Origin of the sequence: Mesorhizobium sp. B2-7-3, assembly GCF_006440715.1 — a bacterium.
Lineage (GTDB): Bacteria > Pseudomonadota > Alphaproteobacteria > Rhizobiales > Rhizobiaceae > Mesorhizobium > Mesorhizobium australicum.
The window spans coordinates 55,821-169,073 of record NZ_VFTY01000006.1 but is presented as its reverse complement, the minus strand read 5'-3'; the positions used below and the strand labels follow the sequence as shown (position 1 = coordinate 169,073).

Sequence of the window (113,253 nt, the reverse complement as noted above, 5' to 3'; positions counted from 1 at the left end):
ACATGATGTCGGCGATGGTGTAGACGGTGCGGCCCCAGGCGACGCCGATGCGGTCGCCTTTCCCGACGAGTTCCAGGAAAACGCTTGCCGCCAGCACCGCGATATCGGTCGAGGGGTCGGCGAGATAGGCGTTCTCAGGCGCGATCCAGACGGCGTCGAGCTTCAGGGCGTCTTCCAGCCTACGCGCCATGACGTCGTCGGTGAAGAGCTGCGTCGAGGTCGAGATGTTGACGATGCCTGTCTCGCGCGCCTTGCGCAGATACATGGCGACGGAGGCGCGCGAAATGTTGAGTTGATTGGCCACTTCGTCCTGGCGAAGCCCATGGGCATAGTAAAGCCAGGCCGCCTTGTGGATGAGCTGTTCTGCCGGTCGGATCGCCATGCCGCCTCCTTGGCTGACATTAGTCACGGCTCTCGACAAAAGTCAAATTTGGAATAGACGGGAAGAGATCTCCTGCCGGCGCGGCACAATCGAAATCCCCATTCTAGCAAGTCGGTGCAGGATAGCATTCTCAGCCCTTCAGGGGGATAGCGTGACGACGAGCGTAAGGTTAGAAAGCTCGAAAAGACTTTGGGGAGAATGGGATGGCCAATCCCTACGAACAGGATCTCGACAGGAACGCGGCCAATCACCAGCCGCTGACGCCGCTCACCTATCTGGAGCGCGCTGCAAGAACCTATCCCGACCATGTCGCCGTCATCCATGGCAGCCAGCGCATCAGCTACCGCGATTTCTGGCGCCGTTCGTTGAAGCTCGCCTCGGCCCTGCACAAGCATGGCATCGGCAAGGGCGACACGGTGACGGTCATGCTGTCGAACACGCCGCCGATGCTGGAAGCGCATTTCGGCGTGCCGATGACCAAGGCGGTGCTGCACTCGCTCAACACGCGTCTCGACGCCGCCGTCATTGCCTTCCAACTCGACCATGCCGAGACCAAGGTGCTGATCGTCGATCGCGAGTTTTCCGGCGTGGTGCGGGAAGCGCTCGGTCTGGCCGTGGTCAAACCGCTGGTCATCGACTACGACGATCCCGAATACGCCACCGACGCGCCCTATCCGAAAGGCGAGAGGGTCGGCACGGTGAACTATGAGGCCTTTGTCGCCAATGGCGACGAGGCGTTCGCCTGGTCGATGCCGGACGACGAATGGGACGCCATCTCGCTCAATTATACTTCGGGCACGACAGGCAATCCCAAGGGCGTCGTCTACCATCACCGAGGTGCTGCGCTGATGGCCTACACCAACACCATCCATGCCGGCATGGCCAAGCACGCGGTCTATCTCTGGACCTTGCCGATGTTCCACTGCAATGGCTGGTGTTTTCCCTGGACGCTCGCCGTCCAGGCCGGCACGCATGTCTGCCTGCGCTGGGTGCGGCCGAAGCCCATTTATGACGCTATCGCCGATCATGGCGTCACCCATCTGTGCGGGGCGCCGGTGGTCATGTCGGTGCTGATCAACGCCAAGGACGAGGACAAGCGCGCGTTTGCGCAAACTGTCACCTTCAACACGGCGGCCGCCCCGCCGCCCGAAGCCGTGCTGTCGGGCATGGCCGATGCCGGCTTTGCCGTCACCCATCTCTACGGCCTGACAGAGACCTATGGTCCCGCTGTCGTCAACGAATGGCATAATGGCTGGGACGCACTCGACAAAGGGGCGAGGGCGGGCAAGAAGGCACGGCAGGGCGTGCGCTATGCCGCGCTCGAAGGCCTTACGGTAATGGATCCCGAGACCATGGCCGAGACGCCCGCCGACGGCGAGACCATCGGCGAGGTGATGTTTCGTGGCAACATCGTCATGAAGGGTTACCTGAAGAACCGCAGGGCGACTGACGAGGCTTTCGCCGGCGGCTGGTTCCACTCGGGCGATCTCGGCGTCATGCACCCGGATGGCTATATCCAGCTCAAGGACCGCTCCAAGGACATCATCATCTCCGGTGGCGAGAACATTTCCTCGATCGAGGTCGAGGAAGCGCTCTACAAGCATCCCGCCGTCGCCTCCTGCGGCGTCGTGGCGCGCCATGACGACAAATGGGGCGAGGTGCCTGTCGCCTATGTGGAACTGAAGCCGGGCAAGGAGGCGAGCGAGGCCGAGATCATCGAGCACTGCCGGACGCTGCTCGCCCGCTTCAAAGTGCCGAAAGCGGTGATCTTTGCCGAGATACCGAAGACCTCGACCGGCAAGATCCAGAAGTTCCGGCTGCGGGAGATGGCCAAGGTCGCCTGAAGCCCCCGGGGATTTTCGAGAGAATATTTTCAATGGTCCGCATCCTGAGGGCGCCTTGTGACGTCTACTGGATGTCACCAATTGTCACCTATCGTACGCGTACACCGAATCCGCGTTGACACCTCGCTCATTTAGATTTACGAGTGATGAAAATCGAAATTCGTCACTCGTTATTTGACAGAGAGCTATGTCCGAAGCCGCCAACATCGTCGCCGACATCGCCCGACAGGAAAATGTAACGCGCATACTCGATTGCGCCGAGCGCCTGTTCCGGCACTATGGCTACGGCAAGACCAATGTCGCCGACATCGCCCGCGAACTCGGCATGTCACCGGCGAACATCTATCGTTTCTTTGCGTCCAAGGTCGAAATCCACCAAGCCGTATGTGGCCGGATGCTCGGCGCCAGCTACAAGATGGCTTACGAGATCATGCACCTGCCGATCAGCGCCGAGGAGCGGCTGCGTCGTTATGTGCATGCACAATACAAGCTGACGATGGAGGTCATGCTCGACGACCAGAAGGTCCACGAGATGGTCATCGTCGCGCTCGAGCGAGACTGGGGCGTGATCGACAAGCATGTCGACAGCATTCACGATCTCTTCGCCGAGGTGATCGGCGAGGGCATCGAGGCTGGCGAGTTCAGGAAGCAGGACCCGGTGACCGCATCGCGTTGCTTCGGTGCCGCCACCGTCATCCTGTGCCATCCGCAGATGGTGGCGCAGTGCCTCGCCAAGACTAATCGGGCAATGCCCGACGACCTCATCGATTACGCCATCAGAGCCTTGAAATAGCCGTCGCCAGCCGGTGCCGGTGTCGACAGTCCGTCTCCAGTCGGGAGTACCGAAATGTTTTTGCCCAGTTCCATCCTTCGCAAGCTGCCAGCTGCCGGCCTGATCGTCGCGTCGCTGGGGCTTGCCGGCTGCTCGCAGGAAAAAGCCGAGGTGAAGGACATCATCCGTCCGGTGAAGGTCGTCGAGATCGCCCAGGCGCATGACACCCGTACGCTGTCCTATTCCGGATCGGTGCGCGCCCGCACCGAGAGCACGCTGGGTTTCCGGGTCAATGGCAAGATCACCGAGCGTCTCGTCGACATCGGCCAGCACGTGGCGCCTGGCGACGTGCTCGCTCGCATCGATCCCTCCGACTATGACCTGTCGGTCAAGAGCGCGCAGGCGGCACTCGATGCCTCTGAACGGCAGGTCGAGACGGTCGAACTCGCCCGTAAGCGCGCCGAACAGCTTTTCGCCAAGAACTTCGCGCCGAAATCGCAGCTCGAACAGGCGACACTGACCTATGACCAGGCAATCGCCACGCGCGACTCCGCCCGCTCTACGCTTGCCCAGGCCAGGAACCAGGTCGGCTATACTGACCTCAAGGCCGACAGGGATGGCATCGTCACGGCGGTAAACGCCGATGTCGGCCAGGTGGTCGGCTCGGGCACGCCCGTGGTCACCGTCGCGGTCGACGGTGAAAAGGAAGTGCTGATCGCGGTTCCGGAAATGGAGATCGCCGAGTTCAAGCCGGGCAAGGACGTCAAGGCGGGCTTCTGGTCGGACGATGGGCTGAAGCTTGACGGCAAGGTCCGTGAGGTCGCCGGCAGCGCCGATCCGCAGTCGCGCACCTTTGCCGTCCGCGTCAGCCTGCCCAACGACCCGCGCGTGCTGCTCGGCATGACCGCCAATATCGAGGCGTCGGCGGTCAACGAAAAGCAGCTCGTGTCCATCCCGCTCAGTGCACTCGCCGAGAAAGACAGCCAGTCGATCGTCTGGACGGTCGATCGTGGCGCCGACACCGTGCATGCCCGTTCGGTCAAGGTCGCCGAGTTCGCCCCAAACGGCGTGCGTGTCGCGGAGGGATTGAAACCGGGCGACGTCGTGGTCGCCGCCGGTACGCAGTTCATGACCGAGAACCTGAAGGTGAAACTCCCCGGCGGCACCGCACAGCAGTCCGCCTCGGCCGAGGGCGACGAAGCCAGCCAGTTGCGCTGACGACAGACAGGTCGGCCGCGCGTTCCCGCGGCCGCAGGTTTCCGGGCGGCGTGCCCGAAGGTCGAGACGTCAAGGCCGATGTACCCCCGCATCGATCCTCGCGTCCCACCGCGATGAGTGTCTCTCCGCTTGAAGAGCAACGCCGCCCGGAAGCCAGTATCGAACGCAGATGATTTCGTTCCGCGCGCGCTTCCTCGAAGCCCCTTTTTCGAAGCACCAAGCGCCGGCAACCAAGCAAAGTGGACCACTTCCGATGACGACCCCCACTGAAGAAAAGCGTCCCTTCAACCTGTCGCGTTGGGCCATCGGCCATCCCTCCATTGCGCGCTTCCTGTTCGGGCTGATCATCATAGCCGGCGCGCTCGGCTTGATGCGCATGGGCCAGAAGGAGGATCCCGACTTCACCTTCCGCGTCATGGTCGTGCAGGCGATCTGGCCGGGCTCCTCGATCCAGGAGATGGAGGACCAGGTCGTCAACAAGATCGAGCGCAAATTGCAGGAGACGCCGCATCTCGATTTCGTGCGTTCCTTCACCCGCGCCGGCAGCGCCATCATCACCGTCCAGATCAAGGGTGACACCAACGCCGCCGAAGTGACGGATGCTTTCTATCAGGTGCGCAAGAAAGTCGGCGATATCCAGGGCGACCTGCCGCAAGGCCTGCTCGGCCCGTATTTCAACGACGAGTTCGGCGACACGTTTATCACCCTGCATTCGATCAGCGGCGACGGCTTCTCCTTTCCCGAATTGAAGAAGTTCGCCATCCAGGCGCGCGATATGCTTTTGACGACGCCCGGCGTCGAAAAGGCCGTCATCATCGGCGACCAGCCGGAAAAGCTCTATATCGATGTCTCGTCCAAGGCGCTGGCCGAACGCGGCCTGACGCTGACCGACCTGCAGAACGCGATCAAGGGCCAGAACAACGTCGACCCCGCGGGTTCCGTCGATACCGGCGTCAATTCGGTTCGCATCTCGGTCGAAGGCGACGTCGCCAAGGCGGCCGACATCCGCGAACTGCGCCTGCGCGCCGGCGGCCAGGTCACCCGGCTGGGCGACATCGCCACCGTCACTTCGGGCCTGGAGGACCCCTTCCAGCGCAAATACCGCTTCAATGGCCACGACAGCGTGCAGCTTGGCGTGGTCATGGCCAAGGGTTTTAAAGTCACCGATGTCGGCAAGGATGTCGAGGCGACCTACAAGCGCTTCGAGGAGGCGCTGCCCTATGGCGTTTCGGTCGACCAGATTTCCGACCAGCCGGGCGTCGTCACGGATGCCGTCAGCGAATTCATGCATGCGCTCGGCGAAGCGTTGCTGATCGTGCTCGTCGTCTCGTTCCTGTCGATCGGCTGGCGCTCGGGGCTGGTGATCGCCATCGCCATACCGCTGGTGCTCGCCGCCACCTTCGCCATCATGTACGAGATCGGCATCGACCTGCAGCGTATTTCGCTGGGCGCGCTGATCATCGCGCTCGGCCTGCTTGTCGACGATGCCATGATCGTCGTCGAGATGATGGAGCGCAAGCTCGAGGAGGGGCTGGTCAAGATCGAGGCGGCGAGCTTCGCCTATTCCTCGACCGCCTTCCCGATGTTGACCGGCACACTGATCACCACCGCCGGCTTCATACCGGTTGGGTTCGCAGCTTCGACGGCTGGCGAATATGTGCGCACCCTGTTCTATGTCGTCGGCATCGCGCTGATCGTGTCGTGGTTCGTGGCGGTCTATTTCACGCCCTGGCTCGGCTATATGATCCTTAAGCAGCGCAAGCATGCCGGCAGCCATCACGACGCCTTCGACACAGGCTTCTATCGTCGGCTGCGTGCCACGGTGGGCTGGGCCGTGCGCCATCGCATCATCGTTTTGGTGATGACGCTGGCGACTTTCGGCACCAGCCTTTGGGCGTTCCAGTTCATCCCGCAGAATTTCTTCCCGCAATCGTCGCGGCCCGAAATTCTCGTCGACCTCTGGCTGCCGGAAGGCACCAGCATCAAGGAGGTCGAGGCGCAGGCCAAGGCCCTGGAAGCCAAGATGATGGACGACAAGGACAAGCGTTTCATCGCCACTTATATCGGCGAGGGCGCCCCGCGCTTCTTCCTGCCGCTCGACCAGCAACTGCGCAACCCGAACTTCGCCCAGATGCTGGTCATGGCCAATGACGAGCCGGCGCGCGAGCGGCTGATCGTCAAGCTGCGTACGGTTCTGGCCGAAGACTTCCCGTCGATCCGTGCCAAGGTCGACCGCCTGTTCCTCGGACCGCCGACCGGGTGGCCCGTGCAGATGCGCGTCATGGGTCCGGACCGCCAGGAGGTGCGCCGCATCGCCGACCAGGTGAAGGCGAAGTTCCGGCAGGATCCCCTGCTCGGCGCCGTCCATGACGACTGGCTGGAGCCCGTTCCGGCGATGAAGCTGGTCATCGATCAGGATCGTGCCCGTGCGCTCGGCGTCACCTCGCAGCGCATCCGCCAGATGCTGCAGGCGACGATGTCGGGCGCGCCGCTTGACGATTTCCGCGACGGCGAGGAGACGGTGTCGATCGTCGCCCGCGAGCCGGATGCCAGCCGCAGCCTGCTGTCGTCGGTGGACTCGGTCTATATCCCGACCGATTTCGGCGGCTTCGTGCCGCTGTCGCAGGTGGCCAAGGTGGTGCCTGTGCTGGAGCAAGGCATCGAATGGCGGCGCGACCGCCTGCCGACGATCAGCGTGCGCGCCACATTGCCAGACGGCGTGCAGTCCAACGACGTCGTCACCAAGATGTACAAGGACATGCAGGGCCTGCGTGACGGCCTGGCGCCCGGTTACAAGATCGAGATCCAGGGCGGTGCGGAGGATTCAGCCGAAAGCCAGGCTTCGATCGCCGCCAAGGCGCCGATCATGCTGGCCATCATCGTCGTGCTCCTGATGATCCAGCTGCAGAACTTCGGCAAGGCGATGCTGGTGCTGGCCACCGGTCCGCTCGGCATCATCGGCGCGGCCGCGGCTCTGCTGATCAGCGGTGCACCGTTCGGCTTCGTCGCCATCCTCGGTGTCATCGCCCTGCTCGGCATCATCATGCGCAACTCGATCATCCTGGTCGACCAGATCGACCAGGACATTGCCAAGGGCATGGACCGTTCCGAAGCGATCGTCGGCTCGGCCGTGCGCCGCTTCAGGCCGATCGTGCTGACGGCGATGACGGCGGTGCTGGCACTGATCCCGATCTCGCGCGGCGTGTTCTGGGGACCGCTCGCCTATGCCATGATGGGCGGCATTCTGGTCGCCACCGTGCTCACCATCCTGGTGCTGCCGGCGGGCTATGCGCTCTTCTTCGGCCGCGAGCCGAAGAAGGCGAAGACCGACCAGCAGGCGCCGGAGCCAGGGGAGATCGAAGGCATCGAACGGCCGCAACTGCCGTTGGCGGCGGAATAAAAAACCGGCCGGTCGATTTGCGACCGGCCGGTTTTCCTTGATGCAATGATTTAGGCCGCAGTCAGACCATCAGATGACGAACACCCAATTGGCGATGAGCATGACCGCCACGCCGGCGACCAGCGTCAGATAGGGCAGCATGCCCGCCTTCTTGACCGAAAGGTCGGCTCCCGCCATGCCGAGATCGGCCAGCATGTGGTCGGGGAATTTGCCCTTGTCCTGGATGTAGTGGCGGAAGCAGAACACCGGGATGATCAGCGCCGCCGTGATCAGTCCGGCCCACAGCGCCATCGGGTTCCACACCTTGGCGCCTGCGCCCATGAAGATCGCGTTGACGTAGGCGAAGATCGCCCCGATCCCCAAGAGCCAGCTCGGTGCTTTCCACGGCCGTGCGATATGGCCGTTGTCGATGCGGTGGATCCAGCCGGCATTGAGGTTGAGGAAATTGAAGATGATGTAGCCGCAGTTCGACACGGCGAGGATGAAGAAGAAGCTCGTCGCGTCGGCCGAGGCGATCGCCAGCACGACCAGATTGAAGCAGAGATCGGTCCACATGGCCCGCGTCGGCGCGCCGTGCTCGTTGACGTGGCTGAGATAACGGGGCAGCCAGCCGTCGACCGAGCCCTGGTAGAGCGTGCGCGACGAGCCGGCCATCGCCGTCATGATGCACAGCACCAGCGCCAGGATCATCAGCATCACCAGCAGACTGTGGATAAGCCTGCCTCCGCCGACCATGCCGGCCAGCGCATCGGCCACGCCGGAGCCGTCGACGATCGGTGTTGCCAGCATGCCGTTCAAGCCCAGCACGCCCTGGAAGGTGAAGGGCACCAGGATGAACAAAAGCATGCAGAGCAGGCCGGAATAGAAGATGGCCTTGAACGTATCGGTACCCGGGTTCTTGAACTCCGACGTGTAGCAGACGGCGGTTTCGAACCCGTAGGTCGACCATGCGGCGATGAACATGCCGCCGAGCGCCAATGTCCAGCCGGCGATGTTCCAGGAGCCGGGCTCAGGTGCATAGGCGGCGGCGAGCGGCACCAGCGGCGAAAAGTTCGACCAGTCGATCTGGCCGGTGAAGATCGGCACCACGCCGACGATCAGCATCGGGATAATGACCAGCAGTCCGATATATTTCTGCACGCTGGCAGTGCCCAGAATGCCGCGATGCTGGATCGAGAAGATGATCAGCATCAGCACCGCGCCGATGAAGAAGGTGGCATTGAGCGTGAAGGACACCGGGCCTAGCGTGTGGCTCCACAGCGTCCAGTTGCGGATCGCCGGCGTCGCGGCGGCGGTCACCGCGGTGATGGCGTCGGCAGGCGCCGTTCCGGCGTGCGCGGCGATGTAGGCGACGACATCGGGCGAGGCCTCGGTGAACAGCGGCACCGGCGCCAGTGCATTGAGGATATAGGCGGCGGCGATCGAGCAGCCGAGCGACAGCACCGGCGACCAGGCGAACCAGTTGCACCACACCGACAGCGGCGCGATGAACTTGGAGTAGCGCAGCCAGGCCGTGGCGCCGTAGATCGAGGCACCGCCGGACTTGTTCGGGAACAGGCCGGCGATCTCGGCATAGGTGAAGGATTGCAGGAAGCCCATGATCATGGAGACCGTCCAGATCAGGAACGCCAGCTTTCCCGTCGTGCCGGCAATGCCGCCGATCGAGAACAGGACCAGCGCCGGAACGCCACTCGCCACCCAGAAGGCGCCGCGCCAGTCGATATGCCTGAGCAGCTTGCTTTCGGCAGGCTGGTCCAGGACCGTACTTATTGTGCTCATGTGGATGAGTTCCCCTTTTTCGATGTTCCCCGCCAGTGATGCCTCGGCTACGCGAAACTTACTCCCCGGCAAATGATCGTTCCGGCCGCAGTGTTTCCACTCAGTCGTATTTTTTTCTTAGGAGTGAAGATTGATCCGGCGCGCCGTCACGTCAAGCGATTTGTGAAACCATGCACATCACGCTTGCGCGCGCGAACATCAAAGCGTCCGGCGGTGCGGCCGGCGGGCGCTTTGCGAGTCCCAAAAGGGCAGGTCAGGAACGTGGTTTGGTCTTTTGCGGATCGTAATGGGCAAAGGCCACGACCCGAGCCGGCAGCCGCTTGGCGTGGCCGTCGAGCTTGCCGATCTCGACCTCCGTGCCGACAGCGGCATGAGCGACGTCGAGCCGCGCCAGCGCGATGTTCTTGCTCAGCACCGGCGAGCGCATGCCCGACGTGACGATGCCGATCTGGGCGCGGCCGACATGGACGCAGTCGCCATGGCCGACGGCGACATTGCTGTCGATGTCGAGGCCGACCAGCTTTGTCTGCGGATGATCCTTGCGCCGGATCAACGCCTCGCGGCCGATGAAATCGTCGGTCTTGCTCTTCAGCGGCACGGTGAAGCCGATACCGGCCTCGAACGGATCGGTCTGGTCGGAAAATTCGTAACCGGCGAAGATCAGTCCGGCCTCGATGCGCACCATGTCGAGCGCCTGCAGGCCCATAGGCTTCAGCCCATGCGGCTGGCCGGCCTCCCAGATCGCGTCGAAGACCTGTTGCGCGTCGCGCGGATGGCACCAAATCTCGTAGCCGAGTTCGCCGGTATAGCCGGTGCGCGAGACGACGACGGGGATGCCGTTGCCGCCGCCGATCCTGGCGACGGCGAAGCGGAACCATTCGAGTTCCTCGATCGATGGCTGCACGGGCGAGGTCCAGATCACCTCCTTCAGGATGGCGCGGCTCTTTGGTCCCTGCACGGCGATGTTGTGCATCTGGTCGGTGGACGAGCGCACCAGCACGTTGAGGCCGAGTTTTGTCGCCGTCTCGCGCAGCCATTCGCCGGACAGATCGTCGCCGCCAACCCAGCGGAAATTGTCCTTGCCGAGCCGCAGAAGCGTGCCGTCGTCGATCATGCCGCCATGTTCGTAACACATGGCGGAGTAGACGACCTGGCCGACGCCGAGCTTCTTGACGTCACGCGTCAGCGTATATTGCAGCAGCGCTTCGGCATCCGGGCCGGTCACTTCGAACTTGCGCAGCGGCGACAGGTCCATGATCACGGCATCCTGCCGGCAGGCCCAATATTCGGCGATGGCGCCTTCCCTGGCGAACGAATTGGCCAGCCAATAGCCCCTGTACTCGACGAAGTCGCGTGTGTGTTTGGCAAAGCTCGAATGGAAAGCTGTCTCGCGGGTCATTTTCGGTTCCGAATCAGGCGTCATGCGTCTGGCGATCGCTCGCGAGAATTTGTGCTGGCCGGAATAGGTCCGCACGTGGATGTCGGTCAGGTCCCAGCCATTGGCCGGCGTCGTGTCGTCGGGGCAGGCCGAGGAGACGCAGACGATGTCGGTCAGCGCTCTGAGCAGAACATAGTCGCCGGCCCGCGACCATGGCTCGTCCGACACCATGACGCCATGGGCGTCGACCGCCGTGTTGAAGAAGAAGTTGATCGCCATCCAGCCGGCGCGGGGATTGACGCCCTTGCCGTCCAGCGCGCGATTAAAGTTCTCCGAGCAGTTGGTGTGGCCGGGATAGCCGATGTCGTCATAATATTTCGCCGCGCAGGCGAGCGCGAAGGCATCATGCCGGCCGCATGTGTCCTGCACCACCTCAACCAGCGGTTCCATGTCCTGGTCGTAATATTTCGAATGCAGGCCGGGCATCGGATAGCTCGCGCCCATCAGCGTGCGCGTCGTCGTGACGTCGAGCGGACGGTCGAGCCCCTTGTCCAGCTTGCGGGCCGAGAAACACTGGAAGTCGGTGCACTGGCGCCCGTCGACATCGATGATCTGCAGATAGTCGCCCGCCTTGACGAAATACGATTCCGCCGTCGCCGAATGAACGCGCAAATCGAGCACCGGATCGGCCAATGGATCGGCAAGCCGGGATTTCGTTTTCAGGCGGATCGTGTTGCGCCGCACGACGACCCTGAGCGGCGTCGCTGTGTCGTGCCCGTCGACCAGCATCGGACCGCCGGGTGCGGCGATCAGCATCGCGCCGTCGCGCGCGACTGTGAATGCCTGCTCGGTACCGGCTGGTGTCATGCCGCCAAACACGCGCACCGCCTCGGCCTGCCCAAGCTGAACCTGGCGGCGTTCGAGGCCGCGGCGCACCGCCGAAAGACTGTCGTCGCCCTCGGTGAGCAGCGCCTTGATGCCGGCGGCATTGCTGTTGGATTTTTCACCGAGAATGCCGGGATCGCTGGCGCCTGACCTGTCCCAAGCCAGCAGCTCGCAGGCCTGGCCTCCCTCGACGTTGCGAACCGTGATCGTATCGCCGGCCTCGACCTCGATCAGCACCGCGCCATTCCCCTGTACGGTATAGCGCTCCATGCCGGCCGGCAGCGCGATCTGGCCAGGCCGCAGGATCAGGCTTGGCCTGGGCGGTCCGGCTGTCACGGTGGGGTAGGGCGACTGGCTCATCTCAGCCTTGCGGTTCGAGAAACAAGTTTGCCTGTGCGTGAAATTATTTTAGCAGCAAGAATAGCAGCGGAGCGGAGTTTGGCAAGGCGGGGAAGAAGCGCAGTGCTACGCCAAGTCCTCCGAATGCCCGATCTCGACACCATACTCGGCAGCCGAGTCCAGCATCGTGTGCCACAGGCTTTCGGCGAAGGTCGAAAACACCAGAATGGTGAAAACAGCCTGTCCGTCCGGCGCATCATTGCCGCGCCACAGCGTGACGCTGGTGTGATCCATCGAGGTGGTTGCCGCGGCTCCGACCGGGAACGCCGCCGGATACAGATCGATCGACGACAGTTTGGCGAGCAGGGCGCGCGCCTTGGTGCCGGAAATGCTGATCAACACCCGCGCATGTGACTGGTCCGAGAGCGAAGCCGAGGTCGCGAAAACCGGGGCCAGCGACTCCACCGTGTGTCTGCCTTTCGACAGCACGAAGAACTGATCCGGTCCCGACCAGATGAGCGTGGCTTCGGCTGCTGCGGCCGTCTTCGGTGTTTCCGGCGCCGTCACGCCGAAATGCGCGTTCGCGGCGCTCGCCATCTCGGCCGTCTTGCCGCGCCGCGCCATCACCTGGACAAGGTCGAAATTGCGGATCTCGCTCAGGGTCACGCCGGCGTCGCCTCGCGCGCCGTGTGGACCGGCGACGAGTGCGCGGTGGAGAGGGCTGCGGGTTTCCCAGAAAAACTCAGCCACGCTGGCGCCCTCCATCCGGGTCATAGAAGACAGGGTTGCACAGTTCCAAATCGTAATCCTCGCCGCGTAGCGGATCGTGCGCATGCACGATCTCGCCGAACCGCTCGCGGCCGCGCTCGACAAGTGCAAGCCCGATCCATTGGTCTGATGTCGGCGAAAAGCAAACCGAGGTGACGTAGCCCTGGTCGTTGTCGGGCCCGGGTGTCTGCCCCTTCGGAATGATGTGCGCGCCGGAACGCAGGCGCCGGGCCTTGTCGGTCGGCTTGATGCCGACGACGACCTGCCGATCCGCTGCGATCAGCGCCTCGCGTCCGGCCATGACGCGGCCGATGAAATCCTTCTTGGTCGACATCATCTTGCCGAGGCCGAGATCGGCCGCGGTGGTCGTGCCGCTGAGTTCCGGACCCGCGACGTGACCCTTTTCGATGCGCATGACGCCGAGTGCCTCGGTGCCGTAAGGCGTCACGCCGAACGGCTTGCCCGCAATCATCAGAGTGCGCGCCATCGCCTCGCCGTAGCGCGCCGGCACCGAAATCTCGAACGCCATTTCGCCCGAGAACGAGATGCGAAACAGCCGCGCCTTGACGCCACCGCGCAACGCGACTTGGCGCGCGCCCATGAAGGGGAACCCTTCGTTGGAAAGGTCTTCCGAGGGATCGACGATCTCTTTCAACAGGTCGCGGGTTTTGGGTCCGGCAATGGAAAATTGCGCCCACTGGTCGGAGACCGAGGTTAACTGCACATCGAGTTCCGGAAACAGCACCTGCCGGCAGAATTCGAGATGCTGCATCACCAGCCCGGCCTTGGCCGTGGTGGTGGTGAGGAAATAGTGGTCCTCGGCCAGCCGCGACGTGGTGCCGTCATCATAGACGATGCCGTCCTCGCGCAGCATCAGCCCGTAGCGCGCTTTTCCCACCGCAAGAGTGGAGAAGGTGTTGATGTAGACGCGGTCGAGGAAGGCGCCGGCGTCCGCGCCATGCACGTCGATCTTGCCCAGCGTCGAGACATCGCAGAAGCCGACGCCTGAGCGCACCGCCTTGACCTCGCGGGTCACCGATTCCAGCCAGTCCTTCTCGCCAGCGCGGGGATACCATTGCGCGCGCTTCCACAGGCCGGTGTCGACGAAGATCGCACCCTGTTCGGCGGCCCAGTGATGCGACGGCGTCAGCCGCGTGGCGTGAAAATTCTCGTCGCGATGATGGCCGGCGAAGGCGCCGATGGCGACCGGCACATAGGGAGGCCGGTAGATTGTCGTGCCGGTCTCGGGAATGGATTTGCCCGTGACCGCCGCCATGATGGCGAGGCCGGCGACGTTCGAGGTCTTGCCCTGGTCGGTCGCCATGCCGAGCGTGGTGTAGCGCTTCAGGTGCTCGACCGATTCGAACCCTTCGCGCTGCGCCAGCTCGATATCCGATGCGGTGACATCATGCTGCTGGTCGACGAAAGCCTTGCCTTTGCCGGCAACGTGCCAAAGCGGCGCCAGTGAAAAGGCTTCGTCGTCGGCCACCGGCGTGGAGCCTGAGCCATTGCCGTGTCCGGCATCACGTGCCGCAGCCGCGCCCGCCGCAAATCCTTCGCGCAAGCAGGCGCCAAGCCCGAAGGCGCCGTTGGCGGCACCAGCCGCGACCATTCCCGGAGGCGCGCCGTCGGGCACGAAGGCGGCGATATCGTCGCGCCATTTCGGCCGGCCGCGATGATAGGAGGTGAGCCCGACCGCCGGGTTCCAGCCGCCGGAAACGGCAAGCCCGTCGGCTTCCACTTCGGCACGCGCGCCGCCGGTGAGTGAGACGGAAATCTTGCGCACGCCATTCTTGCCGCCATCGATGCCGCTGACGGAGCCATGCAGAACCGCAAAGCCGCCCTTGCTGGCAAGCGAGCGGTGCTCGGAAGAGATTTCGGCGCGCGCGTCGACCACGGCGGCGACCTGCAGTCCCGCCCCGAGCGCTGCCTCGACGGTGCGCCAGCCGTCCTCGTTGTTGGTGAACAGCGCGATGCGTCTGGCCGGTGCCGCGGCATAACGTGCGATATAGCTGCGCATGGCGGACGCCATCATCACGCCCGGCATGTCGTTGCCGGCAAAGACGATTGGCCGTTCGAGCGCGCCTGCCGCGACGACGCAGCGCTTGGCCACGATCCGCCATAGCCGCTGGCGCACCTGGTGCTCCGGCGGCGAGGGCAGATGGTCGCTGACACGCTCGATCGCGCCATAGGTGCCGCCATCATAGACGCCGAACAGCGTCGTGCGCGTCATGATGCGGACATCAGGCATGGCGGCAAGCTCACTGAGCGTGCGCGCGATCCATTCGTCGGCAGGCATGCCGTCGATCATGCCGCCATCGGCAAGCAGGCGCCCGCCGGGAACAAAGTCCTCTTCGCACAGGATGACGCGGGCGCCGCTGCGGCCTGCTGCGAGGGCGGCTGCGAGGCCCGTCGGGCCGGACCCGGCGATCAGCACGTCGCAATGCGCCCAGGCCTTGTCGTAATGATCCGCGTCGGCAATGCCGGCTGCACGGCCGAGACCCGCGGCGCGGCGGATCGCCGGCTCATAGATCGCTTCCCAGAACTTCGCCGGCCACATGAAGGTCTTGTAGTAGAAGCCGGCGACGAAGATCGGCGCGAACAGCTGGTTGACCGACATCACGTCGAAGGCGAGCGACGGCCAGCGGTTCTGGCTGGCGGCGTCGAGCCCTTCATAGAGCTCCGCTGTCGTCGCCTTGGTGTTCGGCTCGCGCCGTGCACCGCTGCGCAGCTCCACCAGCGCGTTAGGTTCTTCCGATCCCGCGGTCAGGATGCCGCGCGGGCGATGGTACTTGAACGAGCGGCCAACCAGCTTGACGCCGTTGGCAACCAGTGCCGAGGCAAGCGTGTCGCCTTTGAAACCGGAGAAGCTCTTGCCGTCGAACCTGAAATTCAGCGGCGCCGAACGGTCGACGAGACCGCCGGATGTGAGACGATGGGGTTGAGAGGTCACGATGTCCAGCCTCTCGTCGATTCGATGTCATGGCGGAGGGCAGCACTGCCCCTCATCGCCCTGCCGGGCACTTCTCCCCGTATAGTGACGGGGAGAAGGGGGCTGGCCGCTAAGTTGGCTTCCTTCTTGCAGCGCTGGCGATCGGCGAAAGCGGGGACGGCAGCACCCCTCTCCCCGTCATTATACGGGGAGAGGATGCCGGCAGGCAGGTGAGGGGCGGCGCCGAGTTGGCAGGAAATATTCATTTCGCAACCTGCCTCGCCCCGGCACCCGCTGCCGGTTCAACCGCCGAAATCTCGTGCGTCACCGTGTTGCGGGTGACCTTCAGCCAGGCCCGGCAGCCGCCGCCATGATACCAGTTCTCATCCATCACGCCGGCGATGTTGTCGCGCAGATAGACGTAATCGTAGACCTCATCTTCCGACGCTCCAGGCGCCGGCCGCACCGGCTTGGCGTCGCCGAGATAGGTGAACTCGCCGAGCTCGCGTTCACCACAGAAGGGACAGACAATACGCATGTTTTTCGACTGTCCTCAGTGCAGGTTCGGTTGGGCGCCCTGGCCCTTTTCGTCGATGACAGCACCAGACCGGAACCGGTCGAGCCGGAAGCGGGCGGCCTCGGCGTGCGATTCATCGCGAGCAAGCAGATGGGCGAAGACGAAGCCTGAGCCGGGTGTCGCCTTGAAGCCGCCATAACACCAGCCGGCATTGAGGTAGAGCCCGTCGACCGGTGTCTTGTCGATGATCGGCGAGCCATCCATCGACATATCCATGATGCCGCCCCATTGGCGCAGCAGCCGGACGCGGCCTATCATCGGCATCAGCGCCATGCCGCCCTCGCAGACATCTTCCATGACAGGCATGTTGCCGCGCTGGGCATAGGAATTGTAGCCGTCGATGTCGCCGCCGAAGACCAGCCCGCCCTTGTCGGACTGGCTGACATAGAAATGGCCGGCGCCAAACGTCATGACGCCGGGAATGAGCGGCTTGATCGCCTCCGAGACGAAGGCCTGCAGCACATGGCTTTCGATCGGCAGCCGCAGGCCAGCCATCGCCGCGACGCGCGATGAGGACCCGGCCACCGCCATGCCGACCTTGCCGGCGCCGATCCTGCCGCGCGAGGTCTCGACGCCAGTCACCTTGCCGTTGCCGTCCCTGACAAAGCCCGTGACTTCGCAATTCTGGATGATGTCGACGCCGAGTTCGCTGGCAGCGTGGGCGTAGCCCCAGACCACCGCGTCGTGCCGCGCCGTGCCGCCGCGTCGCTGCAGCAGCCCGCCCTGCACGGGAAAGCGCGCATTGTCGAAGTTCAGGAACGGGATCATCTTCTTGACCGCCGCCAGGTCGAGCAGTTCGGCGTCGATACCGTTGATGCGCATGGTGTTGCCGCGCCGTGCATAGGCGTCGCGCTGCGCATCGGAATGGTAGAGGTTGATGACGCCGCGCTGGCTGACCATCGCGTTGTAGTTGAGGTCCTGCTCCATCCGTTCCCAAAGCTTCATCGACAATTCGTAGAAGCCGGTATTGCCGGGCAGGCCGTAGTTGGAGCGGATGATGGTGGTGTTGCGGCCGGCATTGCCGGAACCGATCCAGCCCTTTTCCAGCACCGCGACATTTTTGATGCCGAATTCGCTGGCCAGGAACCAGGCGGTGGCCAGCCCATGGCCGCCGCCGCCGATGATCACCACGTCGTAGCGGTCCTTCGGCGCGGCGTCGCGCCAGGTGCGTTGCCAGTTTTTGTGGCCGGAAAGAGCGGCGCGGGCGAGCGAGAAGATCGAGTATTTCATACGTTCATTCCGAGGTCGCTCGCCCCAAACAGGAACTTTCTTGACGCATCGCCTTTGCCGAAAACCGTGTCACACTTTTCGGTCCGATGCTCTAGATGTCCAGCGTGTGGTCGCGCTCCCATTGCGTGAAATGCGAAGCATAGGAATTCCATTCCTGGTGCTTCAGCTTTAGATATGCCGACGAGAATTCCTCACCCAGCGCCGCCTTGAGCGATTTGTCCTTGTCGAACTCGCGCAACGCATCGAGCAGGTTGAGCGGCAGCTTAGGCGCGCCCTTCACCGTGTGGCCATGCTGGTACATGTCGATATCGTAGCGCTTGCCCGGATCGGCCTTCGAGCGGATGCCGTCGAGGCCGGCGGCGATGATGACCGCCTGCAGCAGATAAGGGTTGGCAGCGCCATCCGGGAGGCGCAATTCGAAGCGGCCGGGGCCGGGCACGCGCACCATGTGGGTGCGGTTGTTGCCGGTCCAGGTCACCGTGTTCGGCGCCCAGGTCGCGCCCGAAATGGTGCGCGGCGCGTTGATGCGCTTATAGGAATTGACCGTCGGGTTGGTGATCGCGGCGAGCGCCGAAGCGTGCTTCATGATGCCGCCAAGGAAGTTCTTGCCCTTGGCGGAAAGACCGAGCTCCATCGAATTGTCGGCGAAGACATTGGTCTTGCCCGATTTGTCCCAGACGGAGATGTGGGCATGGCAGCCGTTGCCGGTCAGGCCCTGGAACGGTTTGGGCATGAAAGTGGCGCGCAGCCCATGCTTTTCCGCGATCGACTTGACCATGAACTTGAAGAAGGAATGCTTGTCCGCGGTCGGCAGCGCATCGTCGAACGCCCAGTTCATCTCGAATTGGCCGTTAGCGTCCTCGTGGTCGTTCTGGTAAGCGCCCCAGCCGAGCGCCAGCATGTGGTCGCAGATCTCGGCGATGACATCGTAACGGCGCATCACCGCTTGCTGGTCATAGCAAGGCTTCGATGCCGTGTCGTACTCATCGGAGATGGTCTTGCCGTCCGGCGAGATCAGGAAGAACTCGGCCTCGACGCCGGTCTTGACGTGCATGCCGTCGGCGGCTGCCTCGGCTATCAGCCGCTTCAGTGTGTTGCGCGGCGCCTGGTCGACGTCCTTGTCGTCCATGATGCAGTTGGCGGCGACCCAGGCGACTTCCGGTTTCCATGGCAACTGGATGACCGAGTCCGGATCCGGCACCGCCAGCATGTCGGGATGCGCCGGCGTGAGGTCGAGCCAGGTGGCGAACCCGGCAAAGCCGGCACCGTCCTTCTGCATGTCGGCGATGGCTTGCGCCGGTACCAGCTTGGCACGCTGGCCACTGAACAGGTCAGTGTAGGAAATCATGAAATATTTGACGTTTTTCGCCCTTGCGAACTCTGCAAGATCAACTGTCACTGAAGTTCCCCATTTCTTATCGATTGTTGGCCCTTAAGCATATGGCCTTCGGCCCTTTGTTGATCAGAAGCCGTTCTTCCCCGGTATCCAGTTGGTGCCGGCCAGCGGCACGCCGGCCATGGCGGCAGCCTCGATCGTCAATGCGACGAGGTCCTCGGGTTCGAGATTGTGCAGGCTGTTTTTGCCGCAGGCGCGGGCGATGGTCTGCGCCTCCAGCGTCATCACCTTCAAATAGTTCGCCAACCGGCGCCCGGCGGCCACGGGGTCGACCCGCTTCATCAGTTCGGGGTCCTGCGTGGTGATGCCGGCAGGGTCCTTGCCCTCATGCCAGTCGTCATAGGCGCCCGATGTGGTGCCGAGTTCGTTGTACTCCGCCTCCCAGCGGGGATCGTTGTCACCGAGCGCCACCAGTGCCGCGGTGCCGATCGACACGGCGTCGACGCCGAGCGCCAGCGCCTTGGCCACATCGGCGCCGTTGCGGATGCCGCCTGAGACGATGAGCTGCACCTTGCGGTGCATGCCGAGATCCTGCAGCGCCTGCACCGCCGGCCTGATGCAGGCGAGCGTCGGCTGGCCGACATTCTCGATAAACACTTCCTGCGTTGCAGCCGTTCCGCCCTGCATGCCGTCGACCACGACGACATCGGCGCCGGCCTTCACCGCAAGCGCTGTATCGTAGTAGGGCCGGGCGCCGCCGACCTTGACGTAGATCGGTTTTTCCCAATCGGTGATTTCGCGCAGCTCGAGGATCTTGATCTCGAGATCGTCCGGTCCGGTCCAGTCGGGGTGGCGCGAGGCCGAGCGCTGGTCGATGCCTTTGGGCAGCGTGCGCATCTCGGCGACACGGTCGGAAATCTTCTGGCCGAGCAGCATCCCGCCACCGCCGGGCTTGGCGCCCTGGCCGACGACCACTTCGATCGCATCGGCGCGACGCAGGTCGCGCAGGTTCATGCCATAGCGCGAGGGCAGGTACTGATAGACCAGTTGCTTGGAATGGCCGCGCTCTTCCTCTGTCATGCCGCCATCGCCGGTCGTGGTCGAGGTGCCCGACAGCGTCGCGCCGCGCCCGAGCGCTTCCTTGGCGGGACCGGACAGCGAGCCGAAGCTCATGCCGGCAATGGTGATCGGTATCTTCAGTTCGATAGGCTTCTTGGCGTGGCGCGAACCGAGCACCACGGATGTGTCGCAGCGCTCGCGGTAGCCTTCCAGCGGGTAGCGCGAGATCGAGGCGCCGAGGAACAGAAGGTCATCGAAATGCGGCAGCTTGCGCTTGGCGCCGGCACCTCTGATATCATAGATGCCGGTCGCCGCGGCGCGGCGGATTTCGGAGAGCGTGTAGTCGTCGAAGGTCGCGGATTTGCGCGGCGTCGTCGGCGGGTTGCGATAGGTCATGCTGCCTCAATACGCGTCGGCGTTGTCGATATTGAAATTGTAGAGCGTGCGCGCCGAGCCGTAGCGCTTGAACTCCGACGGGTTGACGCCGGTCACGCCGGCGCGGTCGAGCAGGCCTTGCAGCAGTTCCAGATGCTCGGGCCGCATCTCCTTGGCGATACAATCCGCACCGAGACTGTCGACCTTGCCGCGCACGAAGAGCCGCGCCTCGTAGATGGAATCGCCCAGTGCATCGCCGGCATCGCCCAGGACAACGAGGTTGCCGGATTGCGCCATGAAGGCCGACATATGGCCGATATTGCCGTGCACGACGATGTCGATGCCCTTCATCGAGATGCCGCAGCGCGACGAGGCATTGCCTTCGATGACCAGCAGCCCGCCCTTGCCGGTGGCGCCGGCATACTGGCTGGCATCGCCTTTGACGGTGATCGAGCCCGACATCATGTTCTCGCCAACGCCGGGGCCGGCCGAGCCGTGCACGGTGATGGCGCTGCCGGAGTTCATGCCGCCGCAGTAATAGCCGACGCTGCCGCGCACATCGATGCTGACAGGATGGTCGACACCGACGGCGACCGAATGGCTCCCTTTCGGGTTGAGCACTTCCCACGCCGTCTCGTTCGAACCCGGAGCCAGATTGTGGAGCGCTTGATTGAGTTCGCGCAGCGACAGGACGTCGAGGTCGAAGACGCGCGCATGGCTGTCGCGCGTTGCCTTGGAGGTTGCCGGCATGAACTCAATGCTCCCAGAAATAAACGGTTGCGGGCTCCGGTTCCCAGACCCTCGCATTGTCTATGCCCGGCAGCTTGGTCAGCGCGCGATATTCCGAGCCGAAGGCGACATACTGGTCGGTCTCGGCCATCACGGCGGGCTTGCAGGCGATCGGATCGCGCACCACGCCAAAACCATTCTTGGTGCCGACGACGAAGGTGAAGAAGCCATCGAGGTCGGACAGCGTGCCTTCAAGTGCCTCGCCGAGATTCTTGCCATGCGCCATTTGCGAGGAAAGGTAAGCGGCCGCCACTTCGGTATCGTTCTCGGTCTCGAATTTCATGCCTTCGCGGATCAATTCGCGGCGGACATTGTTGTGGTTCGACAATGAACCATTGTGCACAAGGCATTGGTCGGCACCGGTCGAGAAAGGATGCGCACCCATCGTCGTCACTGCCGATTCCGTCGCCATGCGGGTATGACCGATGCCATGCGTGCCGGTCATCTTGCGCACGTCGAAGCGATCGACGACGGCTTCGGGCAGGCCGACTTCCTTGTAGATTTCCACCGCTTCGCCGGCGCCCATGATGCGGATGTCGGGCCTGAGCGACTGGAGGGCTTCACGCGCCGCGTCGACCTTGTCCGGCGTGGTCCTGACCACCGCGTGCGTCGATTTCACCGCAATGCTCACCGGCGCTCCGACGGCCTTCGCGAGTTCGGCGTCCAGGCCGCGGAAATCGCGTTCCGGCTTCGGCGACTGGATGGTGATCTTGGCCTCGTTGCCGGATGTCGCGCCATAGATGGCGATGCCGGCACTGTCAGGGCCGCGATCGCTGAGCGATACCAGCATCTCCGACAGCATCGCGCCGAGCTTCGGCTCCAGCGCCTTGTCCTTCAGGAAAAGTCCAACGATTCCGCACATGTCAGCCTCCCGACGTTTGTGACTAAGATGATGTACCGAATGAAATCCTCTAATTCAATGGCATGAAAGAAATTTTCCTCTGGTTACGTATGCGGCCCAATGCCGCTCTGCGTACCGTTTCCTTCCGGCCGGGCATTATGAGCCCATTTGGCGGTACGAATGCGGGCGATCTTGTAGGCGTCGAGGATCGACAGCGCATAGATCAGGAAGCCGCCGGCGTGACGGCCGACGAAGCTGGCGTCCGGCGGTGAAATCCTGGCGGTCACCCAGGCCAGGATGACCATGAAGAAAAGAAACTGCAGTCCGCGCACCGGGATGCCCAGAATGACATGACCGCTTGCCGGCAGCACGATTGCGGCGCCCAGGACGAGATAAGGGCTCACTGGCGCCGGCGAAGTGTCTGAAGTGCTCATGCGGCCTGCCGTTCGCTTCGGTTGATGGCGTCGCGCAGATCCGAGAGTGATACGAGCAACCGCTCGATCAGCGCAGAATCGATCCGTGTGTCACCGAACGCGGCTTGCCGGAAGACACCGTAGCGTGCCCGCTCGGCCTCGGCCAGCAGCCACACGATGCGCACTCCGTTCGGCGTGATCAGCAGCTCCTTGGCGCGGCCTTCTGAAAAGGGTTCCATATGGCCGGCGATGATGCTCTGCGGGAACCGTGTGCCCCTGCGGTCTGTCCGCAGCACCGCCTCGGCCGGAAAACCGGGCGCCTTCGGCAGCGTATGCTGGAGATGGTCGAAATTGGAGAACGTCGTCGGCGAGCCCGGCCGCATCATCATATCGAAAATGGCAGTTACCGAGACCTTCTCGGTGATCGAAACGCTGAGCCAGCGGGCCGGCAGTTTCCGTGTCGCCAGCGTGTCGACGATAGTGCGCACCTGCACGCGTTGGCCGTTCCATGATCCTTCCCAGGTGATGACGCCGGCGGTGCCGTCCGAGACATTGTCTGCATCCGCGACGACAGCGCGAATGCCCGGCTCGTCGGCGGCGAGCGCTGCCGAGGCCCTGTCGCGGCTGCGGCGCGCCTGCCACGCAAAGTGAAGGACGAGAGCCAGGACAATTGCCCCGGCAAGCAGTGCTGATATCACGTCGGACATTTTATCGTGCAAGGCCCGTCCAGATGCTGGGCGGGCCTACTCCCATCAATAGCCCTGTGGTTTCGGCCACGGCATGGTGAACTGGTCCCCACGCCGCACGAATTTGTAGCGATAGAAATGGAACCACAGCGAAATCAGGAAATAGAAGGCGACCATGGCGATCAACTGCGAGCCGAAGCCGAGGAAGATGGCGAAGAAGGTCACTACGCACAGGCTGAACAGGACGATTGCCGGCAGCGGATGGAAGGGGTGCGTGTAGCCGCGGCGGATCGAGCCCAGCGGCCACTTTTTCCTGAACATCATGATGTTGATGCTCATGAAAGTGTATTGCAGCACGCCCGACAGGATCGAGAAGGTGATCGCCTGGTTAAGGTCGGCGATGAAGGCGAAGGCCAGCGCGATCGGCAGCAGGAACAGGATCGAGCGATAGGGCGTGCGGTATTTCGGATGCACCGCCGAAAACCAGCTCGGCAGATAGCGGTCGCGTCCGAGCGAGAACCAGGCGCGCGCCGCGTCGTTGATGCAACCATTGGCGGAGGCAAGCGCGGCGAGCAGCGTCGCTATGAACAGGAGGTTCTCGAGCAGGGGGCTGCCGGTCAGTTTGCCGGCGTCCCACAGCGGATAATAGGTGATGCCGAGATATTCCCAAGGCATCAGCGAGGCGCAGACATACCAGGTCATGGCGGCGGCGATGAGCAGCGTGATCATGCCGGCCATGGTGCCGTAGGGCAGGGAGCGTGCCGGCGAGCGCACCTCCTCGGCGGCCTGGGTGGTCCCTTCGATGCCGAGATAATACCAGATGCCGAACTGGAAGGCGGCGATGACGCCGATCCAGCCATAGGGCAGCGCGTTGCCTGGAGTGACCAGTTCGTTGAGCTTCAGCACCGCGCCTTGCGTCCAGGGGCTGACCGAGAAGAACAGGACGACGATCGAGACATAGGCGATGGCCGTGATGACGAAGTTGACGTTGAGCGTCATCAGTACGCCGCGATAGTTGAGCCAGGCCAGCACCACGATGGTGGCGGCGATGAAGGAATTGTGGGTCAGCCCTTCCACACCCGCCTTGGCGACGATGGTGTCGCCGAGCAGGATGGCGTCGGACACTTCCAGCATCGTATAGGCAAAGACCAGGAACAGCGCGACGTTGAACGCCATCAACGGCCCGACAATGTGCTTGGCCTGCGCATACTGGCCGCCGGCGGCGGCCACTGTCGACGTCACCTCGGAATCGATCATGGCCACCGAGGTGTAGAGCAGCCCGACGACCCAGCACACGATCAGGGCAGCCAGCGCGCCGCCCTTGTCGGCCGAGAAATTCCAGCCGGTGAACTCGCCGACCAGAACGATGCCGACGCCGAGCGCCCAGACATGGGCCGGGCCAAGCACCCGAAGCAGCGATACCCGGTCGCCGTGAATTGTGGTGGTGGTGGTGTTTTCAAGCGCGACCGTCATCGATCAATCCCCACTCAGATCCGGTGTTTTTCGGAAGCGGCTTCAAGCTCGCCTTCACGCGACGAGGTCAAAACGTCCTCGGAGTAGTTCGTATCGACCTTGAACCAGTCGTAGAGCATCCACAGCGCGAGCACGATCGAGATGCCCCAGCATGCGTAAGAGAGTGCAACCCACATGATCGTGTCCCCAAATTCTTCGTCGCCAAACTTTACTTGTCGTCGAACTTCTCGTTGATCACATCGCGATATTCGCGGTCGGATGCCCGGAACAGGAACACGAAATAACCGATCAGGACGGCCGCCATGATGATCAGCGTCGGCCAGTCGATGATGTAGTGGAACCGGTTCTGGATGATGTCGTGCGCGGTCTCGGGCGTATAGCCGAGCTTTTCCCAGATCGACGCCATGGTCGGATTCTGCCCGAGCGCTTCCCAGGTCTTGGCATCGAGCGCGTCGATTGATTTTGCGGCACCGGCAAGACCAAGCTTCAGCGGCAGCCACAGCGCCACGAAGATGGCGACCACGACAACGGCGATGTCGAAGACTTGCCCGGCCTTGCTCTGCTCCGGCGGCGTATAGCGGGACATTGTTTCTCCCCTCAGGACTTGCGGTTGCGGGATGCGTCGGCGTTCTTGATGTCGAGCCCGTAGATGAATTCCTTGTCTTCCTTGTAGTGTTTGACCATCGCCAGGATGGCTGCCGTGTTGAAGATGAGCACGGCGGCGGCGGCAATGGCGACGACGGCCTTGATGCCGCCCTGCGGAATGTATGGCCATGTCATGAAGAGGACGAAGAGAATCGTCGCCCACAGGCAGATGATCAGGAGCGCGGATCCGCGCAAGTCGGAGCGGTACAGCGCCTCGATGCGCTGCTGCAGGTCTGCCATCGGTTTTCCCCTTCTTTGCCGACGCCCGGTTCCGAATCCACCGCCCGCCGCTCTCTTTCAAGAGAGTGAAATTTTTTTCATAAATTCAGACCGAATTTCGCAATTGTCAAGACGAATTTACGCTGAGTTAACCGCTTGCTTCGACCTGCCGATTTTGCCTGACAATGAAATTATTTGCTTTTAGGGGATTGCGGGCCTCTCGCGTTTGCGATCAATATTCGACCAAGCTCCCGGCCTGGCGCACGGGAGCAGGGAACAGCAGCATTTTCGAATGGAGGACGAGCGGATGACGGCATCCTGGAGATTTTCGACCCTGGCGGATCGCCATCGTGCGCTGGGTTCGAAACTCGAAGACTGGAGCGGCATGGGTACCGCCTGGACCTACGACAAGGATGCCGACGAGGAATATATCGCCATCCGCACCAAGGCCGGCCTTATGGATGTTTCCGGCCTGAAGAAGGTGCACATCACAGGGCCGCACGCCTCGCATCTGATCGACCTCGCCACCACGCGTGACGTCGAAAAGATCTATCCCGGCAAGTCGGCCTATGCCTGCATGCTGAACGAGGCGGGAAAATTCACCGACGACTGCATCCTCTACCGCACGGGACCGAATTCCTGGATGGTGGTGCACGGCTCGGGCACCGGCCATGAGGAACTGCAGCGGGCGGCGATGGGACGGGACGTGTCGCTGCGCTTCGACGACAATCTGCACGATTTGTCGCTGCAGGGGCCAACAGCGGTCGACTATCTGGCCAAGCACGTGCCCGGCATCCGCGACCTCAACTACTTCCATCACATGCAGACGCAGCTGTTCGGCTTTCCCGTCATGATCTCGCGCACCGGCTATACCGGCGAACGCGGCTACGAGATCTTCTGCCGTGGCCAGGACGCCGGCACGATCTGGGACAGGATTCTCGACGAGGGCAAGAGCGCCGGCATCATTCCCTGCCGCTTCACCACGCTCGACATGCTGCGCGTCGAAAGCTACCTGCTGTTCTACCCCTACGACAATTCCCAAAAGTATCCGTTCGAGAATGAAGGCCCCGGCGATACGCTTTGGGAGCTCGGCCTCGACTTCACCGTCAGCCCCGGCAAGACCGGCTTTCGCGGTGCCGAGGAGCACTATCGCCTGAAGGGCAAGGAGCGCTTCAAGATCTATGGCGTCCTGCTCGACGGCAAGGAGCCGGCGGACGAGGGCGCTCCGGTCTATCGCGACGGCAAAAAGGTCGGCGTTGTCACCTGCGCCATGTATTCGCCGCTGGTCGAGAAATCGATGGGCATCGCCCGGCTCGACGTCAACTGCGCGGTCAAGGACACCACGCTCGAAATCCGCAACAACAGCGGATTGATCAAGGCGACGGCGCAGCCCTTGCCGTTCGACGATCCCAAGAAGACCAAGCGCACGGCGAAAGGCTGAGGCATAATCGACAGCGAAGGTTTTCGAGGCACAAAGAGAGAATGGCAGCCAAGACCATCATCAGCCGGCCCATATACGGAACCCTGTCTCCGCAGCCTGGCAGGCATCATCTGTTCATCGCCGACGCCGAAGGCGCGCTGGCGATTACCGATATGGCCCGAACCGCGCCACCTGGCTTTTTCGATTGTGCCGAGATCGTCTTCATTCCCGGTCCTGACGGCAAATATATTGCTGCCCTCGAAGGGTTGAAGCCGGCGCAATTTCACACCGCCCCGTCCTTCGCCAGTCTGCTGCCGCGTCTGAAGCAGACGCTTGATAACGCGCATATGGGTCTGCGCCTCTATCTTGCCGGCACCGAAGGGCTGATCGGCCAGGCCATGCAGGTGGCGCTCGAAGCTGGCATTGACCACACCTCCGTGCAGACCGAGCATCGCGGCTCGCTGGCGCGGCGCATGCAGTGCGTGCACTGCAAGGGCATCACCGAGAATGTGACGACGCAGCCGGCGACCTGCTCGCATTGTGGCCTGCTTCTCCTGGTGCGCGATCACTACTCAAGACGCCTCGCCGCGTTCCAGGGCGTCTGCATCAATGCCGAGGATCGCAGTGAAATTCCTCCGATGGAGGAGATATTTCGATGAGCACCGGCACCACCAAGCTCGACGTCGTCGTCAGCGATGTCGTCCCGGTCAATGAGCTGGTCACCCGGTTCCATTTTCGCCGGCGTGATGGCGAGCTGTTGCCGACCTTTTCCGGCGGCGCCCATGTCGTGGTCGAGATGCGCGATGGCCAGCGCACAAGGCTCAATCCCTATTCGCTGATGGGCTCGCCGCTAGACACGCGCGAATACACCATCTCGGTGCGCCGCGACGACGTCGGTCGCGGCGGCTCGCTGTTCATGCACAGGTCGGTCAAGCCGGGCCTGGAGATGGTGATCAGCTATCCGGTCAATCTTTTTTCGCTCGATCTGCGCGCCAAGAAACACCTGATGCTGGCCGGCGGCATCGGCATCACGCCGTTCATGGCCCAGACCGCGCAACTGGCGGGGGAGGGCGGCAATTTCGAACTGCACTACACCTGCCGCACCGCTTCGCTTGGCACTTATGCCGACGTGCTGCGGGAACGCTACGGCCGTCGCGTCCGGCTCTATCACGATGACCTCGAGGAGCGGATCGAACTCGACCGGTTGCTATCCTCGCAGCCGCTCGGGACGCACCTCTATGTCTGCGGCCCGGCCGGCATGATCAACTGGGTGCGCGACCGCGCAGCTAGCCTGGGCTGGCCGCCGGAGACCGTCCACTACGAGCATTTCGCGGCACCGCAGCCCGGCCTGCCATTCGACGTGACGCTTGCCGTCAGCGGCAAGACGATCCGCGTCGGCGAGCAGCAGAGCCTGCTGGAAGCCATCGAAGCCGCCGGCGTCGATCCGCCCTATCTCTGCCGTGGCGGCGTCTGCGGCCAGTGCGAGACCAACGTCATCTCTTGTGACGGCAAATTCATCCACAACGACCATTGGCTGAGCGAGGAAGAGCACCGTTCGGGCAGGAAGATCATGCCGTGCGTGTCGCGCTTCGAGGGCAGGTCGCTGGTCTTGGAAAGATAGGAGGCGAGAATGGGCATCACCTTTCGCAAGGAAACGTTCCGCGACGACTTCACCTTCAAGAACAGCCCCGAGCACATCAGGCGGTTTCCGTTCCCCTTCCATGAAGACAGCTACATGTACGCGGTCAACATCGAGCCGCATGTCGTCGGGCCCAGGGGCTCGGTGCTCGAAAACCTGATCGACGTCGACGAACACTATGTCGCAGAGATGCAGGACCGCGCCTTGGTGCTCGCCGAGGATCCCCTGCGCTGCCAGTCGCTGCCGCACATGACGCTCGCCGGCTGGGATCTGCTGGAGCTTTTGATGGAGCAGCAGGCGCTGGGCTATCCCGAGCATTTCACGCTGACGCGCGACGGCGACCGCTGGCGCTGGATCAACCGGCCGCTCGGCATCGATGATACTTTCACCTTCGGCGACACCTCGACTTTGCCTTACGGGCCGATGGAATACATCACCCGCCAGAGCCAGGGCGATTTCTGCATCCTCGACCAGCGCGACGGCAATCTATGGATGGACGCCGGCATGGTCACCACCCAGGCCGACTGGTCGCTCGATTTCGACATCGGCATGAATTTCTTCGAATGGCACGCGCCTGTGCCGCTGGCACATGAGAAGGGTATTTTCACGCGCGCGCTGAAGTTCCTCACCAACATCCAGCAGGGCAAGCCGGCACGGCGCCTGAACTGGACGATGACCATCAATCCGCGGCTGGACACCAGCCCGGAGAATTATCACAAATGGGGTCCGGACCGCGCGACGGTGACGTCGGAGAATGTCGGCGACAAGGTGCATCTGCGGGTCGAACTGCAGAGCTTCTGGCGGCTGCCGCGCTCCAATGGCATCGTCTTTCCGATCCGCTGCTACCTGATCAAGATGGACGAGCTGGTGACGCAGCCGAAATGGGCACGGCGCCTGCACCGCGTCATCCGCGACCTACCCGAGGAACTCGCCAGCTACAAAGGCCTCACGCGCTTTCGCCCGACACTGGTCGAATGGCTGTCGAAGCTGGACGATGGCAGCCCGACGAGCCCGGGGTTTGGACCTGATTAAAAGGCCCCCTCGTCCGGCCGCTTCGCGGCCACCGTCTCCCCGAGGGGAAGAGATGACCAACGCCGGCGTCAGGCTCCTCTCCCCTCGGGACAATCCGGGTGAGGGGGGCTGCGGTGGCCCGCCTACCCAGCACTGCCCTGCGGGTAGCAGATAATGGACAAATACCGCATCGGCAGTTTCGTCAGTTGCTCCGGTCCGTGCGGCGCGTCGGCGTCGAAGAACAGGCTGTCGCCGGGCTTCATCGGGTAGAGGTTGCTGCCATGCCGGTAAACGACCTCGCCCTCGAGCATGTAGAGGAACTCCATGCCTTCGTGCTGGAAGGTCGGGAACACGTCCGAATCCTCGGTCAGCGTGATCAGATAGGGCTCGACGACGACGCCGCTGGTGTTCGAACCGATATGGCCAAGCAGATTGTACTGGTGGCCGGCGCGCGTGCCGCGGCGCTCGACGTCGAGGCCCTGGCCGGCCTTGACGAAGACGGCGCTGCGTTCTTCCTCGAAGCGGCGGAAGAAGGCGGTGACGGGAACGCCGAGCGCCCGCGACAGTGCCTGCAAGGTGGTCAGCGACGGCGAGGTGATGCCGTTCTCGATCTTCGACAACATGCCCAGTGAAATATCGGTGGCGACCGCGAGATCCGCCACGGTGATGCCGAGCTTCTTGCGGAAGGCCCGCACCTCGCGGCCGATCGCGACCTCCAGCACTTTTTCGCGGGTATCGCGAATAGCGTGCGGGTTTTGTGTCAGCGGCGCGCGTATCGTCCTGCCGTCCGCCGACACTTTCGGCGACGGCTTTGCCTTTGCGCTCGCGGGAGCCTTGGAATCCGAATTAGCCTTTGCCATGTCGCCCCCAATCGTCAGGATTTATTTCACTCAAGGTGAACATGTCAGGTGCCGATACAGGAGCGCAACCGCAACGGCAAGCCATCTTATGTTGCGCGCGGCAGTGCGACCATCGCGACGCCCGCGGGTTTTCCGCCAGGAATCCACTGCGCGCAAACGCCGTTCCAGCAGATGTCTGTTGACAGCACCAAGAGGCTAATTACTGTCACTGCCAGTGAAATTTGTTTCGCTGGGGAAATCAAAAAAAGGAGGCCCGGAATGAACACTCGCGTTGCCGTCATCGGAGCCGGACCGTCCGGTCTGGCCCAACTCAGGGCTTTCAAGTCGGCGGCCGACAAGGGCGCCGAGATTCCCGAGATCGTCTGCTTCGAAAAGCAGTCCGACTGGGGTGGCCTGTGGAACTACACCTGGCGTACCGGCCTCGACGAACATGGCGATCCCGTGCACGGCTCGATGTACCGCTATCTCTGGTCGAACGGGCCGAAGGAATGCCTGGAATTCGCCGACTACACGTTCGAGGAGCATTTCGGCCGGCCGATCGGCTCCTACCCGCCACGTGCGGTGTTGTGGGACTACATCAAGGGCCGCGTCGAGAAGTCGGGCCTGCGCGAATGGGTGCGCTTCAACAGCCCGGTGCGCATGGTCACCTTCTCGGACGAGACGAAGAAATTCACCGTCACCGCGCATGACCGCACCAACGACGTGACCTATTCGGAAGAGTTCGACAATGTCGTCGTCGCCTCCGGGCATTTTTCCGTGCCCAACGTGCCCTATTTCGAGGGCTTCTCGACCTTCAACGGCCGCATCCTGCACAGCCACGATTTCCGCGACGCCATGGAGTTCAAGGGCAAGGACATCCTGATCATCGGCCGCTCCTATTCGGCCGAGGACATCGGTTCGCAGTGCTACAAATATGGCGCCAAGTCGATCACCTCCAGCTATCGCTCCAAACCGATGGGCTTCAAATGGCCCGCGAATTGGAAGGAAGTGCCGCTGCTGCAAAAGGTCGTCGGCAAGACGGCGCATTTCAAGGACGGCACGACCAAGGATGTCGACGCCATTATCCTGTGCACCGGCTATCTCCATTCCTTCCCGTTCCTGACCGACGATCTCAAGCTCAAGACCGCCAACCGCATGTGGCCGCTGGACCTCTATGAGGGCGTGGTCTGGGAGAAGAACCCGAAGCTGTCCTATATCGGCATGCAGGACCAGTTCTACACCTTCAACATGTTCGACGCGCAGGCCTGGTTCGCGCGCGACGTCATCATGGGCCGCATCAAGCTGCCGTCGGCCGAGGCGATGGCGGCGCATGGCGCCAAATGGCGCGCCCGCGAGGAGACGCTGGAGGACGCCGAGCAGATGATCTGGTTCCAGGGCGACTACACCAAGGAACTCATGGACCAGACCGACTATCCCGGCTTCGACGTCGAGGCGGTCAACCAGACCTTCATGGAGTGGGAGCATCACAAGGCCGAAGACATTATGAGCTTCCGCGACCATTCCTATCGCTCGCTGATGACCGGCACCATGGCGCCGCTGCACCATACGCCCTGGCTGCAGGCATTGGACGATTCCATGGAGAGCTATCTCGAGGTGAAAGGAGTGGCGGCCGAGTAGGCCGCCGCCGCTATCCAAGCCTTGCCCGCGCCTTTGCCGTCCAGGCATTGAACAGCCGGTCGGCGACGATGCCGATGAAGGCGATGGCGAGGCCGGCGACGATGCCGCGGCCGGAATCGGCTTTCGACAGCGCGATGAACACTTCCTGGCCGAGATCGCGCGTGCCGACCATGGCGCAGATGATTATCATCGCCAACGCCATCAGGATGGTCTGGTTGATGCCGAGCATGATCTCCGGCAGCGCCAGCGGCAGTTGCACGCGGAAAAAGGTCTGGCGCGGGGTGCAGCCCGACACTTTCGCTGCCTCGATCAGTGCCGACGGCACCTGCCTTATGCCGTGATTGGTGTAGCGGATCGCCGGCACCACGGCGAAGGCTATCGTTGCAATCATCGCCGTCACGTCGCCGACCCTGAACAGCATGACGACCGGGATGATGAAGCAGAAGGACGGCAGCACCTGCAGGGTGTCGATGACGGGTGTGACGATCTTTTCGAAACGGTCCCCACGGGCAGCCATCAGCCCGATGGGAATGCCGATCAGGCAGGCGATGAAGGCGGAGATGCCGCAGAGATAGACCGTCGCCATGGTCTTTTCCCACAGGCCGGTGACCGCGCAGAAAGCGGTCAGCATTGCCACCAGGACGGCCAGCCGCGGGCCGGAAAGCTGGTAGCCGGCAAGGCCGAGCAGGAACACCGCGCCCAGCCAAGGGAAGCCCTCGCAGAAGGCGCGCAGCGGATTGAGCACATTGAGGATCAGCGCCACGCGGAAGGCTTCGATGAGATCGAAGAAGTTGATCGTCACCCAGTTCACCGCCGCTTTCCACAGTGGCGCGGTGGTGAAGGTGATCGCCTTGGGCACAGCCGCGAAGGCGGGTATGAACAGGCCGAGCAGAGTGGTGACGGCAAGAATCGCAATGGCGAGCGTCAGATTGGGGTAGCGGCGCCAGAACCCCGGGTTCGCGGACTGGTGGACATTGCCCTTCGCCTGCTTGTGGGCGATGGCCTGGCTCAGCCGGTCGAGCGCGATGGCCAGCGCGACGATGGCAAGGCCGGCTTCCATCGCCTCGCCGACCTTGAGCGCGCGCAGCGCCAAAAGCACATCGTAGCCTAGGCCGCCGGCGCCGATCATCGAAGCGATGATCACCATGTTGAGTGCCAGCATGATCACCTGGTTGACACCGACCATCAGCGTCGGCCGCGCCGACGGCAGCAGCACGCGCCACAATTTCTGCCGCGCCGTGCAGCCTGCCATCTCGCTGAAATCGTCGATCTCGGACGGCACCCGGGACAGGCCCAGCATCGTTGCCCGCACCATCGGCGGCGTGGCGAAGATGGCGGTGGCGATCATCGCCGAGACCGGGCTGTTGCCGAACAGCAGCAGCATCGGGATGAGATAGGCGAAGGTCGGGATCGTCTGCATCAGGTCAAGTGCTGGGGAGACCACAAGCCGCTCGGCCCACGGCCTGCGCCAGGCCCAGATGCCGGCGAATAGCCCGGTGAGAATGCAGAACGGCACCGCGATCGAGATCAGCGCCAGGGTCAGCATGGCACTGGTCCATTGGCCGAACAGCGCGATGTAGAGGAAACATCCGCCAACCAGCAGGCTGAGCTTCCTGCCTCCCGCCGCATGGCCGGCGAGGAAGGCGACGGCGCACACGCCAACCCAGGACAAACGCGGCAGCACGAAAGCGTCGGCGCCATGGCCGAACTTGAAATTCTTGGCCAAGAGATTGAGCGCGAAGTCGAGCGGCAGGCCGAGCACCGCGGTGACCGAGCGCGTCAGCCAGGACAGGTTCGACTTGATCCAGCCCATCAGCGCGCTGACCCAGTCGGCGACGGGGACGACCCGCTCGACCGGGTAGTTGACGGCCCATGGCAGCCTGTCCTGCAGCAGGAACATCACCAGCACGGCGGCAAGCGCCAGCACCCAGATCACCAGCCACCGTTGGATCGGCGGCCTTGTCCGGCTGGCGGTTGCCGTTACCGTCATGCGCCGGCTCGCTCGATGCCGGCCAGAAGATCGATCACCGCTTGCGGCGTCACTTCGCCGATCGGCGTGCCGGTGCCGTTGATCACGGCGAAGGGTTTGCCGGCGGCAACGATGCTGGCCGAAAAACTCGATATCTTGGCCTCGGGCGCCACCGTGCCGCCGTGCTCGGCGCCATCGCAGCTACGCATCAGGCTGCGCGCCGAGATCACCTTGGCGCGGTCGACGTCGCGGGTGAACTCGGCGACATAGTCGGTCGCCGGATTGACCACCAGTTCCTCCGGCGTGCCGATCTGGATGACTTGGCCGTCCTTCATGATGGCGATGCGGTCGGCCAGCCTGATGGCCTCGTCGAAATCATGGGTGATGAAGACAATGGTCTTGTGCAGCATGGTCTGCAGCCGCATCAGCTCGTCCTGCATCTCGCGGCGGATCAGCGGATCGAGCGCCGAGAACGGCTCGTCGAGAAACCAGATCTCCGGCTTGGTGGCGAGGCTGCGGGCGATGCCGACACGCTGCTGCTGGCCGCCCGACAGTTCGCGCGGATAGAAATGCTCGCGGCCGCGCAGACCGACGAGTTCGATGACTTCCCGGGCGCGCGCCTCGCGTCTCGTCCGATCCTGTCCCTGGATACTCAGAGGAAAGGCGATGTTGTCGAGCACGTTGAGATGCGGCAACAGCGCGAAATTCTGGAACACCATGCCCATGCGATGGCGCCTGAGCTCGATCAGGGCGGCATCGGAAATCTTGAGCAGGTCCTTGCCTTCGAATTCGACCTTGCCATGTGTCGGCTCGACCAGCCGCGACATGCAGCGCACCAGCGTCGACTTGCCGGAGCCGGACAGGCCCATGATGATGAAGATCTCGCCCTGGCGGATTTCGAGGTCGACGGCGCGCACCGCCCCGACAAGGCCTGCCGCCGAAACCTCCGCCATGCTGGCCTTGCCGTCACGCTCGCGGATGAAATTGGCGGCGTTCGAGCCGAACAGTTTCCAGACGTTGCGGCAAGCAAGTTTTATCGGGCGGGCATCCGTCGAGTCGGATGCCTGTTCAATCGCTTCCGTCATTCAGTCGCCCTTCTGGAACATCAGGAATTGAGGTCCGGCCGGTCAACAGCCGGGCCTCCCTTTCCAGTCGAAGGTCACTGCGCCCAGGCTTTCCAGTCTGCCTCGTGAGCGGCGATCCAGGCGGCGGCGACGTCTTCCGGCGTCTTGCCGTCAAGATCGATCTCGCCGCTCATCTTGTTCAACTCGTCGGTGTCGATCGTGTAGGCCTTGGCCACTTTGTAGGCGACCGGCCATTTGTCTTTCATGCCGTTCCAGGAGTACTTCCAGATCTCGCCATGCGGTTTGCCGCAGTCGTATTTGGCGTCCGGGTTCACGCCCCATTTCGGGTCGGTGTAGCATTCGGGCGTGTATTCGGGGAATTGCACCCATTCGCCCTTGTATTTTGCAGGCGCCCAATGCGGCGAATAGATCCACAGCATGATCGGCGCCTTGCGCTGATAGGCGGAATCCAACTCGGCGAACATCGCGGCATCAGTGCCGGCATGGATCACGGTGAAGGGCAGCTTCAGCGCCGCGACACGCTCGTCGTCAAAGCCTTCCCAGGTCACCGGGCCGCCGAGATAGCGCCCCTTTGGCGCCGTCTCGGCGGTCGAGAACGATGCCGCGCAGGTGGCGTCGAGCAGAGCGTGCCAGTCCGGCAAGGTCGGACATTTCTCCTTCATGTATTCGGGAAACCACCACTCTTCCTTGGCCTTCGGGCCGAGCTTGCCGAGCCTTTCGGTCTGGCCCGTGGCATCGGAGGCCTTCATCGCTTCGCCGGCCGTCGTATCCCAGAATTCCAGGCCGACATCGATATCGCCATTGGTGAGGCCGGTTGTCAGGCTGGAGAGATAGTCGGCGGTCGGGTATTCGACGGTATAGCCGAGCTTTTCCAGGATGCCGCCGAGGATCTTGGCGTTGAGATTGACGCTGGTCCAGTCGAACAGCGCGATCTTGATCGGGTCGTTGGATTCCGGCGCCGCTGCCCGCGCTGTCGGCGTCAGGACACTTGCCGCGGCAAGCGCAAAAGCTCCCACTGAGAATTTCGATATCACACTGCGAAATGGCATTGCTTGGTTCTCCTTCAAGCTGTGACGGTTATTGGTCGTTCCCTTGTTGCGTCTTTTCTTGATTGTGTTGGAAAGGCCGGCGGTTGTGCAAGACCGTTCTCGCCATGTCGGGACCAAAGCCGGCACAGGCGCGATGAGGCTCGATTTCGGTGATGACGGACGCTGCCGAGACAGCCAGTCTCATGGCCGATCGATCGCCGCGATGGCGATCGTCCGCGGATCAATTGTCAGTCCTGCGGCGCCCTGCAACATGCGAGCCATCAAGGTCCCATGATCCCGAGCATTTCCGGCGGAATTGCTCTCGGCTATCGCCTGGCAAGCCCCATCTCGCCAGCGCGGTTTCATAGGATGAAAATATATATACCAACGTTGATGCCGCGCAACGACTAACGCCGCGAAGAAGCAGAATTCCAGACCGCAGGCGAAGCCGGCCGACGACGGCGGGACATGGTTCGCATGGCCTGTTTACCAGCACACGTAGCCGCCATCGACGATCAGGTCGAGGCCGGTGACGAAGCTCGACGCGCGGCTGGCCAGGAAAACCGTCGGCCCGACCATTTCCTCCGGCGCCGCCATGCGTCCCATCGGCGTGTCGCGTTTGAAGATCTTCACCTCTTCGGCCACCTCCGGCCGTTTGTTCATCGGCGTCAACGTGTAGCCCGGGCTGACGACATTGACGCGCAGCCCACGATCGGCCCACTCCATGGCCAGGCTCTTCGACATGTGGATGACGGCGGCCTTCGAGGAATTGTAATGCGCCTGCGTCAGTCCGCGATTGACGATGGTGCCCGACATCGAGGCGATGTTGATGATCGAGCCCTTGCCCCGCGCCAGCATCTTGCGCGCTTCTGCCTGGCAGGACAGGAACACGCCGGCGACATTGACCTCGTGCACCTTCCGCCATTTTTCCAGCGCCAGTGTCTCCGCTGGTTCGGAGCCGGCAATGCCGGCATTGTTGACGGCGACCGTCAACGGACCGAGTTCGGCTTCGGCGCGATCGATGGCCGTGGCCAGGTCGCCCTCCGACGTCACCGTGCCCGTCAGCACCAGCGCCCTGCGGCCGAGTGCCGTGATCCGGTGAGCGGTTTCGTCCAGCCCGCCCTTCGACGCATGGCCAAAACAAGCGACATCGGCGCCTGCCTCGGCCAGTCCGATCGCGATTGCCTGGCCAATGCCGCTGCCAGCCCCGGTGACCAGCGCAACGTCGCCGTCCAGTTTAAAAAGATCCATCGATAGCCCTCCTTCTCAAGGAGGGTATGCGCTGACCTATATCTCGATCAAGCCTTCAGCGGGCTGCGGCGTGCCTAGAAATATCCGTCGGACGCGGCCGTGGCTTCCTTCGAGATTTCGACCCCATCGACCAGGATCTTGTCGACCAGTTCGTGGTGGAAGCAGACCAGTCCCTTGATGCGTTCTGCCTCGTGCACCGGCTCCGGATAGTACCAGACCATGTTCTCGTGCCGTTTCTTGGGCGTGGTCACGTGATAATAGTTGGAAATGCCCTTGTAAGGGCAGCGTGAGATGTAACGGCTGGGCGCGAACATATCGAGCCGCGTGTCGGAGATCGGCAGATAGTGGCGCACCGGGTGGCCGGTTTCGAACAGGAACACGCCGCGCCGTGAATCGGCGACCTGCTCGCCATCGAGGATGACCTGGACGCGCCGCGACGACGGCAGGCAGTCGACGCGCCGGAACGGGTCGCGGGCGTGCACGAAGATCTCCTCGTCTTCCTCGAACCAGTGGCCCATCTTGCTCCACACGAACGACATGTAGCCCGCGATCGGCGGACAACCCTTGACCGGATCGAGATAGCGCCATGCACCGTCTTCGACCAAGGTGATGCCTGTATTGAGCGAGTAGTGCGTGGCGACGCCCTTGTACGGATCTTCCGTCGTCGTCTTTGAGGGCAGCAGGAATTCCTCGCGCACGTCCTCGATCGGGAAATAGTAGACCGGCAGATGGTCGGATTCGTACAAAACCAATGCCCTGGTGGTGTCGGCAACGGTCATCGAGCCGACCTGGACCCGCAGCCGCTTCAGCGACGGCATGGTGAAGGCGACATAGCCGGGCTCGAACTCGTACTGCTCGATGGTGTCGAGCACGGGGAAATGCGGTCCGCGACCGCGCAGATGAGGCTTGCGAATGGTAGTCTCCTGTTTCTGTCTGTCGTCGGCGCGTGGTTAGGACGATATGAGGCTGGGCCGACGGCCGGCGAGGGCTTCCGTACGGTGGGCGTTTGCCGGTGTCGAACCGTTGGAGCGATGGCCCCCCATCGTTCGTCGCGGGCCTGTTGCCGGATAGCCTCACCGCCCGAAACACGGAGCCGCCCAATATTGCTTCTGCCTGCCGAGCATGATCTTGGCAGCATCTACCCCAGCGACACCCGATCGAGCAGCAGCCCGGCGGCGATCGGCGGCAAGCCGCTGACATTCTTGCGCACCGGCACCAGGAGATCGGGGAAGTAGCTGAAGATGATGGGTGTCTCGTCGAGCAGCAGTTTCTGGACGTCGGAGGCTGCCGCGCGCTGCGCGCCGATATCGAGCGCCTTGAGATAGCTCGTGACCATGCCGTCATAGGCAGGGCTCTTGAAATGCGCCGCGTTCCAGGGGCCGTCGCTGACCAGCGGGCTTTTGAGGAACACATTCGGCACGCTGCGATGAGCGTAGTCGGTGATGCCGAGCGGGCTGTCCAGCCAGTCCGATTGGCCGAATACGGCCTTGCCGTAATATTTGTCCTGGTCTTCTATGTTGAGCGAGATGCGGGCGCCGATCTCCTTGGCGAAATTCTGGAACAGCTGCGCGTAGCCGGGAATATCGGAGTAGCGCAACGTCGTCAGTGTGATGTCGAAACCATCGGCAAGCCCCGCCGCCTCCATGAGTTGCTTGGCCTTGGCGATATCCTGCGTGCGTTGCGGCACCGACTTGTCGGTGGCCGGGAAGGCCGGCGCGAACGGGCTGTCATTGCCGGTCGCCGCCATGCCGCGGCACAGTCCGTCGACCAGCTTGGACCGATCGATGCTAAGCGCCAGCGCCTGGCGCACGCGCTTGTCGGTGAAGGGCGCCATGTCGCAGCGCATGTGCAACTGGCGATGCGCGGTCGAGGCGACGCGCAGCACCGTGATGTCGGGGCTGTTCAGCACCACCTGGCTGACATCGAGCGGAACCGCGTCGAGAATGTCCACCTCGCCGGCCTGCAGCGCCAGGATGCGCGGCTGCACGTCGCCGTAGAACTTGAATTCGAGCCGGTCGGGCAATGCCTTCTCGCCCCAATAGTCGGGATTGCGCACGAAGGTCGCGCCGACCTTCGGCGTATAGGTCTCCATCCGGAACGGCCCGGTACCCTCAAAAGTCTTTTCGTAATCACCTTTGTAGCTCGCCGGCAGGATGACGGCGTTGTAATTGTCGATCGACACCGAATAGGGAAAGCTGCCGTTCGGCGCATCGAGATGGAAGGTGACGGTGTGATCGTCGACCTTCCGGGTTCCACCCTTCGACAACAGGCCCTTGAACACCGACAGCGCGTTGGAGGCGCCGTTGGGATCGGCCAGCCGGTCGAACGTTGCGACGACGTCATCGGCTTTGAATTCCTCACCATTGTGGAATTTCACGCCCTTGCGCAGCTTGAAGGTCCAGACGCTGCCGTCCGCATTGGGCGACCAGCTTTCCGCTAGAACCGGCTTCAAGGTCAGATCCGGCTGGGTGATGCAAAGGAATTCGGCGGTCTGGAAAACCAGCTGATAGCTGCCACTGTCATAGAAGGTGACGGGATCGATGGCCCCGCCGGGCATGGCCACGCCGGCACGCACCGTGCCGCCCGGCTTGCCCTCGGCGCTGGCCTTCCGCGTGCCGAAACCGGCCGCTCCCAAAATGCCGCCAAGCAACGGCAGCGACAGGCCAAGCATGCTGCCGTGGCGGAGAAAATTACGCCGGTCGAGCCTGCCTGCCAGCAACTCGTCGACAGCGGAATTTTCGATTTCCGTGAGGCTTTTGCGGGCGGCGTCGATCGTCATGAAATGCCTTGGCATGGCTGCATTCCTCGCTTGCCCTCGGGAGAGTGGCCATTTAGGTCATTGTTGACCGCGACCGGAAAGCGATATTTTTTGATGGGGCCCATCGAAATTTTCGATGCTGGAATGATGGCATGGACACCGAAAACCTGCGCAGCTTCCTGGAGGTCGCCGAGCATGGCAGTTTCACGGTCGCTGCCAGCCGGCTCAATCTCGCGCAGTCAACCGTCAGCGCCCGGATAAGGGGGCTGGAGGAGCAGTTGGGGCGCCGGCTTTTCGTAAGGGATCGCGACGGCGTCACGCTAACGCCGGCTGGCCGGCAGTTCCTCCCGCACGCCTCCTCCATCACCCGTACTTGGGAGCAATCGCGGCAGGACATCGCTGTTCCCGACGGTTACGAGTCGCTGTTGCGCTTCACCGCGCCCGCCTATCTCTGGGATCGCGTCACCTCGCCATGGATCGCGTGGATGCGGGCCCAGCGGCCGAACGTGGCGCTGCGGCTCGAAGGAAGCTTTCCCGACCTGGCGATCGACCAATTGGCCGAAGGACTGCTCGACATCTGCATTCTCTATCTGCCGCGGCCGCATCCCGGCATCGTCTACGAGACGCTGGCCGTCGATCAGGTCGTGCTTGTCCAGCATTCCGCACAGGCAGGACCGTGGACGCAAAACTACATCCTGATGGATTGGGGGCTCGAATTCCGCATCGAGCACGACCGTGCCTTCGCTGGGATGGTGCAGCCGGCAATCTCGGCCGGGCTGGTCTTCATCGGCCTGCAGCACGTGCTGTCGCAAAAAGCCGCGGCCTATCTGCCGCTCAGTGCCGTCAGCGGCTACATCGAGAACGGTGAGATGAAACGCATCGAGGATGCGCCTGTGTTTCAGCGGCCGATCTATCTCGCCTATCCCAGCAATCCCGCATCGTCGGATGTGCTCGACGTCGCGTTGACCGGATTGCGGACACTGGCAAGGGACTGGACCGGTGATCGGGGCTTTGCCGAGGGGGACCGCTCCTTCAGCATGACCGGCCAGGCGTGATCGATGCGGGCCGCTTACGCCGGCAGGGCTGCGACCGCCGCCGGTTTCTGCAGCCGCCTCAACTCGGCATAGGGAATGTGGCAACGGATCGAATGCCCCGGCTGGGCCTCGGCGAGCGGCGGCTCCTGCTGTTCGCAGATCGGCCCGATCTTGCGTGGGCAGCGCGTGTGGAAGACGCAGCCCGATGGCGGGTTGGTGGCGCTGGGGATTTCGCCATCGAGCCGGATGCGTGCCGTCTCGGCCTGATCGAGCTTGGGCACGGCCGATAGCAGCGCCTCGGTATAGGGGTGATGCGGTCCGGAAAAAACGTCCTCCGATGGCCCGATCTCCATGATGCGGCCGAGATAGAGCACGGCGATCGTGTCGGAGAGATAACGCACCACGCCAAGGTCATGCGAAATAAAGATGTAGCTGACGTCTTCCTTGGCCTGCAGGTCGGCGAGCAGGTTGAGGATCGCCGCCTGGACGGAAACGTCGAGCGCCGAGGTCGGCTCGTCGCAGACGACGATGCGCGGGTCGCCGGCGAAGGCACGGGCAATGGCGACCCGCTGCTTCAGCCCGCCCGAAAGCTGGCGCGGCTTGACCGCCAGATGCCGGTCGGTGAGCCGCACCGAGCGGACGAGATCGTTGAGGCGCGCCTCCAGGGCTGCACCCCTCAAGCCCGCCAGCCGCTTCAGCGCACGGCCGATCAGATGGCGGATCGAATGCGAGCGGTTGAGGGCGGAGTCCGGGTTTTGGAAGACGATCTGCATCGCCTTGACCTGGTCGTCGCCGCGGTTCTCCAGCTTCGGCGCCAGCGCCTTGCCCTCGAGCTCGATGGTGCCGCCCTCATCGGGAGGCACCAGCCCGAGCAGCAGCCTGGCGAAGGTGGTCTTGCCCGAGCCGGATTCGCCGACCAGCCCGAGCGTCTCGCCGGGCCTGAGATCGAGCGAAACGTCCTTGACGGCGCGCAGTGCATGGCCGTGGCTGGCGTAGGTCTTGTTCAGCCGGGCGACGCGCAGCACCGGCGCCGTCGTGGGTTTCGGTGCGGGCACCACGTTGGCGGGCGTGGCACGTGGCAGGGCCTGCGCCTGGTCGTGGTAGTGGCAGCGCGACAGCCGCCTCCCGCGCTCGTCGGTCAGATCATAGAGCGGCGGCAATTCGGTGCGGCAGCGGTCGGTGGCCAGCGCGCAGCGGTCGGCGAAGGCGCAGCCCTTGATGTCAGCGCCGATGCCGGGCAGGAAGCCCGGGATGGTGTCGAGCCGGCCCTGGTCCTTGCGCTGGCCGCCGCGCGGCAGGCAGCGCAGCAGCGCCACCGTGTAAGGGTGGCGCGGATCGTTGAAGACGACATCGGTCGGTCCTTCCTCGACCAGCATGCCGGCATAGAGCACGCCGACCCGGTCGCACATGTTGGAGACGACGGCGAGGTTGTGGCTGATGAACAGGATCGAGGCCGACAGTTCCTGCCTGAGCTGCGCGATGAGGTCGAGCACCTCGGCCTCGACCGTCGCGTCGAGGCCGGTAGTCGGCTCGTCGAGGATCAGCATCGAGGGATCGTTGGCCAGCGCCATGGCGATCGCCACGCGCTGCTGCATGCCGCCCGACAGCTGGTGCGGATAGCGCTGCATGACGCTTGGCGGATCGGAGATGCGCACGCGGTTCAGCATGGCGATGGCGCGATCGGTGGCAGCTTGGCCCGTGATGCCGCCAAGCTCGAAAATTTCGGTCAATTGCCGGCCGATGCGGATCGACGGGTTCAGCGCCTTTCCCGGGTCCTGATAGACCATGGAGACGCTTTCGGCGCGCGCGCGCCGAAGCGCCTCCGCGTCGAGCTTCATCACGTCCTGGCCGTCGAGTGAGATGGCGCCACCTGATATCGAGCCGTTGCGCGGGAGGTAGCGCACCACCGTGAGGGCTACAGTCGACTTGCCGCAGCCGGATTCGCCGACCAGCCCATAGGCCTCGCCCTGGCCGATGGTGAGGCTGAGATCGCGCAGCACCGCGCGATTGCGGCCGGCGACCCGGTAGGCGACCGACAGGTCCTTGATATCGAGCGCGTCCTTTGCCTTCCCTGTCGTTGTATTGGCGGGTTCAGTCATTGAAGGCCCCATGCACGCCGTCGGCGGCCAGGTTGACGCCGATCACCAGCGAGGCGATGGCGAGCGCGTCGAACAGCACCGTCCACCAGAAGCCGCCGCCGATCATGCCGTAATTGCTGGAAATGGAGAGCCCCCAGTCGGGTGACGGCGGCTGGATGCCAAAGCCCATGAAGGAGAGGGTAGCGACCGCAAAGATGGCGTAGCCCAACCGCACCGTGGTCTCGACCAGGATCGGCGGGATGACGTTGGGCAGTATCTCGACGAACATCGTATGCAGCGCGCTCTCATGCCTGAGCTGTGCGGCGGCGACATAGTCGAGCTCGCGCTCGGCCAGCACCGCCGAACGCACGGTACGTGCGATGATCGGCGCGAAGCTCAGGCCGATGACGATGATGACGGTGGTCTTGGACGTGCCCAGCGCGACGATGGCAAGCAGCGCCACGATCACCACGGGGATCGCCATGAAGGCTTCAAGGATGCGGCTGACGACATCGTCGACGATGCCGCGGAAATAGCCGGTGAGCAGGCCGAGCGCGGTGCCGGCGACCGTCGCCAGCAAGGTAGCCAGGGGCGCGACGGTGAGGATATCGCGCGAACCGACGATGACGCGCGAGAACACGTCGCGGCCGATCTGGTCGGTGCCGAACCAGTGTTCGCGCGAAGGCGGCGCCAGCGCGTTGATGATGTCGTCGGCGAGCGGATCGTAGGGGACAAAATGTTCGCCAAACAGCGCGCAGGCAACCCAGAACAGCACGATGGCGATGCCGACGAGGAACGTTCGCGAGCGCAGCAGTGAAAAAAACACTTCGGCCAGCGGGCCGCGGCGCCGCATGTCGTCCTGCGCGGGGGAGGGGGTCTGGACGGCGCTCATTGGTCTGACCCCAGGCGGATGCGCGGATTGAGCACGGAGTAGAGGAAGTCGGCGATCAATGTGGCCACCGCATAGACGATGCCGATGGTGAGGATGCCGGATTCCAGCATCGGAAAATCCTTGCCGCGCGCGGCGGTGAAGATCAGCGAGCCGATGCCCTGGTAGCGGAACAGCGTCTCGATCACGACAAGGCCGCCGATGAGATAGCCGGTCTGGGTCGCGATGACGGTGATGGTCGGCAGCAGCGCATTGCGCAGCACATGGCGCCAGATCACAGTGCGCCAGGGCAGGCCTTTGAGCACGGCGGTTCGCGTATAGTCGGAATCGAGCGCCTCGATCATGCCGGAACGCGCCATGCGCGCAATATAGCCGAACAGCACCAGGAACAGCGGCAGCGACGGGAGGATCAGGTAATAGAGCTGGGTGAAGAAGCCGGCATCCCTGGGCCACGCGGCCGAGATCGGCAGCCAGCGCAGCCACACGCCGAAGATCAGGATCAGGATGATGCCGGTGACGAATTCCGGCAGCACCGTCACCGACAGGCCGCCGAGGCTGATCATGCGGTCGAGCGGGCGATTGAGGTTGAGTGCGGCAATGACGCCGCCGAGGATGCCGATCGGCACCACCAGCACGAAGGCGACCGCCGCCAGCTTCATCGAATTGCCAAGCGCACCGATGACGAAGGGCGCCACCGGCGAGCGGAATATGTAGGAGGTGCCCATGTCGCCCTGGACGAAGTTCGAGATCCAGCTCCAGTACTGGGTGAGCAGCGGGCGATCGACGCCGAGCGTGTGATTGAGCGCGTCGACCGCGCGTTGGTCGGCGAACGGACCGAGGATCGCGCGCCCGACATTGCCAGGCAGGACCTGGCCGCCCAGGAACACCATGATGCTGAGCAGGAACAGCGTCACCAGGGACAGGGACACACGCCGCGCAAAGAAGGAGAGAATGGCTAAGACTCCTTGCAAAGCCAGCCCCCCCGGGGGAGCTGGCTGTTAGAGGACTGGCTTTCCCTTTTCGCTTACGCCTTCGATGCCTTTTCGAGGAACAGCTGCGACATGGCTGTCGGTTGCACGCCGGCCACGCCCTTTGCCGTCGCCGTCAGGTAGTCATAGAAATAGCCGAAGATGACAGGCGTTTCCTCGAGCAGAAGCTTCTGGATCTTGCCGGCGTCGGCCTTCTGCGCCTCGAGGTCGAGCGCCGCGATATAGCTGGTCGCCAGCGCGTCGTAGTCCTTGTTCTTGAAGTGCGCGGCATTCCAGGTGCCGTCGCTCTTCAGGGGAGCGGCAAGATAGACATTCGGCACGCCGCGATGGCCATAGTCGGTGATGCCCATCACCGAATCCAGCCAGTTCGATTTGCCGAACACCGCGTCGCCATAATAGGCGCTCTGGTCGAGGATGTTGAGTTCGAGCTCGATGCCGATCTCCTTGACCCAGTTCTGGATGAGCTGGGCATATTCGGGGATTTCGAGATAGCGCTCGGTGGTCAGCGTGATCTTGAAGCCCTTGCCGGCACCGGCCGCTTCCATGAGCTGCTTGGCCTGCGCGATGTCCTGCTTGCGCTGCGGTATGCTCGTATCGGTCGAGGGGTAGACCGCGGCGAATGGGCTGTCATTGCCAAGCGCCGAGCGTCCCTTCATCAGGCCGGCGGCGAGCTTGTCGCGATCGAGGCAGAGCGCGATGGCGCGGCGCACGCGTGCATCCTTCAATGGGCCGTCGTCGCAGCGCAGATGCAGTTGCTGGTGAGCCGACGACTTCAGGCTGATGATTTCGAAGCCCGGATCGTTGAGCAGGGCCACGCCGGCCAGCACCGGCATCTGGTTGATGACGTCGACCTGCCCACCCTGCAGCGCCAGGATCATCGGCTGCACGTCGGTAAAGAAGGTGAACTCGGTACGGTCAGGCAGCGCCTTCGCTCCCCAGTAGTCCTCGTTGCGGACGAAGGAAGCGCCGACCTTCGGCGTGTATTTCTCCACCTTGAACGGGCCGGTGCCATCGAAGCTCTTCTCGTAGTCGCCCTTGTAGTCCGCCGGGATGATGACGGCGTTGTAATTGTCCGACGAGACCATGTAGGGAAAATTGCCGTTCGGCGCGTCGAGGTGGAATTCCACGGTGTAGTCGTCGACCTTCTTGCTGGCCCCCTTCGACAGGATACCGGTGAACACCGACAGCGCGTTGGACGAGTTTGCCGGATCGGCCAGGCGGTCGATGCTCGCCACCACGTCCTCGGCCTTCATTTCGCCGCCGCTGTGGAATTTCACGCCCTTGCGCAATTTGAAGGTCCAAACCGAGCCGTTGTCGTTCGGCTTCCAGCTCTCGGCCAATGCGGGCTGCAGCACCAGGTCGGGGCCGTCGACACAGAGGAATTCCGCAACCTGCTGCATGATCAGCAGGCCGCCGGCGTCGGCGATCGTGACGGGATCGATGGCTGCCGCCGGCACGCTGCTGGCGACACGGATGGTGGCGCCGGGTGCGCCCTGGGCGCGGGCCAGCGATGGCATGCCGCCAAGGCCGGCAGCCGTGGTGATGCCTCCAAGCAGCGGCAGCGACAGGCCAAGCAGGCTGCCATGGCGGATGAAGTCGCGGCGGCTGACACGGCCGTCGACGAGGCCGTCGATCAGGTGATTTTCAAGCGGCGAGCGATTGCGCCGGATCAGGTCGAGAATGCGGTAGTTCTTGATCATGGGTTTTAACCCTTCCCCTGTTTCTTATGGTTTGATGAATGCGTTTTTCAGTTGACGAAGTCCGTGGAGTTCTCCTGTCCCGGCCATCAACGATGTCAGTCGACCGGACTGTAGCATGCGGTTTTTCCTGGTCCATCCGATCCTTGCGGCGCGGGGGTCAGATTTTCTTGAGCAATGCTTCCACCCGTCCGCTCCTGCCGTCGCCATCGATCGCGGCGGCGGACTCTTGTTCTTGAAATACGTCTCCTTTCCCGTGTCGTTCTCCTAGTTCAGCGGCAAACGGCGATATGTCCCGGGCTTGGCCGGGTCGTGATATTTGTTGCAAGGGCCGTTCTCGGCAAAGTCGCGATGGCACGCCGCGAGATTTTCCCGCGACAAGGTGACACCAAGACCGGGACCTTCCGGGACACGCACCGTATTGTTCCTGGGGCAAAACGGCCCCTCCTCGGTGGTGTCCATAGGTTGCATACGAAACAGCGACTGGTTCGGCTCCCGGATCCAGCCCAGGGCCGCGCACAGATGCAGGTAGGCCGCGCTGCCGATGCCGCTGTCGCCGCTGTAGCACCAGAAATCGATGCCCGCGTGCTCGCAGGCGCCGACAAAGCGCAGCATCCGGCCGATGCCGCCATGCGCGGTCGGGTTGCCGACGAATGCATCCGGCACCTGGAGGTCCATGGCGCGCGCGATGTCGATATTGTGGGTCGAGAACGGGATCGAGCAATGGCGGCGCAGTTCGCGCATCTCCTCTGATGTCGCCACCGGATCCTCCCATTTGCGCACGCCGAGCTCTTCCAGCGGCCGCACCAGCCGCCGCGCCGTGCTGAGCGAATAGGCCTGGTTGGAATCGATGCGGATCATCGCATCGTCGCCGAGTTTTTCGCGGATCAACTCGACCATTCCCAGCGAGACTTTCGGATCTTCGGTCGAGAATTTGCCTTCGAAGAAGGTCGTTCCATGCGTCTCGTGCAGTTCCACGCAATAGTCGGCGACTTCTTCCGGCGTCGTCTCGCCCTTGACACCATCCCCATCGCCGCGCAGCGAGAAATAGTCGGTGAACGGGATGTCCTTGCGCACGGCCCCGCCGAGCAACTGATAGAGCGGCTGGTTCCAGGCCTTGCCGCGCAGGTCCCAGAGCGCCATCTCGATAGCGCCGAAGGCCATGATGCGGGTGCGGTCGTTGATCGACTGCACGCCGGTCCAAAACGGCAGGCAGACATGTTCGGCGCCGGCAATGTCGAAGGCGTCGCGGCCGACCAGCCGCTGGGCAAGAACATCATTGATGATGGCGGCCGCTGCCGGCGTCGGCGCTTCGCCCAGCCCGACAAGGCCGTCCTCGGTCTCGACTTCGACGATAACAGGCGAAAAACCGTCGAGTTTGCCGAACACCCAGGCATAGGGCGCTTCGAGGCGAAGATTGATCGGCGTGGCCTTGATGCCGCGGATCTTCATCTCAGCGTCCAACTTCGAAGAAGGGCTTGCCGAGCAGGTCTGGAACGACGTCGATGCCAAGGCCTGGGCCGGCGGGAATACCCATGCGGCTGCCGGTGACCGGCGGCGCGTTCGACGCGGTGCGCACCGTCACCCATTCATGGAAGGCGATCGCGTGCAGCCGGCGCTCCTCCGGCGTCGACAGCGACAGATGCGCCATGGCGGATGTGTCGATCTCGGCGCCGCCGGTATCCTCGACCGTGATCATGAAGCCGAGATCGACGGCGACGTCACGGATCAGCCGGGTCTTGGTGACGCCGCCGAGCCGCGAGATCTTCAGTGTCAGCCCGTCCGCCGCGCCGAGGCGACGGATTTCCAGCATCGCCTCCAGCGAGGTGACGGATTCGTCGAGCACCATCGGCTTGTCGAGCATGCGGCGCACCGACATGTTTTCGTCGATCGTCGTGCAGGGCTGCTCGAACGTATAGTCGATCGCCCGCGTCGCGTCAGTGAACTGCCGCGCCTGGTATGGCGTCCACCCGGCATTGGCGTCGCAGAAGATGACAGTGCCTTTCGGCACCGAGGCGGCGACCGCCATGACGCGCTCGACGTCGTCATGGACATTGCCGCCGACCTTGACCTGGAGCCGGCGGAAACCGTCCTCGACGATGCGCTTGGCAAGTGCGGCCATTTGATCGAACGTGCCATGGGTGACGACCTTGTAGAGTTCGGCCGTGTCGCTTTCCCTGCCGCCGAGCAGCGTCACCAGCGGTACGCCGGCGGCCCGCGCCGCCAGATCCCAGCAGGCCATGTCGAGCGCCGATTTGATGTAGGGATGGCCCTTGAACACCGTGTCCATCAGTCGGCCGATGCTGGCCAGCCCGCACGGGTCCTGGCCGATAAGGTGCGGTGCGATCTCCGGCACGCCGGCCCGGGTGCCGGCCGGGAAGGCGGCAGAGTAGAAATTGCCGAGCGGCGCCATCTCACCCCAGCCGGTGATGCCGCTGTCGGAGGTGATGGAGACGATCACAGCGTCGAAGCAGTCGGCCACACGCCCCTTGGACATGCGATAGGGGCCGTCCACGAAAGGCTGCACGACGTGATAGGCTTTGATGGTTTCGATTTGCACGTGGAGTATCCATTATCCGCGGTGAGGGGAGGGTCAGGCGCCTTTCGACGGACGCTTTTCGAGGTCGCGCGCATAGGCAAGAAGCTCTTCGAAATCGTGGTCGATATGCTCGCGTGCGTGGCGCTGGGCGGCACGCATGTCGTCGCTCTTGAGCAGCCGCACATAAGTCTCGTGAACGTCTTCGGCGGGCACGGCTTCGTTGCGTGCCTGCTGGTGCAGGGCGAAATACATCTGCAAACGGCTGGTCAGCCTTTGCCAGGTTTCCAAGAGCACTGAATTGTCGGCCCATTCATGGATCAGGCCATGCAGTTGCAGCGCGGTCTCGATCTGGCGCGTGGTGTCGCGGTCGCGCGTCGCCTGCTTCACCGCCTCGTGGCGCCGGTCGAGCTCATCGAAAAAGCGCTGGTCGCGCAGTTCCCACATCCGCTCGATGGCGAATTCGTCCAGCACCTTGTTGAGCGAATAGGCGTCGTCGATGTCCTTGGCGGTGACATTGATGACGAAGGTGCCGGCATAGGGAATGCTGGTCAGGATGCCTTCCTGCACCAGCTCGCGCATCGCTTCGCGCAACGGGGCGCGGCTGACCCGCATCTGTTCGGAAATCCTGAGCTCGTTGAGCTTCTGGCCTGGCTCGAGCTGACCGGTCAGGATCGCGCGTCTGAGCAGTGCCACGATTTCGGCACGGCGTGTCGTGTCGGCAATCGGACTGAATTCCGTCTTCACACCATCCGGCCCACTCCCGCGAGAACAGAAGCAGAGACAATCAGATTGTCGACAATCTAACAAGAGCAAGTGATCGGATTTTTCCGTCTCCCAGCGCCGACGTGGCCGCTCTGGTCGGCCTGCTCGTGAAAACGGCGCCCGCGACCTGAGAAAAGGTCGGGGCGCCGCGCGGAAACCGGGCCTGCGGGGGAGTCAGGTAGCCGGTTTCTGTGGCAGGGGCGAAATCGGCATTCCGGGGCCGATCTTCTGCAGATTGCCTGTGATCACCTGGTCGCCTTCAGCGACGCCGCTGAGGATGGCGACCATGTCGCCGCTGGTCGGCCCCAGCGAAACCAGCCGCTGGTCGACCGTATTGCCCTTGCCAACGACATAGAGATACTTGCCGAGCTGGCTTGATCCCAGTGCGACCTGCGGCACCATCAGCGCATCGGGCTGTTGTTTGACGTGCAGCCGCACGCGAACATACTGGCCAGGCAAGAGCGTGAACTTGGCGTTGCCGATGGTGGCGCGTGCGGTGATCGTGCCGGTCGAGTGATCGATCGTGTTGTCGATAAAGGTGAGCTCGCCCTTCTGGTGGGCCTCGGTCTCACCGGGAAGCAGGACCTCGACCTCGATCGGGCCGGCGGCACGCGCTTCCTCGATCTGCGCCAGATCCGTCTCGCTCGGATTGAAGGTGACGTAGATCGGATCGAGCTGCACCAGCGTGTTGAGCACGGTGCCGGCGACGCTGACCAGCGTTCCCACGGAAGCCTGGTTGCGGCCCAGACGTCCAGCGAACGGCGCGTGGATTTCAGCGTAGCTCAAATTGAGCTCGGCCGTGCGCACAGCCGCCTGGTTCAGCGCCAGCGACGCCTGCGCCTCGCGCAAGGTGCTGGTGCGCTGGTCGAAGCTGTCCTTGTCCAGGTAGCCGCTCTTGGCGAGTTCGGTACCGCGACCGAGATTGGAACGTGCATAATCGAGGGTCGCCGTGTCGCGCTGAACCTGTGCCTTCGCCTGGTCGAGCGAGGCCTGGAAGTCATCGGGCGAGATCCTGTAGAGCAGGTCGCCTTGCCGCACGTCGGCGCCGTCTTGCGCCGTCTGTTCCTGCAAATAGCCGGGGACGCGTGCCTGCAGCGTGATGCTGCGGATCGGCTCGGTCCGCGCGGCATAGTCGAGATAGATCGGGATCGTCTTCTTGACCACGTTCGCCACCGGCACCGGCATGACGAACGCTGCTGGAGCCGGCGCGGCCCCGGCCGTGCCGGCATTCAGGCTGAGATTGCCCATGTCCAGCAGGTGGACACTGGCCACCGAGATCGCACCCAGCGCGACAGCCGTTCCCAGCGCGATTTTCCATTTACGCATGATGATTCTCCAATCTTATTCGGCCGCTTCCGCCAGGGGAGGGAAGGCGGGTTTGGCCGTTGGTTCAGTGTGTTGAGAAGCGGGCTCGTCGCCGCTGCGCCGTTCGCGCAGCTGTTCGATGACCGCGTAGAAGACCGGCACGAACACCAGCGACAGGATGGTCGCGGCGACCATGCCGCCGAACACGGTGGTGCCGATGGACTGGCGGCTGGCGGCACCCGCACCGGTGGCGATCATCAGCGGCACCACGCCGAGGATGAAGGCAAACGCGGTCATCAGGATCGGCCGCAGTCTCAGCCGGGCGGCCTCCATCGATGCCTCGACGATGCTGAGGCCTTCCTCGCGCCGCCGTCTTGCGAACTCGACGATCAGGATCGCGTTCTTGGCCGCCAGGCCGATCAGCATGACGAAGCCGATCTGCGAATAGACGTCGATCTGCATGCCTCGTACCCAAAGTGCGGCGAACGCGCCGAACAGGGCGAGCGGCACCGCCAGCAGCACCATGAAGGGCATCGCCCAGCTCTCGTACTGCGCCGCCAGGATCAGGAAGACGAAGACGATGGCGAGGGCAAAGACCACCGACGCGATCGATCCCGCCTTGAGCTCCTGGAAAGTGATGCCGGTCCATTCGAAACCGAAATCCCTGGGCAGCGCGGTCGCCGCGGCCCGTTCCATGGCGGCGACCGCCTGGCCCGACGAATAACCGGGAGCGGCGCCGCCATTGATGGTGGCCGAGGCGTTGTTGTTGTAGTGCGGCACGGTTTCCGGGCCGACGAACGGCACCAGCTTGCCCAGCGTGCTGAGCGGCACCATGCCGCCGGAGGCATTGCGCACATAGAGCCGTGAAATGTCGGCTGCACCGGCACGTGAATCCTTGTCGGCCTGGATGGTCACCCGGAAGGTGCGGCCAAACAGGTTGAAGTCGTTCACGTAGAGCGAGCCGAGATAGATCTGCAGCGTGTTGAAGACGTCGGGCAGGTTGAGGCCGAGCAGCTTCGCCTTGGCGCGGTCGAGATCGTAGTTGAACTGCGGCGTCGAGGTCGAGAACGGCGAAAACAGCTGCTGCGGATTGATTTCAGGCTGCTTGCGGGCCTCGGCGATCACCGCTTGCGTGGCGTCGTTGAGGGCCGTGCTGCCGCGGCCGGTGAGGTCCTCGACGACGAATTCGAAGCCGCCCGTGGTGCCGATGCCGGGGATGGAGGGCGGATCGAAGGAGAGCGCGAAGGCGTCCGGAATCTGCATCAGCTTGCCACGCACGTCGCCGACGAGCTTCGAGGCGCTCTGGTCGGGGCCACGCTCCTCCCACGGCTTGAGGATGGCGAACTCGACCGCCGAGTTCGACTGCGCCGCGCTGGTAAGGAAGTTCAGGCCGCTGATCGAGCCGACGATGTCGACGCCTGGCGTCGCCTGCAGGATGTCGCGCGCCTTCTGGGCCACCGCATCGGTACGCTCCAGCGAAGCGCCGTCGGGCAGCTGGATGACGACGAAGAAATAGCCCTGGTCCTCGACCGGAAGGAAGGTCGAGGGCAGCTTTTGCCAAACGAAGTAGGTGGCGACCAGGCCGGCGGCGAACAGGCCAAGCATGATCCAGCGCAGCCGGATAAGGATGCGCACGCCATGGGCATAGGCATGCGACAGCCTGTCGAAGCCCGTGTTGAACCAGCGGAACAGGAAGAATTGCGTCTCGCCTCGATGGCGCAGGAAGGCTGCACTGAGCGCCGGGCTGAGCGTCAGCGAGTTGAAGGCGGAGATGCCGACGGAGATCGCCACCGTCAGCGCGAACTGGTTGTAGAGCTTGCCGGAGACACCGGGAATGAAGGCAACCGGCACGAACACCGCCATCAGCACGGCGGTGGTCGCAATGATCGGGCCGGTGACCTCGGCCATGGCGGCCTTTGTCGCCGCCAGCGGTTTCAGTCCGGCCTCGAGCTGTCGTTCGACATTCTCGACCACGACGATGGCATCGTCGACGACAAGGCCGATCGCCAGCACCATGCCGAGCAGCGAGAGCATGTTGAGCGAAAAACCCATCATCTCCATGATGACGAGCGTCGCCACCAGCGACACCGGAATGGCGATGGTCGGAATGATGGTCGTGCGCCAGCTCTGCAGGAAGATGAACACCACGGCGACGACGAGCACCAGGGCTTCGCCAAGCGTGATCAGCACGTCATGCATCGAGGCCGAGACGAAGCGCGTCGTATCGTAGTGCATCGCATAATCGACGCCCTTGGGAAAACGGGCCGACAGTTCCTGCATCTTGTCCTTGACGCGCTGCTGCAGATCGAGCGCGTTGGAGCCGGGCATCTGATAGACGGCGAGCACCACGGTCGGGTCCTTGCCGAAAAAGGCCGAGGACGAATATTGCAGGGCGCCAAGCTCGATACGGGCGACGTCGCGCAGCCGCACCAGCGAACCGGTATCGGTGTTGGCACGCACGACGATGTCGCCGAATTCCTTCGGGTCGCTCAACCGGCCGACGGCGTTGACCTGCATCTCGAAGGCGGTGCCGGCGGGCGCCGGCGACTGGCCGATCTTGCCGGCCGCCACCTGGACGTTCTGTTCGGCGATGGCATTTTGCACATCGACCGCGGTGATGCCGAGATTGGCGAGCTTGTCCGGATCGAGCCAGACGCGCATCGAATAGCGCCGTTCGCCGAAAATCTGCACGTCTCCGACACCAGGCAGCCGCTTCAGCGGGTCCACCACCTGCAGATAGGCAAGGTTGGAGAGCGCCACCGGATCGACCGAATGGTCGGGCGAGGTCAGGTTGACGATGAGCACGAAGTTCGGGTTCTGCTTCTTGATCGTCACGCCGCCCTGGTTAACGATCGCCGGCAGCGACGAGGCCGCCTGCGAGACGCGGTTCTGGACGTCGACGGCGGCCGTGCTCAGGGAATAGCCGACATCGAAGGTGATGGTGATGGTCGACGAGCCGTCATTGGAGCTCGTCGAGGACATGTAGGTCATGCCCTGCACGCCGTTGATCTGCTGCTCCAGCGGCGTCGTCACCGTGTCTGCCACCACTTGCGCGCTGGCGCCCGGATAGTGGGCGCTGACCACGACTTGCGGCGGTGTGATGTCGGGAAACTGCGAGACGGGCAGCAGGAAATAACAAATCGTGCCGGCGAGCACCATGATGATGGCGATCGCCGAGGCGAAGATCGGACGATGGATGAAGAAGTTTACCACGACACGCACGCCTCTCCGGCCGCTCTTGCCCGCCCGAAGGCGCTGGCGACCCTGGACAACTGCCCGCGCCCGTCCCGGGACCCTTCCCGTGAACGCAGCAACGGCACCTCGCGACGCTGCCCATCGGCAAGCGAGCGCAACATGTTCTCGAACGCGCGGGGGTCGACCCCATCTGCCTTCATGACCAGCCGGATCATCGGATCCCGGACGGCCTCATCTATGGTAAGATCGCGGCGCTGTGGCATTGGCCGGCTCCTTGTCTGTCGATTCGCAGCCCGTGCTCACGAACCGTTTTTCATCTCTTCACCGGCCGAGGCCGCATGATTGGCAATCTTTTCGTCCATCTCGATCTGGTAGGACCAGTTCACGACCTTGTTATTGACGACGGGCGATATAGGTGTTACCAGTAAGTAACATTCTGGAAGTTACAGACCGGTAACACCCTAGTCAAGAGGTGGCCGAGAGTTTTTTGGAAACGAAAGGAGATCATGATGACAGACGGCGTCGTGGAGCGCTCTCGTCCCCGGGATCGGATTCTGGAGACGGCGCGTGACATGTTCCACAAGCACGGCATCAAGGGCGTCGGCGTCGACGCCATCACCGAGGCTGCCGGCACGAATAAGATGACGCTCTATCGTCACTTCGAATCCAAGGACGAACTGATCGTCGAATGCCTGCGCGCCAACGCACTGAAAGCTGGCGCGATGTGGGAAACGTTCGAGGCCGAGCATCCGGGTGACAAACTCGCTCAACTTCATGCCTGGGTTCGCAAGGCCGCCGCCATGCTCAACACCGACGGCCGTGGCTGCGACATGGCCAACGCCGCCGCCGAGCTGACCGAACCCGATCATCCGGCAAGGCGCGTCATCAAGGAACTCAAGGAAGCCCAGCGCGAACGCCTGGTCGGGCTCTGCCGGGATGCCGGCATCGGCCAGGCCGAGCTTCTCGCCGATACGCTGTCGCTGCTGTTTGAAGGTGCGCGGGTCAGCGTGCAGACCGTCGGTGCCGAGGGCCCGAGCACGCAGTTCGTGCGGATGGCTGAAGGACTGATCGTTTCCTTCCGGGGCACTGCCGCCGTTTAAGCATTGCCGTGGCTGCTGGTGATTTTGCGGTCGCGTGACCGAAACGATGCCTGCTACCCTGAAGGCAGCACGCTACTTCCCGTTGACTGAACGAAAAAAGCCCGCTGCCGGGAGGAGGTGGCAGCGGGCTCGATTTCGAATGTGGCGCGGGAGGAGGTGCGCCCCATTCAGCGTCGGCATCGCATCTGGGAGGAGTAGATGGCCGACAACCAGAACGTACGAGTTGCCCAATGATTCGGCAACAATGAATTGTGCATAGCTGCTGTGCAGATTTGCAGGGGCGGTCAGGTTCCCCAGGAGATGCGGGATCTCACTGCACGGGTACGTTTTCCCGGAAGATCAGTCGCGGCTCGATGAATTTGCGGGTGAGATAGGGCGCCGATGATGCGATCGAGCCGAGCAGTTGGATCACCGACTGCTCCGCAATCAGCCTGGCGTTCTGGTCGATGACGACGTCGGCGAGGTCGTCGACGAGGTAGCCGCGTGTCTCCCTGGTCAGGTCGTGGCAGATGAAGACCGGCTTGCGGTTGGGCCTGGTTTCCCGGATCGCCTTGGCAATGCCGGAGCGCCCGGCGCCGACACAATAGATGCCGAGCAGTTCCGGCTCGTTGCGCAACGCTTTCATGGTTGCGGCATAGCTGGCGTCGGGCTCGTCATTGATCTCGACGGCGCTGCTGACGGTGAGGTTGGGAAACTCCTCGCCAAGCACGGAGCGGAAGCCCATCTCGCGCTCTTCATGGCCGCGATAGGAACGCGAACCGACGACCATCGCCAGCTGCCCCTCGCGGCCGCCGAGAAAGCGTCCCATCAAAAGTGCCGCCGTCCGTCCCGCCACGCGGTTGTCGATGCCGACATAGGCCGAGCGGGGAGCGGCCGGAATATCGGACACCAGCGTCACCAGCCGGATACCGGCCTCGACCATGTCGCGCAGGATGTTGCGCGTCCTGGGATGATCGACCGCGATGACACCGACGCCGTTGGCGCGCAGCGACAGCTTTTCGACCGCGGTCTGCAAGGCATTGGGCGAGATACCGGCGAGATTGTGAATCCGGCAGGACGCCACCAGCGGCAGGCGCGAGGCGTAGTCCTCGATGTGCTTTGCCAGGTCGTGCATGAAGTCGTTCGAGCCGATCGGCAGGAAGAATTCCAGGTTTGCGGGCCTCGAGGGAAGCGTCACCTGGTCGGCGACCGGCAGATAGCCGAGCTGCTTGGCGGCCTCCATGACGCGTTGCCGGTTGGCGGCACTCGCTCCGGGCCGGTTGTTGAGCACCCTGTCGACCGTGGCGGTCGACAGCCCGCAGTTCCTGGCGATGTCGGAGACGGTAGCCTTCATGCCGCAACCCTACACGTCGCTTCGTACGTCCTCAGTGCGCCGGCTTGCCGTCGGCGAGGGCGTCGCGGATGTCCTTGTCCGACATGCCGGTGATGATGCGCTCGACTTCCGTCACGGTTGTCGTCTTCGGATCGATGTCGTCGGCGACCACCTTGCCCCTGCGCATGACGACGATGCGGTCGACCACCTGGAAGACATGGTGGATGTTGTGCGCGATGAAGATGCAGGAGTGGCCGGAATCGCGGGCGTTGCGCACGAAGCTGAGCACGCCTTGGGTCTCGGCCACGCCGAGATTGTTGGTCGGCTCGTCGAGGATGATCAGGTCGCTGTCGAAATGCATGGCGCGCGCGATCGCGACCGCCTGCCGCTCGCCGCCGGAGAGCGAGCCGATCGGCGTCGTCGGCGGGATGTTCTTGGAGATGCCGACCTGCTTGAGCAGATCGCGGGCGACGGTGTTCATGGCGTCCTGGTCCATGCGGTTGAGGAAGCGCGGCGGCTTGATCGGTTCTCGACCCAGGAACAGGTTGCGCGCGATCGACAACTGCGTGACCAGGGCGGAGTCCTGGTAGATGGTCTCGATGCCGTGGGCGATGGCGTCGCTGGTATCGCGCAAGGTGACCTTCTTGCCGCGGATGAAGATATCGCCGCTGGTCAGCGGCACCGCGCCGGAGAGAACCTTGATCAGCGTCGATTTGCCGGCGCCATTGTCGCCGAGCAGCCCGACGATCTCACGCTCGTTGACATGGAAATTGGCGTCCACCAGCGCCTGCACGCGGCCATAGGACTTGCGGATGTTGTGCATGCGGATCAATGGCTCGGCCATGGTTCAAGTCCCCGCCTGGTGTCGGCGTTCCAGCCATGAATGCAACGCCATCATGCCAAGGATGATCGCGCCGATGAAGATGTTGTAGGCAAGGCCGGGCACGCCGATCAGCACGATGCCGTTGCGCATCACGCGCAGGATCAGGATGCCGAGCACGGTGCCGATGATGGTGCCGCGCCCGCCGGTGAGTGCGGTGCCGCCGATCACCACCATGGCGATCACCTCGAGCTCGTAGCCGGTGCCGCTGTTGGGGTTGGCGGCGGATGTGCGCAGCGAGGAGATGACGCCGGCAAGCGAGGCCATGACCGACGACAGGACGAACAGGCCGACCTTGACGCGATTGACATTGACGCCGCGGGCACGCGCCGCGTTGGGATTGCCGCCCGCCGCCTGGATCCAGTTGCCGGTCCGGCTTTGCGTCAGGACATAGCCGAGCGCGATCGCCGCGGCGATGAACCAGAACAGCGACATGTAGATGCGGAACGGCCCGATGAAGAAGTCGCCGACCAGAGCCTCCGCCAGCCAGCTGCCTTCGGCACTCCAGGTGCGCTGCGGAAACCCGTCGGTGATGAAAAGCGCGCTGCCGCGCACCACCAGCAGCATGCCGAGCGTCACCAGGAAGGACGGGATCTTGAGCTGCGTGACGAACCAGCCATTGACCAGGCCGATCAAGGCGGCAACCACCAGCGCGACAAGGAAGCCCATTTCCAGCGAGGTGACGCCGGCATTGAACAGCGTCCACATCAGCACGGGCGAGAAGCCGAACAGGGACCCGACGGAGAGGTCGAATTCGCCCGAAGTCATCAACAGCGTCATCGCCAGCGCGATCAGGCCGAGCTCGACCGTGAAGGCCAGCGTGTTGGAGATGTTCTGCGGCGACAGGAAGTCGTGGTTGAAACCCCAGAAAACGGCGATCTCCACGATGAGCAGAATGAAAGGTCCGAATTCCGGCCGCGCGATCAGGCGTTGGATGAGCGAATGATTTTCCACTGGGAACCCGCGACATGGTTGGGACGGGCCGCGAGCTCCACCGCATCGGGTGGCATGCCACGGCGCAGGAAGATATCTGGCGCCGTGCGAAAACGCGCGGCGCCAGGGGATCGCGGATTATTTGCCGGACAGGATCTTGTCGTAGACCGCCGCGGTGTCCTTCTCATAGAGCGCGCCGGTGATGACGTTGAAGCCCGGAGGAATGCCGCTGGCCGCCATGTTGGCGAGCGACAGCGCCACATAGCTGGTCGCCTGCGGATCCTGCCACTGGCCGGCATTGACATAGCCGTTCAGCACTTCCTGGGTGGTGTCGAGCGAGTTGCCCCAGCCGACCACCGGGATTTCGCCCGGCTTGACGCCGACCTGGTCGAGCACGCGCTTGATCGAACCGGTTACGAGGTCGCCCAGGCCGATGATGGCGTTGACCTTGCCCTTGTGGGCGGTGAGGTAGTCGACCATGCGGTTGATCACCTCGGCCTGGTCGAGCGTCGCTTCGGTCACTTCATAGGTGATGCCGAGCGGGCCGAAGACGCTCTTGATGCCTTCTTCTTCCTGCACGCCGTAGGTGGCGCCGGGGATCTCGACCGGCATCCAGACGAAGTCGCCCTTCTTCACCAGGCCCTTGTCGACCAGATACTGCGCCCAGTGCTTGCCGAAAGTGACGTTGTCACCGCCGACATAGGCGTTGAAATTGGCCTTGGGATCGGGCGTGTTGAAGTTGATGATCGGGACGTTGGCCGCGCGCGCTTCCTTGACGATCTCGACCAGGCTGCCCGGATCGGGGCTGGTGGTGACGATGCCGTCGGCCTTGGCCGAGAGGGCGGCACGGACCGCCTCCTGCTGCGAGGCGACGTCGCCATTGTGGAACGACGTGTTGACGGTGTTGCCGGTGTCCTTGGCCCATTGCTTGGCGCCGGCGAGGAAGTAGGTCCAGACCGGGTCGGCCGGCCCGCCATGTGAAATCCAGTAGAACGTCTTGGCCTGCGCGGCTGCCGGAATGACCGTCAGCGCGATCAGCAGGCCGTAGAGCACAAGTCTTAGTCTCGTCAGCATTTGATTTCCTCCCGGTTGAAGATGATCCGTCCCTTGTTCCGGCTTCAGCCGGATTGCGTCTTTTTGCCAGCGCCGCTCGGATGCATAAGAGCATTCCCTTTTTCGACGAATGGCAAGCCTCCATCTGCAGATGTAGTTGGCGCCTGACGCGGCGCCATCAGCGACCCCATCAGATCGCATCAGTCGGGATGATTTTTCCCGGGCAGTCGGATGATTGTCGCCGAGAGCTCAGCCGGGCGGACTATCCCGATCACGTCTGGGCGGTCTCTGAGGGCGAAAGCCCCCAAAGAGCCGCTTAGAGCAGGCCGGCCTTGGCCAGGTCGCGCATCAAATGGCTGGCGCCGTAGGTCCAGTGCGGGCAATCGGGCGACAGCCGCACGCGGTTGACCAGCGCGCCGAATTTTTCCGACGAGATGGTGACGATGTCGCCGACCTTGTGCGTGAACCCCTTGCCCTTTTCGCCGCGATCCTTCGACGGCACGAACATGGTGCCGAGATAGAGCGCCAGCCCGTCCGGATACTGGTGATGCGGGCCCATGGCCGCGGCAACCAGCTCCTCCGGCGAGCGGCTGATCTCGGCCATCGAGCTTGCCCCCTCCAGCGAAAACCCGTCCTCGCCCTCGACCTTCAGGCGCACGACGGCCTGCTTCACGTCGGCGATGGAGAACGTGTCGTCGAACAGCCGGATGAAGGGGCCAAGCGAGGCCGAGGCGTTGTTGTCCTTGGCCTTGCCGAGCAGCAGCGCCGAACGGCCCTCGACGTCGCGCAGATTGACGTCGTTGCCGATGGTGGCGCCGACGATCCTGCCGCTCGAGGCGGCGATCATGGCGATCTCCGGCTCCGGATTGTTCCAGGTCGAAACCGGATGCAGGCCGACATCGGCGCCGAAGCCGACCGAGGCCATCGGCTGGCACTTGGTGAAGATCTCGGCATCGGGGCCGATGCCCACTTCCAGATATTGCGACCAGGCGCCGCGCGAAATCAGCTTGGCCTTGATCTCCATCGCCTCTGGCGAACCGGGCTTGAGCTTCGAAAGATCATGGCCGATCAGGCCCGCAATGTCGGCGCGGATGGCATCGGCCTTCTCGGCCGAGCCACGCGCCTGTTCCTCGATCACCCGTTCGAGCAGGCTGACCACGAAGGTGACGCCGGAAGCCTTGATCGCCTGCAGGTCGACCGGCGACAGCAGAAAGGGTTTTGCCCGATCGCGCGTGGCTTCGAAACTGTTGGCCGCGATGGCGTCGAGTGAACCGATCGGCTTGCCCCTGGCCGAGCGCACATGGCCGGCCGGGTCGGCCAATTCGCAGACGTCACGCACGGTGGGCGCCGCGCTGGATGTGATGTCGAAGACGGTGCCGTCGCGCACCGTGACGACCAGGGGGTGCGAGGCATCGCCGCTCCTGGCGCGGCCGACAAACAAGCCTTCAGCGGGCAGATGTGTCGGGTTGGTCATGAGTTGGGTTCCTCGTTGAATCGAAAATGCTGGCCCGGTCGGCGCGGCACTTTCGCCGGATTTCATTCAAAGGTCTATCCCATCCAAGCAGTCGAGCGGTGGCCGCGAATATGCCGACTGGGTCATCCACGATGTCCGGATGTCAAGGACATCACCGGGCTTAGGGTCCGGTTACTCGAACTTGACTCAGAGAATTGTTCGTGTTTTGTTCCGGGCGCCAGAACAGAACGGAGGCGTTCCTTGGCGAGCGTATAGGTAATGTACCAAGGCGAACTAGATTTCGGAATTCCAGAACCGCCAAGGCGGCCCAAAAAACCGGATCGTGTCTTCTTCGGCGTGTTTCTGCAGGCAGGGGATTATTCTAGGTTTGCTGATTGTCAAAGCCGACTATGCCACAAATTTGGCATAGCCGGCTCACCGCTGATACCGGAGCGTTTTCATGTCAGCCAGCAGCATGTCGGGGACTACAAGCGGCTGCGGTCGAAAATCATCTTTGCGGCCACCCGATCGGGGCAGCGCGTCGTGATGCCTGCTTTTGAGATCACCTTTCGCCACGCCAGGAGCTTTCCTGGCCGTCCGGCGACAAGAGGCCGACCGGCCAAGCACCCCTTCGTGCTTGTGGCCGATGACGGACCGGTTTGTGAACTGAGCGGGAATCTCGGCGCCGAAATGCTGCGTCAAGGCCTCAAGGCGTCAGACGGGTTCGTCCCTCATCTGACCCTTGCCTATGACCAGAAACTTATCCCACAACTGCCGATCGAGCCGATCAGCTTCGTGGCGCGGGAGTTCATTCTCGTGCACAGCCTGCGTGGGCTGACGCAATATGATTTTCTGGAACGTTGGCCGCTGATTGCGATGTAACGAAGGGGCCGCTGGTTCGCGCGACACCCCATCCTGACAGGGTCATGTCAGCTATCGACCTGTCCGCGATGGCAGGTCCGCAAGCGGTTCCCTACTTGCAATGCGTCTGAACAGGAGGAACAAAAATGACCGTCACGGAAATCGCCAAGGAGTTCACCGAACTTCTCAAGCAGGGCAACAACGAAGGTGCTGCCGAAAAATACAATGCCGACGATATCGCCAGCTACGAAGCGATGGAGGGACCGATGGCCGTCAGTCACGGCAAGGAGGCCCTCAGGCAGAAAAGCCAGTGGTGGCAAGAGAACCACGAAGTGCATGGCGGCTCGGTCGAGGGCCCTTATGTCAACGGCGATCAATTCGCGGTGCGCTTCACCTTTGACATAACGCCCAAGGCCACCGGCGAGCGTGTCACCATGGATGAGGTTGGCCTGTACACGGTCAAGAACGGCAAGATCACCGAAGAGCGCTTTTACTACTGAGGCCGGAAATCGGGCCTTCCTAGCTTTGCTCTCTTTGCGGCAAGGTTGAAAATGAGCACGGCGGCCAGAGGATCCTCTGGCCGCTGGGGGCGTTCAAATCGTCTTCACATACTGCGCAAGTTGATCGGCCACCGTGCCCCAGCCGTCGAAGAAACCCATCTCTTCATGGTTGTCGCGGGTGGCTTGGTCACGGTGAATGGCTGTAGCGGTATAGCGCGTACCCTGGCCATCCGGATGGAGCGAAATGACCGCGGTGATGAAAGGCTCCCCCGAGGGTCGATAGCCGGGCAGCAGCGCATCCGTCCACACCAGCCGCTCGTTGGGCACGATTTCCAGATAGCAGCAGTGGCGGTCACTGACCTCCTTGCCGTCGGGCGACTGCATGCGTGTCCGAAACAGGCCGCCCGGCCTGAGGTCGATCTCGCAGTCGGTGATCAGCCACGGCTTCGGCGTGAACCACTGCCTGACATGCTCAGGTGTCGTCCAGGCTCGCCAAAGCAATTCGCGCGGCGCATCGATTACGCGCTCCAGCGTCAGGTCCAGTCTGGGATCCGGCTTGAACGGATAGCTCATTTTTCTGTCTCCTTGAGGGTCATGACATAGGCATCGAACTGGTCGAGGCGGCGTTCCCAAACTGTACGCTGTTCGGCCAGCCAGCTTTCGGCGAGCTTCAACGGTTCAGGCGCAAGCTCGTAAGTCCTGACCCGTCCGGTCTTTTGCGAACGAACCAGCCCGCAGCCTTCGAGAATTTTGAGATGGTCGATGAAGGATGGCAGGGCCATCTCGAAAGGCTGGGCCAGTTCGCTAACCGAAGCAGGGCTCCTGTTCAGTCGCTCGACCACGCGCCGTCGCGTCGGGTCGGCAAGCGCGCGAAAAATGCCGTCGATCGGCGGGAGGCTTGGATTTCTACTCTGGAGGCTGGTCATCGATCGGTCCCCGGGTTGTCAAAGCGGTCGAAAACACTTAGGTAATTTCCTTAGTGTTGGCAAGCGCAAATTTACGGCAATGCTGGCCAAGCTGCTGGCCAAGCTGCTGGCCAAGCGGGAAGGGCGGTTTTAGGCTGCGAAACGGTTCGACTGTCAGCCCAAGGGAAGAGCACTTTGACGATCACCATGTACGGCATCACCAATTGCGACACGATCAAGAAGGCGCGCGTCTGGCTGGAGAGCCATGACCTTCCCTATCGTTTCCACGACTATCGGGCCGAAGGGATCGAGGCTGGCAAGCTGAATGGCTGGGCCGGCAAGGTCGGTTGGGAAAAGCTGCTCAACAAGGGCAGCACTTCGTTTCGCGAACTGCCGGAGGCGGACAAGCAAGGCCTCGACGAGAAGAAGGCGAAAGCGTTGATGCTGGCCAAGCCGACGATGATCAGGCGGCCGGTGCTGGAGATCGGCGATCGGGTGGTGGTTGGCTTCAAGCCGGAGGTTTATGAGCAGACGGTGGGGAAGTAGGCGGAAGCGTCGCGCCGTCCGATCTCCACCCTCGTGGGGAGACGTCCGGCAGGACAGAAGGGCGCTGTCCCGCCTGCTCGCGAAGGTCCGAGCGCCTCAACCCGCGCTCAAATACTCCGCCAGTGCCACCGCATTATTGTGCGCCTCATCATGCGCGCCGTAGAGCAGCGTTACCTTGCCCTCGCCAAGCAAGCCGCGCAGCTGCGCAACCGCCTCACCATTCCCGTCGAGCTCAGCCCCGTACCGCTTCCGAAATTCCGCCCAACGTGCCGGCTCGTGCCCGAACCACTTCCGCAGGTCGTCGCTCGGTGCGATCTCCTTCAGCCACAGTGCCAGCGCGGCATGCTCCCTGCTGACGCCGCGCGGCCAGATGCGGTCAACCAACACCCGCTGCCCGTCATCGGCAGCGGGCGGTTCGTAAATCCGCTTGACCATCAGGTCGAAAGCCATTCGACCTCCCTACGCCGAACCCCTCAGGCCCACTCGCCCTTGCGCATCACCGGCACGCGGCTGCCATCCTTGGCGACGCCGTCAATGTCGATCTTGTCCGACCCGATCATCCAGTCGATATGGATGAAGCTCTTGTTGCCGCCGCGCGCCGCGATTTCGTCAGGGCTGAGCGAGGCGCCGTCGACGAAGCATTTCGAATAGCATTGGCCGAGCGCGATGTGGCAGGCGGCGTTTTCGTCGAACAGTGTGTTGAAGAACAACAGGCCGCTGGCCGAGATCGGCGAGGAATGCGGCACCAGCGCCACTTCGCCCAGACGACGCGCGCCCTCGTCGGTGTCGAGCACCTTCTTCAGCACGTCCTCACCTTTCGACGCCTTGGCCTCGACGATCCTGCCGCCCTCGAAGCGCACCGAGATGTCGTCGATCAGCGTGCCTTGGTAGGACAGCGGCTTGGTCGAGGAGACATGGCCCTCGACGCGCCGCGCATGCGGAGTTGTGAAAACTTCCTCGGTCGGGATGTTGGGATTGCAGGTGATGCCGTTCTTGGCGGTCGAGGCGCCGCCCATCCACTCATGGCCATCCGCCAGCCCGACCGTCAGGTCGGTGCCCGGTCCAGCGAAATGCAGGGCATGGAAATCATGGCCGTTGAGCCATTCGGTGCGGCCGCGCAGCGCCGCATTGTGCGCCGTCCAGTTGCCGATCGGGTCTTCCACATCCACCCGCGAGACGGCGAAGATGGCGTCGGCGAGCTTCGCGACCGCCACGTCGTCGGCATCGCCGGGGAAAACCTGCCTGGCCCAGGCCAGATCCGGATAGGCGACGATGTTCCAGTTGATGTCGAAGCCGGTGATCTTCTCCAGCGCCGGCTGGTAGGCCATCGAATTGGCCTTGTTGGCGCGCGCCACCTTCGCCGGATCCTGCGCCGACAGGAGCGACGGATCCTCGCCGCGCACGGCAAGCCGGGCTGCGTTGTTGGAGAAGGCCTTAGCCATGCCTTCGTAGAGCCAGCCGGCGGCATGGTCGAAGCCAGCATCGGCGCCGAAGCGGTAGCGCGCCAGCGTCATCTCGTCATCGTTGAAGATCGGCGTCACCAGCCCGGCACCGGCCTTGTAGGCGTGTTCGACGATGCGCCTGGTCAGCGGCAGGGCCGCGATCGACGATGTCAGCACCAGGTCCTGTCCGGGCTGCAATTGCAGCCCCACCTTGATGGCGACTTCCGCCAGCCTGTCGAGCTTCACCGGGTCGATCGTTGCGGAAACGCCGCGCGAATGTGTGGTCATGATCCTGCCTGTCGTCTTGGGATGTTTGATTGAACATAGACCGGTGCCGCGGTGCTTTCCACCGTGATCGTGCCGCTGGGCTCCGCGACCGACGATCCGAACCGCGCCATCGTCGCCGCGATCTCTTCCTTGATCCAGATCATGAAGTCCCGGACCTTGCGGCTCTCGGCCTTGGTGGCGGAGGTCACCAGCCAGTAGCCGAGGCCGCTCTGGGCGCGAATTCCGAACGGCGCCACCAGGCGCCCGTCGGCCAGCGCATCGGCCGTCAGCAATTGCCAGCCGAGCATCACGCCATGGCCGGCGATCGCCGATTCCAGGCACAGCATCGGGTCGGTGAAGCTTGCGCCTTTCTGGAAGGTAACGGGTTGAACGCCGGCGGCCGCGAACCAGCTTTCCCAGTTGATCATCGCCCGCTCGTCGGTGATGGCGCAGGTCTGGGCGAGGTCGCAGATCGACGTTAGTTTTCTGGCAATCCCGGGCGCGCAGACCGGGAAGACTTCCTGCGCCAAAAGCAGCTCCGCCTTTCCACCCGGCCATTTGCCGTCGCCAAGCCGGATGGCAATGTCGACGTCCGAGTGATCGAGATTGGCCAGCCGCACTGAAGCGTCGATACGCAGCAGCACGTTGGGATGCCGGTCGAAGTGCCGCGACAGCCGTGGCAGCAGCCATTTGGAGGCAAAGGCCGGTGCCGCCGAAACGACCAATGTGCACTGGCTGGCTTCGTCGGCCAGTGCCACGGCCTGGGCAAGCTCGCGAAATCCAGTGCCCAGGCGGGCCGCGAAGACGGCGCCGAATTCGGTCAGGACGAGGCCGCTGGTCGTGCGCTCGAACAGTGCCTGGCCGAGCTGCTTTTCGGTGCGGCTGATCTGCTGGCTGACGGCGCTGACGGAAACATTGAGTTCGGCGGCGGCGGCGGCGAGCGAGCCGAGACGGGCGACGGTTTCCACGGCGCGAAGGCCGTTGAGATGAACGCGGTTGAGCATGGCCATTTGAGATTTTCTAAACCGGTCCGGCCGAAATCTCAATTGAAAGGGATATCGAAACGGCAGACCTTATCGATGGAAACAGTCCCCATGGAGCCGGAAATGCTGAGCATGTTGCTGAAGGCCCTGGTCGCGGCCACTTCGCCGGATGACACGCGCTGCGACTTCGATACGCTGAGTTGGCTGACCGATCCGCTTGCCCATCCCGCGCTGGATGTAATGTCGGAGCGCGAACTCGGTGATGTGCCGTTCCGGTTGACGGCGCGCCGGACCGCCTATGAGACCGTTTCACCGAGCGCCGGTTTCGGCGATCGCTGCTGACCGCGCGATCGCGATCAGGGCACTGGCCCAACACGAGGCGGATTGTTTCACCCGCTCGCACATCTATTGTGCACTGCAATGACTTCGCCCCAATCGACAGCGCTGCGTTACGCCTTCGCCGGCATGATCGCCATGGCCGTCGCCATGGGCATCGGCCGCTTCGTCTACACGCCGATCCTGCCTGGCATGATGGAGGAACTGCATCTGTCGCCGGCCAATGCCGGCTGGATCGCCTCGGCGAATTATCTAGGCTATCTCGTTGGCGCGTTGGCGGCGGCGGGCAGCTGGGCACATGGACGCGAGCGTTTGCTGATGCTGGGCGCCCTCGGTGCCAGCGCCGTGCTGGCCGCCTCGATGGGGCTGACCGACGCTATGGCCGCCTTCGTCGCCATTCGTTTTCTGGCCGGTCTGGCGAGCGCTTTCGTCATGGTGTTCATGGCCAGCATCGTTTTCAGCCATATCGCGGCCGCCGGGCGCGGCGACCTGCAGGCCTGGCATTTCGGCGGCGTCGGCCTCGGCATAGCGATATCGGCGGCGATGATGACGGTGCTGGTCACCGAGCATGCCGGCTGGGCGCAGGGCTGGCTGTGGTCGGGGGCGATTTCGGCTGGCGGCTTCGTCGCCGTGGCGCTGCTGGTGAACCAGGGTCCGCTCATCAATGGCGAGGTCGGCCGTGAACCGGCGCTGCCGAAAGATCGGTCGCTGATGAAGGTGATCGTCGCCTATGGCCTGTTCGGTTTTGGCTATGTGGTGACGGCGACCTTCCTCGTCGCCATCGTCCGCCAAGGCGGCGGCAGCCGCGTCTTCGAGGCCATGGTGTGGATGGTTGCCGGCCTTGCCGGTTTTCCTTCGGTCTGGCTGTGGCAGAAGATAGCGGCGCGGATCGGGCTTTATGCCGCCTATGCCTTGGGATGTTTCGTCGAAGTTGTCGGCGTTACCGCGAGCGTCGCCACCGGCGGGCGCATGGGGCCGCTGCTTGGCGGCGTGCTGCTCGGCGGCACGTTCATTGCCATCACGGCACTTGGCCTGCAGGCCGCCCGGCAGCAGGCCCCTGCGTCGCCCCGGCGCATCTTTGCCCTGATGACCGCCTCCTTCGGTCTTGGCCAGATCATCGGCCCGATCGCGGCCGGGCTTTTAGCGCAGGCATCGGGCGATTTCTTCCTCGCCTCGATAGTCGCCGCGGCCGTCCTGGTCGCCTCCGGCGCCGTCACGTGGTCCGCTGCGCCAAAATCGCCATGATTTGTGGTCTTGCTCTGCACCGGCATCGGGCAGGCATTTTCTTTCCCCCTAATGTGTGACCTTATGCCGGCTCAAACCTGCTGATTTGCGCATCGATCGAGGAATTCGCCACAGTGTTCGTATCCTTCTTCCCGCAGCCGAAGCTGTTCTTCTCTTCGGCCGCCATCTGGAGCCTTGCGGCGATCCTGTTCTGGTTTTTCGGCGGGGAGCAATTGGGGGCGGTTTTCGGCATGCCGCCTGCTGCTCCCGGAGCGCCACCCATCATCGGCATCGCCATTCTCGTATCGAAGCCATTCCTCTGGTTTTATATCTACTTCACGCTTTGCGTGGCCATCTTCTACGCGTTCTGGAGTTGGTATTCGCCGCACCCATGGCAGCGCTGGTCGATCCTGATGACGGCGGTCATCCTGTTCTTCATCTATTTCAACGTGCAGGTCAGCGTCGCCGTCAACGCGTGGTACGGCCCGTTCTTCGACTATGTACAGGGGCTGATGTCGGGGACCGGAAAGTCGACGAACGCCGAGTTCTACACCGGATTGGCCGACTTCTCATGGCTGGCCCTGGTCGGCATGAACGTGCAGGTGGTCAACGCCTTTATCGTCAGCCACTGGATCTTCCGCTGGCGCACAGCCATGAACAACTACTTTATCGAGAACTGGAGCAGGCTGCGCCATATCGAGGGCGCTTCGCAGCGCATCCAGGAAGATACGATGCGGTTCTCGCAGATCATGGAGGATCTCGGTTCCAGCTTTGTCCAGTCGATCATGACCCTGATCGCCTTCCTGCCGGTGATGATCCAGTTGCAGGCCCACATCAGCGAACTGCCGATCATCGGCGCGATCCCGCAGCCATTGGTGGTCGCGGCACTTGCCTGGTGTCTGTTCGGCACGATCTCGGTGATGATTGCCGGCATGAAGCTTCCCGGCCTGCAGTTCCGAAACCAGCGCGTCGAAGCCGCTTACCGCAAGGAGCTGGTCTATGGCGAGGATCATGCGGACAGGGCGCAACCCGCCACCACCGCCGAGCTGTTCGCCAATGTCCGGCACAATTATTTCCGGCTCTATTTCCACTACATCTATTTCAACGTCGTCCGGTACACCTACCTTCAGGCCGACAACATTTTCTCGCTGCTGATCCTGGGCCCGTCGCTGGTCGCGCACAAGATAACGTTCGGCGCGCTGAACCAGATATCGAACGCGTTCGGCAAGGTGACGGGTTCGCTGCAGTTCCTGCTTACCTCATGGTCGACCATCGTCGAGCTGCAATCGGTGCACAAACGCCTGCGCGCCTTCGAGGCGACGCTGCAAGGCGAGCCGTTGCCCGATATCGACCAGCGCTATCTGGCAAGGCAGGGGGCCGGGGATCCGGCTTGAGGATGCGCTGACGAAACGCCGGTCGGCGGCTCAGCCGCCGACGGAGGCCTGCTTCCGGCCGCCATCCTGCCGCGAGACGTAATCGCGAAAGCTGATGCACTCGACATCTGATTTGACGCAGACTTCGCCGGCAAAACGCTCCAGCGCATTCCAGTAGGCGCCGTCATTCATCAGCGTGAAGTGGAAGCCGAGTTCCAGCGGAACGCGCTTGCCCCGATATTGCGCGTCGAAGGCGGCGCGAAACGCCTGATAGGTCCGGTCCGCGAACTCCCCGGCGTTGCTCGGCCGCTCGAAGCCGCCGGAATGGCGGACGTACAGATTGTAGTCCATGGCGATCACCGGCCGTGATTTCGGCCCTTCGGGAATCTGCGGCAGGGAAAAGCGGGTGACGCCGCCAACGGTCGGCGGCAGGGCAGGACCCATTGAAACGCCGCTGGCGTCGAACCGATAGCCGGCTGCCGGGAGTGCCTCGTAAAGCGCTTTGCCAGTCGACAGATACGGCGCCCGGAAACCCGCCACCGCATGCCGCGCGAATTCCCGCCAGCCCTCGGGTTCGGGCGCAATGCCGTTGATGGCATAGGCGTTCTCGAAAATGTGCTCGAAAGAGGCGAACTCTTTCAGCCAGTCGGCCTTGCTCCAGTCCTTGCCGTCGAAATGGCCGCAGGCGTGGCTGGCAATGTCGTGACCCTCATGGGCGGCGAGGCCGATCTGTTCCAGCCGCTCGGCCACGTCCTGCCTGGAGGCGGCAAAGCCGATGTTGGATTTGCCCGCCGTCTTGCCAGGCGCGGTGTATTGGCCGCGTGTCTCGGGCGACAGCAGGAAGACGCAGGACAGGAAATAGGTGAAATGCGCGCCGGTGCGCTGGGCCAGCGCCCGGCTGCGCTTCCACTGCGAGATGTCGCGCGCGCTGTCGAAGGAGATGATCACGATCTGCTTCGGCCTTGCCGGTGCTGGTGGCGCGGGCGGATCGGCCAGGGCCACGCCGGCGGTGGCGAGTGAGGCAAGCGAGAACAAAACAACGCGGGACAAACAAGGCATCGGCAAATTCACAGGCTCCGGGTGGTCGGCAAGCCGGCTATCGCGCAAATGTGGCGCCGGTGCGATTGGGTTTTCGTGGGTTTGCCCCCCGGGAACAAACATTGGTTTGCCCGGGGGACAAACAGTTGTTTGCCCGGGGACAAACATTTGTTTGCCCCAGGAATAGCCGATTTTCCGGCCGAACCCCTTCCATGCCGACAAAATTTCGCTAAAACGCGGGCTCATGAACCGCCCCGGCCCGGGGCAGGAATGGTTTGATTGATGTCCGACGACAGTTTTATTCGCGAAGTCAATGATGAGATGCGTCGCGAGCAGGCGCAGAAGCTGTGGGACCGTTTTGGCCCGGCCTTGCTTGTCATTGCGGTGCTTGTGGTGCTCGGCACCGCGGCCTTCGTCGGCTATCGCTATTGGGACGAGACGCGCGCCAATCGCTCCGGCGATGCCTTCTCGCAGGCGCTGAAGCTCGCCAATGACGGTAAGAACGATGACGCGCTGGCCGCGCTCGATCAGCTGGAAAAGGATGGCTACGGCGCCTATCCGCTGCTCGCTCGCATGCGTGCCGCGACGGTCAAGGCCAACAAGGGCGACGTCGATGCCGCCGTCAAGGACTTCGACGATGTCGCCGCCGACACCGCCATTCCCCAGGGCCTGCGCGACATGGCGCGGCTGAGGGCGGCGTTCCTGCTCGTCGATCATGGCTCCTTCGCCGACGTGTCGAGCCGCGTCGAGGCGCTGACGTCGGACACCAACACGCTGCGCCACAGCGCGCGCGAGGCGCTTGGCCTTGCCGCCTGGAAGGAAGGCAAGACCCAGGATGCGCTGAAGCTGTTCGATCAGATCGCCGCCGATGATGGCGCCCCGCGCAACACGCGCGAGCGGGCGACCTTGATGTCCGAGCTGATCCGCGGGTCGGGCAGTGCATCGTGACCCCTTGCCCAAGGCGCGTAGCGGTTTGGCACCACGACATGCGTGGAAGATGTAGGGTCGGATGACATTCAAAGTCGCCATCATCGGCAGACCTAACGTCGGCAAGTCGACGCTTTTCAATCGGCTGGTGGGAAGAAAGCTGGCGCTCGTCGACGACACGCCGGGCGTGACCCGTGACCGCCGCGTCCACGCCGCCAAGCTTTACGATCTGCATTTCGATGTCATCGATACCGCGGGCTTCGAGGACGCCGGCGCTTCGACCTTGCCAGGCCGCATGCGCGCGCAGACCGAAATCGCCATCCGCGAGGCGGATCTGATCTTTTTCACCATCGACGCCAAGTCCGGCCTGCTGCCGGATGACAGGACCTTTGCCGAGATCGTGCGAAAATCCGGCAAGCCGGTCGTGCTGGTCGCCAACAAGGCCGAGGCGAAGGGCGCCCAGGGCGGCATGCTGGAGGCCTGGGAACTTGGCCTTGGCGAACCGATCCCGGTTTCTGCCGAGCACGGCCAGGGCATGCCCGACCTGCGCGACGCCGTGATCGAAGCGCTCGGCGAGGGGCGCGCCTTCGGTGAAGACGAGGATACAGACGACGAAGAGGCCGCCGCCAGCGAGGTGCTGATCGGCGAGGACATCGCCGATCCGGACGCCGAGCCATCCTATGACGATACCAAGCCGATGCGCATCGCCGTCGTCGGCCGGCCGAACGCCGGCAAATCGACCTTGATCAACGCGCTGATCGGCGAGGAGCGGCTGCTGACCGGACCGGAAGCCGGCATCACCCGCGATTCCATTTCGGTCGACTGGGACTGGCGCGGCCGCCGCATCAAACTGTTCGACACCGCCGGCATGCGCCGCAAGGCCAGGATCCACGAAAAGCTGGAAGTGATGTCGGTGCAGGATGGCCTGCGCGCCATCCGTTTCGCCGAGATCGTCATCATCGTACTCGACGCCACCATTCCCTTCGAGAAGCAGGACCTGCAGATCGCCGATCTGATCATCCGCGAGGGCCGGGCACCGGTGATTGCCTTCAACAAATGGGACCTGATCGACAACCCGCAGGAACTGTTGGCCGAACTGCGCGAGAAGACCGAGCGGCTGTTGCCGCAGGCGCGCGGCATCCAGGCCGTGCCGGTCTCGGCCGAGACCGGACGCGGCCTGGACAAGCTGATGGATGCGGTGTTGAGAACGCACAAGGTCTGGAACAGCCGTGTTTCGACCGGCAAGCTCAACCGCTGGCTTGAAGCCATCCTGACGCATCACCCGCCGCCCGCCGTCGCCGGACGCCGGCTGAAGGTCAAATACGTCACCCAGGCCAAGACCCGGCCGCCGGGCTTCGTGGTCCAGTGTTCACGGCCGGACGCGATGCCGCAAAGCTATGTCCGTTATCTCTCCAACAGCCTGCGCGAAGCCTTCGACATGCCGGGCGTGCCGATCCGCATCGCGCTGCGCACTTCGGACAATCCGTTCGCCGGCCGCGCGAAGAAGCGTTAACCATAGGGGCGGCGACCCCCTCCGCCGACAGCTGCGGCTAAGCGACTTTCAGCAGGTTCTCTTTCATTTCGGCGCCCTCGGGCAACGCTTCGAACGCCGATTGCAGCAGGATGCCGGCCAGCCGCGCCGCGACCGGATCGAGCTCGGCGTCCTTCTGATGCAGATGCAGCGCCATCTTCGGCAGCGGCGGCAGCCCGAGCATTCCGGGCGCGAGCGCCCGGACATTCGCGGGCAGGCCGATATCGGTGCGGATCGTCAGCCCGAGGCCCGCCGCCACCGCAGCCCATATGCCGCCAAGGCTGGGGCTGGAGAACGCCATCCGCCAGGGCCGCCCGGCACGATCCAGCGTCTCGGTCGCCACGGTGCGCAGCAGGCAAGGCGCCTCGAACATGACCAGCTGCAGCGCCTCGCCATCGTGGGGGCCCGCCTCCATCGGTTTCGACGGGCCGATCCAGCGCGCCTGCACGTCGGCGACATGCCGGCTATACGGCAGCGTCGTGCCATCATGCCAGGCGAGCGCAATGTCGAGGGTGCCGGAGAGGACACGCTCGGCCAATTCGTGGCTGCGTCCAATCCGTGCTTCGATCCGGACCTTGGGGTGGGCGCGAGCGAAGCGACCGAGCACTTCCGGCAACACGGCCTCGCCGAAATCCTCCTGCAGGCCGAGCCGCACCCAGCCCTCCAGTTCGACGTCGCGGATCGCCAGGGCTGCCTCGTCATTGAGCTCGATCAGGCGCCGCGCATAGCCGAGCATCGTCTCGCCGGCTTCGGTCAGTGACAGGCCGCGCCCCGCCTTGCGGAAGATCGGCGTATCGGCCTGCTCTTCCAGTTTCTTCAGCTGCGCGCTGACGGCGGAGGTCGAGCGGCCAAGCCGCTCAGCTGCCCTGGCAAAACTTCCCAGTTCCATGCCGGTGACGAAAGTCCTCAGCACGTCGAGATCGAAGGTGACGTGGCGCATAAGATCGTCCTTATTTTCAGGATTATCGATCAAAATCTTCCTGATTTTATGGATGAAGCTATGGCGCTATATGCCTCCCGTCAAGGCCGCTCGGCCGGCGTCACGGGAATGGAATCATGTCTGCCACCGTCATTCGCAACGATTGCCAGCTATCCGGGCGAGGCACCGCCACGACCGGGGCCGGCCGGACCTTCGGCCCCAACCACCGCTGGAAGGTCCTGGGCATCGGCGTGGCCGCGAATGCCGGGTTCTCGGCTACTTTCTCCGGCATACCGGCAACGGCGGTCGTGCTTCGCCAAGGCTATCACTTGAATACTGCCGAGCTTGGCCTGGCGCTCGGTCTTCTTGGCCTGGGGGTTGCGCTCAGTGAGTTGCCATGGGGCCTGCTCACCGACCGCTGGGGGGATCGCCGCGTGCTTCTGATCGGCCTCGGTGCAACGGCGGCCTGGCTGCTTGCGATGGCGATGCTCGTCGTGCCGACAAGGTCAAGCATTCCCGATGTCTCGTTGCTGGCGGCAAGCCTGCTCGTCACGGGATTGCTCGGCGGCAGCGTCAATGGCTCGAGCGGCCGCGCCATCATGGCCTGGTTCCAGGAGAATGAGCGTGGTTTTGCCATGAGCATCAGGCAGACGGCGGTGCCGCTTGGCGGCGGCCTCGGCGCGCTCGTCCTGCCTTCGCTTGCCCTGGCTTTCGGTTTCGCCGCGGTGTTCGGGCTTCTGGCGGCGGCATCCGCTCTCTCCGCCCTGTTCGCCTGGCGTTGGCTGCACGAACCGCCGATGGCGGGCGACGCCGTCTCATCTGATGTTGCCGGGCCGGCACCGTTGCGCAACATCGAGGTTTGGCGCATCTCGACCGCCATCGGCCTGCTCTGCTTTCCGCAGGTGGCGGTCCTCACTTTCGCATCGGTGTTCCTGCACGACTTTGCCGGGCTTGGCACGACGGCGATCAGCGCCAGCCTCGCCGCTGTACAGGTCGGCGCCATGGTCATGCGCGTCTGGAGCGGCCGCTTTACCGACCGCCACGGCAACCGCCGTCAATTTCTTCGCTTGTGCAGTGCGCTGAGCGCGCTGGCCTTCGTGGTGCTCTGGTTGCTGGTTCTGGCCGCTCCCGCAACGCCTTGCAGCCAACCTTTCCTGATCGCTGTCCTGCCCCTGGTGCTTGTCGTTGCCGGCATCTCGGTCTCCGCCTGGCACGGCGTTGCCTATACCGAGCTTGCCACGCTTGCCGGTGCAGGCCATGTCGGAACCGCACTCAGCCTTGCCAACAGCTTTGTCTTCGTCGGCTTCTTCCTGGTTCCGGTGGCCATTCCAGGGCTGCTGCACCTCTGGTCATGGCCCGGCGTGTGGCTGTCGGCAGCCGCCTACGCCCTGGTCGCCTGGCCGATCTTCCTGCGGCGGACCTGAGCCTCCCGCCGCAAAATCGCCCGACTTCGAACCCACGACCTCTAGCCGACCGAGAAAACCTGACCGACCTCGTTAACGTCCCATCAAGGTTAATGCATCATTTTGCTCTCCAGTGGGTCAGTTGCGTTCCTGGAGAGAGTTCCGTGCATCGACGTGTCTTGAAGCGGCTGATGGCCGTCGCCGGTGAGAAACGCAGCCTTGTGTCTCCGTTCATCATTGGTCTCGGTATCTGGATCGGCTTTCCGACCGTCGCTGCCTACCAAGACATGACCAGCCTCGTTTCCGGCCTTGAATCGCCGACCACGCGCTGGAATTCCTATGTCGAGAAATCCGTCGCCGGTTCGGTCCACGCCGCCGAGATGCCGTTCGTCGATTCCGACATCACCAGCTCGATCTCGGGTTCCGGTGTTCGCCTTCCCGGTGTCGGCGCCGTCTCGTTTCGCGGCAAGGGCGGCAAGGTCAGCGGGTCGCCCGACGAGGATCGCGTCGTGCGCGCCGACAAGAAGGGCCGCATCGTCCAGGTCTCTCCCGTGGCGCCACCGAAGAACTTCAATGCCGGCTCGATCTTCCAGCGGACCTCCTCGCTGATGCGGCCGAGCATGGACGGCGACCTGAAAATGGCCTTCGCCAAGCCGCGGATCAAAGGCAAGGAAATTCAGATCGCCGCGGCATTCCATGCGCGTGAGGACAAGAAGCCGGATCCCGGCGTGCCGGCCATGCTTGCGGCCCTGGTCAACAACGACCATCCCGATGTGCTGGCGACCGCCTATGCGCAATCCGCGCCGGACTATGCCAAGGCCTCGCCCTTTGAAGCCCTGCTTCAGGATGAAGAGCCCAACAGCGGCCGCTTCATTCCGCCGATGGCCAAGGGCGACCATTCATGGATCCAGAATCCGCTTCCGGCCAGCGTCTTCTCCAAGCCGGAGCAGAAGTGCCTGGCCAACGGCATTTATTTCGAGGCCCGCGGCGAAGCCGTGCGCGGTCAGGCCGCCGTCGCCCAGGTGATCCTCAACCGGGTCCGCAACCCCGCCTATCCCAATTCGATCTGCGGCGTCGTCTACCAGAACGACAGCTGGTTCAACCGCTGCCAGTTCTCCTTCGCCTGCGACGGCAGGAAGAAGCGCATCGACAATCCGGTCGCCTACAAGACCGCTCAGGATGTCGGCATGGCCGTCACCGCTGGCAAGATCTTCATTCCGGAAGTGGGATCGTCGACCCACTACTATGCCAATTACGTCCATCCCGGCTGGGCCCGCACGATGCAGAAGATGACCAAGATCGGCCTGCATATCTTCTACCGGACCTATGGTGGTGGCTGGAGCTGAACGGTCCGCCGCCCGCCCGTCTTTTCGCACGGTCGCACGGTCGATCGGAGAGACATTGTCGGGGGGATTCGCGCGGCGCATCCCGCCGATCGCAAAGGGCACGATGTCGCACCTTTATAACCGTTTGATTTTATTAGCTAAAATACACAGCGCGGAACTTCCCTCCGTGGCTTGACGGGCGCAAACCCTCTAACTATGTTGCCGGCGACTTTAGAAGCGGACGGACGGTGACGGTCTGCCCGGGCAGGGGGGTTGCGATGGCCGAGAAAAACAGGCCAGACGGAACCGGAGAAACCGGCCGCGGCAAGCAGCATGACCCCGAAATCCGCGACGACGATCTTGAGCGACGTCGGCGTGAACTTGGAGCATCGCTTGCGACAAGGCTGCCGAACCGGCTCGAGGGGAAAGACGACGCGAAACCAGTGACCGGATACGGTCAGGCGATCAAGCTATCCAGCGAGTTTATCGCCGGGGTGGTGGTAGGCGCCGGCATCGGCTGGATCATCGACCGTATGGCGGGGACATCGCCGTGGGGTCTGATCATTTTCCTGCTGCTTGGTTTTGGCGCCGGCGTGCTCAATGTCATGCGTTCAGCTGGCGTTGTGGCGGAATTCGGACAGGGCGATAAATCGCGTCCTGACCGAGACGACAGCAAATAGCCGCCCTGGCGCGGCAATGGTAATTTAGCCGTGCGCGGCATTGACGGGGTTTGAACGTGGCAGCTGACAAGGTCGATCCGATCCACCAGTTCCATATCATCAAGCTGGTTCCGATCGAGATCGGCGGCTATGATCTGTCCTTCACCAATTCCGCGCTGTTCATGGTCGCGACCGTGGTCATTGCCGCGGCCTTCCTGTACCTGACGACGTCGAGCCGCAGCCTGGTTCCCGGCCGGCTGCAGTCGGTCTCCGAAATGGCCTATGAATTCGTCGGCAACATGCTGCGCGATGCCGCCGGCACGCAGGGCATGAAATTCTTCCCCTTCGTGTTCTCGCTGTTCATGTTCGTGCTGGTCGCCAATCTGCTCGGCCTGTTCCCGTATTTCTTCACCATCACCAGCCACATCATCGTCACCTTCGGTTTGGCCATCATGGTGATTGGCACCGTGATCGTCTATGGATTCATGAAGCATGGCCTTGGCTTCCTGAAGCTGTTCGTGCCGAAGGGCGTGCCCCTCCTGATGATGGTGCTTGTCGTTCCGATCGAGGTGATTTCCTTCGTGTCGCGCCCGGTCAGCCTCTCGGTTCGTCTGTTCGCAAACATGCTCGCCGGCCACATCACGCTGAAGGTTTTTTCGGGATTTGTGGTCAGCCTCAGTGCGCTGGGTGCGCTCGGCATTGCGGGATCGATCCTGCCGCTGGCCATGGCGGTGGCGTTGACGGCGCTCGAATTGCTGGTGGCGCTGTTGCAGGCCTATGTCTTTGCGGTGCTGACCTGCATGTATCTCAACGACGCCCTCCATCCTTCGCACTAATCAGGTTTCCGGCACGACGCCGGATGGAATAGCAACGAAATTTTCAGACCCAAAGGAGTTGAACAAATGGACGCAGAAGCAGCAAAGTACATCGGCGCCGGCATCGCTTGCCTGGGCATGGGTGGCGCGGGCATTGGCCTGGGCAACATCTTCGGCAGCTACCTCTCGGGCGCGCTGCGCAATCCGTCGGCCGCCGACGGCCAGTTCGGCCGCCTGATTTTCGGCTTCGCCGTGACCGAAGCTCTGGGCATCTTCTCGCTTCTCATTGCGCTGCTGGCCCTGTTCGGCTGAGTACTGAGAAGATTGGACAGGCCGGCCGCGCAAGCGGCGGGCCTGATATCTGGGGATAGTCCATGTTCGTGACATCTGCCTTCGCGCAAGAGTCCGCGCCATCAGCCGACACCAGCCACGCTGCGACCGGAGGCGACACGCATTCCGGCACCAGCGTGCCTGCCGAAGCGCACGGCACGTTTCCGCCATTCAATCCGGAGACGTTTCCGTCGCAGCTTCTGTGGCTGGCGATCACGTTCGGGCTGTTCTACCTGTTCCTGAAGCGGGTCGTGATGCCGCGCGTCGGCGGCATCATCGATGTCCGCAACGACCGCATCAGCCAGGATCTCGACCAGGCGGCCAAGTTGAAGGGCGAGGCCGACGCCGCCGTTGCCGCTTACGAGCAGGAACTGGCGGAAGCCAAGAAGAACGCGAACTCGATCGGTCAGCAGGCCAGCGATGCGGCCAAGGCGGAAGCCGACGCCGCGCGCAAGAAGATCGAGGCCGCGCTCGATGAGAAGCTTGGCGAGGCCGAGGCACGCATTTCTTCCATCAAGGCCAACGCCATGAAGGAAGTCGGCAGCATCGCCGAGGATACCGCTTCGGCGATCATCGAGGCACTCGTTGGCGGCAAGGCCAGCAAGGCCGAGATCGCGGCCGCGGTCAAATCCGTGGCCCGGTGAGGAGCGCATCATGGACGCTACATCTCTCGCAACGCTCTGGGCCACGATTGCCCTGATCATCTTCCTGGCCATCGCCGTCTATATCAAGGTGCCCGGCATGATCGCCAAGGCGCTGGACGCCCGCGCGGCCAGGATCAGCAGTGAACTCGACGAGGCCCGCAAGCTGCGCGACGAAGCCCAGCAACTGCTTGGCCAATACAAGAAGAAGCGCAAGGAAGCCGAGCAGGAGGCCGCCGACATTGTAGCGGCCGCCAAGCGCGAGGCCGAACTGCTGGCTGCCGACGCCCACAAGAAGACCGAGGATTACGTTGCCAGGCGCACCGCGCTTGCCGAGCAGAAGATCGGCCAAGCCGAGCGTGACGCGGTTGCCGAAGTGCGCGCCAGCGCCGTCGACATAGCCGTCGAGGCGGCACGCGCATTGCTCGCCGCCAAGGTTGACGCCAAGGCCGGAGCCGACCTGTTCAGGTCCGCGCTGCAGGATGTGAAGGCCAAGCTGAACTGAGCGTTCTTCAGTCGCTGACATGAAGCCGCCCGGGCAACCTGGCGGCTTTTTTGTTTGGGAGAAAGCGGCGCGTCAAAGCGGCCAATCTCCGCCCTCGTGGGGAAGATCGGAATTGCCACTGCCGTCGCCTTACTCCAGCCCGGCCAAGCTCTCTTCCTCAACCACTTCAGTCCCGCCCAGCCGGAACGGCGCAAACGAGGTGCGATGCAGCCGAGCCACTGGCCCATGCGCCTCGATCGCCGTGCGGTGCCGGACCGTGGCGTAGCCCATATGGACTTCGAAGCCGTAGCGGTCGTGATGGTTGCCGCAGCCGCGCATCATGCGGTCGCGCATGACCTTGGCGACGATCGAGGCTGCGGCGATCGATTGGGAGCGCTGGTCGCCCTTGATCAGCGCGCGCCCCTCGCAGGGCAATCCCGGCGGCACGTCGCGCCCATCCGCGAGCGCGAGCTTAGCCTGCACCGGCAGCCCGACCAGTGCGCGGCGCATCGCTTCGAGGCTCGCCTTGAGGATGTTGGTGCCATCGATGCCCTCGGCGCTGATCGACGCCATCGAGACGCCGAGAGCGGAGCCGATGATGTGCAGGAACAGCGCTTCGCGCTGCAGGTGGCTAAGCCGCTTGGAATCGTCGAGACCCTCGGGAATATTGGCGGGGTCGAGCACCACTGCCGCCGCGACCACGGGACCCGCGAGCGGGCCGCGACCGGCTTCGTCCATCCCCGCGACCGGCCACAAACCATCGGCCATCGCCTTCGTCTCGAAGGAGAAATCGGGTTTCTCGACGATTTCGAAGAGAGGCGGAGAATCAGAACGCGCGCGAGCCATGTTGCGGCGAGGTTCGCATCGGCTCCGATTCTCCGCAAGTCCCTCCGGGTCGGGTGGGGCGCCGGACCGGGAGGGCACCGTCTGCAGGCCGGGGCAGGCCGGACGGGATTTCTTTGCCACGGCGGCAATGAACAGCCGAGGCGATTTTCGGTTCAGAGCAGCATCAACTGCTCCTGGTCCTTGCCGGCAGCGACGAACTGGTCGGTCCGCAGCGTACGCCGCTCGGCATTGAGGCCGAGCCGCTTGGCGGTGATTTCGAAGCGCCGGCCGATCTGCCAAGCATAGGGTCCGGCGCCCTTCATGCGCTTGCCCCATTCCGAATCGTAGTCCTTGCCGTCGCGCATCGAACGGACCAGCGACATGACGTGGCGGTAGCGGTCGGGATAGTGGCGCAGCAGCCAGTCCTTGAAGATCGGGCTGACCTCCAGCGGCAGGCGCAGCACCACATAGCCGGCTTCGCGCGCCCCGGCATGGTGCGCCGAGTCGAGGATGCGTTCCATCTCCTGGTCGGTCAGGCCCGGAATGATCGGCGCCACCATCACCGAAGCGGGGATACCGGCATCCGAAAGCTGCCTGATCGCCTCCAGCCGCTTGGTCGGCGTCGATGCCCGAGGTTCCATCGTCCTGGCCAGCATGCGGTCAAGCGTCGTCACCGACAGCGCCACCTTGGCCAAGCCCCGCTCCGCCATGCGCGACAGAATGTCGATGTCGCGCACGACCAGGGCTGACTTGGTGACGATGCCGACCGGGTGGCCGCGCGCCTCCAGCACTTCGAGGATTTCGCGCATGATCCGGTACTGCTTCTCGATCGGCTGGTAGGGATCGGTGTTGGTGCCGATGGCGATGGTGCGCGGCTGGTAGCCATCCTTTGACAATTCCTTGTCGAGCAGGCGTGCCGCGTCGGGCTTGGCGAACAGCTTGGATTCGAAGTCCAGGCCCGGCGACAGGCCCATGAACGAGTGTGTCGGCCGCGCGAAGCAATAGACGCAACCGTGTTCGCAGCCGCGATAGGGATTGATCGACCGGTCGAAGGAGATGTCGGGCGATTCGTTGCGGGTGATGATGGTGCGCGGCTTTTCCACCTGCACCTCGGTCTTGAAGGGAGGAAGTTCCTCCAGCGAACTCCAGCCGTCGTCGAAGACATGCCGGCTGACAGGTTCGAACCGGCCGGACGGATTGATGCCTGCCGACCGGCCGCGGTTGCGGTCCGGACGGACCCGCATGCCGCTCTGCTCGATCATTGCATTGGCCATTTCGGCTCGTCCTGCTCCGAAGGCTGCAATGTCGGCTCGCATGATCGGTTCCATCTTCGCCCGCTCCCAGGGACTGTCCATGTTGTGTCGAATCGCTCTGTTCATGAAATTATTCCTATTTTATCGATGAGAACAAATCAAGAACTTTCTATGGTGCGCTGCAAAAACTGGCGCCGACCAACGCTTTCCGCTATTCGGCTAATCATGCTCAGTGTTCTGATTGAAACGCACAATGACGAGGAGGGGCTCGCCCGTACGCTGGGGACGCTGATTGGCGGCGCGGTCGAGGGCGTGGTGCGTGAGGTTGTCGTCTGCGACACGGGCTCCAGTGACCAGACCCATCGCGTCGCCGAGCATGCCGGCTGCCACTATGTGGGGAGCGGGGGCATCGCCGCCGGCATCCGCCAGGCCAAGGGTGACTGGCTGCTGTTTCTCGAACCGGGTGCGAGGCTGGTGGAGGGCTGGATCGACGCCGTCGTCGCCCATACGGCCAGGCAGACAATAGCGGCCCGGTTCTCGCGGGCGCGGGGCAGCCGTCCACCGTTCCTGGCCCGGGTCTTTTCGGCAAACCGCGCGCTCGCCGACGGACTGGTGATCAGCAAGCGACAGGCGGCATCGCTGTCCAAGAATGCCGGCAGCGCCGAGGCCTTAGCGCGCGGGCTGGCGACCAGACGGCTCGACGCCGAAATCTGGCCAGCGCAGCCGAAGCAGCAGCACCGCTCTGGGGGGTGATTTTTGCAACGGCTCTGCGTGGCGTTGCTTACGACGCCGATTTGCCGCGCCGCAGATGTTCGTCCAGGCGCGGCATGATCTCGACGAAGTTACAGGGCATGTGCCGGTAATCGAGCTGTGGCTCGAGGATACCGTCCCAGGCGTCCTTGCAGGCGCCGGGCGAGCCCGGCAGCACGAAGACGAAAGTGGCGTTGACGACACCGCCGGTCGCCCGGCTCTGGATCGTCGAGGTGCCGATCTTGTCATAGGAAATGCGGTGGAACACTTCCGAAAAGCCGTCCATGCGCTTTTCGAAGATCGGCTCCAGCGCCTCGGGCGTCACATCGCGTCCGGTAAAACCGGTTCCCCCAGTGGTGATCACGACGTCGATGGCCTTGTCCCGCGACCACGCCAGAACGGCGTCGCGGATTTTTTCGCGGTCGTCGGTGACGATATCGCGGGCGGCCAGGATGTGGCCGGCCTTGGTAATGCGATCGGCCAATGTCTGGCCGGATTTGTCGTCGGCCAAGCTGCGTGTGTCGGAAACAGTCAGCACCGCGATGCGCACCGGAATGAAGGCTCGGCTCTCGTCAATTCTGGCCATCTCGCCCAGCCTCCGACGCCATGCTGCGCGTTGCCGCGACGAACCAGTCGGGCTGGCGGCTGCGGATCTCGGCCGCCGCGCGCTTGGCGACATTGCCGGTCTCGAACAGGCCGAAGCACGTCGCGCCCGACCCGGACATTCGTGAAAAGCCAGATCCGGCCTTATCAAGCCATGAAAGCGCCCTGCCGATGGCGGGCTGCATCGCAAGGGCTGGCTGCTCGAGATCGTTGCGGGTGATTTCCAGCCAGTTGCGCAGGCTGTGAAAATCGATGCTGCGCGGCAGCGGCGGCAGCGGCTCATTTTCGCGATGGGACAATGCGGCGAAGATTTCCGCCGTCGAGACCGGCACACCCGGATTGACCAGCACGAGACCCAGTGCTGAAAAATCCGGCACCATCGACAGTTCCTCACCAATGCCGCGCGCGACCAGCGGCTTTGCCGCCAGGCACATCGGCACATCGGCGCCAAGCGAAAGACCGATCCGCGCCAGTTCGGCGCTGTCGAGCTCCAGCCCCCAGCTCTCGGTCAGCCCGCGTAGCACGGCCGCCGCGTCGCTCGATCCTCCGCCCACGCCGGATGCGACCGGAAGGTTCTTTTCGAGCCTGATGCTTACCGGCGGCGTGCTCCGAACGCCAGCGGCCTGCCGCAGGGCGTCGCGGCCCTTCAGCACAAGATTGCCGCCATCGAGCGGTACGTCCGCCGCATAGCGGCCGGACACGCTGAACTCATCGGCGTCGGCCGGCGCGATCTCGATCCTGTCGCCAAAGCGCGTGAACACAGCCAGGCTTTCGATGAGATGATAGCCGTCGGCGCGCCTGCCGGTGACGTGCAAAGCTAGGTTTATCTTGGCGGGTGCGGCCCATGTCCGGACACGCTGACCGGATTCCGCAGTCTCGATTGCGAGTGAAATGAGGGTCAGTCCTTGGCCAGCCGGTATTCGCCGGTCTGCGGATCCTTGACCAGCGTTCCCATCGCGCCGTTGGCCGCCTGTTTTTCGGTGCGCCGCACCTTGGCCGTCACGCGTTCAGCCTCGCGCACGAAGGTGCGGTAACCGAAATAGGCGGCGACGCCGACGACGGCGAAAAAAATGAGCTGCGGCATGTCAAACTCCTACCACGCTGGGCCGGTAAGACCGGCCGGTCGGGTCTTTCGGGCAACCATGCTAGACGCTTTCATGGCTTTTTCAAAGCCCGAAGCGCGCCCACGATGCGCGCTCTTCCGCCGCATCGATGACGCCGCTGGCGGCAACTGCGGCGATATCGGGTGCCGAAAAGCCCTTGCTCGAGCCGAACAGGCCAAAGCGGCCGAACAAACCGCGCGGCGCCGCCACCAGCCTGAGCTGGGTCTTCGGCCCGAAGCGGGTCTTCAGCACCGTGCGCATGTCGCCCAGCGCATCGACGAGGCCGAGCTCCAGGCCTCGCTTGCCGGTCCAGAACAGCCCGGTGAACAGGTCTGGATCGTCCGCCAGCTTCGTACCGCGCCGCTCCTTGACCAGATCGATGAAGGTCTCGTGCACTTCGAGCTGCAGCACCTTGAGCCGCTCGACGTCTTCCTTCTTCTCGGGCTTGAACGGATCGAGCACCGCCTTGTTCTGGCCGGCGGTGTGGACACGGCGCTCGACACCGATCTTCTTCATCAGTTCCGGGAAACCGAACGAGGCCGACACCACGCCGATCGAGCCGACGATGGAGGAGGGATCGGCGAAGATTTCATCGCCGGCGACCGCGATCATGTAGCCGCCGGACGCCGCGACATCCTCGACGAAGACCAGGACCTTTTTATTCTTCTCGACCGCAAGGTCGCGGATGCGCTTGAAGATCAGCCGTGACTGCACCGGCGAGCCGCCCGGCGAATTGATCGAGATCGCGACCGCCGGCGCCTCGAAGGAAAACGCCTTTTCGATCAGTCCGGCGGTGGAAGCAAGCGACAGGCTCGGCCGGAACTGGCCTCCGCCGGCCATGATGGTGCCGTGCAGTCGGATGACCGGAACGGTGACGACGGAGGAGCGCCAGGACTTCGGCAGCAGGCGGTTGAAAAGACGTTTCACGATGGCGTGGTCTCCGGCGATGGTTGCAGGCATGTAGGGATTTCCCGGCCAACGGCAATGTGTAGGCCGCCAACAGCTCAGTCTCCGAACAGCGAGGCGAGCCCGTTGGTGATCATTTCGCTGCGCTCGTCGGGGCCGTTGCCCGATCGCGCGTGAAGCATCAGGGGCGGACGGATGGCGAGCTTTCCTCGTGCCCCAAGTGCTGCCCGCACGATAATGCGGATTGCGGCCGCGTCCGGGCGAGGGTGCACGGCGAGCATCTCGGCTTCGCCGAAGCGGCCTGAAATCGCGTCGAGAATGGCGCCGAGCTGTTCGGGCCGGGCGATGACGGCAAGCCCGCCGCGCGGCCTGACAACCGCCGCCGCACTGCGGATCCAGCTTTCGAACAGTCCGTCCTCCATGACATGCGCTTCCTTTCTTAGCGGCTCGGGAGTGGCGCGGTCCCGGGCGGCGTTGAAAGGCGGGTTCATGATGACGAAGTCGAAATCATTGTCGGCAAGGCCGGTGGCGGCCCGGGCGCGGCCCGACACGGTGACATCGGCGACGAGCACGGCAGCGCGATCGCTGAGGTGCGCGTTGCCCGGATGGGCAAGCGTGGCTGCCGCGAAGGCCGCCATCTCAGGCGCGCGTTCGACCAGCACAGCCTGGGCACCCGGACAGCGCGACAGCACCGCAAGACCGGCAGCACCGGCGCCGGCCCCGAAATCGGCGAGCCGGCCGCCAAACGAGGATGGTACGGATGCGGCCAGCATCATTGCATCCATCCCGGCGCGATGGCCGCCATGCTTGGGCTGCACGAGCCAGAACCGGCCGCGGTGGAACGCATCGACCGTGTGGGCCGGCGTATCCGGGACAAGGGCGGCTGGCGCGGCCGACATTATTTCCCCCGGATCTCGTTGGCGATGCCGGCATCGGTCAGGATGCGGCGCGCGGCGTCGGCCTGGTCGGCATCCACCATGACGCGTCGCGGCAGGATACCAAGCGAGCCGTCGAGCACGCTCATGTTCTGGTCGGCGACGAAGCAGCCGATCCCGGCATCGCGCATCAGCGATTCGACAAAGGAGATGATGACGGCGTCGTTGGTGCGGATGAGCTCTATCATCGCAAGAAACTCGCAGGTTGCGGCGTGCATGTAAACGTGCGGCCGCATTCCCGCATTTCCCTGCGTTGACACGCTGTCGCCGCCGCCGCGCCAATTCGCCACTTGCCGTGGCCGTGCCAGCGGCCCTAGAGTCTTGTCGGGACTAAGGGTGCCGTCGCACGCGTTATACCAAGACGGGAGTGATTGTCGTGGGTGTCGTTCTCAACATCGAAAACGGGAAGCGGGAGCCCGCCTCCATCAAGGATCTCATCGATCTGACTGCTGCCGATATGGGACGTGTCAACGAGCTGATCCTGTCCAAGGCCGGCTCCGACGTCGAGATGATCCCCGAGGTCGCCAATCACCTGATCTCGTCCGGCGGCAAGCGGCTCAGGCCAATGCTGACGCTGGCTGCGGCGCAGATGTTCGGCTATGCCGGCGAGGGCCACGTCAAGCTCGCCACTTCGGTCGAATTCATGCATACGGCCACGCTTCTGCATGACGACGTGGTCGATGAAAGCGGCATGCGGCGCGGCAAGAAGACCGCCCGCATGATCTGGGGCAACCAGGCCAGCGTGCTGGTCGGCGACTTCCTGCTCGGCCAGGCCTTCCGCATGATGGTCGATGTCGGCTCGCTCGAAGCGCTCGACATCCTGTCCAGCGCAGCCTCGATTATCGCCGAGGGCGAGGTCATGCAGCTGGCCGCCGCCAAGAACCTCGAAACCACCGAGGACGAGCATTTCGCCGTCATCAAGGCCAAGACCGCCGCGCTGTTTTCGGCCGCTGCCGAGGTTGGCCCGGTCATCGCCCAGGCGACCCGCAACGACCGTGCGGCGCTGCGTTCCTACGGCATGAATCTCGGCCTTGCCTTCCAGCTGATCGATGATGCGCTGGACTATGGCGGCACCAGCAAGGATCTGGGCAAGAATGTCGGTGACGATTTCCGCGAGGGCAAGGTGACCTTGCCGGTCATCCTCGCCTACCGGCGCGGCAGCAAGGCCGAACGCACCTTTTGGAAGCGCGCCATCGAGGACAATGTCACCGACGACGCCGGGCTGGAAAAGGCGATCGGCCTGATGACCCGCCACGGCGCCATTGCCGACACGATCGGGCGCGCTCGCCATTTCGGCGAGATCGCCCGCGACGCGCTGGCGCCGCTGGAAGAGACGCCGCAGAAATCGGCGCTGATCGACGTCATCGATTTCTGCATCAGCCGCGTGAACTGAGCGCCTGACGGCTTGCTACCGGGGCCGTCAGTGAAAAGACGCCTGTGAATTCGCCCTGCCGTCTCGACAAGCAGCCCAGTCGCAAATTATCTATAAAACATGGCCAAGGGCACTGACGACACCATCGCGGTCCGCATCGGCAAGGTTTTGGCGGATCGCATCATCTCCGGCGCGATCGAGCCAGGGGCGAGGTTGCGGCAGGATCATGTCGCCGAGGAATTCAACACCAGCCACGTTCCCGTGCGCGAGGCGTTTCGCCGCCTCGAGGCGCAGGGCCTCGCCGTCAGTGAGCCGCGCCGTGGCGTGCGTGTCGCGGCCTTCGATCTGGGTGAGGTCAAGGAGGTCGCCGAGATGCGGGCCGCACTCGAAGTGCTGGCACTGCGCCACGCCGCGCCGCATCTGACCTCGGCCATTCTCGACCAGGCCGAGGAGGCGACAAAAGCCGGCGACAAATCCCGTGACGTCAGGTCGTGGGAGGAGGCCAATCGCGCCTTTCACCGGCTGATCCTGACGCCCTGCGGCATGCCCCGCCTGCTTGCCACCATAGACGATCTGCACGCGGCAAGCGCGCGCTTCCTGTTCGCGGCCTGGCGCTCGGAGTGGGAGACGCGCACCGACCAGGACCACCGGGCGATCCTCACCGCCTTGCGGCAGGGAAACACCGAATCGGCCGCGGCAACATTGGGACGGCATGTCCAATGGATTGGCCGCAAGCCGGTCAAGACAGCCTCCGGCGCCACGCGCGAAGCTTTCGCGATCGTGGGTTGAACGATCTTTTCCCAAGCCCAGGCTTGCTATCGCTCCAGAAATGTGGATTCGATAATAGATCGAAAACAGAAATTATCTATAATTTCGGATCGACCGAAGGGAAGCCTATGACCAACCTCGCATTCTCGTCCGCCAGACCGTCCTTCAGCCCGCTGCGTCTCCAGCAGCGATCGCTCGGCTGGCAGGCCGGCGCCGTCGTGCTCGGCACGCTCTTCCTGGCGCTGTCCTCTTACATCGAGGTTCCGATGGTGCCGGTTCCGGTGACCATGCAGACCTTCGCCGTGACGCTGATCGGTGCGCTCTATGGCTGGCGGCTTGGCGCGGTGACGATCGCGGCATGGCTGGTCGAAGGTGCTGTCGGCTTTCCAGTCCTGGCCGGCGGCGCTGCCGGCATTCAGCATTTCGTCGGCCCGACGGGTGGCTATCTCTTTGCCTTTCCTGTCACCGGCGCGCTGGTCGGCTGGTTGGCCGAGCGCGGCTGGAACGGCAACAGGGTTTTGCTTGCCTTCGCCGCCATGCTGCTCGGCAATCTTGCCTGCCTGGCTCTCGGCACAGCCTGGCTTGCCGTCATGATCGGCGCCGAGAAGGCCATCACCTTCGGCTTCGTGCCGTTCATCGTCGGCGGGTTGCTGAAATCGGCGCTTGGCGCCGCGACGCTGATGGCGCTCCCGCGCGGCAAGATGAACTTGCCGAAGCCGTGACGGTCAGGCTGCGCGCCCACCATCTCCTTTGCCTGCTCACCTATGTGGGCAAGGGATACAGCCCCGCTTTCACCGCCAATTATGACGGAATCGCGGAGCGCTTGAGCCGGGGCGAAGACATCCTCCTCGTTTCCGGACCAGACGACATCTGCGCTCCGTTGCTTGGCGAGCCGGAACCGCACTGCTTGCGTGACGGCGCGGCCGGGCGGGACCGGCAGGCCGCGGAAGACGTGGAAGCGCTGCTGGCTCGGCCGATCCGGGACGGCATCCGCGTCGATCTCGATGCCGCCATCCTGACAAGGCTGCGGCAGGCGTTTTCGACCGGCCACGTGCGCAAGGCGTGCGGCGGCTGCGAATGGAGCGGGCTGTGCGGCGCGGTGGCAAGCGGCGGCTATCGCGATGCGCGGCTGCGGCGGCCTGTTGACGCGCAAAACCGTCCCATTTAGCCATGGTTTGTTAATCGGGTGACCCGATTGTGAATTTCAGGCGGATTGAAGCGCGACCCCAAAAAGGCCATGCTTTGCCTGGAAAGATCGAGTCTGGGTCGATCCGCTGACGCGGAGATGGCGCCTGGCTGAAAGGGATATGATGCAGCAAGGACGTGCGCGCTGGCTGACAAGGCTGGCAATTGTGACGGGCATGGCGATTTCGGCATTGCCGGCCTATGCCAAGCAATCCACCGAACCGGTCAAGATCTCGTCATTCTCGGGCGCCTATCTGGCTGCCAGGATCGCCGAGGGCGACAACGACCTCGACAGCGCCATCGCCTATTACAAGCAAGCCCTGGCCTTCAATCCTGGTGACACAGCCCTGCAGCAGAGCCTGATGCTGTCGCTGATCGCTCAAGGCCGCTTCGACGAATCGCTGGTCTATGCCGACAAGCTCAAGGAAGTGCCCGATGTCGAACGCTTCTCGCGCCTGGCGCTGGCGGTCGACACCTTCCACAAGAAGGATTTCACCAAGGCACAGTACTGGCTCAAGCTGTCGCTGGAATCCGATCTCGATCGGCTGATCTCCGGCGTCATGTCCGGCTGGGCCGAGCAAGGTGCCGGCCAGGCCAGCGAAGCGATGGTTTCTATCGACAAGCTGCAGGGGCCGGACTGGTTCGGCCTGTTCAAATCCTTCCACCGCGCCCTGATCGCCGATGCGTCTGGTATGCCTGAAAAGGCCGAGGCTCTCTATGCCGCGACGATGCAGGACACCACCGCCGGCGGTGCGGCGCCTGAAACCTGGATGCGCAATGCGCAGGCCTATGCCTCGTTCCTGGCCCGTAAGGGCGACAAGGCCAAGGCGATGTCGGTTCTCGACCAGGCCGAGGCGTTCTCGCCGGGCAAGCTGGAAATCGTCGCCTTGCGCGACAGGATCAGCAAGGGCGACAAGATCGCGCCCTTCGTGTCCGGTCCGTCCGACGGTGCTTCCGAAATCCTGCTCGATCTTGCCACCGCGCTCAACCGTGGCGGCGGCGAGCCATTCGTGCGCCTTTATTTGCAATATGCCTTGGCCCTGAAGCCCGACAGCGACGCTGCCCTCGTGCAGCTCGCCGCCGTGGCCGAACAGCTGAAGAACGGCGAGGGCGCCATCGCACTCTATCGGCGCATCCCCGACTCTTCGCCACTGAAGGAGATTTCGGACCTGCAGCTTGGCCTCAACCTTGCCGATCTCGACCGCCATGACGAGGCGATCACGCATTTGAAGGCCTTCGTCGAAGCTCATCCAAACGACATGCGCGCCTATCTGGCGCTCGGCGGTGTCTACTCCTCGAAGGAGGATTTCCGCTCCGCCGCCAATCTCTACGACAAGGCCGTCGAGGTGCTGAAGACACCGACCGCCGCCAATTGGAACATCTTCTACCAGCGCGGCATCGCCTATGAGCGGCTGAAGGAATGGCCAAAGGCCGAGCCGAATTTCCGCAAGGCCCTGGAATTGCAGCCAGACCAGCCGCAGGTGCTGAACTATCTCGGCTATTCCTGGGTCGACATGAACACCAACCTGAAGGAGGGCCTGGAGATGATCCAGAAGGCCGTCGATCTCAAGCCGAGCGACGGCTACATCGTCGATTCCCTGGGTTGGGCTTATTTCCGCCTCGGCCGGTTCGATGACGCGGTGCGCGAGATGGAACGCGCGGTCTCGCTGAAGCCGGAAGATCCGGTTCTGAACGACCATCTCGGCGATGCCTACTGGCGCGTCGGCCGCAAGCTGGAAGCCACCTTCCAATGGAACCAGGCCCGCGACCTGAAGCCGGATCCCGACGTGCTTGCCTCCTTGCAACAGAAGCTGATGAAGGGCCTGCCGCCGATCGAGTCCAACACGGCGCAGGAAACCCCGAAGGTCAAGCCGGAGCCGGTTCCCGCCCCGAAGGGGTGAAACGCCTTTTTGGAATCCGAACGGGGCTCTCGGAGCCCCGTTTTCGTTTTGATGTCCGTCTGCTCAGAACGCGCTCAGAACATCTTTCGATAGACGACGAAGCCAGAGCGTTCGCCGACCTTGTCATAAAGCTTCATCGCCGCGTGATTGGTTTCATGCGTCAGCCAGTATACTCGGCCGGAACCGGCCACCTGGGCGCGCTCGTAGACGCCTTCGATCAGCGCCCGGCCGACGCCTTTGCCGCGCGAGGCTTCGTTGGTGAAAAGATCCTGCAGATAGCAGTTTGGTGCGATCGCCGTCGTGCTGCGGTGGAACAGGTAGTGGACGAGGCCAAGCAACTCGCCTTCGTTTTCCGCGACCAGCGCATGCACTGGCTCATAGGCGTCGAAGAAGCGGGACCACGTCATTGCCGTGATGTCGCTTGCCAGCGCCGTCTCGCCCGAACGGCCATAGAAAGCGTTGTAGCCGTCCCACAGCGGCAGCCATCGGTCGAAATCCTGGCGCGTGACGGGGCGGATGGTGACGGGGTTGGACATGGCTTGACCTGTCGTCGTTGACATGGGTGATACAGGGCTTCGAAGAAAGCGCAGGTCGCTACGTCCGGCAATGGGCCAGCCGCTCGCAAAGCTTTCGACCGGTCCTGCAAAGGTCGCGGGCGCGCGCCTTGCTTGACGCTTCGCCGCCGTGTCTCTAGGACGTGGCCGCAAGCTAGCCTGTGTCGCCGAGGCCACCGTGACGATTGAAATCCCAGCCCATATGCATCCCAGCCGCTCATTTCAGGGGCTGATCCTCACTTTGCACAATTACTGGGCGGCTTATGGCTGCGTCATCCTCCAGCCCTATGACATGGAGGTCGGCGCCGGCACCTTTCACCCGGCAACGACGTTGCGCGCGCTAGGGCCCAGGGGCTGGAACGCCGCCTTCGTCCAGCCTTCGCGCCGTCCCAAGGACGGCCGCTATGGCGAGAATCCCAACCGGCTGCAGCACTATTACCAGTACCAGGTGATCCTGAAGCCCAATCCACCGAACCTGCAGGAGCTTTACCTCGGCTCGCTGGCGGCGATCGGCGTCGATCCTCTGCTGCACGACATACGCTTCGTCGAGGACGATTGGGAAAGCCCGACTTTGGGCGCCTGGGGGCTTGGCTGGGAATGCTGGTGCGACGGCATGGAGGTGTCGCAGTTTACCTATTTCCAGCAGGTCTGCGGCATCGAATGCGCGCCGGTGGCGGGGGAACTCACCTACGGCCTGGAGCGCCTGGCCATGTATGTGCAGGGCGTCGACAATGTCTACGACCTCAACTTCAACGGCCGCGAGGGCGCCGACAAGGTGACCTATGGCGATGTGTTCCTGCAGGCCGAGCAGGAATATTCGCGCCACAATTTCGAATACGCCGACACGGCGATGCTGCTCAGGCATTTCGAGGACGCCGAGGCCGAGTGCAAGGCGCTGCTCGAGGCCGGCGCGCCGGCCTCGAACGACAATCTGCCGATGCACAAGATGGTCTTCCCGGCCTATGACCAGTGCATCAAGGCCAGCCATGTCTTCAATTTGCTGGACGCGCGTGGCGTGATCTCTGTCACCGAGCGCCAGAGCTACATCCTGCGCGTGCGCAATCTGGCGAAGGCCTGCGGCGAGGCGTTCTTGAAGACGCAGGCCGGTGGATTGGCGGCCTGAGCCTCAAGCGTCCTCGATCATTCCGAGGGAAGCATGGATCGGCGGCAGGATCTGGCCGCTCGGACCAGCCATTGTCCTTAGCGCCTGCCGCACGCCCGGCATCGAGAAGGCGCCGTGGGCCTGCGCGGTGAAGCAGGCGCTGAGCGCAAGGATCTGAAGAAGTCTGGATGCCGTTTTCATTGTCGTTCAGCCAATAGTTCCCTGCCTGAGCGTGGGTCGCTTCAGCGCAGCTTTCGGTTCATGGAAATCTTTGATCCAAGGACGGGCGGGTTCGGCTCGTCCCGACAGGCCTATTGAAATTTATGGAAAGGGTGACAGCGGCCAGCCGAGTTGCTATGCCCCGCCCGGACCACTCTCCCGCATGAGCTGACCCCGATGCCTGACCTGCTTCTTGAACTTCGTTCCGAGGAAATTCCTGCCCGCATGCAGCGCAAGGCGGCGGGCGATTTGAAGAAGATGCTGACCGACGGTCTGGTCGAGGCGGGTCTCACCTATGAGGCGGCGCGTGAGTATTGGACGCCCCGGCGCCTGACGCTCGATATACGCGGGCTCACCGCACGCTCAAAAGACATTCACGAGGAAATCAAGGGTCCGTCGACATCGGCGCCAGAACAGGCGGTCCAGGGCTTCCTGCGCAAGGCCGGCCTGTCTTCGATCGCCGAGGCGCATGTCCATTCCGACCCGAAGAAGGGCGACTTCTACGTCGCCCATATTTCGAAGCCGGGCAGGGCGGCCGAAGAGATCATCGCCGGACTGGTGCCTGACCTCGTCCGCGATTTTCCGTGGCCGAAGTCGATGCGCTGGGGACCGGCCTCGGCCAAACCGGGCTCGCTGCGCTGGGTGCGCCCGCTGCAGTCGATCCTGTGCACCTTCGGCCCCGAGACCGAGGAGCCGGTGGTGGTCGATTTCGAGATCGACGGCATCCGTTCGGGCAACATCACCTACGGCCACCGTTTCCTCGCGCCCGGCGAAATCACCGTGCGCCGCTTCGACGATTATGTGGGCAAGCTGGAGGCGGGCAAGGTCGTGCTCGACGCCGACCGTCGCAAGGAGATCATCCTCGCCGACGCCCGCAACCTCGCCTTCGCCAACGGGCTCGACCTAGTCGAGGATGAGGGGCTGCTTGAAGAAGTGTCCGGGCTGGTCGAGTGGCCTGTCGTGCTGATGGGCGAGTTCGAGCAGGCTTTCCTTGCCATTCCGGCGGAAGTGATCCGGTTGACCATCCGCGCCAACCAGAAGTGTTTTGTCACGCGGCCGCAGGGGGAAAGCGAGGCGCTTTCCAACCGCTTCATCCTCACCGCCAACATCGAGGCGAAGGACGGCGGCAAGGAGATCGCCCACGGCAACGGCAAGGTGGTGCGCGCCCGCCTGTCCGATGCGCTCTATTTCTGGACTACCGACCAGGGCGATTTGCCGGACCTTGACCAACTCCAGGCATCGGCCGAGAAGTTCGGGCTCGATCTGAAAAAGCCGCTCGACCAGCGCATGGCGCGGCTCGACCATCTCAATGTGACCTTCCATGCCAAGCTTGGCACGCAGGGCGAGCGGGTGGGGCGCATCAAGCGATTGGCGGAAGAATTGGCGCCGGTCGTTGGCGCCGATCCCACGCTCGCGGGCCGTGCGGCGGTTCTCGCCAAGGCCGATCTCACCACCGAAGTGGTCGGCGAGTTTCCCGAACTGCAGGGGGCGATGGGCCGCAAATATGCGCTGCTGCAGGGCGAGCATCCATCCGTGGCCGCGGCCATCGAGGAGCACTACAAGCCGCAAGGACCGTCAGACCGGGTGCCGACTGATCCGGTATCTGTGGCCGTTGCGGTTGCAGACAAGCTCGATACGCTGGTCGGATTTTGGGAAATCGACGAGAAGCCGACTGGATCTAAGGATCCTTATGCACTGCGAAGGGCTGCACTTGGGGTAGTGAGAATTCTTATTGAGAATAGAATTCAATTGAGCATCGCCGAACTAGCAGAATCTCATGTTCTCTTTGTCCACCAATCGATGCAGCGTCCTCGTGGCGGAGCTATTGGGCGAGGGATGCGGGAATTCAAAGGAAGGCAGGTTGGGGCCGAGGTGATCGACCTCCTCGCCTTCTTCCACGACCGCCTGAAAGTCTACCTCCGCGACCAGGGCGCGCGCCATGACCTGATCGACGCGGTGATCACGCCTCAGTCCGATGACCTCCTGCAGATCGTCCGCCGTGTCGAGGCGCTCGGCTCTTTCCTTGACACCGAGGACGGCAAGAATTTGCTCGCCGGCACCAAGCGTGCCGCCAACATTCTGGCCGCCGAGGAGAAGAAGAAAACGGCCGTCGCCGAAACCGTTGAGCCGGCGTTGTTCCGGCAAGATGCGGAGAAGTCGCTGTTCGCCGCGGTGAATCAGGCCGAGAAGCAAGTCGGCGAAGCGATTCAAAACCAAGACTTTTCGGCTGCCATGATGGCGCTTAGCGTGTTGCGTGAACCCGTTGATTCATTCTTTGAGCATGTTCTCGTGAATGATGAGGACCTGTCCGTGCGTGCCAACCGACTGGCGCTGCTCGCGCGCATTCGCACGGCTACCGGTCAGGTCGCGGATTTCTCGAAAATCGCTGGTTGAGAAGCACTTTTCGAAAAGTCGGCACCGATTTTCTCGGACAAACGGTTTCCGTTTGTCCTGAGATCACGCCGGGATAGAGGGGGCCGCAGGCCCCGGGAAAAATATGTTCCGGCCGGCCCTTCGAGCCGGCTTACAGTCATATGACGATGATCTCTCCGTGGCAAAAGGGGTGTGTTCCCCACCCCAACGGAGGCTTCCATGAATTCCGATCACGAAATCGAAGTGACAGAAGAAACCTCGGCTCCTGCCGAGCCGCTTGAATCCGCTTCCGAAACCGCCCTCGATCACGCCGCTGCGACCACGGTCGAAGCCGCTGATCTGTCTGACGAAGACGGAGATGGCGATGACGAGGAAGGCGACGATGAAGACGGCGAAGAGTCTGACGAAGACGACGCCGATGACACCGTGAAGGCCGAAGGCGATGACGCCGAAGAATCCGAAGACGGCGAGTCCGAAGACGACGACGACAAGGAAGAAGCAGCCTGATTTTCAGTTAACAGGTTCTCGAGGGCGGCGCTTTCGCGCCGCCCTTCCGCCGTCTTCCCAAATTGATTTGATCAGTTCTCCAGGATGCTGACGCGCACGCTGTTTTCATAGACGTCGACCTGGATCAGCGGCTCGCCATTGACGATGGCGCGCTTGGTCGAGGAACTCATCGCGCCGGGGCGCTCCAGCATGCGCTGCAGGTCGGCGCGCTGGTCGTTGGTCCTGAACCAGGCGTCGCCCTCGTCGTCGCCGTCGCGGCGATGGAATTTGTGCCAGTTGGCACGGTCTTGCCGCACCATCTGCGCGGCGCCATCCAGCGCATAGCCGTCGCTCGCCTGGTGGTCGCGATCAGAAATGCGCGCGACATAGGATCCCAGCATGTCGTCCGCTTGGGCCACGCCACCAAGCAATGACGCCAACAGAAGCCCTGCCACGGTAACGGTCTTCGATTTTTTCATGAGCAATCCCCTTTGCCTTGAACAATGCGATTGAGTCCGCCGGAGCCGCTTGGCGAAAATCAGCCGCAGGGCCGCCAGCGAGATACTCTAGACGAAATTCGCCGGACAGTGGTGCGCAGGAGGCCAGACCGCCGTCAAGCCGCCGAGCATTTTGCCCGTCCGGTTTGCGTGGTCGCTACTTGACCTTGCCGGCTCCTGAAGCAGGTTGGTGGGCTGGCGGAGGCGGCGCGGCTGCCGCCGGTGCCGCTGCTTTCCCGTGCGCTGCCGGCGCGGGGGCTGCCGAGGCTGTCGCCGTGGCGGGGGCGGTTGGGGTGGCTGGGGCCGTTGCCGCGGCCGGCGCCTTGGCCTGCATGGGTGTCGAGAAAGCGCCGCCGACGACGCCGCCCCTAATGATCATCGGGCTCTGCGCGAAGGAGTGCCTCGCCTCGGCCTTGCCGGGGATTGCCGCGACCTTTTCGTAGGTGACGTCAGGCTCGCCAAGCACAACGACGGACACAACGTCGCTCGCCTTGCCGTCGGCCGCCTTCAGCGCAAGGATGGAGGGTGTCGAGGCCGGCGCACCGGGAAAGACCAGCGACGAGGCCTGAGCCCCGCCACCCATTGAGGCCAAAGTGATGGCAAGCGCTCCCCAGATACGAACAGACACCGACATAGCTCCCCATTGCCCAGAAGCCGCACGATAGTACTCGGCGATTGATGCCGGCTTTCGTGGAAAGATAGCATTTTAGGAATTGATGAATTGCCAATGCCCGCTTGCCCCGGCGGCCCCGTCGTATTACGCAGCCGGCATCCGCGAGGTGACGAGAGTGGCTGAAATACTTGCCGTCGGCGAAGCGATGGAACCGGCGTTGACGCTGCTTGAGGGCGGCGATGTCGTCGCCATTCCAACGGAAACCGTGTACGGGCTTGCCGGCGATGCCACCAACGGCATTGGCGTGGCGCGCATTTTCGAAGCCAAGGGGCGGCCGCGTTTCAATCCGCTGATCGCCCATGTCGCCGACATGGCGATGGCCGAGCGCATCGCCTCGTTCGATCCGCTGTCCAGGAAGCTCGCGCTTGCCTTCTGGCCGGGTCCGCTGACGCTGGTGCTGCCACAGCGCCCCGGCAACGGCATTCATCCGCTGGTTACGGCCGGGCTCGACACGATCGCCGTGCGCATGCCGAGGGGTTTTGGCGGCGACCTGATCGCTAGGCTTGGCCGACCGCTTGCCGCGCCCAGCGCCAACTCATCCGGCAAGATCAGCGCGACGACGGCGCAAGCGGTGGCTGCGGATTTAGGCGGGCGCATCAAACTGGTGGTCGATGGCGGCGCCACCCCGGTCGGGCTGGAATCGACCATCGTCAAGGCCGAAGGCGAAAGGTTGCGCCTGCTTCGGCCCGGCGGCATTGCCGCCGATGAGATCGAGGCAGCCATCCGCATGGAGCTGCAGCGCGGCGGCACTGCCGGCGTCGAGGCACCGGGCATGCTTGCCTCGCACTACGCACCGGGCGCGGCTGTTCGGCTCAATGCCGGCACGGTTGGTGAAGGAGAAGCATTGCTTGCCTTCGGCGACCACCGCGCGGAAGGCTGGCGCGGCGCGACCGCTTTCCTCAACCTCTCCCTGTCAGGTGACCTGAGTGAAGCGGCAAGCAATCTCTTTGCCTACATGCAGGATCTCGACCGTAGCGGCGCGCGGATTATCGCCGTCGAGCCGATTCCCTTTGACGGACTTGGCGAGGCCATCAACGACCGGCTCTCCCGTGCCGCCGCTCCTCGTGACAACGCACAGCCCACAACGTAGTTTTCCCAGATGACCGCAACCGCAAAGACACTCGATCCTGCTCTCATCGATCGTTTCGCGGCGATCGTCGGCGACAAATATGCGCTGCGCGACCAGCGGGACATCGCGCCTTATCTGATCGAGCGACGCGGCCTCTGGCACGGCGCGACATCCGTGGTGCTGCGGCCGGGCAGCGTCGACGAGGTCAGCCGGATCATGCGGCTGGCGACTGAGACCGGAACGCCGATCGTGCCGCAAAGCGGCAACACCGGGCTGGTCGGCGCGCAGGTGCCGGACAGATCCGGTCGCGAGATCGTCCTGTCGCTATCGCGGCTGAACCGCGTCCGCGAGATCGATGTGCTGTCCAATACGGTCACGGTCGAGGCCGGTGTCATCCTGCAGACCTTGCAGGAAGCGGCCGATGCCGCCGACCGGCTGTTTCCGCTGTCGCTCGCCGCGCAAGGCTCCTGCCAGATCGGCGGCAACCTGTCGTCCAATGCCGGCGGCACCGGCGTGCTGGCCTATGGCAATGCGCGCGAACTGTGCCTCGGCGTCGAGGTGGTGCTGCCGACCGGCGAGGTGTTCGACGATTTGCGCAAACTGAAGAAGGACAACACCGGCTACGACCTGAAGGACCTGTTCGTCGGCGCCGAAGGCACGCTCGGTGTCATCACCGCCGCCGTGCTCAAACTGTTCCCGAAGCCGAAGGGGAGGGACGTCGCCTTCGTCGGCCTGTCGTCGCCCGAAGCCGCCCTTTCCCTGTTCAGCCTGGCCATGGACCGCGCCGGGGCCGCACTCACGGCCTTCGAACTGATCGGCAAGCGCCCGTATGACTTTACCCTTGCGCACGCCCAGGGCGTCGTGCGGCCGCTGGCCGAAGACTGGCCCTGGTACGTGCTGATGCAGATATCGTCCGGCCGCTCAGCGGAGGATTCTCGGGCGCTGATCGAGGATGTGCTTTCGGCGGGTCTAGAGAAGGAATTCGTCGGCGATGCCGTCATCGCCGCCAGCCTCGGGCAGGGCGATGCCTTCTGGGATTTTCGCGAGCTGTTGCCCGAGGCACAAAAGCCGGAAGGCGCTTCGATCAAGCACGACATTTCGGTGCCGATCGCATCGATACCGCGCTTCATAAGGGAGGCCGCCGGCGCGGTGGCGTCAGTGAGCGCCGGCGCCCGCGTGGTCTGCTTCGGCCATATGGGAGACGGCAATCTCCACTATAACATTTCACGGCCCGTCGACGGCGACGACGAGGCGTTCCTGGCGCTCTATCATGCGATGAACAAGGCCGTGCATGACGTGGTGCGCAGCCTGCACGGTTCGATCTCGGCCGAGCACGGCATCGGTCAGTTGAAGCGCGACGAACTGATCGCCACCGCGCCGCCGATGGCCATCGATCTGATGCGCCGGGTAAAGGCTGCCTTCGATCCGGCCGGCATCATGAATCCTGGTAAGGTTATCTGATCCTTTCAGCATCCTGTGGCTGGTGGCATTCCGATAACCATCCCTGAGATCAGCAAAATTTAACCGACTTTCTTAAGCGCGGCGGTAAGGAGCCGGCGCTACTGTTTCCCCATAACGAGGCCGGGAAAACTGGCCCGGAGAGAACCGGACACCGGCTCTCAGGAGACAGACAGGAAGGCGCTCTATGAACGTGAACACTGGACTGAAGCCAGTCTGGGCGGGACGCAACATGCGTCTCGACCCATTCCGCCTGCCGCAGGTGGTGAGCTATGCCACGCGCGACGATTATGGCGACGTAACCTTCACCATCGACCAGCGCGGCGCCGTGATCCGCCGCCTGCTCGAGATGAGCGGCCTGCCGGCGATCATCGTGCTGCCCGCCAATGCATTTCGCGGCGTCGCCGCCCGTGCGATGGAGGATCCGGAAGGCAATGTCACGGTGACCCTGGAACTCCTGCACAACGATCCGATGCTGTCGGTGCCGCTGCTGGTGGCCGACGATCTCGAAGACGTCGCCGCCGACTGGCGCGCCTGGGCCGACGCCTACCGTCTGCCGATGCTGCTGATCGAATCCGATGGCGTCGCCCGCACCCTGGAAGAATCGCTCGGCGCCGCCATCAAGACATTGCCGCCGCGGGAGCGCCGCAAGGGCCGCGTTTCCAATATGCGCCGCCCCCGCTTCCTTGCCCGCCGCAGAGCCGGTGACCTCGGCCTCAGGCTGGTGATCGGCGGCGAGGAGATCATTTCAAGAGACTAGCGTTCTTCTCCCCGTATAGAGACGGGGAGAAGGAAAAGCCGCTACACCAGCGGCTTCAGCGCCACCCACAATGCGCCGCCGATCAGGCCGAGGAAGATCAGCCAGCCGACCTGGTTGTTCGACCGAAACAGCCGCAGGCACTGGTCTGGATCGTCGATATCCAGAACCGCGATCTGCCGGGCCATGTGGGCGCCGGCGGCGATCAATCCCGCCAGTGCCACCACCGGGGCCTGCGCCGAGGCGAAGGCGATGGCGAAGCAGATCAGCGTACCACCATAGAGCCCCGCGAGCCATGCCTTGGTGTTGTCGCCGAACAGCCGCGCGGTCGAACGCACGCCGACAATGGCGTCGTCTTCCTTGTCCTGGTGGGCATAGATCGTGTCATAGCCGATCACCCACAGGATCGAACCGATATAGAGCATGACGGCGGGGCCATCGAGATCACCGAACTCGACCGCCCACCCCATCAGCGCGCCCCAGGAAAAGGCGAGGCCGAGAAACATTTGCGGCCAGTTGGTTATCCGCTTCATGAATGGGTAGACGGCGACGATCACCAGCGAGCAGACGCCGAGCAGAATGGCAAAGCTGTTGAACTGCAGGAGAACCGCCAGGCCGACCAGGGCCTGCAGGACAAGAAACAGCCAGGCCCGCCGGCGCGTGGTCTGGCCGGACGGTAGCGGGCGTGAGCGGGTGCGTTCGACCTGGTTATCGATGTCATGGTCGACAATGTCGTTATAGGTGCACCCGGCGCCACGCATGGCGATGGCGCCAATCAGGAAGAGCACAAGGTACAAGGGCGCCGGCAGCAGCGAGAGCAGCGGGTCGCCTGGGCGCGGATAGGCGCTCGCCGCAAGTGACGCCGACCACCAGCATGGCCACAAAAGCAACTGCCAGCCGATCGGCCTGTCCCACCGCGCCAGCTGCGCATAGGGCCAGATCGCGCGCGGCAGCACGCGATAGACCCAATGGCGGCTCGGCGCATCGGCGACGCGACCCTGGGCCGCTTTTGACTGGACAGGTTCCATCGGCATGGAGTGGCAGCAGTGGCGGAAACCGTCAAGCGGCAAGCGGAGGAGCGGCGGCCCGCCAACCGTCACGACGCGAAGATGTCGCGTGTGGAAAACCAGACTTTCGCCACCGCGATGAAAGCCAGCGCCGCATTCGACACGCGCTGATGCGTATCGTGGGTGAGAATGATGCGCTGCATGGGCAGCGGATCCGACAGCGGTTTGCAGACGAGGCGCAAGCCGTCATAGCTGCGGTCGCCATGCGGGCGGGTATAGCTGACCGCGACGCCGAAGCCGTTGGCCACCATGCTGCGCTGGAGTTCGAACGAACTTGTGCGCATGTCGGCCACCGGCGACAGGCCACGGCCGCGGAACAGGTCGAGCATATGCTGCCAGCTATGCGGCTGGTCGGTCGTGATCAGCGGGTAGGCGGCCAGATCCGCCAGACTGACCTCGGGGTGGCCCGCCAGTGCATGGCCCGCCGGCAGCAGCGCATGCGGCCGAAGCTCGTGCAGCAGGATGCGGGCGAAATGCGACGGCAGGCCGAGATCGTAGCTGAGGCCGAGGTCGACTGTGGCGTCCGCCAGGCGTCGCCCAAGCGTCTCGAACGTCTCGTCACGGACGACAACCGCGACCGCTGGATGACGTTCGGAGAAGGCGCGGATAAGGCCCGGCGCGAAAAAGGGCGCCAGATCCTCGAAGCAGCCGAGCACCAGCTCCCCACCGATGGCTGAATTGCCCGCCCCCAGGCTCATGAGTTCGTCAGTCTCGGCAAGAACCTGCTTTGCCTTCGCTACCACGACACGGCCGAACGAGGTCAGCGAAACGCCGCTTCCCCGCTGGCGTACGAATAGTTTCTGGCCGAAATCCCTTTCGATGGCGTCGATGGCCACTGAAACCGACGGCTGCGAAATGTTTATCGCCCGCGCCGCGCCGGTGACGCTGCCATGGCGGGCGACGGCGATGAGATAGCGGAGTTGCGTGAGCGTAAGGCTCATAGCCAAAACCTATGTGTCAGATGAGAAGTTATTATTTTACTGAATGAGAGGACATTGCGATAGTGGCCTCGATCCTGAGAGGAGGACACCATGGCTTCCCAAACCGCCACGCAGCCAATCGTCACCGAAATCATCGATGCGCAGACAATCGCCGACTACCAGCGTGACGGCGCGGTCTGCATCCGCGGCGCCTTCAAGGGCTGGGTCGACACGATTGCCGCCGGCATCGAGCGCAACATGCGGAGCCGCAGCGCCACCGCGTCCGACATCGCTGGCGGCAAGGGCAGCTTCTTCGACGACTACTGCAACTGGGAGCGTATCCCTGAATTCGTCGACGTCGTGCGCAATTCGCCGGCGGCGCGACTGGCGGCCGCGGTGATGCAGTCGCGCACCGCGCAGTTCTTCCACGACCATGTGCTGGTCAAGGAGCCCGGTACGCAGAAGCCGACGCCGTGGCACCAGGACATCCCCTATTATTTCGTCGACGGCCAGCAGACGGTGAGCTTCTGGATCCCCATCGATCCAGTGAAGGAGGCGACGCTGCGCCTGATCGCCGGCTCGCACAAATGGGACAAGATGATCCTGCTGGTACGCTGGCTGGACGATGGCAATTTTTACGCCGCCGAGGGCGATTACCGTCCGGTGCCCGATCCCGACACCGATCCGTCGATGAAAGTTATCGAATGGGAGATGGAGCCGGGCGACGCCATCCTGTTCGACTTCAGGACGGCACACGGCGCGCGCGGCAATATGACCGCGGCCCGGCGCCGGGCGTTGTCGCTGCGCTGGGTCGGCGACGATGCCCATTATGTCGAGCGACCGGGCCGCACCTCGCCGCCCTATCACGGCCATGGCATGCAGCCGGGACAGAAGCTGCGCGAGGATTGGTTTCCGGTGGTCTTTCAGGGCTGAACGAGCGCCGGAATAGGGGCGGCGGTAGCCGGCGCCCTATTCGACAGGGATAACGTTCCCGTGCGCAATCCACCCTGACGCCTTGACCCGTCGCCCAGAGAGCAATAGCGGGTTGTTCTCTCTATGGGATCGGCGGCATCAAGAGGTGGCCATGAACGTTCTTCTTCTCGGCTCCGGCGGCCGCGAACATGCGCTGGCCTGGAAGATCGCCGCTTCGCCGCTGCTGACCAAGCTCTACGCGGCCCCCGGCAATCCGGGCATTGGCAGCGAGGCCGAACTGGTGAAGCTTGATATCACCGATCACGCCGCGGTCGCCGCCTTCTGCCGGGAGAAAAAAATCGATCTCGTCGTGGTCGGCCCGGAAGGGCCGCTCGTCGCCGGCATCGCCGATGATCTGCGCGCCGAAAACATCCGCGTCTTCGGGCCTTCGAAGGCCGCCGCGCGGCTGGAAGGCTCGAAGGGTTTCACCAAGGACCTCTGCGCCCGGTACAACATTCCGACCGCCGCCTATGGCCGGTTCGGCGACCTGGCCTCGGCCAAGGCCTATGTCGAGAAGACAGGCGCGCCGATCGTCATCAAGGCCGACGGGCTCGCAGCTGGCAAGGGTGTCACCGTAGCCATGACGATGGACGAGGCACGGGCGGCACTCGCTTCCTGCTTTGACGGGTCCTTTGGTGCTGCCGGCGCGGAGGTGGTGGTCGAGGAATTCATGACCGGCGAGGAGGCGAGTTTCTTCTGCCTCTGCGACGGCACCACGGCGCTTCCCTTCGGCACCGCGCAGGACCACAAGCGCGTCGGTGATGGCGACGTCGGTCCCAACACCGGCGGCATGGGTGCCTATTCGCCGGCCCCGGTAATGACGCCTGACATGATCGAGCGCACCATGCGCGAGATCATCGAGCCGACGATGCGCGGCATGGCCGAGCTTGGCGCGCCTTTCGCCGGGATTCTGTTCGCCGGACTGATGATCACGGAAAGCGGGCCGAAGCTGATCGAATACAACACCCGCTTCGGCGATCCGGAATGCCAGGTGCTGGTGATGCGGCTCAGGGATGACCTGCTGGTGCTGCTCAATGCCGCGACCGATGGCCAGCTCGCGCATATGTCGGTGCGCTGGCGTGACGAGGCGGCGCTGACCGTCGTGATGGCGGCCAGGGGCTATCCCGGCACACCGGAGAAAGGCTCCGTCATCCGCGGCGTCGAGGACGCCGCCGGTGAAGGCGTCCAGATTTTCCATGCCGGCACCGCAATCAATGGCGGTGCGCTGGTCGCCAACGGCGGCCGTGTGCTCAATGTCACGGCGAGCGGGGCCACGGTCGGAGAGGCGCAGGCGCGGGCCTATGCCGCCCTCGACCGCATCGACTGGCCGGACGGGTTTTGCCGCCGCGACATAGGCTGGCAGGCCGTGGCGCGCGAGCAGGCCGGCTGAAGCTCCGACCGGGTGGCGGCTATTGCTGACCTCGGTCGAGGGTTGTCGAAGCGGTGCTGACCGGGTCGGCCGCGGCAAAGGCGGCGTCAAGCTGTTCGGGGGAAGGCTGCCCGCCCCGCTTCCAGGCCACATATTGGACAATGCCGAACCCCGGCCGTCGCGGCACCGTCTTCACGACTGGCATGCGGAACCCGTCGCGAAATTTTGACCAGCGCGAACCAAGCACGGCGACTATTTCCTCGAAGGTCGGCGGCGTCGCCACATCGGCATAAATGATGGTGGCCTTGCCGGCGAGCGCGGCTTCCCGCGAGAGCGGCACTGGTACGCTGGCAAGATAATCGGCAGGCACGTCGATCAGGCCACCGAAAGGCCATTGCTGGCGCAGAGTGACGGCATCCGTGGGCGCCACGTTGACGTCGATGTTGTCGGGTGTGCCGGCAACTCTGTAGGGGCAACGGAAGCGGCCGCAATTGGCCTGCGCCGAGAACTGCCAGAGCGCGTAGCCCTGCCAGTTGCCCATCGGAAAATGCACGTCGATGTCAGGCTTATAGCGCGCGTACCAAAGCGGCAGCCGCGACAAGAGCCGGTATTTGTAGCGGTTGTCGGCGATATATTGGGCGGTCTTGCCGTTGGTGTAGAGCACCGGGAAGCGGCCGATGCGCCGATGCACCTGGCGGGCGAACTCCTCGGCATCGTCGAGCGACATCCATTGCGAGGGATCGATGCCCTCGATGTCGAGGGCCATGAGGTCGTCCGGTGCGGGGTCGGCGAAATCGAGGAAATTGTTGGCCTGTTCGACCGGATTGCCGGGACGGGCGAGATGATAGGCGCCCCATTTCATGCCGAGCGCCTTGGCCACGACCCTGCGTGTCTGGAACAATTCGCGCGTCACCGCGTGGCGTTTCCACAGTGCCTTGCACAGTTTCACGTCAGTCTCGCCGCCGAAACAGAAATAGGGCGGCGGCATGCCGTCGGAAGCCTTGTTGATGAAGGCGACGATGCGCTTGTCGGTGGCAAGCTGGGCCCAATCGATGGAATTGTATTCGTAGGCGTCGATGACGAGCGCGCGGTCAGCGCTCTTCCACGGCTCGGAGAAGTCCGAAGCCTTTGCCGTCGTGCCCAGCACAATCGCTGCCGCGAAAGCGAGAAGCGCCGTGCGGCAAAGGAGGCGCGCCGTCCTTTTCAAAACAGGGAATCCCCGTTGATCAAGGGTAAATCCTGGACCGCTATGGTTAAGAAAATGCTTCTCGGACCCTGGTGCGGGATAAGCTAGCGCCGGCTGAACGGTTGAAATTCGAACGGGTCGGGCGCGGGCTCCTGTTGCAGCGTACCTTCGGCGGCGCGTTTGCGGTGGTGGGCAAGCGAGCATCGCGGCGAGCACAATATGCCGCGATCCGACCAGTAGGCGGCACCATTTCCCAGGTCGCCGTGATAATAGGAAAACCCGGTTGCCCGATAGGGCAAACCGCATTCGATGCAGCGATAGGCGTCAGGTCTGGCAAGCATGGGAATGTTCCGGTCGCTGGTTTTCCGTCGCCGGTCGATTTGGCCCGGCATCTGTCGAATTTAATACAGCCCTGCCTGATTGCAAAATCAGCGTGACAAAATTTGACGTTTACGTAAAAAGGCGATCGGAGACCGCCCAAAGGCGGATGGTTTTGCGGCGGCACTGGCTCTACGGTCGACGAGGCCGATGCATAAGGGAGGATCGAGCGGCATGTATCGGGCACCGGTCGAGGATATCGCGTTCACCCTGAAGCATGTGGCCGGCATGAAATCCGCCATCGACACGGGAGCGTTCGGAGACCTCAGCGAGGATCTGGTCGACGCCGTCCTTGGTGAGGCGGGCCGTTTCGCCTCCGAGGAGGTGGCCCCCCTTTATAAAATCGGCGACGAACATGGCGCCGTGCTCAGGGATGCCGCGGTGACCACGCCTCCGGGCTGGAAGGAACTCTATCGCCGCTGGATCGAAGGCGGCTGGAATGCGCTCTCCGGGCCGGAAGAGTATGGCGGCCAGGCACTGCCGACCATGCTCGGCGTCGCCGCACTCGAAATGTGGAACTCCGCCGCCATGGCCTTCGGCATCGGCCCGACGCTGACCATGGGCGCGGTCGAGGCGCTCGACAAGCACGCTTCCGAGGAACTCAAGGCGACATATCTGGCAAAGCTCGTCTCCGGCGAATGGATGGGCACGATGAACCTGACCGAGCCGCAGGCCGGATCGGACCTCGCCGCCTTGCGCGCCCGCGCCGAGCCCGCCGGCGATGGCACCTACCGCCTCTTCGGCCAGAAGATATTCATCACTTACGGCGAGCACGATTTCACCGACAACATCATCCATCTGGTGCTGGCGCGGCTTCCCGATGCGCCGGCCGGAACGCGTGGCATCTCGCTGTTCCTGGTGCCGAAATTCCTGGTCGGCGACGATGGCTCGCTCGGTGCGCGCAACGACGTCTTCTGTTCCGGCCTCGAGCACAAGCTCGGCATCCATGCCTCGCCGACCTGCACCATGATCTATGGCGACGGTTTTCAAGGCGCCAGGCCTGGCGCCATCGGCTGGCTGATCGGCGAGGAGAACAAGGGCCTCGCCTGCATGTTCACCATGATGAACAATGCGCGTCTTGCTGTCGGGATGCAGGGTGTCGCGGTCGCGGAAGCAGCGACCCAGAAGGCGATTGCCTATGCCAATGAACGCCGCCAGGGCAAGGCGGCGGATTACGCCGGCGCCGGCATGGCGCCGATCGTCCATCACCCCGACGTGCAGCGCAATCTCCTGACCATGAAGGCGCTAACCCAGATCGCGCGGTCGATCAGTTATTCCTGTGCCCATGCCATCGACATGGCGCGCGTGTCGTCTGGCGGCGAGGCGACGCATTGGCGCGACCGTGCTAATTTGCTGACTCCGCTCGCCAAGGCGTTTTCGACCGATGTCGGCGTGGAAGTCGCCTCGCTCGGCGTCCAGGTGCATGGCGGCATGGGCTTCATCGAGGAAACGGGTGCGGCCGCGTACTATCGCGACGCGCGCATCGCGCCGATCTATGAAGGCACGAACGGCATCCAGGCGATCGACCTGGTGACCCGAAAACTGCCGCTTGGCGGCGGCGAGCATGTGCATGGCTATATCGACGAACTGGCCGGTATCGCCAATGCGGTGCGAACGTCGAACCTCGAAGGTTTTGGCCGCACCGCCGACACTCTCGATCAGGCGCTCTCCGATTTGACGCAAGCGACGCGTTTCCTGCAGAAATTGTCGGCCGAGGGCCGGACGGAGGAGGCGCTGGCCGGTGCGACACCGTATCTCCGGCTGATCTCGCTTGCCGCCGGCGGTGCCTATCTGGCGCTGGCCGCTCTTGCCGACCAGGGCCGCATCGCGCTTTGCCGCTTCTTCGCCGAAAACCTGCTTGGCGAAGCCAGCGCGTTGAAGGAGCGCGTCATCGATGGCGCCGATAGCCTGGCTGCTGCCGCCGAGGCACTGATTTCCGCCTGACCTTCACAAGGAAAACACCGTGACAGACCACATCCTCGTCGAGCGCCAGGGCGCCATCCAGATCATCCGCATGAACCGGCCGGACAAGAAGAACGCGCTGACGCGTGCCATGTATGCGAAAATGTCGGCGGCCCTTGCCGAAGGCGACGCCGATCCGGCGGTCCGCGTCCATGTCTTTCTCGGCGTGCCCGGCGCCTTTTCCTCCGGCAACGACCTTGCCGATTTCATGGTCGTGGCCACCGGCGGCGATGGCGGCACCGAAGTCTGGGATTTCCTGATCGCCCTGGCCGGGGTCGAAAAGCCCATCGTGTCCGGCGTCGACGGTATCGCGGTCGGCATCGGCACCACGATCAACCTGCACTGCGACCTGACTTTCGCCACGCCGCGCACCGTGTTTCGGACCCCCTTCGTCGATCTCGGCCTCGTGCCCGAGGCAGGATCGAGCCTTTTGGCGCCCCGCATCCTGGGCCAGCAGGGTGCTTTCGCCCTGCTCGGTCTCGGTGAGGGATTTTCGGCCGAGCGCGCGAAGGCCGCCGGGCTGATCTACGAGGTGGTCGAGGAAGGTGGGCTGGAGGCTTCGGTGCTTGCAGCGGCCGGCCAGATCGCGGCCAAGCCACCGCAAGCGCTCAAGATCGCGCGCGACCTGATGCGTGGCTCACGCGACGATCTGGTTGCCCGCATCGGGATAGAGAGCGAGCATTTCCGCGAGCGGCTGAAATCCGACGAGGCGCGCGCCGCCCTCACGGCATTCGTGACCAGGAAAAAGGGCTGATGGTTCGTCAGGGATAGAGCCTGGCCTTGTCCCAGCCGCCTGCCGCGTTGCGTGAAAAGACCACGCGGTCATGCAGCCGGAACGGCCGGTCGTGCCAGAATTCGATCGTCTTCGGCACGATCCGGAAGCCCGACCAATGTTTCGGTCGCGGGATTTCGCCGATGGCATAACGCGCCGTGTATTCTGCGACCGCCTTTTCCAGCGCGAAGCGGCTTTCCAGCGGGCGCGATTGCTTCGACGCCCAGGCGCCGATGCGGCTGCCGCGTGGCCGCGTCGCGTAATAGCTGTCGGCTTCCGCATCGCTGACGAGCTCCACCGGACCGCGAATGCGCACCTGGCGGCGCAGCGATTTCCAATGGAAACACATCGCCGCCTTCATGCTGCCAAGAATCTCCTGGCCCTTGGCGCTCTCGAAATTCGTGTAGAACACAAAGCCGCTTTCATCGAACCCCTTGAGCAGCACCATCCTTACGTCCGGCATGCCCTCGGCATCGACGGTCGCCAATGCCACGCCATTGGCATCGTTGATTTCGCTCTTGGTAGCGTCGTCCAGCCATGCGGCAAAGAGGCGAAACGGCTCTGCCGCCTCGGTAAAGTCACTGCTTGTTAACTCTGTGTCACTCATAGTTTTTCTCAAATTGTCACGAGACCAGGAGGTTGCCGATTGTCGCGTATCGCGCAAGCTTTTGACAGCAGGCAATGGGGCGTTATCGCTTCAGCCAGCACGAAAGCGGCGATCGTGGCAGTCGTCCTGCCGCTCGCGGCCTGCGGTGCAGGTGGCTTCAGCCTGGAGAAGGCCGAAGTCGACCGCTCGATCCTGACCAGCAGCACATCGGCTTCGCCCAAGCCGGCCGATTCGGATCGCGACTCCGACCAGACGACGATCGGCAATGCGGTATCGTCCGCCGATATCGAGCAACTCGGCGGCCAGGCGGTGCCGTGGGCGAACACCGGCACCGGGTCGCGCGGCTCCATCACCGAACTGGCGGAATTGAAGGACAGCGGCCAGACCTGCCGCCGCTTCAAGGTTTCGCGCGAAAGCTTTGACGGCGTTGCCATGTTCCAGGGCGAACTCTGTCTTGCCGGTGCCGGCGGCTGGCGCATGCAGGGCTTCAAGGCACTCTGATTTTCCGCCGTCGATATGAAGGTCCGCTACTGGAATTTCTTCCTATGCGAGCGCATATAGGGGGCAAGTATGGACTCAACTCATTTCCAGGGCAGGAAGCATGCGCGACCCCTATGAGGTGCTGGGCGTTGCAAAGAACGCATCGGCCAAGGACATAAAATCGGCGTACCGGAAACTCGCCAAGAAGCATCATCCGGACCAGAATCCGAATGATCCCAAGGCAAAGGACCGTTTTGCCGCGGCCAATCAGGCCTATGAGGTCATCGGCGACGAGAAGAACCGTGCGGCTTTCGATCGTGGCGAGATCGACGCCGACGGCAAGCCGCGTTTCCAGGGTTTTGAAGGTGCGGCCGGCGGTGGCGACCCCTTTGCCGGGTTCCGCCGCCAGCAACAGGGCGCCGGAGGCTCGCGATTCGAGTTCCGCTCGGGCCGTCCGGGCGGCGATCCGTTCGACGGCAACAGCGATATCTTCAGCCAGATCTTCGGCGATGCCTTTTCAGGCGCGCGCGGGCCAGGCGCGGGCGACCGCCGCCAGACGGCGACAGCAGCCGACCTGAACGTCACGCTCGACGTCACCATCGAGGAAGCGGCCAATGCCGAGAAGGTGACGGCGATGTTCCCGGATGGCCGCAAGGTTGCGGTCAAGCTGCCGGCCTATGTCGAGGATGGCCAGACCATCCGGCTGAAGGGCCAGGGCGAGCAGGGACCGGGCCAACCCGGCGACGCACTGGTCAAGATCCATATCCGCCGGCATCCACGTTACCGCATCGAAGGCCGTGACCTGCACGCCGACCTGCCGGTTTCGCTGGCCGATGCGGTGCTGGGCGCCAAGGTGCCGGTCGAGACGCCGACAGGCAGGCTTGCGGTCAACGTTCCCGCCTGGTCGAGCTCGGACAAGGTCCTGCGGCTCAAGGGCAGGGGCTTGCCGGAGAAAGCCGGCGGCCATGGCGATCTCTATGCCCATGTGCGCATCATGCTGCCGGAAGGCGGCGACAGCGCGCTGGAATCGCTGTTGCGCGGCCAAAAAGGCTGATCGAGAGCTTTTGTCCCCCGAACTGTCCGCTTTGAACGCTTGAAGGGGCTGTATGCCTGTGCGATAGGCACTCCACAAAGCAGATATCTTGCGGAGAACACGCATATGGCGGGTGGACAGGGCCTGATGGCCGGCAAGCGCGGCCTGATTCTTGGCGTCGCCAACAACAGGTCGATCGCTTATGGCATTGCCAAAGCCTGCGTCGATCACGGCGCCGAGATAGCGCTGACCTATCAGGGCGAAGCCTTCAAGAAGCGCGTCGAGCCGCTGGCGGCGGAACTGGGCGCCTTTGTCGCCGGCCATTGCGACGTAACCGATCCGGCGAGCCTGGACGAGGTCTTCGCCAATGTCGCCAAGCATTGGGGCAAGCTCGACTTCCTCGTGCACGCCATCGCCTTTTCCGATAAGGACGAGCTGACCGGCCGCTATGTCGAGACGACGCGCGACAATTTCCTGCGCACCATGGACATTTCAGTCTATTCCTTCACCACCATCGCCAAGCGCGCCGAAGCGCTGATGACCGAGGGCGGTTCGCTGCTGACGTTGACCTATTACGGCGCCGAGAAGGTCATGCCGCACTATAACGTCATGGGCGTCGCCAAGGCGGCACTGGAGGCCAGCGTGCGTTATCTCGCCGTCGACCTTGGCGCCAAGAAGATCCGCGTCAACGCCATCTCGGCCGGCCCGATCAAGACGCTCGCCGCCTCCGGCATCGGCGACTTCCGCTACATCCTGAAGTGGAACGAATACAACTCGCCGCTGAAGCAGACGGTCACGCAGGAAGAGGTCGGCGATTCCGGCGTCTATTTCCTGTCCGACCTGTCGCGCGGCGTCACCGGCGAAGTGCACCATGTCGATTCCGGCTACCACGTCGTCGGCATGAAAGCGGTCGACGCGCCAGATATTTCGACGGTCAAGGATTAGGTCTCCCCGCCTTTCCTCCTTCCAGGCCCTGGCCCGATCTCCGGAAGAGCTGATGTACCCGCTGGTTTATATCGTGCGCCACGGCCAGACCGCGTGGAATGCCGAGTTCCGGCTTCAGGGCCAGGCCGATACCGATCTCAATGCTCTCGGCCGCGAACAGGCGAGCGCAAACGGGCATCGGCTGGCCGAACTCGTCGGCGCTCCCCAGGAATTCGACTTCGTCGCCAGTCCGATGCGGCGCACGCGCGAAACGATGGAACGCATCCGCGCCGCCATGAGGCTCGATCCGCTCGCCTATCGAACCGATATCAGACTGATTGAAGTCAATTTCGGCGATTGGCAGAGTTTTACCTTCGCCGAGCTTGAGAGGCAGTCGCCCGGCGCGAGCCGATCCCGCGCACTGGACAAGTGGAATTTTCAGCCGCCAGGTGAAGGCGCGGAGAGCTACCAGATGCTGCTCGAACGGGTGAAGCCATGGTTCGACGAGCTTCGGGGGCAGACGATTTGCGTGACGCACGGGGGCGTCATGCGCACCCTGTTTCGCTTCGTGCTTGATATGCCCGAGGACGAGGCCGCGAACCTGGAGATACCGCAGGATCGCGTGCTCAAACTTGAAGGCAGGAGCCTGGAGTGGCTCGCCCGGTGACGCCAACTCCTAGTTCGTGTCGCTGTCCCCCGGCAGCTGCATGTCGGTGACGACGTTTTCGCCATCGGTCACATCGTAAGCAATGACGATGTCCATCCCCGGCTTCAGCGCATCAAGATCGGTTTCGGCGTTCAGCTTGTAAGATTTGCCGTCGTCCAGCGTCAGCGTCAGCGCGTCCTTGTCGATCTTCTTGATCAGGCCTTCGGTCTGGCCGGCAAAGGCGGCGGTGGAGAGCAGCAGCGTGGCGGCAACAGCGCCAATCAGGGTACGCATCATCGTCCTCTTTGGTCATTGCGCCGGCCTGGGTGGCGGCGGATCCTCAACGGCGAATGGAGGAGAGCAGAAACCAACCGAATGTGTCAAAACTAAATCCGTCGGATCACAGTTTGACCACTGTGGAAAACGCCAATAGAAGGCTGGC

109 protein-coding genes (1 of these 109 cut by a window edge) are annotated in these 113,253 nt (G+C 63.4%); 46 read left to right on the top strand and 63 right to left on the bottom strand.

From position 1 onward, the window contains the following. On the bottom strand, window positions 1–382 hold the 5' end (the start) of the coding sequence (locus FJW04_RS15655) for a sugar-binding transcriptional regulator (RefSeq protein WP_140715138.1). 584 nt of this gene lie to the left of the window's left edge; the window shows 382 of its 966 coding nt (coding positions 1–382); it begins with the start codon at window positions 380–382; the stop codon falls past the left edge of the window. Window positions 383–585: 203 nt separating this feature from the next. On the opposite strand from FJW04_RS15655, the gene FJW04_RS15650 reads away from it, so the two are divergent. The 4 genes from FJW04_RS15650 to FJW04_RS15635 all read left to right on the top strand — a co-directional run bounded on the left by FJW04_RS15650 (window position 586) and on the right by FJW04_RS15635 (window position 7,616). Further along, window positions 586–2,226, top strand: coding sequence for an acyl-CoA synthetase (locus FJW04_RS15650; protein WP_140715136.1), 1,641 nt, complete (start codon window positions 586–588; stop codon window positions 2,224–2,226). A gap of 187 nt (window positions 2,227–2,413) precedes the next feature. After that, window positions 2,414–3,019, top strand: a complete 606-nt coding sequence (locus FJW04_RS15645) for a TetR family transcriptional regulator (protein ID WP_140715134.1) — start codon at window positions 2,414–2,416, stop codon at window positions 3,017–3,019. A gap of 54 nt (window positions 3,020–3,073) precedes the next feature. Beyond that, window positions 3,074–4,216 (top strand): efflux RND transporter periplasmic adaptor subunit, encoded by a 1,143-nt coding sequence (locus FJW04_RS15640; protein ID WP_140715132.1) that lies wholly within the window; start codon window positions 3,074–3,076, stop codon window positions 4,214–4,216. 253 nt (window positions 4,217–4,469) lie between these two features. Beyond that, window positions 4,470–7,616, top strand: coding sequence for an efflux RND transporter permease subunit (locus tag FJW04_RS15635; protein ID WP_140715130.1), 3,147 nt, complete (start codon window positions 4,470–4,472; stop codon window positions 7,614–7,616). A gap of 69 nt (window positions 7,617–7,685) precedes the next feature. Here FJW04_RS15635 and FJW04_RS15630 read toward each other — a convergent pair whose 3' ends face one another. The 16 genes from FJW04_RS15630 to FJW04_RS15550 form a co-directional block, all read right to left on the bottom strand. Next, complete coding sequence (locus FJW04_RS15630; RefSeq protein ID WP_015318922.1) at window positions 7,686–9,395, bottom strand: APC family permease; 1,710 nt, start codon at window positions 9,393–9,395, stop codon at window positions 7,686–7,688. Between the two features lie 253 nt (window positions 9,396–9,648). After that, window positions 9,649–12,018: an aminomethyltransferase family protein gene (locus FJW04_RS15625; protein WP_140715128.1), complete on the bottom strand. Its 2,370-nt coding sequence runs from the start codon at window positions 12,016–12,018 to the stop codon at window positions 9,649–9,651. A 105-nt stretch (window positions 12,019–12,123) separates the two neighbouring features. Next, window positions 12,124–12,747, bottom strand: coding sequence for a sarcosine oxidase subunit gamma family protein (locus FJW04_RS15620; RefSeq protein WP_140715491.1), 624 nt, complete (start codon window positions 12,745–12,747; stop codon window positions 12,124–12,126). Continuing rightward, window positions 12,740–15,718 (bottom strand): sarcosine oxidase subunit alpha, encoded by a 2,979-nt coding sequence (locus tag FJW04_RS15615; protein WP_181172953.1) that lies wholly within the window; start codon window positions 15,716–15,718, stop codon window positions 12,740–12,742. The genes FJW04_RS15620 and FJW04_RS15615 overlap by 8 nt, the downstream gene beginning before the upstream one ends. 241 nt (window positions 15,719–15,959) lie before the next feature. Further along, window positions 15,960–16,235, bottom strand: a complete 276-nt coding sequence (locus FJW04_RS15605; RefSeq protein WP_015318917.1) for a sarcosine oxidase subunit delta — start codon at window positions 16,233–16,235, stop codon at window positions 15,960–15,962. A 15-nt stretch (window positions 16,236–16,250) separates the two neighbouring features. Beyond that, window positions 16,251–17,504, bottom strand: a complete 1,254-nt coding sequence (locus FJW04_RS15600; RefSeq protein ID WP_140715124.1) for a sarcosine oxidase subunit beta family protein — start codon at window positions 17,502–17,504, stop codon at window positions 16,251–16,253. Window positions 17,505–17,595: 91 nt separating this feature from the next. Continuing rightward, window positions 17,596–18,903 (bottom strand): type III glutamate--ammonia ligase, encoded by a 1,308-nt coding sequence (gene glnT, locus FJW04_RS15595; protein ID WP_015318915.1) that lies wholly within the window; start codon window positions 18,901–18,903, stop codon window positions 17,596–17,598. Between the two features lie 63 nt (window positions 18,904–18,966). Continuing rightward, complete coding sequence (locus tag FJW04_RS15590; RefSeq protein WP_015318914.1) at window positions 18,967–20,295, bottom strand: FMN-binding glutamate synthase family protein; 1,329 nt, start codon at window positions 20,293–20,295, stop codon at window positions 18,967–18,969. Between the two features lie 6 nt (window positions 20,296–20,301). Beyond that, window positions 20,302–21,024 (bottom strand): GXGXG domain-containing protein, encoded by a 723-nt coding sequence (locus tag FJW04_RS15585; protein WP_140715122.1) that lies wholly within the window; start codon window positions 21,022–21,024, stop codon window positions 20,302–20,304. A 4-nt stretch (window positions 21,025–21,028) separates the two neighbouring features. Beyond that, window positions 21,029–21,925, bottom strand: coding sequence for a glutamine amidotransferase family protein (locus FJW04_RS15580; protein ID WP_015318912.1), 897 nt, complete (start codon window positions 21,923–21,925; stop codon window positions 21,029–21,031). An 83-nt stretch (window positions 21,926–22,008) separates the two neighbouring features. Then, window positions 22,009–22,338, bottom strand: coding sequence for a hypothetical protein (locus FJW04_RS15575; protein WP_140715120.1), 330 nt, complete (start codon window positions 22,336–22,338; stop codon window positions 22,009–22,011). After that, on the bottom strand, window positions 22,335–23,024 hold the full coding sequence (locus tag FJW04_RS15570) for a hypothetical protein (protein WP_181172952.1): 690 nt from the start codon (window positions 23,022–23,024) through the stop codon (window positions 22,335–22,337). The genes FJW04_RS15575 and FJW04_RS15570 overlap by 4 nt, the downstream gene beginning before the upstream one ends. Window positions 23,025–23,069: 45 nt before the next feature. Continuing rightward, window positions 23,070–24,476: an APC family permease gene (locus tag FJW04_RS15565; protein ID WP_015318909.1), complete on the bottom strand. Its 1,407-nt coding sequence runs from the start codon at window positions 24,474–24,476 to the stop codon at window positions 23,070–23,072. 14 nt (window positions 24,477–24,490) lie between these two features. Further along, window positions 24,491–24,652, bottom strand: coding sequence for a hypothetical protein (locus FJW04_RS15560; protein ID WP_015318908.1), 162 nt, complete (start codon window positions 24,650–24,652; stop codon window positions 24,491–24,493). 32 nt (window positions 24,653–24,684) lie between these two features. Beyond that, window positions 24,685–25,062, bottom strand: coding sequence for a hypothetical protein (locus FJW04_RS15555; RefSeq protein ID WP_127280938.1), 378 nt, complete (start codon window positions 25,060–25,062; stop codon window positions 24,685–24,687). Between the two features lie 11 nt (window positions 25,063–25,073). Continuing rightward, window positions 25,074–25,361, bottom strand: coding sequence for a hypothetical protein (locus tag FJW04_RS15550; protein ID WP_140617370.1), 288 nt, complete (start codon window positions 25,359–25,361; stop codon window positions 25,074–25,076). A 286-nt stretch (window positions 25,362–25,647) separates the two neighbouring features. On the opposite strand from FJW04_RS15550, the gene FJW04_RS15545 reads away from it, so the two are divergent. From FJW04_RS15545 to FJW04_RS15530, 4 genes are read left to right on the top strand one after another with little or no spacing between them, the layout of a single operon-like run. Beyond that, window positions 25,648–26,781, top strand: a complete 1,134-nt coding sequence (locus FJW04_RS15545) for an aminomethyltransferase family protein (protein WP_140715118.1) — start codon at window positions 25,648–25,650, stop codon at window positions 26,779–26,781. A 41-nt stretch (window positions 26,782–26,822) separates the two neighbouring features. Beyond that, the gene (locus FJW04_RS15540) at window positions 26,823–27,419 is read left to right on the top strand and encodes a dimethylamine monooxygenase subunit DmmA family protein (RefSeq protein ID WP_140715116.1); all 597 of its coding nucleotides are present in this window, start codon (window positions 26,823–26,825) and stop codon (window positions 27,417–27,419) included. Continuing rightward, window positions 27,416–28,381, top strand: a complete 966-nt coding sequence (locus FJW04_RS15535) for a PDR/VanB family oxidoreductase (RefSeq protein WP_140715114.1) — start codon at window positions 27,416–27,418, stop codon at window positions 28,379–28,381. The genes FJW04_RS15540 and FJW04_RS15535 overlap by 4 nt, the downstream gene beginning before the upstream one ends. Window positions 28,382–28,390: 9 nt before the next feature. Further along, window positions 28,391–29,431: a DUF3445 domain-containing protein gene (locus FJW04_RS15530; protein WP_140715112.1), complete on the top strand. Its 1,041-nt coding sequence runs from the start codon at window positions 28,391–28,393 to the stop codon at window positions 29,429–29,431. A 122-nt stretch (window positions 29,432–29,553) separates the two neighbouring features. Here FJW04_RS15530 and FJW04_RS15525 read toward each other — a convergent pair whose 3' ends face one another. Then, complete coding sequence (locus FJW04_RS15525; protein ID WP_015318901.1) at window positions 29,554–30,270, bottom strand: XRE family transcriptional regulator; 717 nt, start codon at window positions 30,268–30,270, stop codon at window positions 29,554–29,556. A gap of 258 nt (window positions 30,271–30,528) precedes the next feature. Here FJW04_RS15525 and FJW04_RS15520 point away from each other — a divergent pair, with 258 nt between their 5' ends. Then, entirely contained in the window at window positions 30,529–31,887 is a 1,359-nt protein-coding gene (locus FJW04_RS15520) for an NAD(P)/FAD-dependent oxidoreductase (RefSeq protein ID WP_140715110.1), read from the top strand. A 10-nt stretch (window positions 31,888–31,897) separates the two neighbouring features. Here the strand turns inward: FJW04_RS15520 and FJW04_RS15515 are convergent, their stop codons facing one another. From FJW04_RS15515 to FJW04_RS15490, 6 genes are all read right to left on the bottom strand, one after another. Beyond that, window positions 31,898–33,877: an ABC transporter permease subunit gene (locus FJW04_RS15515; protein ID WP_140715108.1), complete on the bottom strand. Its 1,980-nt coding sequence runs from the start codon at window positions 33,875–33,877 to the stop codon at window positions 31,898–31,900. After that, entirely contained in the window at window positions 33,874–34,941 is a 1,068-nt protein-coding gene (locus tag FJW04_RS15510) for a glycine betaine/L-proline ABC transporter ATP-binding protein (RefSeq protein ID WP_140715106.1), read from the bottom strand. Before FJW04_RS15510 ends, FJW04_RS15515 begins: the two co-directional genes overlap by 4 nt. Before the next feature lie 74 nt (window positions 34,942–35,015). Then, a complete protein-coding gene (locus FJW04_RS15505; protein WP_140715104.1) occupies window positions 35,016–35,990 on the bottom strand; it encodes an ABC transporter substrate-binding protein in 975 nt (324 codons plus the stop codon). Window positions 35,991–36,455: 465 nt separating this feature from the next. Next, window positions 36,456–37,220 (bottom strand): SDR family oxidoreductase, encoded by a 765-nt coding sequence (locus FJW04_RS15500; RefSeq protein ID WP_140715102.1) that lies wholly within the window; start codon window positions 37,218–37,220, stop codon window positions 36,456–36,458. A 74-nt stretch (window positions 37,221–37,294) separates the two neighbouring features. Then, entirely contained in the window at window positions 37,295–38,092 is a 798-nt protein-coding gene (locus FJW04_RS15495; protein ID WP_181172951.1) for a DUF427 domain-containing protein, read from the bottom strand. Between the two features lie 266 nt (window positions 38,093–38,358). Further along, window positions 38,359–40,014: an ABC transporter substrate-binding protein gene (locus FJW04_RS15490; protein ID WP_140715098.1), complete on the bottom strand. Its 1,656-nt coding sequence runs from the start codon at window positions 40,012–40,014 to the stop codon at window positions 38,359–38,361. Window positions 40,015–40,130: 116 nt separating this feature from the next. Between FJW04_RS15490 and FJW04_RS15485 the strand changes: the two genes are divergently transcribed. Beyond that, entirely contained in the window at window positions 40,131–41,033 is a 903-nt protein-coding gene (locus tag FJW04_RS15485; protein WP_140715096.1) for a LysR family transcriptional regulator, read from the top strand. Window positions 41,034–41,047: 14 nt separating this feature from the next. Here FJW04_RS15485 and FJW04_RS15480 read toward each other — a convergent pair whose 3' ends face one another. From FJW04_RS15480 to FJW04_RS15440, 9 genes are all read right to left on the bottom strand, one after another. Continuing rightward, window positions 41,048–43,111, bottom strand: coding sequence for an ABC transporter ATP-binding protein (locus tag FJW04_RS15480; RefSeq protein ID WP_140715094.1), 2,064 nt, complete (start codon window positions 43,109–43,111; stop codon window positions 41,048–41,050). After that, window positions 43,104–43,982, bottom strand: coding sequence for an ABC transporter permease (locus FJW04_RS15475; RefSeq protein WP_140715092.1), 879 nt, complete (start codon window positions 43,980–43,982; stop codon window positions 43,104–43,106). The genes FJW04_RS15480 and FJW04_RS15475 overlap by 8 nt, the downstream gene beginning before the upstream one ends. Further along, entirely contained in the window at window positions 43,979–44,932 is a 954-nt protein-coding gene (locus FJW04_RS15470; RefSeq protein ID WP_083883283.1) for an ABC transporter permease, read from the bottom strand. Before FJW04_RS15470 ends, FJW04_RS15475 begins: the two co-directional genes overlap by 4 nt. 71 nt (window positions 44,933–45,003) lie before the next feature. Continuing rightward, window positions 45,004–46,668 carry an ABC transporter substrate-binding protein gene (locus FJW04_RS15465; RefSeq protein ID WP_140715090.1) on the bottom strand — a complete coding sequence of 555 codons (1,665 nt, stop codon included), beginning with the start codon at window positions 46,666–46,668 and terminating at the stop codon, window positions 45,004–45,006. A gap of 264 nt (window positions 46,669–46,932) precedes the next feature. Then, window positions 46,933–48,117 (bottom strand): mandelate racemase/muconate lactonizing enzyme family protein, encoded by a 1,185-nt coding sequence (locus FJW04_RS15460; protein ID WP_140715088.1) that lies wholly within the window; start codon window positions 48,115–48,117, stop codon window positions 46,933–46,935. A 1-nt stretch (window position 48,118) separates the two neighbouring features. Further along, entirely contained in the window at window positions 48,119–49,225 is a 1,107-nt protein-coding gene (locus FJW04_RS15455) for a mandelate racemase/muconate lactonizing enzyme family protein (protein ID WP_140715086.1), read from the bottom strand. A gap of 33 nt (window positions 49,226–49,258) precedes the next feature. Next, on the bottom strand, window positions 49,259–49,948 hold the full coding sequence (locus FJW04_RS15450) for a GntR family transcriptional regulator (RefSeq protein WP_140715084.1): 690 nt from the start codon (window positions 49,946–49,948) through the stop codon (window positions 49,259–49,261). A 192-nt stretch (window positions 49,949–50,140) separates the two neighbouring features. Then, window positions 50,141–51,292, bottom strand: coding sequence for an efflux RND transporter periplasmic adaptor subunit (locus tag FJW04_RS15445; protein ID WP_015318882.1), 1,152 nt, complete (start codon window positions 51,290–51,292; stop codon window positions 50,141–50,143). A 15-nt stretch (window positions 51,293–51,307) separates the two neighbouring features. Beyond that, complete coding sequence (locus FJW04_RS15440; RefSeq protein ID WP_140715487.1) at window positions 51,308–54,484, bottom strand: multidrug efflux RND transporter permease subunit; 3,177 nt, start codon at window positions 54,482–54,484, stop codon at window positions 51,308–51,310. A gap of 491 nt (window positions 54,485–54,975) precedes the next feature. Between FJW04_RS15440 and FJW04_RS15430 the strand changes: the two genes are divergently transcribed. After that, a complete protein-coding gene (locus tag FJW04_RS15430; protein ID WP_140715082.1) occupies window positions 54,976–55,566 on the top strand; it encodes a TetR/AcrR family transcriptional regulator in 591 nt (196 codons plus the stop codon). 310 nt (window positions 55,567–55,876) lie between these two features. Here FJW04_RS15430 and FJW04_RS15420 read toward each other — a convergent pair whose 3' ends face one another. The 5 genes from FJW04_RS15420 to FJW04_RS15400 all read right to left on the bottom strand — a co-directional run bounded on the left by FJW04_RS15420 (window position 55,877) and on the right by FJW04_RS15400 (window position 61,218). Continuing rightward, window positions 55,877–56,899: a LacI family DNA-binding transcriptional regulator gene (locus FJW04_RS15420; RefSeq protein ID WP_015318878.1), complete on the bottom strand. Its 1,023-nt coding sequence runs from the start codon at window positions 56,897–56,899 to the stop codon at window positions 55,877–55,879. 31 nt (window positions 56,900–56,930) lie between these two features. Next, window positions 56,931–57,722 carry an ATP-binding cassette domain-containing protein gene (locus tag FJW04_RS15415; protein WP_015318877.1) on the bottom strand — a complete coding sequence of 264 codons (792 nt, stop codon included), beginning with the start codon at window positions 57,720–57,722 and terminating at the stop codon, window positions 56,931–56,933. Between the two features lie 3 nt (window positions 57,723–57,725). Beyond that, a complete protein-coding gene (locus FJW04_RS15410) occupies window positions 57,726–58,712 on the bottom strand; it encodes an ABC transporter permease (protein ID WP_015318876.1) in 987 nt (328 codons plus the stop codon). 117 nt (window positions 58,713–58,829) lie between these two features. Continuing rightward, the gene (locus tag FJW04_RS15405; RefSeq protein ID WP_140715080.1) at window positions 58,830–59,765 is read right to left on the bottom strand and encodes a substrate-binding domain-containing protein; all 936 of its coding nucleotides are present in this window, start codon (window positions 59,763–59,765) and stop codon (window positions 58,830–58,832) included. A 295-nt stretch (window positions 59,766–60,060) separates the two neighbouring features. Continuing rightward, on the bottom strand, window positions 60,061–61,218 hold the full coding sequence (locus FJW04_RS15400) for a fumarylacetoacetate hydrolase family protein (protein WP_140617347.1): 1,158 nt from the start codon (window positions 61,216–61,218) through the stop codon (window positions 60,061–60,063). 258 nt (window positions 61,219–61,476) lie between these two features. On the opposite strand from FJW04_RS15400, the gene FJW04_RS15395 reads away from it, so the two are divergent. After that, the gene (locus FJW04_RS15395) at window positions 61,477–62,079 is read left to right on the top strand and encodes a 2'-5' RNA ligase (protein ID WP_140715078.1); all 603 of its coding nucleotides are present in this window, start codon (window positions 61,477–61,479) and stop codon (window positions 62,077–62,079) included. 125 nt (window positions 62,080–62,204) lie between these two features. Next, window positions 62,205–62,558 (top strand): SnoaL-like domain-containing protein, encoded by a 354-nt coding sequence (locus FJW04_RS15390; RefSeq protein ID WP_015318872.1) that lies wholly within the window; start codon window positions 62,205–62,207, stop codon window positions 62,556–62,558. Window positions 62,559–62,651: 93 nt separating this feature from the next. Here FJW04_RS15390 and FJW04_RS15385 read toward each other — a convergent pair whose 3' ends face one another. Then, window positions 62,652–63,131, bottom strand: coding sequence for an SRPBCC family protein (locus tag FJW04_RS15385; RefSeq protein WP_140715076.1), 480 nt, complete (start codon window positions 63,129–63,131; stop codon window positions 62,652–62,654). After that, window positions 63,128–63,484, bottom strand: a complete 357-nt coding sequence (locus tag FJW04_RS15380; RefSeq protein WP_140661448.1) for a metalloregulator ArsR/SmtB family transcription factor — start codon at window positions 63,482–63,484, stop codon at window positions 63,128–63,130. The genes FJW04_RS15385 and FJW04_RS15380 overlap by 4 nt, the downstream gene beginning before the upstream one ends. Before the next feature lie 174 nt (window positions 63,485–63,658). On the opposite strand from FJW04_RS15380, the gene FJW04_RS15375 reads away from it, so the two are divergent. After that, entirely contained in the window at window positions 63,659–64,009 is a 351-nt protein-coding gene (locus FJW04_RS15375) for an ArsC family reductase (protein ID WP_041163511.1), read from the top strand. 96 nt (window positions 64,010–64,105) lie between these two features. On the opposite strand, the gene FJW04_RS15370 is transcribed toward FJW04_RS15375, so the two are convergent. The 3 genes from FJW04_RS15370 to FJW04_RS15360 are packed head-to-tail and all read right to left on the bottom strand — an operon-like array spanning window position 64,106 to window position 66,728. After that, a complete protein-coding gene (locus FJW04_RS15370) occupies window positions 64,106–64,459 on the bottom strand; it encodes a DUF488 domain-containing protein (RefSeq protein ID WP_015318868.1) in 354 nt (117 codons plus the stop codon). A 23-nt stretch (window positions 64,460–64,482) separates the two neighbouring features. Then, entirely contained in the window at window positions 64,483–65,739 is a 1,257-nt protein-coding gene (locus FJW04_RS15365; RefSeq protein WP_140715074.1) for an aminopeptidase, read from the bottom strand. Continuing rightward, complete coding sequence (locus FJW04_RS15360) at window positions 65,736–66,728, bottom strand: LysR substrate-binding domain-containing protein (RefSeq protein ID WP_140715072.1); 993 nt, start codon at window positions 66,726–66,728, stop codon at window positions 65,736–65,738. The genes FJW04_RS15365 and FJW04_RS15360 overlap by 4 nt, the downstream gene beginning before the upstream one ends. Before the next feature lie 96 nt (window positions 66,729–66,824). Here FJW04_RS15360 and FJW04_RS15355 point away from each other — a divergent pair, with 96 nt between their 5' ends. From FJW04_RS15355 to sbmA, 3 genes are all read left to right on the top strand, one after another. Then, window positions 66,825–67,043, top strand: coding sequence for a hypothetical protein (locus tag FJW04_RS15355; protein ID WP_140715070.1), 219 nt, complete (start codon window positions 66,825–66,827; stop codon window positions 67,041–67,043). 78 nt (window positions 67,044–67,121) lie between these two features. Then, window positions 67,122–68,282: a YbfB/YjiJ family MFS transporter gene (locus FJW04_RS15350; RefSeq protein ID WP_140715068.1), complete on the top strand. Its 1,161-nt coding sequence runs from the start codon at window positions 67,122–67,124 to the stop codon at window positions 68,280–68,282. Between the two features lie 113 nt (window positions 68,283–68,395). Next, complete coding sequence (gene sbmA, locus FJW04_RS15345) at window positions 68,396–69,655, top strand: peptide antibiotic transporter SbmA (RefSeq protein WP_015318863.1); 1,260 nt, start codon at window positions 68,396–68,398, stop codon at window positions 69,653–69,655. Window positions 69,656–69,685: 30 nt separating this feature from the next. Here sbmA and FJW04_RS15340 read toward each other — a convergent pair whose 3' ends face one another. Next, complete coding sequence (locus tag FJW04_RS15340) at window positions 69,686–70,693, bottom strand: polysaccharide deacetylase (protein ID WP_140715066.1); 1,008 nt, start codon at window positions 70,691–70,693, stop codon at window positions 69,686–69,688. 261 nt (window positions 70,694–70,954) lie between these two features. Between FJW04_RS15340 and FJW04_RS15335 the strand changes: the two genes are divergently transcribed. Together FJW04_RS15335 and der are read left to right on the top strand one after the other, a co-directional pair. Next, window positions 70,955–71,620 (top strand): tetratricopeptide repeat protein, encoded by a 666-nt coding sequence (locus FJW04_RS15335; protein WP_140715064.1) that lies wholly within the window; start codon window positions 70,955–70,957, stop codon window positions 71,618–71,620. Window positions 71,621–71,681: 61 nt separating this feature from the next. After that, window positions 71,682–73,112, top strand: a complete 1,431-nt coding sequence (der, locus tag FJW04_RS15330) for a ribosome biogenesis GTPase Der (protein WP_140715062.1) — start codon at window positions 71,682–71,684, stop codon at window positions 73,110–73,112. Between the two features lie 37 nt (window positions 73,113–73,149). On the opposite strand, the gene FJW04_RS15325 is transcribed toward der, so the two are convergent. Continuing rightward, window positions 73,150–74,070 (bottom strand): LysR substrate-binding domain-containing protein, encoded by a 921-nt coding sequence (locus FJW04_RS15325; RefSeq protein WP_140715060.1) that lies wholly within the window; start codon window positions 74,068–74,070, stop codon window positions 73,150–73,152. 116 nt (window positions 74,071–74,186) lie between these two features. Between FJW04_RS15325 and FJW04_RS15320 the strand changes: the two genes are divergently transcribed. The 7 genes from FJW04_RS15320 (at window position 74,187) to FJW04_RS15290 (ending at window position 79,727) form a co-directional block, all read left to right on the top strand. Next, window positions 74,187–75,473 carry an MFS transporter gene (locus FJW04_RS15320; protein WP_246673834.1) on the top strand — a complete coding sequence of 429 codons (1,287 nt, stop codon included), beginning with the start codon at window positions 74,187–74,189 and terminating at the stop codon, window positions 75,471–75,473. 143 nt (window positions 75,474–75,616) lie between these two features. Further along, the gene (locus tag FJW04_RS15315) at window positions 75,617–76,798 is read left to right on the top strand and encodes a cell wall hydrolase (RefSeq protein WP_140715058.1); all 1,182 of its coding nucleotides are present in this window, start codon (window positions 75,617–75,619) and stop codon (window positions 76,796–76,798) included. 257 nt (window positions 76,799–77,055) lie between these two features. Beyond that, entirely contained in the window at window positions 77,056–77,457 is a 402-nt protein-coding gene (locus FJW04_RS15310; protein ID WP_140617331.1) for an AtpZ/AtpI family protein, read from the top strand. A gap of 56 nt (window positions 77,458–77,513) precedes the next feature. Next, window positions 77,514–78,272 carry a F0F1 ATP synthase subunit A gene (locus tag FJW04_RS15305; RefSeq protein ID WP_140617330.1) on the top strand — a complete coding sequence of 253 codons (759 nt, stop codon included), beginning with the start codon at window positions 77,514–77,516 and terminating at the stop codon, window positions 78,270–78,272. A 66-nt stretch (window positions 78,273–78,338) separates the two neighbouring features. Further along, entirely contained in the window at window positions 78,339–78,563 is a 225-nt protein-coding gene (locus FJW04_RS15300; protein ID WP_013896722.1) for a F0F1 ATP synthase subunit C, read from the top strand. Between the two features lie 62 nt (window positions 78,564–78,625). Continuing rightward, window positions 78,626–79,225, top strand: a complete 600-nt coding sequence (locus tag FJW04_RS15295; protein WP_140715056.1) for a F0F1 ATP synthase subunit B — start codon at window positions 78,626–78,628, stop codon at window positions 79,223–79,225. 10 nt (window positions 79,226–79,235) lie between these two features. After that, a complete protein-coding gene (locus FJW04_RS15290) occupies window positions 79,236–79,727 on the top strand; it encodes a F0F1 ATP synthase subunit B (RefSeq protein WP_023771006.1) in 492 nt (163 codons plus the stop codon). A 129-nt stretch (window positions 79,728–79,856) separates the two neighbouring features. Here the strand turns inward: FJW04_RS15290 and FJW04_RS15285 are convergent, their stop codons facing one another. After that, window positions 79,857–80,552, bottom strand: a complete 696-nt coding sequence (locus tag FJW04_RS15285) for a ribonuclease HII (RefSeq protein WP_140617327.1) — start codon at window positions 80,550–80,552, stop codon at window positions 79,857–79,859. Between the two features lie 152 nt (window positions 80,553–80,704). Then, window positions 80,705–81,859, bottom strand: a complete 1,155-nt coding sequence (locus tag FJW04_RS15280) for a PA0069 family radical SAM protein (RefSeq protein WP_041163509.1) — start codon at window positions 81,857–81,859, stop codon at window positions 80,705–80,707. Between the two features lie 150 nt (window positions 81,860–82,009). Here FJW04_RS15280 and FJW04_RS15275 point away from each other — a divergent pair, with 150 nt between their 5' ends. Then, window positions 82,010–82,537, top strand: coding sequence for a glycosyltransferase (locus FJW04_RS15275; protein WP_140715054.1), 528 nt, complete (start codon window positions 82,010–82,012; stop codon window positions 82,535–82,537). Window positions 82,538–82,565: 28 nt separating this feature from the next. Here FJW04_RS15275 and moaB read toward each other — a convergent pair whose 3' ends face one another. From moaB to FJW04_RS15245, 6 genes are all read right to left on the bottom strand, one after another. Continuing rightward, entirely contained in the window at window positions 82,566–83,120 is a 555-nt protein-coding gene (gene moaB / locus FJW04_RS15270) for a molybdenum cofactor biosynthesis protein B (protein WP_015318850.1), read from the bottom strand. Continuing rightward, window positions 83,107–84,030, bottom strand: a complete 924-nt coding sequence (locus FJW04_RS15265; protein WP_181172961.1) for a 4-(cytidine 5'-diphospho)-2-C-methyl-D-erythritol kinase — start codon at window positions 84,028–84,030, stop codon at window positions 83,107–83,109. Before FJW04_RS15265 ends, moaB begins: the two co-directional genes overlap by 14 nt. 5 nt (window positions 84,031–84,035) lie before the next feature. Further along, a complete protein-coding gene (locus FJW04_RS15260; RefSeq protein WP_015318848.1) occupies window positions 84,036–84,221 on the bottom strand; it encodes a membrane protein in 186 nt (61 codons plus the stop codon). Between the two features lie 82 nt (window positions 84,222–84,303). After that, window positions 84,304–85,167, bottom strand: coding sequence for a S49 family peptidase (locus FJW04_RS15255; protein ID WP_140617598.1), 864 nt, complete (start codon window positions 85,165–85,167; stop codon window positions 84,304–84,306). Between the two features lie 77 nt (window positions 85,168–85,244). After that, the gene (locus FJW04_RS15250) at window positions 85,245–86,045 is read right to left on the bottom strand and encodes a methyltransferase (protein ID WP_015318846.1); all 801 of its coding nucleotides are present in this window, start codon (window positions 86,043–86,045) and stop codon (window positions 85,245–85,247) included. Then, window positions 86,045–86,269 (bottom strand): DUF2007 domain-containing protein, encoded by a 225-nt coding sequence (locus FJW04_RS15245; protein WP_015318845.1) that lies wholly within the window; start codon window positions 86,267–86,269, stop codon window positions 86,045–86,047. Before FJW04_RS15245 ends, FJW04_RS15250 begins: the two co-directional genes overlap by 1 nt. A gap of 188 nt (window positions 86,270–86,457) precedes the next feature. Between FJW04_RS15245 and FJW04_RS15240 the strand changes: the two genes are divergently transcribed. The 5 genes from FJW04_RS15240 (at window position 86,458) to FJW04_RS15220 (ending at window position 91,307) form a co-directional block, all read left to right on the top strand. Further along, complete coding sequence (locus FJW04_RS15240; protein WP_015318844.1) at window positions 86,458–87,474, top strand: polyprenyl synthetase family protein; 1,017 nt, start codon at window positions 86,458–86,460, stop codon at window positions 87,472–87,474. Between the two features lie 99 nt (window positions 87,475–87,573). After that, window positions 87,574–88,242, top strand: a complete 669-nt coding sequence (locus tag FJW04_RS15235; protein WP_140715050.1) for a GntR family transcriptional regulator — start codon at window positions 87,574–87,576, stop codon at window positions 88,240–88,242. A gap of 107 nt (window positions 88,243–88,349) precedes the next feature. Next, the gene (locus tag FJW04_RS15230) at window positions 88,350–88,943 is read left to right on the top strand and encodes a biotin transporter BioY (RefSeq protein WP_140715048.1); all 594 of its coding nucleotides are present in this window, start codon (window positions 88,350–88,352) and stop codon (window positions 88,941–88,943) included. After that, window positions 88,940–89,389, top strand: coding sequence for a DUF1284 domain-containing protein (locus tag FJW04_RS15225; protein ID WP_140617321.1), 450 nt, complete (start codon window positions 88,940–88,942; stop codon window positions 89,387–89,389). The genes FJW04_RS15230 and FJW04_RS15225 overlap by 4 nt, the downstream gene beginning before the upstream one ends. Window positions 89,390–89,531: 142 nt before the next feature. Next, on the top strand, window positions 89,532–91,307 hold the full coding sequence (locus tag FJW04_RS15220) for a tetratricopeptide repeat protein (protein WP_140715483.1): 1,776 nt from the start codon (window positions 89,532–89,534) through the stop codon (window positions 91,305–91,307). A gap of 74 nt (window positions 91,308–91,381) precedes the next feature. Here the strand turns inward: FJW04_RS15220 and FJW04_RS15215 are convergent, their stop codons facing one another. After that, the gene (locus tag FJW04_RS15215) at window positions 91,382–91,843 is read right to left on the bottom strand and encodes a GNAT family N-acetyltransferase (RefSeq protein WP_015318839.1); all 462 of its coding nucleotides are present in this window, start codon (window positions 91,841–91,843) and stop codon (window positions 91,382–91,384) included. A gap of 196 nt (window positions 91,844–92,039) precedes the next feature. On the opposite strand from FJW04_RS15215, the gene FJW04_RS15210 reads away from it, so the two are divergent. Beyond that, window positions 92,040–92,984: a glycine--tRNA ligase subunit alpha gene (locus FJW04_RS15210; protein WP_140715046.1), complete on the top strand. Its 945-nt coding sequence runs from the start codon at window positions 92,040–92,042 to the stop codon at window positions 92,982–92,984. 3 nt (window positions 92,985–92,987) lie between these two features. Here the strand turns inward: FJW04_RS15210 and FJW04_RS29945 are convergent, their stop codons facing one another. Continuing rightward, entirely contained in the window at window positions 92,988–93,164 is a 177-nt protein-coding gene (locus FJW04_RS29945) for a hypothetical protein (protein ID WP_181172949.1), read from the bottom strand. 195 nt (window positions 93,165–93,359) lie between these two features. On the opposite strand from FJW04_RS29945, the gene glyS reads away from it, so the two are divergent. Both glyS and FJW04_RS15200 read left to right on the top strand, forming a co-directional pair. Continuing rightward, window positions 93,360–95,576: a glycine--tRNA ligase subunit beta gene (gene glyS / locus FJW04_RS15205; RefSeq protein ID WP_140715044.1), complete on the top strand. Its 2,217-nt coding sequence runs from the start codon at window positions 93,360–93,362 to the stop codon at window positions 95,574–95,576. A gap of 198 nt (window positions 95,577–95,774) precedes the next feature. After that, window positions 95,775–96,062, top strand: coding sequence for an ATPase (locus FJW04_RS15200; protein ID WP_140715042.1), 288 nt, complete (start codon window positions 95,775–95,777; stop codon window positions 96,060–96,062). Between the two features lie 71 nt (window positions 96,063–96,133). Here the strand turns inward: FJW04_RS15200 and FJW04_RS15195 are convergent, their stop codons facing one another. Together FJW04_RS15195 and FJW04_RS15190 are read right to left on the bottom strand one after the other, a co-directional pair. Further along, window positions 96,134–96,520: a hypothetical protein gene (locus FJW04_RS15195; RefSeq protein ID WP_140715040.1), complete on the bottom strand. Its 387-nt coding sequence runs from the start codon at window positions 96,518–96,520 to the stop codon at window positions 96,134–96,136. Between the two features lie 175 nt (window positions 96,521–96,695). Beyond that, window positions 96,696–97,172, bottom strand: a complete 477-nt coding sequence (locus FJW04_RS15190; protein WP_224622699.1) for a hypothetical protein — start codon at window positions 97,170–97,172, stop codon at window positions 96,696–96,698. Window positions 97,173–97,326: 154 nt separating this feature from the next. On the opposite strand from FJW04_RS15190, the gene FJW04_RS15185 reads away from it, so the two are divergent. From FJW04_RS15185 to FJW04_RS15175, 3 genes are all read left to right on the top strand, one after another. Further along, window positions 97,327–98,301, top strand: a complete 975-nt coding sequence (locus FJW04_RS15185) for an L-threonylcarbamoyladenylate synthase (RefSeq protein ID WP_181172948.1) — start codon at window positions 97,327–97,329, stop codon at window positions 98,299–98,301. A 9-nt stretch (window positions 98,302–98,310) separates the two neighbouring features. Next, window positions 98,311–99,741, top strand: coding sequence for an FAD-binding oxidoreductase (locus FJW04_RS15180; protein WP_140715036.1), 1,431 nt, complete (start codon window positions 98,311–98,313; stop codon window positions 99,739–99,741). Between the two features lie 190 nt (window positions 99,742–99,931). Then, window positions 99,932–100,498: a DUF6101 family protein gene (locus tag FJW04_RS15175; RefSeq protein ID WP_041163896.1), complete on the top strand. Its 567-nt coding sequence runs from the start codon at window positions 99,932–99,934 to the stop codon at window positions 100,496–100,498. Window positions 100,499–100,539: 41 nt separating this feature from the next. Here FJW04_RS15175 and ubiA read toward each other — a convergent pair whose 3' ends face one another. Together ubiA and FJW04_RS15165 are read right to left on the bottom strand one after the other, a co-directional pair. Continuing rightward, the gene (gene ubiA / locus FJW04_RS15170) at window positions 100,540–101,523 is read right to left on the bottom strand and encodes a 4-hydroxybenzoate octaprenyltransferase (RefSeq protein ID WP_181172960.1); all 984 of its coding nucleotides are present in this window, start codon (window positions 101,521–101,523) and stop codon (window positions 100,540–100,542) included. Window positions 101,524–101,591: 68 nt separating this feature from the next. Next, the gene (locus FJW04_RS15165) at window positions 101,592–102,503 is read right to left on the bottom strand and encodes a LysR family transcriptional regulator (RefSeq protein ID WP_140715032.1); all 912 of its coding nucleotides are present in this window, start codon (window positions 102,501–102,503) and stop codon (window positions 101,592–101,594) included. 90 nt (window positions 102,504–102,593) lie between these two features. Here FJW04_RS15165 and FJW04_RS15160 point away from each other — a divergent pair, with 90 nt between their 5' ends. Together FJW04_RS15160 and purD are read left to right on the top strand one after the other, a co-directional pair. Further along, window positions 102,594–103,415, top strand: a complete 822-nt coding sequence (locus FJW04_RS15160) for a phytanoyl-CoA dioxygenase family protein (protein ID WP_140715030.1) — start codon at window positions 102,594–102,596, stop codon at window positions 103,413–103,415. A gap of 151 nt (window positions 103,416–103,566) precedes the next feature. Beyond that, entirely contained in the window at window positions 103,567–104,844 is a 1,278-nt protein-coding gene (gene purD / locus FJW04_RS15155) for a phosphoribosylamine--glycine ligase (RefSeq protein WP_140715028.1), read from the top strand. A gap of 19 nt (window positions 104,845–104,863) precedes the next feature. Here purD and FJW04_RS15150 read toward each other — a convergent pair whose 3' ends face one another. Both FJW04_RS15150 and FJW04_RS15145 read right to left on the bottom strand, forming a co-directional pair. After that, the gene (locus tag FJW04_RS15150; RefSeq protein WP_140715481.1) at window positions 104,864–105,973 is read right to left on the bottom strand and encodes a glycoside hydrolase family 25 protein; all 1,110 of its coding nucleotides are present in this window, start codon (window positions 105,971–105,973) and stop codon (window positions 104,864–104,866) included. A gap of 140 nt (window positions 105,974–106,113) precedes the next feature. Next, complete coding sequence (locus tag FJW04_RS15145; protein ID WP_140715026.1) at window positions 106,114–106,350, bottom strand: hypothetical protein; 237 nt, start codon at window positions 106,348–106,350, stop codon at window positions 106,114–106,116. A gap of 211 nt (window positions 106,351–106,561) precedes the next feature. Between FJW04_RS15145 and FJW04_RS15140 the strand changes: the two genes are divergently transcribed. Beyond that, window positions 106,562–108,331 (top strand): acyl-CoA dehydrogenase family protein, encoded by a 1,770-nt coding sequence (locus tag FJW04_RS15140; RefSeq protein WP_140715024.1) that lies wholly within the window; start codon window positions 106,562–106,564, stop codon window positions 108,329–108,331. A 19-nt stretch (window positions 108,332–108,350) separates the two neighbouring features. After that, complete coding sequence (locus FJW04_RS15135; RefSeq protein WP_140715022.1) at window positions 108,351–109,103, top strand: crotonase/enoyl-CoA hydratase family protein; 753 nt, start codon at window positions 108,351–108,353, stop codon at window positions 109,101–109,103. 7 nt (window positions 109,104–109,110) lie between these two features. On the opposite strand, the gene pdxH is transcribed toward FJW04_RS15135, so the two are convergent. After that, window positions 109,111–109,740, bottom strand: a complete 630-nt coding sequence (gene pdxH, locus FJW04_RS15130; protein WP_281405544.1) for a pyridoxamine 5'-phosphate oxidase — start codon at window positions 109,738–109,740, stop codon at window positions 109,111–109,113. A 27-nt stretch (window positions 109,741–109,767) separates the two neighbouring features. Between pdxH and FJW04_RS15125 the strand changes: the two genes are divergently transcribed. From FJW04_RS15125 to FJW04_RS15110, 4 genes are all read left to right on the top strand, one after another. Next, complete coding sequence (locus tag FJW04_RS15125; protein WP_140715020.1) at window positions 109,768–110,229, top strand: RT0821/Lpp0805 family surface protein; 462 nt, start codon at window positions 109,768–109,770, stop codon at window positions 110,227–110,229. Between the two features lie 100 nt (window positions 110,230–110,329). Beyond that, entirely contained in the window at window positions 110,330–111,262 is a 933-nt protein-coding gene (locus FJW04_RS15120; protein WP_015318819.1) for a J domain-containing protein, read from the top strand. 105 nt (window positions 111,263–111,367) lie between these two features. Then, the gene (gene fabI / locus FJW04_RS15115) at window positions 111,368–112,186 is read left to right on the top strand and encodes an enoyl-ACP reductase FabI (protein ID WP_015318818.1); all 819 of its coding nucleotides are present in this window, start codon (window positions 111,368–111,370) and stop codon (window positions 112,184–112,186) included. 52 nt (window positions 112,187–112,238) lie between these two features. Next, the gene (locus tag FJW04_RS15110) at window positions 112,239–112,832 is read left to right on the top strand and encodes a histidine phosphatase family protein (RefSeq protein ID WP_140715018.1); all 594 of its coding nucleotides are present in this window, start codon (window positions 112,239–112,241) and stop codon (window positions 112,830–112,832) included. Window positions 112,833–112,841: 9 nt separating this feature from the next. Here the strand turns inward: FJW04_RS15110 and FJW04_RS15105 are convergent, their stop codons facing one another. Further along, window positions 112,842–113,105 carry a DUF1344 domain-containing protein gene (locus FJW04_RS15105; RefSeq protein WP_015318816.1) on the bottom strand — a complete coding sequence of 88 codons (264 nt, stop codon included), beginning with the start codon at window positions 113,103–113,105 and terminating at the stop codon, window positions 112,842–112,844. Window positions 113,106–113,253: the final 148 nt, after the last annotated feature.

Bases quoted from the DNA above. Each gene is read 5' to 3' on its own strand.
- FJW04_RS15235 (WP_140715050.1), top strand. From the start codon at position 87,574: ATGGCCAAGGGCACTGACGACACCATCGCGGTCCGCATCGGCAAGGTT.
- FJW04_RS15600 (WP_140715124.1), bottom strand. From the start codon at position 17,504: ATGAAATACTCGATCTTCTCGCTCGCCCGCGCCGCTCTTTCCGGCCAC.
- FJW04_RS15360 (WP_140715072.1), bottom strand. From the start codon at position 66,728: ATGGCCATGCTCAACCGCGTTCATCTCAACGGCCTTCGCGCCGTGGAA.
- FJW04_RS15165 (WP_140715032.1), bottom strand. From the start codon at position 102,503: ATGAGCCTTACGCTCACGCAACTCCGCTATCTCATCGCCGTCGCCCGC.
- FJW04_RS15650 (WP_140715136.1), top strand. From the start codon at position 586: ATGGCCAATCCCTACGAACAGGATCTCGACAGGAACGCGGCCAATCAC.
- FJW04_RS15320 (WP_246673834.1), top strand. From the start codon at position 74,187: ATGTCTGCCACCGTCATTCGCAACGATTGCCAGCTATCCGGGCGAGGC.
- FJW04_RS15565 (WP_015318909.1), bottom strand. From the start codon at position 24,476: ATGACGGTCGCGCTTGAAAACACCACCACCACCACAATTCACGGCGAC.
- FJW04_RS15110 (WP_140715018.1), top strand. From the start codon at position 112,239: ATGTACCCGCTGGTTTATATCGTGCGCCACGGCCAGACCGCGTGGAAT.
- ubiA (WP_181172960.1), bottom strand. From the start codon at position 101,523: ATGGAACCTGTCCAGTCAAAAGCGGCCCAGGGTCGCGTCGCCGATGCG.
- FJW04_RS15355 (WP_140715070.1), top strand. From the start codon at position 66,825: ATGCTGAGCATGTTGCTGAAGGCCCTGGTCGCGGCCACTTCGCCGGAT.
- FJW04_RS15390 (WP_015318872.1), top strand. From the start codon at position 62,205: ATGACCGTCACGGAAATCGCCAAGGAGTTCACCGAACTTCTCAAGCAG.
- FJW04_RS15480 (WP_140715094.1), bottom strand. From the start codon at position 43,111: ATGACTGAACCCGCCAATACAACGACAGGGAAGGCAAAGGACGCGCTC.
- FJW04_RS15605 (WP_015318917.1), bottom strand. From the start codon at position 16,235: ATGCGTATTGTCTGTCCCTTCTGTGGTGAACGCGAGCTCGGCGAGTTC.
- FJW04_RS15220 (WP_140715483.1), top strand. From the start codon at position 89,532: ATGCAGCAAGGACGTGCGCGCTGGCTGACAAGGCTGGCAATTGTGACG.
- moaB (WP_015318850.1), bottom strand. From the start codon at position 83,120: ATGGCCAGAATTGACGAGAGCCGAGCCTTCATTCCGGTGCGCATCGCG.
- FJW04_RS15525 (WP_015318901.1), bottom strand. From the start codon at position 30,270: ATGGCAAAGGCTAATTCGGATTCCAAGGCTCCCGCGAGCGCAAAGGCA.
- FJW04_RS15550 (WP_140617370.1), bottom strand. From the start codon at position 25,361: ATGGCAGACCTGCAGCAGCGCATCGAGGCGCTGTACCGCTCCGACTTG.
- FJW04_RS15290 (WP_023771006.1), top strand. From the start codon at position 79,236: ATGGACGCTACATCTCTCGCAACGCTCTGGGCCACGATTGCCCTGATC.
- FJW04_RS15510 (WP_140715106.1), bottom strand. From the start codon at position 34,941: ATGACGGAAGCGATTGAACAGGCATCCGACTCGACGGATGCCCGCCCG.
- FJW04_RS15460 (WP_140715088.1), bottom strand. From the start codon at position 48,117: ATGAAGATCCGCGGCATCAAGGCCACGCCGATCAATCTTCGCCTCGAA.
- FJW04_RS15575 (WP_140715120.1), bottom strand. From the start codon at position 22,338: ATGAGCACTTCAGACACTTCGCCGGCGCCAGTGAGCCCTTATCTCGTC.
- FJW04_RS15570 (WP_181172952.1), bottom strand. From the start codon at position 23,024: ATGTCCGACGTGATATCAGCACTGCTTGCCGGGGCAATTGTCCTGGCT.
- der (WP_140715062.1), top strand. From the start codon at position 71,682: ATGACATTCAAAGTCGCCATCATCGGCAGACCTAACGTCGGCAAGTCG.
- FJW04_RS15350 (WP_140715068.1), top strand. From the start codon at position 67,122: ATGACTTCGCCCCAATCGACAGCGCTGCGTTACGCCTTCGCCGGCATG.
- purD (WP_140715028.1), top strand. From the start codon at position 103,567: ATGAACGTTCTTCTTCTCGGCTCCGGCGGCCGCGAACATGCGCTGGCC.
- FJW04_RS15190 (WP_224622699.1), bottom strand. From the start codon at position 97,172: ATGTCGGTGTCTGTTCGTATCTGGGGAGCGCTTGCCATCACTTTGGCC.
- FJW04_RS15400 (WP_140617347.1), bottom strand. From the start codon at position 61,218: ATGACCAACCCGACACATCTGCCCGCTGAAGGCTTGTTTGTCGGCCGC.
- FJW04_RS15645 (WP_140715134.1), top strand. From the start codon at position 2,414: ATGTCCGAAGCCGCCAACATCGTCGCCGACATCGCCCGACAGGAAAAT.
- FJW04_RS15160 (WP_140715030.1), top strand. From the start codon at position 102,594: ATGGCTTCCCAAACCGCCACGCAGCCAATCGTCACCGAAATCATCGAT.
- FJW04_RS15260 (WP_015318848.1), bottom strand. From the start codon at position 84,221: ATGCCGCAGCTCATTTTTTTCGCCGTCGTCGGCGTCGCCGCCTATTTC.
- FJW04_RS15560 (WP_015318908.1), bottom strand. From the start codon at position 24,652: ATGTGGGTTGCACTCTCTTACGCATGCTGGGGCATCTCGATCGTGCTC.
- FJW04_RS15630 (WP_015318922.1), bottom strand. From the start codon at position 9,395: ATGAGCACAATAAGTACGGTCCTGGACCAGCCTGCCGAAAGCAAGCTG.
- FJW04_RS15535 (WP_140715114.1), top strand. From the start codon at position 27,416: ATGAGCACCGGCACCACCAAGCTCGACGTCGTCGTCAGCGATGTCGTC.
- FJW04_RS15405 (WP_140715080.1), bottom strand. From the start codon at position 59,765: ATGCTGACGAGACTAAGACTTGTGCTCTACGGCCTGCTGATCGCGCTG.
- FJW04_RS15325 (WP_140715060.1), bottom strand. From the start codon at position 74,070: ATGCGCCACGTCACCTTCGATCTCGACGTGCTGAGGACTTTCGTCACC.
- FJW04_RS15295 (WP_140715056.1), top strand. From the start codon at position 78,626: ATGTTCGTGACATCTGCCTTCGCGCAAGAGTCCGCGCCATCAGCCGAC.
- FJW04_RS15195 (WP_140715040.1), bottom strand. From the start codon at position 96,520: ATGAAAAAATCGAAGACCGTTACCGTGGCAGGGCTTCTGTTGGCGTCA.
- FJW04_RS15370 (WP_015318868.1), bottom strand. From the start codon at position 64,459: ATGGCTTTCGACCTGATGGTCAAGCGGATTTACGAACCGCCCGCTGCC.
- FJW04_RS15145 (WP_140715026.1), bottom strand. From the start codon at position 106,350: ATGCTTGCCAGACCTGACGCCTATCGCTGCATCGAATGCGGTTTGCCC.
- FJW04_RS15520 (WP_140715110.1), top strand. From the start codon at position 30,529: ATGAACACTCGCGTTGCCGTCATCGGAGCCGGACCGTCCGGTCTGGCC.
- FJW04_RS15580 (WP_015318912.1), bottom strand. From the start codon at position 21,925: ATGTGCGGAATCGTTGGACTTTTCCTGAAGGACAAGGCGCTGGAGCCG.
- FJW04_RS15105 (WP_015318816.1), bottom strand. From the start codon at position 113,105: ATGCGTACCCTGATTGGCGCTGTTGCCGCCACGCTGCTGCTCTCCACC.
- FJW04_RS15395 (WP_140715078.1), top strand. From the start codon at position 61,477: ATGTACCAAGGCGAACTAGATTTCGGAATTCCAGAACCGCCAAGGCGG.
- FJW04_RS15285 (WP_140617327.1), bottom strand. From the start codon at position 80,552: ATGGCTCGCGCGCGTTCTGATTCTCCGCCTCTCTTCGAAATCGTCGAG.
- FJW04_RS15200 (WP_140715042.1), top strand. From the start codon at position 95,775: ATGAATTCCGATCACGAAATCGAAGTGACAGAAGAAACCTCGGCTCCT.
- FJW04_RS15590 (WP_015318914.1), bottom strand. From the start codon at position 20,295: ATGACCTATCGCAACCCGCCGACGACGCCGCGCAAATCCGCGACCTTC.
- FJW04_RS15585 (WP_140715122.1), bottom strand. From the start codon at position 21,024: ATGCCGGCAACCTCCAAGGCAACGCGCGACAGCCATGCGCGCGTCTTC.
- FJW04_RS15555 (WP_127280938.1), bottom strand. From the start codon at position 25,062: ATGTCCCGCTATACGCCGCCGGAGCAGAGCAAGGCCGGGCAAGTCTTC.
- FJW04_RS15430 (WP_140715082.1), top strand. From the start codon at position 54,976: ATGACAGACGGCGTCGTGGAGCGCTCTCGTCCCCGGGATCGGATTCTG.
- FJW04_RS15140 (WP_140715024.1), top strand. From the start codon at position 106,562: ATGTATCGGGCACCGGTCGAGGATATCGCGTTCACCCTGAAGCATGTG.
- FJW04_RS15505 (WP_140715104.1), bottom strand. From the start codon at position 35,990: ATGCCATTTCGCAGTGTGATATCGAAATTCTCAGTGGGAGCTTTTGCG.
- FJW04_RS15420 (WP_015318878.1), bottom strand. From the start codon at position 56,899: ATGAAGGCTACCGTCTCCGACATCGCCAGGAACTGCGGGCTGTCGACC.
- FJW04_RS15310 (WP_140617331.1), top strand. From the start codon at position 77,056: ATGGCCGAGAAAAACAGGCCAGACGGAACCGGAGAAACCGGCCGCGGC.
- FJW04_RS15335 (WP_140715064.1), top strand. From the start codon at position 70,955: ATGTCCGACGACAGTTTTATTCGCGAAGTCAATGATGAGATGCGTCGC.
- FJW04_RS15530 (WP_140715112.1), top strand. From the start codon at position 28,391: ATGGGCATCACCTTTCGCAAGGAAACGTTCCGCGACGACTTCACCTTC.
- FJW04_RS15625 (WP_140715128.1), bottom strand. From the start codon at position 12,018: ATGAGCCAGTCGCCCTACCCCACCGTGACAGCCGGACCGCCCAGGCCA.
- FJW04_RS15490 (WP_140715098.1), bottom strand. From the start codon at position 40,014: ATGCCAAGGCATTTCATGACGATCGACGCCGCCCGCAAAAGCCTCACG.
- FJW04_RS15120 (WP_015318819.1), top strand. From the start codon at position 110,330: ATGCGCGACCCCTATGAGGTGCTGGGCGTTGCAAAGAACGCATCGGCC.
- fabI (WP_015318818.1), top strand. From the start codon at position 111,368: ATGGCGGGTGGACAGGGCCTGATGGCCGGCAAGCGCGGCCTGATTCTT.
- FJW04_RS15275 (WP_140715054.1), top strand. From the start codon at position 82,010: ATGCTCAGTGTTCTGATTGAAACGCACAATGACGAGGAGGGGCTCGCC.
- FJW04_RS15245 (WP_015318845.1), bottom strand. From the start codon at position 86,269: ATGATAGAGCTCATCCGCACCAACGACGCCGTCATCATCTCCTTTGTC.
- FJW04_RS15475 (WP_140715092.1), bottom strand. From the start codon at position 43,982: ATGAGCGCCGTCCAGACCCCCTCCCCCGCGCAGGACGACATGCGGCGC.
- glyS (WP_140715044.1), top strand. From the start codon at position 93,360: ATGCCTGACCTGCTTCTTGAACTTCGTTCCGAGGAAATTCCTGCCCGC.
- FJW04_RS15365 (WP_140715074.1), bottom strand. From the start codon at position 65,739: ATGACCACACATTCGCGCGGCGTTTCCGCAACGATCGACCCGGTGAAG.
- FJW04_RS15230 (WP_140715048.1), top strand. From the start codon at position 88,350: ATGACCAACCTCGCATTCTCGTCCGCCAGACCGTCCTTCAGCCCGCTG.
- FJW04_RS15635 (WP_140715130.1), top strand. From the start codon at position 4,470: ATGACGACCCCCACTGAAGAAAAGCGTCCCTTCAACCTGTCGCGTTGG.
- FJW04_RS15380 (WP_140661448.1), bottom strand. From the start codon at position 63,484: ATGACCAGCCTCCAGAGTAGAAATCCAAGCCTCCCGCCGATCGACGGC.
- FJW04_RS15280 (WP_041163509.1), bottom strand. From the start codon at position 81,859: ATGGAACCGATCATGCGAGCCGACATTGCAGCCTTCGGAGCAGGACGA.
- FJW04_RS15300 (WP_013896722.1), top strand. From the start codon at position 78,339: ATGGACGCAGAAGCAGCAAAGTACATCGGCGCCGGCATCGCTTGCCTG.
- FJW04_RS15485 (WP_140715096.1), top strand. From the start codon at position 40,131: ATGGACACCGAAAACCTGCGCAGCTTCCTGGAGGTCGCCGAGCATGGC.
- FJW04_RS15540 (WP_140715116.1), top strand. From the start codon at position 26,823: ATGGCAGCCAAGACCATCATCAGCCGGCCCATATACGGAACCCTGTCT.
- FJW04_RS15500 (WP_140715102.1), bottom strand. From the start codon at position 37,220: ATGGATCTTTTTAAACTGGACGGCGACGTTGCGCTGGTCACCGGGGCT.
- FJW04_RS15215 (WP_015318839.1), bottom strand. From the start codon at position 91,843: ATGTCCAACCCCGTCACCATCCGCCCCGTCACGCGCCAGGATTTCGAC.
- FJW04_RS15515 (WP_140715108.1), bottom strand. From the start codon at position 33,877: ATGACGGTAACGGCAACCGCCAGCCGGACAAGGCCGCCGATCCAACGG.
- FJW04_RS15340 (WP_140715066.1), bottom strand. From the start codon at position 70,693: ATGCCTTGTTTGTCCCGCGTTGTTTTGTTCTCGCTTGCCTCACTCGCC.
- FJW04_RS15250 (WP_015318846.1), bottom strand. From the start codon at position 86,045: ATGTCGGCCGCGCCAGCCGCCCTTGTCCCGGATACGCCGGCCCACACG.
- FJW04_RS15180 (WP_140715036.1), top strand. From the start codon at position 98,311: ATGACCGCAACCGCAAAGACACTCGATCCTGCTCTCATCGATCGTTTC.
- FJW04_RS15640 (WP_140715132.1), top strand. From the start codon at position 3,074: ATGTTTTTGCCCAGTTCCATCCTTCGCAAGCTGCCAGCTGCCGGCCTG.
- FJW04_RS15385 (WP_140715076.1), bottom strand. From the start codon at position 63,131: ATGAGCTATCCGTTCAAGCCGGATCCCAGACTGGACCTGACGCTGGAG.
- FJW04_RS15415 (WP_015318877.1), bottom strand. From the start codon at position 57,722: ATGGCCGAGCCATTGATCCGCATGCACAACATCCGCAAGTCCTATGGC.
- FJW04_RS15465 (WP_140715090.1), bottom strand. From the start codon at position 46,668: ATGATCAAGAACTACCGCATTCTCGACCTGATCCGGCGCAATCGCTCG.
- FJW04_RS15545 (WP_140715118.1), top strand. From the start codon at position 25,648: ATGACGGCATCCTGGAGATTTTCGACCCTGGCGGATCGCCATCGTGCG.
- FJW04_RS29945 (WP_181172949.1), bottom strand. From the start codon at position 93,164: ATGAAAACGGCATCCAGACTTCTTCAGATCCTTGCGCTCAGCGCCTGC.
- FJW04_RS15445 (WP_015318882.1), bottom strand. From the start codon at position 51,292: ATGCGTAAATGGAAAATCGCGCTGGGAACGGCTGTCGCGCTGGGTGCG.